This window comes from Halomonas sp. AOP7-B1-5 (assembly GCF_052353045.1).
In the GTDB taxonomy this organism is placed as follows: domain Bacteria; phylum Pseudomonadota; class Gammaproteobacteria; order Pseudomonadales; family Halomonadaceae; genus Vreelandella; species Vreelandella colorata.
The window spans coordinates 1-86,887 of sequence record NZ_JBQTDC010000015.1; the positions used below are offsets into that span (position 1 = coordinate 1).

Below are 86,887 nucleotides of genomic sequence, written 5' to 3' on the forward strand. Positions count from 1 at the left end.
AACGCCGTACTTTTGCACGGCGTTTAAAATTAATTAATAAAACTGACCTTATGTTAGCCCGCTAAGCTAAGGCGCGCCTGAAAGACTCGCTAGCATGATCACCCTTAATCTTTAAAAACCACATTAGCGACATCCTTATAGCGATTTGCAAAGTGCACGGTTACCCCATCTTTAAGATACTCTGGTAACTCTTCATAATCCCGCCGGTTGGCCTCAGGCAAAATCAATTCAAAGATATCGCTGCGCCGGGCAGCAATGACTTTTTCACGAATGCCACCAACGGGAAGCACCTGACCGGTTAGCGTCAGCTCACCCGTCATCGCCAGCGGCCGATTAATAGCCTCATGTTTGGCAAGTGACAGCAGCGCGGTAGTCATGGTCACCCCGGCGGACGGCCCATCCTTTGGTGTAGCACCTTCCGGCACATGAAGATGGACAAAAGCTGAATCAAAGAAATCAGCATCCGCTCCATACTCCTGCAGGTGGCCCAGCGTATAGCTGTAAGCGATGTTGGCAGACTCCTTCATGACATCGCCAAGTTTGCCCGTAAGCTTAAATCCGCGGTCCAGCGAGTGGATCTTGCCAGCTTCAATGGGTAGCGTGGCGCCCCCCATGGATGTCCAAGCAAGCCCTGTTACCACACCTTCACCCTTGAGCACTTTCTCTTTACGGAACAGAGGTGCCCCTAGGAACTCTTCGAGGTTATTGACCGATACTTTGACGGTTTCGAGTTCTTCTTCCAATAGTTTGACGGCCGCTTTGCGCACAATACGATGAAGCTGTTTTTCAAGCTGCCGAACCCCTGCTTCACGGGCATACCCTTCGATGACTTGCTTTAAGGCTGCTTCGGTCAAGTTAATACGCTTTTTGGGCATATTGTTGCGCTTAAGCAGCTTCGGCCACAGATGATGCTTGGCAATCGCGAGCTTTTCCTCGGCAATGTAGCCGGATAAGCGAATTTGCTCCATACGGTCCAGCAGAGGGCCAGGAATCGAGTCCAGCGTATTGGCCGTACAGATGAACAGCACCTTGGAAAGGTCCATCCTGACATCTAGATAGTGATCCAGAAAGTCGATATTTTGTTCAGGATCCAGTACTTCAAGCAGCGCCGAGGCAGGGTCGCCCTGGAACGATTGTCCCAGCTTATCGATTTCATCCAGCATGATAACGGGGTTTTCGACTTCGACTTCTTTAAATGCCTGGACAAGCTTGCCGGGCATCGCGCCTACGTATGTACGCCGATGGCCCTTGATTTCCGCTTCGTCGCGCATTCCGCCGACCGAGAAACGATAGAATTCTCGCCCCAAGGCTTCGGCAATAGAGCGGCCGATGGACGTTTTACCCACCCCAGGAGGGCCAATCAGCAAAACAATTGAGCCGCCCACATCGCCTTTAAATGTGCCTTCCGCCAGGAACTCCACAATTCGTTCTTTAACATCTTGCAGGCCGTCGTGGTCTCGGTTCAACACCTCACGGGCATGACCTAAATCAAGCTTATCCTGACTTGTGACTCCCCAGGGCAAGCAGGTTAGCCAGTCAAGATAGTTACGCGTAGTACCATACTCGGGGGAGCCGGTTTCCAGAACACTCAGCTTATTGAGCTCATCATCGATACGGCTTTGAACACGCTCAGGAACAACTAATGATTCCAGACGGTTTCTAAAAGTATCGACATCGTTTTCACGGTCATCCTTGGAAATGCCTAGCTCGCGCTGAATAACTTTTAGCTGCTCGCGCAGGAAAAACTCACGCTGGCGGTCCTGCATTTGCGCATTGACCTGTTCGCTGATTTCGCTTTGCAGCTGGGCAACCTCAATCTCCTTACGCAGAAGAGGCAAAACCTTGTGCATACGCTCAGCGACCGGCAGCGTTGCCAGCACGTCCTGGAGTTCAGGCCCTTTGGCCGACGTAATCGCTGCGGCAAAATCGGTTAAGGGGCCTGGCTGATGAGGGCTAAAGCGATTTAGATAGTGCTTTAGTTCTTCGCCATAAAGCGGGTTGATCGGCAGCAACTCTTTAATACCGTTAATGATCGCCATGGCGTAAGCACGGGTTTCTTCATTTTCGGCATCGACGGGTTCTTTGGGGTAAGTGACCTCAACCAGATAAGGCGGCTCTTTAGAAAGCCAGCGCTTAATATGAAAACGCTGCACCCCTTGGGCAATAAACTGAATTTGCTGGTCTTCACCTTTGAGCTTATGCACTCTGACGGCGGTACCAATTTCTGGAAAATCATCGTGGTCTAACGACTCAACACCGCCCTCGCCCACGAAGGCAACACCCAGGGTTTTATGCGGCGTATTGCCGACACGACGCATGGTTTCTTCCCAGCGCTCACGGTTGATTACCAGTGGCTGTACCTGAGCCGGGAAAAAAGGCCGGTTGTGAATAGGGAGTAAGTAGATGCGCTCGGGGAGCATTTCACTGGCGGGAACCAGCGAGTTTATCTTCTCGCCGTCTGAACGATGCTCATTTTCGCTGGCATCATCAGATTGGTGCGATGACGATTCGTCGTCCGCCAGCCAATCGAGATTATCGTGATCGCGGTTATTATCCTGGTCGCTCATGCACCCTCCAATAAACAGTGACTGACGGCTCTACCGTCTAGCATTGCCTATGGAATGCGGGCAAAGAGCTCAAACTTCAACCCTTATGGTTGTCTATTGCGGCCATAGCTCAGGCAAGGGTCGACCATTAACGCGCCAGCTGCCACGTATAACGTCAAACTGTAAATCCCGGGTACCTAGCGGCAGACCTAACCATAACGCGGTGACAGTAGGCGCATCATGCCACATAAAATCGCCATCCAAGCGTTCAAACCAGCGCTCGCGCTCATCCGTTTTATCAAGTGCAGTAACACTTAACTGATCCAGCTTTCGGGCATCGAAAAACAGCGCACCATCAGCATCAACGCGAATACCCAATAAAGGGCTATTCAACGCTACCGTGGATACATCCAGGCGTGGAGAGTCACTCAATATCTGGAGCAGGTCAGGCTCAAGGCGGGACAGCAAACCTTCGGCCATCGGCAGACTGGTATCGCCCCACGCGGCTTCCTGACGCAAGCGTCGGATCGTCTGGCGTATGGCATCGGCATTTAGGCGCGAAAGCTCCATTTCAATACGCCCGTTAATCAGCGGCGTATCCGGAGCCTCAGAAGGCACCATCATATCGCCCATCACCAGTTCACCTTTAATGCGCAGCTCGCTTTCATCCAACACCATATAGCTTTGCAGGCTAAGCGGCGCTAGCTGTATGGCATAGGCAGGATAACGTAGCGCCACCGAATCAACTTGCAAATGGTCACGCTGGGTAAAATGATAGGCATCGTCAATATAGGTGTAACGACTTTCAAGCAGCGTTGGCCCCAAGGTCAACTGCGCGACACCATCTATTAATGACAGTTGGTCGAGACGAACACGTAAACGCCAGTCACCAAAGACACCTTCAAGACGCAGGCGCGCACCGCGAACTTCAAGTTCTCGTCCACTTTGCTGGATAATAAAGGGGGCTAAGGCGAGCTGTAGTTCGCTACGGCCACTTAACGTGTGATAGCGCCCTTTCCAACGTGGGGCGGATGCCGCGGTTACCTCGCCGACTGCACGCTGTAAGACCGTATCCAGACGCGGCGAAAGCGTGCCTTCGACATCGGTGCTTAAAATGCCGTGACGAGCGCGGTAGGTAAGCTCTAACCGCCAGGGGCGCCCCAGTAGAGGTGAAAGCAATAAACGTCCCTGGGAACTTAACCAGCCACGACTGCTCTCAGTACGGGTTACCCGCCATTCACCTCGCGCTTCCAAATCTTCTAGTGCCTGACGAAGGCTACGCTCAAATAACACGCTGGACAGCAGTTGTCCTGCCATCCATACGATGGCGATCGCTGCCAAGATAGGGACGATTAAACGTTCCTTGCGCATGCCATCTCCTTGAGCCGCACCGGTAAGAAGTACTTTTCGTCAGCGCCTTTACTACGTTTTTTATCAGCACTTCTAATAAGTACTTTTTATCAGCACCTCTCATAAGTACATTTCGCCAGTACCATAATAAGTACTTTATAAGTACTTTTTGTACGTAACTTTCGCCAGTGTCACCTGCCGCTGCGTATTAGTGCAACCGATACCATCAATGTAGCCAATACCATCAATGTAACCAATACCATAGGTGCATGGTGCTCCAGGCATAGATCCCGGCCATGACATCATCAATCATGATGCCAAAGCCACCGGCAACACGCCGGTCCGCCCAGCGAATCGGCCAAGGTTTAAACACATCGAAGATACGGAACACAATAAAGCCCCATAGCGCGGCCTCCCAGGAGAAAGGCACGGCGGCCATCGTAATCCAGTACCCCACGAACTCATCCCAAACAATGCCGGAATGATCGTGTACGCCTAAATCATGCGAGGTCTTATCACACAGCCAAACGCCGACGATAAAGGCGACAAGCACAATACCTAAATACCAGCCGAGCGGTAAATCCGCCATCATCCAGTAGAAAGGGATGGCGGCGAGCGTGCCAAAGGTACCCGGCGCCCAGGGCACCGTACCGCTGCCTAAACCAAACGCGAAAAAATGCGTTGGGCGACGCCACACACTTGATGGTGCACGGTTCATGGCGTTCCCTCATTAAAATGCTGCCAACCAGCCTTGCTATACGGTGCGATCCCTTCAACACCCAGCGTTTCACTGCATTGGCCGATCACTGTTAACGCTAATCCCTGCTTGCGGAGATCACGCTGTGCGTTAACCACGTTTTCCGGCGCCAGGGTAACCAGCAGTTCATAATCATCCCCGCCTGACAGCGCAGCGTTGCGCGCCTCTTCAAGGCCAAGCGACTCGATAAGTGTCTCGGCCAATGGCAACGACTCGACATCAATAATAGCGCCTACCTTGGAGGCTGCGCGCAGATGGGCAAGATCGGCCAATAGCCCATCAGAGATGTCCATTGCGGCGGTCGCCATATCGCGAAGTACCACCCCCGCCGCTAAACGCGGCTCGGGCAGCAAATAGCGGCGCAGCAAGGGATGCTTGAGATCACGTTCACCACGCTGCCAAAGTGCTAACCCGCCAGCGCCACCGCCTAGGGCACCGGTGACCGCAATCATATCGCCAGGCCTGGCGCCTGCACGGGTCAAAGCACGACCCTTGAGCACCTCGCCCATAACGGTTACCCCGATGCTCAGAGCACCCGATGTGACGTCGCCACCAGCCAGCGTGGTTGACTGCTGCTGACATAGCGAATGAAAACCATCGGCAAAATCTTTTATCCACGCGTGGATAGCGGCATCATCAAAAAACGTTCGCTGATCCAGCGTGAGCGCCATAAAACACCAGCGCGGGTCTGCGCCCATGGCCGCTAAATCGCTTAACGCAACGGCAAGCGCACGATGCCCCACCGCAAAGGCCGGGGCATCATGGGGGAAGTGAACATCCACAACGGACGTATCAACGCTAACCGCGAGCTGATGATTCGCTTGAGGCACTAACAGGGCAGCATCGTCGCCACCACCCAGTGCGACGCCATCTTTCGCATTAAGCTTTTGCGACGGCATCAGATAACGACGAATCAAATCAAATTCGGCAAGCACAAAGGCCCCTTAAACGTTTTATCAGGCAGCCCGGCGTTACAAACGGCGAGCGCTGACTTCGGCACTTCTCAAGCGATTAGCCAGCTTGTCGAGAATGCCGTTCACGTATTTATGGCCGTCGGTTGCGCCAAACGACTTGGCCAACTCAACCCCTTCATTGATAACTACCCGGTACGGCACCTCCATACGGCGGGAAAGCTCGTAAGCCCCCAGACGTAAAATAGCTAGCTCTACCGCATCCAGATCTTCCAGACGGCGATCCAGCAAGGGAGATATTTCACGATCAAGCTCAATCTTAAAACGCGCGGTGTTGTGCAGAAGCTCGTGGAAAAGCGCCTTGTCAGCGATTTCCATCACCTTAACCCAGTTTTCATGATCTTCCAGGTCATCATCAGCTACCTGGCTACGAAACTCGGCTTCAACAGCAGTAATCGATTTACCGGTCATCTGCCACTGATACAACCCCTGTACGGTCAATTCACGGGCAGCGTGACGGCTCTGCTGTGCGGCAGAGGGCTTACGCTCACGGCGCTCGCTCATTGTGAATCTCCTAGCGGTATCGCGCGCAGCAGTGAGACCATTTCCATCGCTGCCATAGCGGCTTCCGTTCCCTTGTTGCCCGCTTTGGTACCCGCACGCTCAATCGCCTGCTCGATGGACTCAACGGTCAATACGCCATTTGCGACCGGCGTATCAAACTCCAGCTGCAAATGGTTCATCGCAGTATTACAGCCGCCTGCTACGTATTCAAAGTGCGGCGTACCGCCACGAATCACCGCGCCAAGCGCGATAACCGCGTCAGGTTTCATCACTTTAAGCACACGCTTTACCGCAAGCGGCAGTTCCCAGGCACCCGGAACGTGAACAATATGAATATTCTCGGCATCTACACCGTGACGCGTCAAACTATCAATAGCGCCTTCCACAAGACTATCAACCACATGATGGTTGAACCTGCCAACCACGATAACGTAGCGGCCATCGACGTCGACAAACGTACCTTCTACTTGAGAGAGGGATTGCATCAATTTATTCCTGCTGAGAAATTGGCTCATACACGGTGTCATTCGGCCCCACGAGCTCGACAACTTCAAGATCAAAGCCTGAAAGGGCCGAAAACTTCCATGGTGAGCTTAGTAGCCGCATTTTACCAACGCCTAAATGGCGCAGAATCTGCGAGCCAGTACCAATCGTTAAATAATTACCCGTGCCATCGAAGTCGCTGGTGCGCGGCTGACGCACGCGGTCCAAAAACACGTCTAACTGATCTTTTAAATCCTGATGCGGACGGCCGTCATCAATAAGCACCAGAACGCCGGCAGACGAGCCGGCGATCTCTTCAAGCGCCCGATGGGCATTCCAGCGCCCCTGCTCATCTTTGGCTAAGCCGAGCACATCACGCAGCGTATCCGCCAGATGAACGCGAACGGTGGTTGCCTGATCCGGAGTGGGGTGCCCCTTCACGAGCGCTAAATGATGCGCCCCCTGGATGCGATCACGGAAAACATGCAGCGCCAGCTCCCCTTGAGAAGTCATGACGGTGGAGGTTTCCACATGATCAACCGTCTGCTCATGAATAATACGGTAATGAATCAGGTCGGCAATGGTACCGATTTTAATATCATGCTGCTTGGCAAACGCCTCAAGTTCAGGCCGACGCGCCATGCTGCCATCATCATTCATAATCTCGCAAATCACACCGCTTGGGTCACAACCGGCTAAAGCGGATAAATCGCAGGCCGCCTCTGTATGACCTGCGCGGCGCAATACGCCACCGGGCTCGGCCATCAGCGGAAAAATATGCCCAGGCTGCACAATATCAGTCGGTTTAGCATACGGTGCGCAAGCCGTTTGAACCGTGCGCGCGCGATCAGCGGCCGAGATACCGGTTGTGACACCTTCCGTTGCTTCGATGGAAAGCGTGAACTTGGTACCAAAGCCCGAGCCGTTATCACGCACCATCAAGGGCAAATTGAGCTGCTCGCAATGCTCTCGCGTCATCGGCATGCAGATAAGGCCACAAGCAAAGCGAGCCATAAAGTTGATATGCTCGGCCTGAACTTTCTCGGCCGCCATGATGATATCACCTTCATTTTCGCGATCCTCATCATCCATGAGGATCACCATTTTGCCCTGGCGAATATCGTCCACCAGCTCGGCGATAGAGGCTAAGCCCCCAGAGGAGGAATGCGCCATGGAAGCTCCTAAATATGAATTCGCACGGTATGCGATGTGGCGCAACGTCTTCGCTGCGCGATACTTAAAGATTATGATGCCAACGCTGGCGATACCAAACTGGCGACCTGAATTTGCGACAAGAGTACCTTGCTATCGCCACATGCGCTAGTCAGGCTGAGGCGAGGCAATAATACGCCAATCACGACCGACAGCGCGCATATCATGAATGGTTAAACGCCGTTGATCCGCCATTCGTGAAAGCCCAGGCAGCGCAAAGAGCGGCTTTGCTTCACCACCCAATAAAGTGGGAGCGACAAAAAGTTGAAGCTCATCTACTAGCTGAGCATCTAACAGCGCCCCGGCAAGCGTAGCCCCTGTTTCAACCAGTAACTCATTAACCTGCTCGTTTTCAGCCAGCCACTGAAGCAACTCCTTCAGCGGAAGGCGTCCATCACTACCTGGCTCAAACACATGCACTTCAGCACCGGCGGCGATCAACTTAGTGCGTTTTTCAGGCGAATGTGCAGGCGTTGTCATGATCAGCGTTCGGCCCGGCTCGGTTAAGCAGGCCGTGGCCAGCGGTAAGCGCAGCCGGGTATCCACAATAATGCGTAACGGCTGGCGCAAAACTACCGTATCTGCGTTTGCCAGCTGCAATTGCTCAACCCGTAAAGTCAGCCGTGAGTCGTCCATGATGATCGACTCAACACCGCTTAAAATAGCGCTGGAACGCGCCCGCAAACGCTGAACATGACTGCGCGCTTCAGGACCGGTTATCCACTGCGACTCACCTGATCCCATCGCCGTGCGGCCATCCAGACTCATGGCCATTTTCAGGCGTACAAAAGGACGTTGATGCTCCATACGGGCAATAAAGCCCGGGTTCAAGGCGCGTGCATCCTGCTCCAGCAGTCCCACGCCGACCTCGATGCCTGCCGCCCTGAGTACCTTGATTCCGTTCCCACTCACTTGTGGGTTAGGGTCCACCATGGCGACGACGACCCGCGCTATCCGGGCATTTTGGAGCGCTACCGCACAGGGCCCCGTTCTCCCAGTATGTGAGCAAGGTTCTAGGGTAACGTACGCCGTAGCGCCCCTTGCATGCTCACCGGCGGCATTTAGCGCGTTGATTTCGGCATGGGGCTCACCGGCGCGCACGTGATACCCCTCTCCCACAATCTGCCCTGGCTGGCCAGGCAACTGCTGTACGATGACACACCCCACCCGCGGATTGGGGTCGGTGGTATACAGGCCCTTTCTTGCGAGCTGGAGGGCGCGCGCCATGTAACGGTGGTCTAAATCACTAAACGGGACAGTAGCACCCATTACGTATCGTCCTTCTCATGCCCTGGGGTTATGCGGGGCGGTTCCTGAGAAAGGCGGTCAATCTCAGCACGAAACTCGTCCAGATCCTGAAACTTACGGTATACGGAGGCAAATCGAATATAGGCAACTTGATCCAGGTTCTTTAAGGCCTGCATCACGGATTCGCCGATGTCTCGCGCGTTAATTTCCCGGTCCCCCCTGGCGCGCAGCGTTTGACGAATACGTTCAACCGCCGCTTCAATAGATTCAGCACTGACCGGGCGTTTTTCTAATGCACGCACCATTCCATCGCGTAACTTTGCTTCATTAAAGCTTTCACGGGAGCCATCTGACTTTACGACCCGAGGCATCAGCAGCTCGGCCGTTTCGTAAGTAGTAAAGCGCTCATGGCAATTAGCGCACTGCCGACGCCGACGCACCTGATCGCCTTCCGCTACCAGTCGCGAATCGGTCACTCGAGTATCAGTAGCACCACAAAAAGGACAATGCATAGCGGTCAACCTGTTGTCAGTCCGTGCTGTAAGCTGCACGAGTAAGCGTGTTATAACCTAATTATCACTCACTATTTTCAAGCACGTTTTTTATCTCTTATCGGGCGTAAACTCAAACGCCGTAAGGGGTTAAACGCGGGCCATAATGAAACGTCGGCGGCCTGTTACCCTGCATTGTAACGATTTGGCACACAAGCTGCATTTGTTCAATGCTAGTGCTTAATGAATTCAGGAGACAAATGGTTGATAAGGAGCCCCTTATGCCGACGTTTGAAAAGAAGGTTCACGGTTATCTGACGCATCTTTATGGCCCTCGCGCCGATGAAGTCCTGCGTCGTCTGGGCCAGCATCTCGATCACTTCCGTTCGTTAAGCGCGTCAGCATTAACCGATGCGCCAACGCACTGCGGCTCGGCACCAACATGGAGCGAAAAGGATCAGTGGTTGATCTGTTATGGTGATTCCATCATCGACACTGACTCCCCGCCTCTCGCCGTCCTGAACGATTTTTTACAGACGCGCCTGGGCGATCGCATCAGCGGTGTGCATGTTTTACCCTTCTTTCCCTGGAGTAGTGATGACGGTTTTTCGGTCATTCACTACCGTGAGGTCAATCCGGAACTTGGCGACTGGCAGCATATTCAGACACTGGCCCAACATTATGATGTGATGGCGGATCTGGTGCTGAACCATGTTTCCCGGGAATCGCTCTGGTTTGTCGATTACTTAAGCGGCAGCCTGCCGGGCCGCGATTACTTTATTGAAGTAGACCCTGAAACGGATATTTCCCACGTTACCCGCCCGCGTAGCAGCCCCCTACTCGTTCCGGTGGCAACACGCCGCGGCACGCGCCACCTCTGGGCAACCTTTTCAGAAGACCAGCTTGATTTAAACTTTGAAAATCCTGATGTGCTTTTGGAGTTTGTGGGAATTTTGTTGTTCTACCTACAGCAAGGGACACGGATCATTCGCCTGGATGCCGTGGCATTTTTATGGAAGCGTCTGGGTACTTCGTGTATCCATCTACCTCAAACGCACACTGTTGTACGCCTGTTACGTGCCGTCGTGGATGAAATTGCGCCAGGCACCCTGCTAGTTACCGAAACCAACGTGCCCCACGAAGAAAATATCAGTTACTTCGGTCTGGAGCGCCTGCCCGAAGGCCCGCCTGATGAAGCACATATGGTGTATCAATTTGCGCTCCCTCCGCTGCTACTTCACACCTTAACGCGGGGCGAATCGGAAACCCTGCAAGCATGGTTATCAAGTTTACCGGTATTGCCGTACCAGTGTACGTACCTGAACTTTACCGCAAGCCACGATGGTATTGGCGTGCGCCCTTTGGAGGGATTGCTGCCTAACCATGAGCGCGACGCACTTTTAGAGCTGATGCATCGCTTCGGCGGTTTTGTCAGCATGCGCAGCAACCCCGATGGCAGCGATACACCTTACGAAATTAATATCACTTGGTTCGAAGCAATGCGTGGCACCCACCGTGGCCCAGACCCATGGCAGGTAGCACGCTTTTTGTGCAGCCAAGCTATTATGCTGAGCCTACAGGGGATTCCAGCCCTGTATATTCATACGCTGACCAGCACGCTCAATGATGTCGAAGGCGTTGAGCGCAGTGGCCGCTTACGCTCGATTAATCGGCGTCGCTGGCAGAGCAGTGAGCTTGATCTACTGCTCGATAACACCACCAATCCGACGCACTATATTTTCCAAGCACTGTGTCGCCTGCTTGAACAGCGCCAGCAGGAACCATGCTTTCATCCCAGTGCTGCACAGCGCGTACTTACTTCGCCACCGGAGCTTCTTGCCATCGAGCGCGGCCCGTTACATAGCGGGCGCCGGCTACTTGCTCTGTATAATGTCACCGACAAACCATTATGTTTGTCAGACATGGGAGAAGCCGTGGCACAATCGCTTGAACAGCACAATTGGCAAGCGATTGAGCCCGAAAGCGCGCATCTAGAGGACACGCTTTCGCCTTATGCGGCACGCTGGCTAATCGCCTTTACATAGTGTTTTATATTAGTAGTGCTTAGGTATTTAGCACTCAGGTATTAATAGTGCTCGGGTATGAATAATGCCTGGGTATTAATAGCGTTTGGGTATTACCTGACGATAGGCTCTGCTACGTTATGGCATCGACTGGGTTTGTCTTTTTGCGCAATCGCGTATACGCAAGGATGTTGTAATGTCATTTAGACACAGCTTTTTTAGCCCTTCTGCATTGAGTAGTTTTTTGTTGTTGGCAGGCGTTAGCACAAGCCAGGCGAGCGAATTGCCAGCTCCGGTGCAAGCATTAGCCAATCAGGGGTGGGAAATTCATGGCCAGTTTGATGCCCCCGGTGGCCTAACAGGCTATGGTGCAAGTACCCAGGGGCAGGAAATTGCGATCTACCTTACCCCCGACGAAGAGCATGCCATTGTCGGTACATTAACAGATAGCCAAGGTAACAACCTGACAGAAGCCCAGCTGGATGAGCATGTACGCGCGGCACTTGAGGCTGAAACATGGCAATTACTGGAAAACAGCCACTGGATACAGGATGGCAACCCCGAAGCCCCTCAGGTAATTTATACCTTTACCGATGCCAACTGCACTTATTGTCAGGCGTTTTGGGAACAAACGCGCCCCTGGGTAAATGCCGGCAAGGTGCAGCTACGCCACATTATGATAGGTATCTTAGCGCCCGATAGCCCTGGAAAAGCCGCTGTTCTACTTGGCGCTGATGACCCCAGCGCAGCACTTAAGCGTAAGAAAGAGGGCGAAGTAATTACCGCGAGTGCGCAGCCACGCGAGATCGAAGAACAGGTATACACAAACAACCAGCTGTTTGAAGCATTAGGGCTTTACGCTACGCCCACCAGCGCCTTCCAACGGGAAACGCCTAACGGTGATCTGCGTATCGACCGAATACAGGGTATGCCCGATGAAGCCCGTCTGATAGAAATGATGGGGAGCCCAGCGCCCTAAGTTTTAAACCCTAAGTCTTAAACTCTAAGTCTTAAACCCTAAGTCTTAAACAAAAGCTAATCAAATTTAAAATATCAACATAACCTATTGATATAAGCCGCCCTTTGTTGGCGGCTTTTTTATAGACGTCTTTCATACCAAAAATATATGTAAATTAGGCTAACGTCGTAGGCAATTAGGCCGATATACCAAAGTCATTCATTAATAGCTTGATTGTTATAGGACACACATGACTCGATTGACTACGAATCAACAACTTTGGAGCATTTTGGGGATCATCTGCCTGGCCATGCTGACGCTGGTTGGGTGGTTAACGTGGGAATCTCGCCAAACCATTGAGCAAGAACGTCGTACGAGTATTCAACATGTGGTTGAAAGCCTTCATTCTCAGTTGGAAACATTGCAAACCAAAGCAAGCAATGGAGAACTAACCCTGCAAGAGGCCCAGCAACGCGCCATCGATAGCTTGGCCAATGCAAGCTTCGCTGAGGGTGAATACGTCTTTGCTTTTGATGACCAGCTAAAGATCGTCTCCCACCCTAACCGCCCACGAGGCGAAGATATGAGCAGCTTTACAGATACCCAAGGTATGCACTTGTATCCTGCGTTTCTTAATGCCGCACGCTCAGGTGGAGGACATGTCGAATATTTTTCCCGCCGCCTTTCGGGTGACGAAGAATTTCCAAAAATCAGTTATTTCGCCTACATCCCCGAATGGAACTGGGCGTTTGGCGCCGGCATCTATGTCGACGACATTCAAGATGCTTTTATCAGCAATCTTATCCGTTCTCTAATAGCGCTGATGATTATTGGCATTCCCGTGACCGTGCTTATGGGCTGGGTCATCCGCGATGTAGCTCGCCGCCTAGGAGGGGACCCACGTTACGCGGCCAGTATAGTCCGCCATATTGCAGACGGTGATTTGACCCGCAACACTCAGCTTTCCAGCAATGACCACGATAGCCTACTGTTTGATATTAATCGCATGCGTGAAGCGTTAGCCGACACGATAGGCGATATTCACCACGGTGCCGATCAGGTAAATAATGGTGTTGATCAAATCGTGGGTGTGAATGAAGAGCTTTCAACGCGCACCGAACAGCAGGCCGCTTCGCTTGCTGAAACGGCGTCAAGCATGGAAGAACTCACGGCAACAGTGAAGCAAAATGCCGAGCATGCGGACCACGCGCGCAAACTGGCGACCACCACCGCCGAAAAAGCACAGCGGGGCAGCGATGCGATGACGGCAGTAGTGAGCACCATGGCCAACATCAATGAAAGCTCGGCCCAAATGAGCAGCATCGTTAACACGATTGACGCTATCGCGTTCCAAACCAACATTTTGGCGCTTAATGCCTCGGTTGAAGCGGCCAGAGCCGGTGAACAAGGCCGCGGCTTTGCGGTTGTCGCAAATGAGGTACGCCAGTTGGCCAGCCGTTCGGCATCTGCTGCCCAGGAAATTAAAAAGCTGATCGAGAACTCAGGCGCCAAGGTAGCCGATGGTAGCCAGCAAGTTCGCAATACAGGTGAAATCATTAATAACGTGGTCACCGATATCCAGCAGCTCAGCACGCTAGTACAGGAGATTTCAGCAGCGACCAGCGAACAAAGTAGCGGCATTGAGCAGGTGAATCTGGCGGTCACGCAAATGGATCAAATGACCCAGCAAAACGCAAGCCTGGTACAAGAGAGCAATCACGCAACGCAAGCCCTGTCCCACCTGAGCATTCAGCTGCGCCAGCGTGTAGCTAACTTCCGCATTAACCAAACGACGGCGGCTAAACCGGCAACCGCCCTGCCTTTAGCCCCTTCAACATTGCGGTACGCACACGATGACAGTGATTTTTAAATCGAGTTGATGGCAATGTAAAACGCCCTCTTGGCTTTAGGCCAAGGGGGCGTTTTTTTGGCCTCGCGTTGTATCGCAACCGTAAGCTAAACATCAAATAACGTTACAAAAATATAAGCCGCTGAGCTAACGTCTTCAGTAATTAGGCCGATATATAGAATCGTCATTCATTCTTAACTTAACGTCTATAGGAAGAATATGAAGCATTTAACAACAACAACAAAACTTTGGGGCACGTTGGGTATTATCTGGGCCACCATGCTGCTGTTAGTTGGCTGGCTAGCCTGGGAGAACCGCCAAACAATTGAGAGCGAGCGCCGCGACAGCATTCAGCACGTGGTCGAAAGTGTGCATAGTCAAATTGAAGCCCTACAGGCACGCGTAGCCGCTGGCGAGCTAAGCCTTGAAGAAGCGCAACAGCGCGCTATCGACAATATGGCCAGCGCTAGCTTCGGGGCTGGCGAGTATATTTTCGCTTTCAACGACGACCTGTTGGTTATTTCTCACCCTACCCGTACGCCTGGCACTGATATGACTAGCTATCTGGACGCCAGCGGTATGGCGCTATACCCCGAATTGCTGCGTGTTTCCCAGGCAGGCGGAGGCCACGTTAACTACTACTCTACCCGCGCTGGCGGTGATGAACAGTTGCCGAAAACCAGTTATGTAGCGCACCTTCCCGCATGGCAGTGGTCGTTGGCAACGGGCGTTTATGTGGATGATATCAATGCAGCGTTCATTGCTGGGTTGCTTCGCTCGGCGGGGATACTGTTAATCATTGGCTTGCCAGTAACCGTGTTAATGGGCTGGGTTATTCGTGATGTAGCGCGCCGTTTAGGTGGCGACCCCCGCTACGCGGCCAGCGTTGTACGTAATATCGCCAATGGTGATCTGACCCAGGTAACCCAGCTTTCATCAAAGGATCAGCAAAGCCTGCTGTTTGATATTAACCGTATGCGTGAAATGCTAGCTGAAACAATTGGCGATATTCATCATGGCGCCAGCCAAGTGAATAGTGGTGTCGAACAAATAGTAGGCGTGAATGAAGAGCTTTCAACGCGCACCGAACAGCAGGCCGCTTCGCTTGCTGAAACGGCGTCGAGCATGGAAGAGCTCACGGCAACGGTGAAACAGAATGCCGAGCACGCGGACCATGCTCGCAAACTGGCAACCACCACCGCCGAGAAAGCACAAAAAGGCAGTGATGCGATGACCGCCATGGTAAGCACCATGGCCACCATCAATGAAAGCTCGACCCAAATGAGCAGCATCGTTAACACGATTGACGCTATCGCGTTTCAGACCAATATTTTGGCCCTGAATGCCTCGGTCGAAGCGGCAAGAGCGGGTGAACAGGGACGCGGCTTTGCGGTTGTCGCCAGTGAAGTACGCCAACTGGCTAGCCGTTCGGCAGCGGCTGCCCAGGAAATTAAAAAGCTGATCGAGAACTCAGGCGCCAAGGTAGCCGATGGCAGCCAGCAAGTGCGTAGTACCGGCGAGATCATTAATAACGTGGTGACCGATATCCAGCAGCTCAGCACGCTAGTACAGGAAATTTCGGCAGCGACCAGCGAACAAAGTAGCGGCATTGAGCAGGTAAATATGGCAGTTACGCAAATGGATCAAATGACCCAGCAAAACGCCAGCCTAGTACAAGAGAGCAATCATGCAACACAAGCTCTGTCCCATCTGAGTGTTCAATTGCGCCAGCGTGTGGCTAACTTCCGCATTCATCAAACCGAAGAAGATAGCGTTCGCTCCCTTCCTGAATACAGTTAGGAAGTGGTTGCACCAGGCCTTGTCGCTGGCTAAAGCCTGCTCCCACAATGCTCATCAGGCCTTTTGGACTGGACAAATATTAAGAAACCCAATGCATTAAGGCTCGGGGCTGGGTAAACATTGTGGGAGCCCAGTTCCACTGGCCGAAGGCCTCCTGAGGTTAAACCCACCCCATTCGCTGGCTGAAGCCTGCTCCCCCAATGCTTATCAGGCCTTTTGGACTGGACAAATATTAAGAAACCCAATTCATTAAGGCTCGGGGTTGAGTAAACATTGTGGGAGCCCAGTTCCACTGGCCGAAGGCCTCCTGAGGTTAAACCCACCCCATTCACTGGCTGAAGCCTGCTCCCACAATGCTTATCAAGCCTTTTGGACTGGACAAATATTAAGAAACCCAATGCATTAAGGCTCGGGGCTGGGTAAACATTGTGGGAGCCCAGTTCCACTGGGCGAAGGAGGCCGAAGGCCTCCTGAGGTTAAACCCACCCCATTCACTGGCTGAAGCCTGCTCCCACAATGCTTATCAAGCCTTTTGGACTGGACAAATATCAAGAAACCCAATTCATTAAGGCTCAGGGTTGGGTAAACATTGTGGGAGCCCAGTTCCACTGGCCGAAGGAGGCCGAAGGCCTCCCGGGGTTAAACCCACCCCATTCGCTGGCTGAAGCCTGCTCCCACAATGCTTATCAGGCCTTTTGGACTGGACAAATATTAAGAAACCCAATTCATTAAGGCTCGGGGTTGAGTAAACATTGTGGGAGCCCAGTTCCACTGGGCGAAGGAGGCCGAAGGCCTCCCGGGGTTAAACCCACCCCATTCGCTGGCTAAAGCCTGCTCCCACAATGCTTATCAGGCCTTCTTGGGTTGCCCCTCATTCACTGGCTGAAGCCTGCTCTTACCATGTTCTTCGAATAAACCTACACCTTGCCCTGGTTATCCAACGCTACGGCTTCATGCATGCGGCTTAATACATCCGGTACGGCCGCCTGCACGCGGTTCCAGCTGGGAATAAACGGCCGCTCGCGCGGGTTATCCAGAAACAGGTTGCCGGCTTCTAGCAAGTTACTCGCAAACAGCTCTACCGCCTGCTCTTCACAATGGCGGTCCAAGCTCAAGCCATTCATGGTAGCGTCATGGTCATAGGCTTCTATCAGGTCCAGCGCCAGCCGGTAATAAGTGGCTTTTAGCGTCCGGAAATCTTCGCTGCTAAAACTCACGCCTTGAGTGGCCAATTTACGATAGAGCGCTTTGGAAATATCCAGGCTCATTCGGTTTAGACCACTATTGGGGTCCTCTTCACTGATAGGCTGATGTTTGTGATCATAGGCATCAGCGATATCTACCTGACAGAGCTGACGATGGGAGTAGTTACGCTGCAGCTCAGACAGCACACCAATTTCAAGCCCCCAGTCTGCAGGAATACGAATCCCTTCCAATACCTCGCTGCGCATAGCAAACTCACCAGACAGCGGGTAACGAAAACTATCCAGGTACTCCAGGTAAGGCATAGGCCCACACACGGTTTTCAGCGCACGGAGTAAAGGGGTTACCAATAAGCGTGACACACGGCCATTAAGCTTTCCTTCAGCAATGCGCGGGTAGTAACCCTTACAGAAACTATAGTTAAAGCGCGGGTGCGCAACCGGGTACATTAAGCGCGCTAAAAGCCCTCGATCATAGGTAAGAATATCGCAATCATGTAGCCCAACGACAACTGAGCGATGGGAAGCCAAAACATACCCGGCGCAATACCAAACGTTACGCCCTTTACCTGGCTCCAATGCTCCTAGACCATGGCTTTCAAGCTCTGCATCCAACTCACGTAGGCGTGGACCATCGTTCCATAAAATGCGGGTATGCTGCGGCAGACGTGAAAAGAATTCTCGGGCGTATAAAAACTGGTCGCGATCCGCGCGATCCAGCCCAATCACAATTTCCTGCAAATAAGGTACTTGCGCCAATTCATCAATTATTCGGGATAGCGCAGGCCCTTCCAACTCTGAAAACAATGACGGCAAGATCAAGCCCATAGGGCGGCGTTTAGCAAACTGGATAAGCTCCTGCTCCAGCGCCTCAACAGGGCGACGGGTGAGATTATGAAAATCGGTTATCACCCCGTTTTGATGAAAATCACTCATGGGCATCCCTCCTTGGCGTTATTGAGTCAGCGCAACGGTTTTCGTTGCCAGATTTAACTGGCGGCTATCCTGCTCCCACCAGTACGCGACTCCTTCTGCCCATCCAACTGGCCCAGCTTTGTTTGTGCGATATAACGCCGCGGCCTGCGGTGTAACAGGTGCTTTATGACAACCTCGAATAACCACTGCTTGATCGACCGCCTCCAACATCGTTAGATCATTAGGTCCGTCGCCCAGCCCTAACGAGAGTGGCGTGCACCCTCTTAATTTGGCAAAACGCTTGATTAGCCATGTGACAGCGCAGCCTTTATCGGCGCCACGGCCCATAACGTGCCAAAAGCGTCCGCCTTGAGTAAGCTCAAGGCCGTCGCCGCTTAGCGCTAACCGGAAGTTTTCGAGCGAAACGGCATCATCTTGCCAAATTAGCGGCTCGCTGCCTTCGCGCTTGCAGGCATCCTGTGCGCGCGTTTTATCTAACCCCGTCAGTTTGACGACGTCCTGGACACTCAGCTCGCCCATACTGGTAAAACGTACATCTAACCGTTGGCGCCATACCCTTAAACGTGCTCGGATAAATCCAATATCAACACCGGCGTGTTTTGTAACAATGCCATCGCGTCCATTGCCTGGACGGTCAAGACGCGCATGGCACCAGCTAGGCGGCAAGCCAATAATAGCGCCATTTTCAGCTACAAAAGGTGTTCCCGTAAGTCCAAGCAATTCACGCAGCGGCAATAATTCAGCACGCGTCTTACTGGTCACGGGGATTACCGGCACGCCTAATTGCTTTAGGCGCGACAAGCTGGGTGCCGCAGGTGAGAAATCATAGCTATGGTGATCGAGTAGCGAACCATCTAAGTCGGTGAGTACCAAACGTGACCGATGCTCCGCATCAGGCAACTCGGGTAATAATGCGGTACAGGCATGTTCAGACATAGCATTACCTCTTTTGGCTTAAAAAAGCCGCCAAGCTTTGTCGTTAATGACCACTTTAAATATGCATTTAATATGCCAATATATAAAAAACACTGCTTATTAAAACCTTAACAAACAACATTGCATGCCTTACATAAGGCAATAATTTAATACGCCCGCCCCAAGCATCATTATTGTGCAGCTAAAACGGTACTTATTAGTAAAATCTCTATCTTTTAAGCTATCGCCCGGCTTCGCCCGCTGAAGCGATCTCCCACAGGGGGAAGGTGCTTTGAGCCGGGTAAGCACCTTTCATCAGATGCATTAATGTCACCAACGGTGAGGTGGGAGCTGAATTTATTCGGCGATGGCGGCGCCAGCCGCCCTTAACCCCGGCAGCGCTGCGCACTGCTTCGCCCGCTGAAGCGATCTCCCACAGGGGTAAGGTGCTTTAAGCCGGGTAAGCACCTTTCATCAGATGTATTAATGCCACCAACGGTGAGGTGGGAGCTGAATTTATTCGGCGATGGCGGCGCTAGCCGCCCTCAACCCCGGCTGCACAGCTTCGCCCGCTGAAGCGGCCTCCCACAAGGGTAAGGTGCTTTGAGCCGGATAAGCACCTTTCATCAGATGTATTAATGTCACCAACGGTGAGGTGGGAGCTGAATTTATTCGGCGATGGCGGCGCCAGCCGCCCTTAACCCCCGCCGAGGTGTCGGGCCATCGCTAAAGTGATCTCCTACTCAACATGAATAACCACTTCTACCCGCCGGTTGCGCGCTCGCCCCTCTGGGGTTTCATTATTTTCAAGCGGCTGAGTCGCTGCCAAGCCAACGGCTCGCAAGCGCTCAGGCGCAACTCCTTCGGCCTCCAGTGCTTCCACAATGGCTATCGCTCGGGCGCTTGAAAGCGCCCAGTTAGAAGAGAACTCATCGGTGCTGATGGTTTGGCTGTCAGAATGACCTTCGACCCACACTTCACCGTCGTAGCGCTGTATGGTTTCTAACAGGCTACCTACCAATGAGGAGCCTCCGCTGGTTAGCTCTGCAGCCGCTGAAGGAAACAGCAATTGATCCTGCACTCGCAAACTGATCCCTTCTGCAACACGGGATACTTCAACACCTTCCAGGTTTGGCAAGTAGGGGGACGTTTCGACCCGCTCGGCTAACGCGACCTGGACGGCCTGGGCGCTATTGATGGCGTCTACCGATATTTCTTGTACCTTTACTTCTTGCACATTGACCGGCGGACGATCGGTTAGCAATACCATGTAGTTTGCCAGCGGAGCCGCCGGAACATCATCACCGGCGGGCACTAACGCGGTAGGTAATACCACCGGCGGAAGCCAGGCTAATGGCTCATCAAGCTCTACAGGCGGCAGAGGATCAAAGTCTGCAAGCGCTAGCAAAGGTGGCGGCAAATCAGGCGCAGGTCTTGGCTTAGGTAAACCCGCCACCCCTAACGCGGCACTTATCGCGAAAGGATCTAGCCCGTGTCGCCACTCTTCTATAACGCGGTGCTGCAGCACGTTTTCCATGGCATCAGGAAGCGGCACTTCAAGCACAGGGGGAGGCGCTTGAGCGACATCTTCTGGCGATGTTTGAAAAATATCAGGTGCCGTTTTGCCCGCCGCTGCCACAATAATGACGAATAGCGCTACCAGCAGTGTCATGATATCGATATAGCTAATCATCCACCCGCTACTACTTTCATCGGTTGGGTACGCTGACATTAGCGAATCATGGCGCGGACCGCTGCGATGATCTTCAAGCATTCGTGTTATCGCTCATTCAAGTTTTCAACCTCGTGGCCGATTATTACTAGGCATGATAAAACTCATCTAGTCTAACAAAGACCCCATGAAGCGATAAGGAACCTCTGGTGCATAGCAGCTTAAGTCGTCTTTTTACTACTCAATTATTTCGCCTTGCCAGTGTAGGGATTACTGGTTTGATGCTGAGCGGCTGTTTCTATGCCAACACCTCGCAGGCCCCTATAGCCACCACCTATCCCTATACAGAGCAACAACGCATGCAGGCTGCCCATCACTGGGAAGTCCTGGCTCGCCATGAAGCCAGCAATATTTTACAGCGTGAGCGGGTTCGCTTCCGTGATTTACATATTACCGAACCTGATCATCCAGGCCTGAACGTCTATAGCGGCGGCGAGTTTGAACGTGGTTTTCGTACGCTGCTCACCAGCGAATTGGTCTCACGAGGTGCCAACTTAACCACCGTACCGACACCCAATGCCGCCAATATACATATTGATGTAGAAGTCGTTGAGCATCGTGACCGCGGTTTTATTCGTCCGCCAATTGGAGCATTTACGGCGTTAACGGCAGGCGTCGCGGTGGCTACCATCCCGATCAACCACTGGGCAGAGCCTGCGCTTGGATTAATTCCTGCGGCGATGATAGCTGATACCGTCAGCGGTAGCTGGACTACTACCGGCAATGAAGAAGTGATTATCACCACACAGATTATTGATGGTGAGCGTATTCTTTACTCTTCATCAAATATTTATTACATCAACGCAGGCGACCGCCGCCAATACGCGCCTCACCGTGTCCCTAGAGCACCGGCGACACCCACCGTTTCCATCACCAATACCTGGTAACGTCATGCCTTTTAAATTTTTTGCTACGCCATCATTGCGTCAACGTTTATCCACCAGCCGCCTATTGCTGCTGGGCGTTTTATTGCTATCCATGGCGGGCTGCAGCACGATGGGCAATTCAAATAATAAGCCACCAGAACCCGCACCAGACCTTTCTGAGTTGGCTCATAAAGCAGCCCAACAGATGGTTGCAAGCAATCCAGACCTTACGCGCTACAGCCCTATGATTGCCGCCACCTTTGTGAGTATTGATAACTTAAGTCAGTCCTCCACGTTTGGGCGTATTAGCTCAGAGATCATGGCCTCCGCCCTTGCCCAGCAAGGCATGCAGGTGCGTGAAGTTAAAATGCGCGACAGCATGTTTATTGAGGAAAGCGTAGGCGAGTTAATTCTTTCCCGCCAAGTGCAGCGCTTAAGCTCCCAACACAACGCCCGCTCTATATTGATGGGCACTTATGCTCAAGGGCAGGACTATTTATATGTCAGCGCCAGGGTGGTGCGTTCAGGCGATGCCATGGTGCTGGGCAGTGCAGACTTTCGCATAAAACTGGACAATAATATGCGCAGCCTATTGGAAGGCCAGGGAGGCTGGTAGACTATCGGCTTTTGCCGCTAACCAAGCGGCAATGATTGTCAGCCAGGAACATTTTCATGTCCGCATCATCTGTCTTTAAAAATGCGATTATTGTAGGAACGAGCCGCCTCATTAAGCTCTTGGCCAACGTTACCAAGCTTCTAAGCTATGTTTTCCATGCTGTTTTCCCCAGCAAGCGCTTCACTTTACCCGAACACGCGGCACCGCTGCTCTCCCCTAAAGGAGAGCCTTTCATACCACGCATTATTTGGCAGACCAACTTTACAAACAGGGTCACGCTACCCGTCTACCTCAACTATCTCTTTAACCGACTGATGGCTCCCCGGTTCGAATATCGGTTTATGGTGACTGATGCAAGACACCAATTTATCGCCGAAAATTTTAATCAAGAAATACTTGCCAGCTATGAACGGTTGCAAATTGGAGCAGCGCAGGCGGATCTATGGCGCTTATTAGTTCTTCAAAAACATGGTGGGGTTTATCTTGATATAGATGCTCACGCTATCTGGCCGCTAGCCCGCGTGGTGCCTGAAAATATTAACGAACTGTATGTCATTACCCGGCAAGGCCATTTCAGCAACTACTTTATTGCCAGCCAACCCGCCAACCCCAATTTAGCCAAGCTGATTGATAGAGCATGCGCGAATATTGAGACTAACGAATCTAAAAACGTGTTTGATATTACCGGCCCTGGCGTTTTTAATCAGGAGCTTGATCAAACAAACGTGCCGACTGTCTCCTATCGACATGCTTGCAACCAGGGCAGTTTTACCAATGAGTACTTTCAATATATTGATAAACCAGCAGGCAAGTGGACAAAAGAGCAGAAAAAGGTGGAAGTGGTTGCCCCCAAAACATCACCACGCAAACCTTAACCTCAACACCGCCCTTATTTCCCTATTGATATTGAGTAATGCGTGATGCTGTGACGCTTACTCGATTATTTCTTTGCACTATACGTGCCCCATAGCACAGCCAGCCAGAACGCGTAAAACATGGCACCACTATTATGCGCAAAAAAAGTTTGCGAAAGGCCAAAATCAATATAAGCCACAGACAATAATGTGCCTGCTACGGCTAACGCTCTAGTTTCATGATTGGAATGCCGTAAACCTGAAGCAAACATCCGTATGGGCACTAGGTACAACAATAGCAATACTACCACCCCCAAGATCCCGCGCTTTGCAAATGCATCGATGATGTCATTGTGCGCATGGCCAAACCCAGAAGCAGCGACTGAAATATCGCCTTTCTCGCCTAACTCGTGCATGGCTGACTGATAGCCAGCCTCCCCCCAGCCTAATAAGGGGCGGTCTGCAATCAACTGCGTTGCTCCTTGCCACATTTCAAACCGAAGCCCAAGTGAGGTGTCTCTTTCTGCTCCTGTTACGTAGCTGTTGATATCGCTGGCTGCTTCTTTTACCCGCTGCTGAAGGCCGGTTTGGGGCAATAGATAAAGCGTTGCAAGAAGCAATGTTACAAAACCCACAATACTGAATTTAACCCGCGCAGAGAAGCAGTGACCATAGCTGCGATAAAGCACCATGCCTATAATGGGCAAACCAATCCAGCCTCCTCGGCTTCCCGAAAATAACGATCCCAGCATGCCACACAGCGCACCTATTAATAAGAGCGCCACCCATTTATATCGGGAGCCTTGCACGGCAGCCCAGCCCAAACCTGCTAGGCACAACACCCCCATTAGCATACTTAAATTGCCAAACTGTATGGGATGCAGAAACCCACCGGCACGCCATACTTCTTCACCGAATTTTTGCCAGGCAGCCAGCGTCCCTGCACCGATTGCGCCTACCCCAATACCCGACCACAGCCAAGATAGCCGCGGAGGAACACGCAGAATCAACAGTAACACGGGTATCGCCAATAAAAACCGCACCGGGCGGTCAAGCTCGCGCGCACTAAGCTCAAGCAAAGAAAGCGCACCAACCACAACGCCATAAATACCCAACGCGGCGATAATCCATAGGTCTTGCGGCTTGAGCTTACAGGGCAGACGTTTAACTAAAAGCAGCCCACTGGCCAATAGCAGCATCACAGGGCCGATTGAATAGCCCGATGGCACGACCAGCGCTAAGGCGCTCATCAAAAACACCATGCCACTTGTCATTTGATATAAAGGCTTTGTAACGACCATTTAGCGCTTCCAGCAGAAAACGAAGGCCGGTGATAGTAGCACATCTCCCCAAGGGGACTAGTAGGCGCAAATATGCTTAGCAGGCTTATACGCTATCCATACTAATATCTTAGAAATCACGTCAGCCAAAAAAATGCCCTCACTATTAGCATGAGGGCATATCGAACAGATAGGCATCACCGAGTCTTTTTATGCAGCTAAAAATTCCGATGATGAGGGCTCAGCTACACCCGCCAACGTCACAGGAGTAAGTTCTCCCCCATCATAAAGAGACTCGATGCTAGGAGTTGCCGCGATATCCATTCCCCAATCAACCTCTTCCGCATAAATTTCATCGAAGGGGGTGCGCGCTCCTCGCTCCGGGATCAAGATGGCTAATTCCGGATCAATGGTATCAAAGCCATCGTTACCCAGCGCCTGCATAACGCCAATCATGCTGAGAACCCCTTCAAGAGTTAGCGCGCTTGCGACTGCATCAAAATCAAGCTCTAGCCCCTCCAGCGCTTTTAACTCGAATTCTTCAAGCCCACGCTGTTCTATTAAAAGTGCCGGTGTACCATCTATCGCTATCCCATTACGGCCGATATCCGCCGCATCGCCGCCAGGGAATAAAGATAGATACCCATAATCAAATAGCTCAACCCCTTGGGCAAGTGCTACAGCAGCCTGCTGAGCGGTAGCCGTTATAGACGGCTCGACGCCGTCATTGGTTGGCCACAGAATCGACATTGTCTCCAGCTCGCCCAGCTCATTGAGATAGTTATTCTGATTATGATAATCGAGAATCAAATCCGGCTGAAACGCTTCCAATATTTGACGTACAGCTAAGGTTTCAGGAATTAGCGCCGGATCAATCGTTTCGCTGGCATCCCATGTGCGGTTGAGATCTATATCTGCTGAGTTACGACGTGGATCTAATGTAGTTTCAGGATCGCTATTATCTGAAACCAGCTGTTCCCAGCGCTCAAAACCATCTGGATTAACTCTGGGCATCACGGTCAATGTGACCTGCTCGCGCAACGATTGAGCTGTCTCACTATCGCCACTTAACCACTCCAGCAGGTGCATCGCGGATTCGGTGCCCACGGGTTCATCACCATGCTGCTGGGTCACGATCATTAATTTACGTGGCCCTTCCCCAACGGTGGCGCTATACAGCGGACGGCCCTCAATGGACTCTCCTGCCTGAACCAAGCTTAAAGTATCGTAAGTAGCATCTAAATCTGCCAAGTCCTGATAAAGCTGGTCGTTTGACCTGAAACCGTCTTGTACTAGCGAACGCTCAGCATCGTACTCGTCACTTGATACGTTCGCGGAGTAGAAATCCGCAATTGATGCATATGCATGCAGCGCTTCTGCATCAGTACCTTTCGCAGCGTTGGTAATAGCGAGCAAAAGAGCCTGAGGAGAATAACCATTTTGGGCTTGTTCAGACCAGTAAGATACTGCCTCAGCTTCTGCTTCACGCGCAAACAAACGTTGGTATACCTCATTGACCCAACCGTTATTATCAAGCTGAGCAAGCACTTCCCGTTGGGAAGCAAACTCGTCGGATAACAACATTTGCTGAAGAATACCCTCAAGTTTTAAACTTCCTGTTTCCAGCTCATGCAGCCAGTAATTTAATCCATCCGGATCTGCGGCTCGGCCAAACATCGCTAAATAGTACGACTGCAACTGCTGTGATGGAGTTAGCATTTTTGTCTCCCGACATCATCAATTACGTTCCCTGTCGCCCGTTAGCCACAACGCTGGCCGAATCTACGTTCTGCTTTAAATCAACGCTACGCTGATGCATAGTTATTAACTAACGACTGATCTAGCTATAGCTTAAGTCTGATAGCAGTGTCAACGAATCACGGAACGAGACTAACCTATCCCCCACATTGATAAGCGATGCGAAGACGCTTGCTGACGCTATTTTCTATAGCATGGCTGAAAATGCGGCGTCCTACATCTATAAAAAAAGCACAGCGAAAAAGCTGTGCTTCATTCAATACTTTTACAACTCGCTCTTAATGAGACTTTTTCTCTGGCAGCTCTGCCTTTAACGCGTTCGCGTAAGCAGTGCGTGCCGTTTGTCCAATTGCAAGCTGCTGATTTAATCGCTGAATTTCTTGATCGGTTACACGCAAATTAATCAGTTGATTACGCGCGTTTTCGGATAGATCAGATAAAATGTACTCATGCCCATCAATCGTGACATATTGAGTTTCATCTTTTGCCATGCCAGGCTCCCTTTAAATTAATCATAAAATATCAGGCATATATTGTAGCAGTTATGATGCTATCAAGCTGCCCGAAAAGCTATACTGCATCTACACCAATTCGAGCGTTCAGTGCACTCAATAAAGGTTCAATATTAGCATCTGCAGGTAAACGTTGTGATGCTCGAGTTGGGTGGCGTAATGCATACTCTCTTAACACCTTAGCCGATATTGCGTCAGCCAGAGCAGTCACCCTACACCGCCAGACCAGTAAGCGCTTTGTCGAGTGCCTATCTAAGCGAACCTCCCCCCAGCCGCATACACCATAGCCTTTAACATATATCAGCAAACAGTCACCCTCGCGGTAATGCTCGCTTGCGCCAAAGTTTCGCATCAACAGCTGGGCACTTTCCGGAGACCACGGCTGATGTGCCCACTCAGCAGGTGCCATCTGCCAATAATAGCGCTGCACTTGGGAAGTTTGACTGGTTGGCAGCGACCGACTCAGACTATCTTGACACTGCTTCCGAGCAGCTAAGTAGTAGGCCAAACGATCCTTTAGCTCAGCAATGTGAGCATCCACCTGCTTTAAGTTGATCAACTGCTGACGGGCCTCTGAGCTTAATGCCCAGGTTGGGTATCGGCGACCGCCCACTACAACGCTTTTGGGCAACGTAGACATCATGCTCCACTCTCGTCGCGATAAATAAGCGGACTATTCTACTGAATTAGCATCACGGGGTAAAAAACTGTTTTGCTTAATTTGATAGCTAAGATATATTAGGCCCCGTCTAAAAGTAGACGAGCGAAAGAAAGATAAGGCATAAATCCGCCAAGAAACGGAGTTTACAGAGTAAATGAGCACTCTGAGCCCTTCTCTAATGCCATACTGTCGAGCGCAGGCACTTCTCAGACAAGACCACGGAAGCCAACCCTCCTGCATTAGGCAGATGATGATTAAAAATTAAAATGCAAGTCTTCGTCATTATCTGCAAAGAGCTCATCAATAGATCCAGGCACATTTAGCTTAGCGTGCAACTCTGAACGCTGAGAAAGCTGCTCATGCTGAGCCATAGAAAATAGCTGGCCATATGCTATCGCCAGAGGCACACCTTGTAACTGATAAAAACTTGCCTCCGATAATTTATTCAGTTTTTCTTCGTTAATTTGGTATAGCCCAATAGCGTTGGGCTCATCCTTGCCAGTTTGCCAAGGCTGTAACACACCCTCTTCGGCGAGGCGATGGCATGCCTCATCCGTTTTTTGTCTATTTTTCGCACACTCACCTAAAAAGCTTAATTGCTGTGCGACCGCGCTATTAAGCTCACCCGAATCATCAAATAAAGGCTCTCCCGCCTCATCCGATAAGTGATCGGCATGAACCTGTAAGACCATTTCTCCTGTTGTGTCTTGCTTGGCAAGTCCAAAGGGATGCCCGCGAAAAACGGCAGGAACATAAACGCCCAGCCAACTAGCGTCTTCAGGATGTATATAGTGATGTGAATGTGCACTTTTACCGAGCAGAGCAACCAAGATAAATCGTTCTTCACGCTTAATAAAGCCCATCACAAACTGTGTAACCGCTTGCCTTAGCTCACCCGCTAGAATTGGCACGACGGCATGCTCGGCAGTAAAGTGATAGTTATAACGCGGCAAATAAAATAGATCTGAGTGCCGCTGACGCGAAATGGTAACCCATTTAGACATGCTAACCCCCTCTTTCAAAAAGAAAAACCCCAATCCTTGGATTGGGGTTTTGTGTTCCTAATAAACGATTAAAGAAATCGTAACTAGGAAGCTGGTTGTCACAATAATCAACTGACAACCAGCGTTTTCAACGATTAAGCGAAGTTAACCGCGGATCCATCGATAGTGTTACCGAAATCAACGATACCCACCAGCTCAGCACCCGTGAATTCATTGGCAGTATTAGCATCATTAACGCCGCTACCAGTCAATGAGAACACTTTGTACTCACCCGCGTTATTGTTATTTTCTACCATAACAACAGCGTTGATGGAGTTGCCAACGAGGCCAGCTATGTTAGCAGAAACATCAAGGGTGCTAGACTGCAGGTTGCCATAGTCAGCGCTGTTGGTGCCATTCTGGATAGCAGTCAGCAGGCTTTCAGCAGTCAGGTTGCCCCAAGTCTGGCCGGAGTTGTTACCATTACCAGCAGCGAAATCATTCAGTGTAATCACGTTGTTAGCAGTAACAGCTGAAGTACCGTTAGAGCCAACAGTTGCGAATACGTCACGCGATTCCGCTGAATTGCTGGTACCTTGGAACTGCTCATTGCCTAAGTAAGCAGTGAAGTCCAGTACATCAGCGCCATCACTGGTGCCATCAGCATCAAAGTTAACAACGGTATTGCGACCGAAGTTCTCTTCGAAAACAATGGTCTCGTTGCTAACAGCGTTGGTAGAAAGAACGATTACGTCCTGACCATCGCCAGCATTGATGAGGTTACCAGTGTTATCAGCGGTAGAAGCTGTACCCGTTAGGCCATTAGCCTGAACACCACCGCCAGTGCCAACACCGTTCATGTTCTGGTGTACAGCGCTCGCAGAGCCGTCTAATACATCTTGCAGGTTGTTACCATTGTAAGCAGAGTCGTTGGACTCTTCACGGATGGCGTTTACCAGACGACCCTGATCAGAAGTGCCGATGTTAGCAATATTAGCTGGCGTCAAAGTGATCTGCAGATCATCAGCATTAAACTCGCCATCTACCAGCGAACGGATAACCAAGCTGTTATCAGGACCGTTCTCAGCAACCAGCAGCTTGCTCAGCACGTTGTGGTTGTTAACAACCTGCATGATTCCAGCATTGATATCAGTCTGATCACCGAATACGCGATCACCCAGGATATCGTTCAGATTGAGGATACCTTCGAAACCATTTGCGAAACCAGCTGCTGCTGCGTTAGTTACAGCACCACCAGTGTTTGCACCTGCCAGAGTTACGGTCAGACGAGCACCGTACAGTACGGCAGGAATATCGTTACCAGCGCCATTCGTAGTCTGACCAGAAGACAAGCCAGCGACAGTACCGCGGATGTCGTTAAAATCAGTGTTAGCAGCATTTACTAACCAAGTGGCGCCCAGATCACTGTTCATCTGAGACAAACCGCTGTTATCACTGTAAATGGTGTCGTTGCCAGCACCGGCAGTGATGGTTACACCGCCCGCACCTTCAGTCCAAACAGTGTTATTGTCACTGCCTGCATTGATATTGACGTTCTGCTGCAGATCCTGCTGATTAGGTAGGTTATTGCTAATCTCGTTTACGGCAATAGTGTGAACGAAGTCATCGCCCGCACCAGTGTTGATTGCCAGCGAGAAGCCGTTGAACTCGGCTGCTTTATCATGAGAATAGACAACAGTAATGCTGTCGTTACTACCCGCTTCGTTAGCTGTGTTGTAAACGTGGGCACGCGCGTCAGCGTTCGGCTCCCAGTCACCGCCAAAGTTAGTGTCGCCAACGTTAGTGATGCCAGCAAAGCCACCAACAGTCAGGTTAGCACCTTCAAATGCAGTCGCATCGAAGTTGTAGACATTGCCAACATTAGTGATCGACAGGTCGCCCTGTGCATCGCCAGAAGTGACTTCAATCTGCTCGAAAGCAACCTTAGTCTCAACATTGTTAACAACACCATGACCCATGCCATAAGCAGAGAATACGTCGTTAACTTTGCTGCCACGGTCAACTTCCAGGTTCAGCTTTTCAACAACCTTACCGGAGTTAGACATACCGCCGATAGTAACGTCACCAGCAGTGGAACCACGGCCAGCGTTGTCAAGAATCAGGTTGGTTTCGATCAAGTTGCTGCTAACGGCAGGATCAACTGGTTGGGCATTACCCGCCACCAGGAAGCCATCAGCTACAGGCTCAATAGCAGCCTGGGTAAAGTTCACGCTGCTGAACTCGTTACCAGAAGCGTCGGTAATGAGGATTTCTTGAGCAGTGAACGGCAGAGTTACAGTGTTACCTGCAACAGTTACCTGCTCGTAGGGAGTAGACAAAGCTACATTTACATCAGTCTGACCAGCTTCTGCCAGCTCAGCACGCAGCGCTTCTACCAGACCAGCGTAGGTACCGTCAGTAGACCGGATACCATTAAGCGTAACTGTCTCACCGCCAAGGTTGAAGCTCAGGTTAAGATCAACGTTAGCCAGCGGAGTAGTGGGCGTCTCGGTGCTAACATCAGCAATACGAACCAACAGCTGAGAGTTTAACTGAGTAGCAGGCGCACGAACCAGAGACTGACTTTCGAACATAGCACGCAGGCCAGAGTCGAAATCCACGTCGCGCATACCGAATGTCACGTCTTTAGTGATATTCAGGTTGCTGCCGTTCAGGTTAACGCCAGAGAACGTCATATCGCTGCGGCTGAAGTTGGACCAGTACTGCTCAACGTTCTGCATACGAGTTGCGTCGAGAGTGGCGTTACCACCATCGGAAGAGTTGCTTTCCAGCGCTTCGATGTAAACTTCTTGAATGTTTTCAGTGATCGGGCGCGGTGCCTGGGTGACGCCGTCATCAACTTCGTTATCGTTGATCAGAGAGGCTTCGATAGTGTTACGACCACCGGCACCATCTAAACGGTCGCCAGTAGATAGGGCGTTAGAAATCGCACCATTCTGGTTCTGGCCAACGTCACCGATGAAGGTGTCGTCGTTTTCAGTACCGATAACGTTGTCGCGACCTTCAGTTAGGACATAAGTTTCGCCCGGATTGACCGGATCTACAGGATCTACAGGATCTTCAATTTGAGCTTCGTCAGCAGCAACACGATCATTGAATGCAAGACGATCTGTTGCTGAAGCAGCGGAGATAAACAGCTGCTGAAGTTCGCTGGCAGGTACAGATGCGCCGCCACCGTTCACCCAGTATTCCAGGCCTTCTGCATCAGCTTCACGACCGAACATATTTTGATAGACAGCTTCTACCAGTTCAGCGCGAGTGCGGTCACCGTAAAGTTCGACGTATTCAGGCTGGGCGTCATTTGCCAAGCTAGCACGAAGCTCAGCAATAGAAACGTCTTGCTCCTGCCAGTAATCCAAACCTTCACGATCAACAGGACGACCGAGGTAGGCCGTATAAAGCTGCTGAATTTGAGTATCTGATAAAGCCATTGATGTAACTCCATATTTAGGTGTCGAATCGACATTAGTCGCGTTTAAGCCTGTATGGAAAACGCGACCGTGAGCGAGGCCTCGCTCCAGAGATTAGGCTGGTAGCTTTCACCAGCGCTAATACTCATCCCTTATGTTTCGGCTTAGACTTCGCAGAATTATCGGCGAACACTTAAGACCGTCACGAAAATTTAATAATGCCATTAGCATTCGCCGCTACGTTTTAACCGTAGCAGGCATAGTAAGTCAATAGCATTACTACAGTTAAAAAACTTGCCTTTGGCATACTATTCGTTTGTCACCAAACGTTACTTTGCAGTGCAGCAATGCATCGCACAACTTTAGTAGCATAAAAATGCACTTTCGTAGCCTACTGTTAATTACTGCATAGTGACTTTTTACCATTGCTCACGTTTTAAAACCATCCATTTTGATATCGAATTTTTGTCGAAAATCGTAAATTACGTTGTGCTATTACCACTTTGGATGCTTCATTTTACTTTTTTTACCGCCAACTTAATCTTAGTCGACTGTTTAGTTTAGCTTAATCCTGCCATATTTCACTATATTTTCCAATAAAAAACACTGTTTGCTATCAGCTGGTTATGGCGCCCCCACCATTTTCTAAAATTTTTTTTCAAGTAAAAACCTCGTCAACTGGGGCGCTCAGGCATTTAATCGCTTATTAAACGATTTTAGTTCGAGAATTTCGTTAGCCGTACAAAAGCGAGATTAACTCTGACTTTCATGTGATGCTGGACTAACGTTTCCAGCGATGCGATCAAGGCATGCAGCAATACGACCTCACCTCGCACCTCGTTGAATAAGCGGCCACTTACCGCTCACTCAGTCTACTTTGCCAGCAGTTGATAGTAAGCACTTACTATATCCTTAACATCACTAAAATTACGACTGACATGGGTATTAACTAACGCTATGACACTTTCGAGTCGCTTAATATGCTCAACAATTTTCGACTTTAGAGAGTGCGGCGGCTACCCTGACCGGGTGCAATTAAACGCCCTGGCAGTATGCAGCGGGAGCTGTCCTGCAAATATTCTTCATGGTTATTTAGGAGTTGGCTTAGTGCTCAACCGGCCCTGGCGGCACATACTCATCAATTACCGCCTGGGCGTTGGCACTACTGGCGAGTAGTTAGTGCGCGCGGTGACGTTGACAGCGCAATCAGGGCTTGTAGTAGGGCTCCAGTGCCAAGCACGTTAACGCCAAGCGAGGGATGGCCCACTAACGATAGTGCCGCTAAGCAACATACAGATTGAGGTACGGCTTGATTGATGACACGCTGCAGAATGGCTGCATCGTTAATGTCAATAGAGTGAGTTTAATTAGCACCGCAGCTGGCTTGCCAAGCCCACCCAGTGCCTTGGCGTTTTTAGATGAGCAATCAGATTACGGCCCATCAAACCAGCACTTTTTTGGCGCAAAACAACATAAATTGCATCGTTCTATTATGGGCGCAGTCATGGGAATTTACTTTGTTATTACCAACCTCGCCTAGGCCAACCGATTCGATTGGCTCAGCATTGTCATTTCTTACTATATCCTTATGATAAAATCATTTTCTATCAAATAGTTATGGTGAATCCAACATTGCCTGCAAGGTTTGCTCAAGGGAGTGCCGCACCAACTGCGGCACCCAGGCTTTTAAGCGTTTATTACACGCTCTTAGCTCTGGAATTTCATTAGACCGCACAAAAGCGGGGTTAACTCTTATTTCGATGCGATGCTGGGCTAACGCTTCCAGTTTTTCTATCAATGTATGCAGCGATACGGCCTCACCACTCCCCACGTTGACCAAGCTGCCACTTACTGCCTGCTCAGGCCACTCTGCCAGTAGTTGATAGTAAACACTTACCATGTCACGAACATCGCTAAAATCACGACTAACGTGAGTGTTACCTAACTCTATGACGCTTTCGCGGCGCTTGATATGTTCAACAATTTTAGGCACCAGAAAGTGCGACGCTTGCCCAGGCCCCGTGTAATTAAACGGCCTCGCAATGAGCAGCGGCAGCTGATCGGCATAGATGCGGGCAATATGCTCCATAGCGACCTTGGAGTTGGCGTAGTGGTTAACAGGTGCCGGCGGCACGTATTCATCAATCACCGCTTGAGCGTTAGCTCCATACACGTTAGCGCTACTGGCAATTAATACACGCGGTGGCGCTGGCAGCTTAACCAATGCTTGCAGCAGGGTTTCAGTGCCAAGTACATTCACGCGATAAAAATCCAGCGGCGTAGGATGTCCCACAAATGATAACGCAGCTAGATGATATACATATTCAGGTGCGACTTGATTGATGACACTTTGCAGAGTGGCTGCATCGTTGATATCAATATGGTGAGCCTCATCAGCACCGCAAGGCTGGCTTGCTAAGGCCACCACACGGTGGCCTTGACGTTTTAGGTGAGCAATCAGGTAGCGCCCCGTAAAACCGCTACCGCCCGTTACCAGGCTGGTTGGCATGGTACCTCCTTGGGCCATCATTAATAGGCCGTTTGATTAAGCGCCAGTGCCGTTTTTAACTCTCTCTAGATCGGCCTCCACCATCATCTTGCATAGCTCTTCTAGGCTGGTGGCGGGCTTCCAACCGAGCTCCTTTGTGGCTTTTGCAGGGCTACCAATAAGCAGCTCCACTTCTGCCGGACGGTAAAAACGCGGATTGATGACTACCACACGACTGCCGGTGGCAATATCTACCGCAAATTCATTTTCATCCTGCCCTTCCCAGCGTAGCTCAATGTCTACCGCTTTAAAGGCCAGGGTGACGAAGTCGCGTACGGTTTCGGTACGGTTGGTGGCCAGCACGTAGGTGTCCGGGGTGTCGGCCTGGAGCATGCGCCACATGCCTTCCACGTACTCTTTGGCATAGCCCCAGTCGCGCTTGGCATCCAGGTTGCCCAGTTCCAGGCGCTCCTGTTTGCCCAGTTTGATACGGGCCACGCCATCGGTAATCTTACGGGTTACAAACTCGCGTCCGCGCAAAGGCGACTCATGGTTAAACAAAATCCCGCTGGTGGCGAACATATCGTAAGATTCGCGATAGTTAATCGTCATCCAGTGGGCATAGAGCTTGGCCACGCCATAGGGGCTGCGGGGGTAAAACGGGGTCGCTTCTGTTTGCGGCACCTCTTGCACTTTGCCAAACATCTCAGACGTGGAAGCCTGATAGAATCGGATTGAGCTGTCCACAATACGAATGGCTTCAAGCAAGTTCACAGCGCCCAGGCCGGTAATTTCAGCGGTGGTCAGGGGTTGGTCGAACGACACCCCGACAAAGCTTTGTGCAGCCAGGTTGTAGATTTCGCGGGGCTTGCACTGCTGCACCAGGCGGATGCTGGAGGAAAGGTCGGTGAGGTCGTATTCGACCAGGTGCAGGTTGGGGTGGCTTTCGATCCCCAGCTCTTCTATCCGCCAGAAGTTGACCGAACTGGTACGGCGGTAGGTGCCGTATACGGTGTACCCCTTGTCAAGCAGCAACTCGGCAAGATAAGCGCCGTCCTGGCCTGTTATTCCTGTCACGATTGCATTCATGACGCAGTTCCTTTCTTGGTAGTAGGTGTAGAGGGTTTGCTGGCGGCCCCGGGGACGGGGCAGCGTATTGAATCAGGTATTGTGGCGGGCCAGGCCCAGGTGTCAACCTGAATTCACTCAGCCGTTTGAGCGAGTGCCTGGTCAACCAGAGCAGCGCCAAGAAGCCCCTGGTAACGCGTGGCCAGGGTGGGCCAGCTACGCTGGGCCAGCCACTGTTCACGCGCGCCATGGTACTGGCTGCGCTGTTCGGCCGGGGCGCCCAGCACGCGGGCGACCCCTTCGGCGATGTCGTGACTTTCAAACCCGTGGGCTTGCCATACAACGTCTTTTACTTCATCGAAGATGGGCGCGGGCGTGGTCAGGATATTGGCACACACGGCCACGGCGGTGCGTACTGCGGCACTGCTGGATTCCTGGGTGTACTGGTAAGGCAGTACCACGGCATTACACTCGCCTAGAAGCTGCTGGGCTTCGTCCAGGGGCAGGAATTCGGTGTGCCATTCGATGTGGCCATCAACGCCCAGGCGCTGGGCAGTACGCTGGCAGCGGGCCAGCTCTTCTTGCGAGCTGGATTCATCCAGCACGGAAGTTACCAGGCGTAGGGTGGCGCCTTCGGGGAGCTGTTGCTTTTTACGCAGCGCGGCAAAGGCTTCGATCAGGGTGTTCACGCCTTTGTGCGGCAGCAGGAAACCGAAGCTGCCGATCACCGGCGCGTGGGCTGGTTGAGTGGCGGCAAGCGCGCCTTCTGCGGGGGTATCAACTTTAGGAGAATCAACGCCCTGGTGCATTTGCGTGACGTTGTCGGTCAGGCCGATGCGCTTGAGGTAATTGAGGTCATCCAGGGTGTGTACGAACACGCGGTCGAAGGCGGCCAGGGTGGCGGCCACCGTGCGGCGGCGAGTGGCGTCGAAGTCGATGACCGGGCGCGTGGTGTGCAGGGTGATGTATACCCGCTGGCCTTGCTGACGGCATTGCTGCACTTGCTGGTGCAGCTGGCGGTCCAGCTCGTAGAACGCGAAGTGATGCTGTAGCCATACCACGTTGCCGGTGGCGTCTTGCAGGTTCGGGCTTTCGCCGCGCTGCCAACTGCGCGTGACGTTTTCGGAAGTGGCCGGCCGGTTGCCTTTTTTATCCAGCGTTGGGGCATACAGCGTGTAGCTGGCCGCTTCATCTACCGTTTGCAGAGCGCTTAGCAGGTGGCGGCTGTATTCGGCGATGCCGCAGGGCTCGTCCCAGGTGGTGTATACGCTGAGTGAAAGCGACTGAGCGGGCTGCTGCGCGGCGGCTTGCAGGCGCGTTAACGCAGCCATTACCGAATGGGTGGCGCCGGGCGCGAAGAAGCGTTCCTGAATGGCACCTTGCAGCGAGGCCACAGATGCCGTGGCGCCCTCGTCTTTGCCTCGCAGCTGGGTAATTTGCTGTTGGACCTGCTCGACAAGGCTTGCCACGCTGGGCTCTGCCCATACCGCCTGGCCTGCACTGAAATGCGATTGGGCGTGGTCGAAGCAGTAGTTGACCCACCCGCTGTGCGCAGCCGGGGTGAAATCCGTGTGGGCGCCGTAGCCGGTGACCACCAGCGCACGGCCAAACTCGCCCGCTTCAATGGCGGGCATGTTGAGCCCTTCCCCACGCGTGGGCAGCACCACGATATCGGCCTTCTGGTACAGCGCGGCCATCTGCGCGGCGTCGTAATCCTCCATGATGAGGTACAGGCGTTCGCGCGCGGGCTGGCTCAGGTACTGCTCTGCCCAGGCATCTACCTGGTTATGGGGATTGGGGAAGGTTTTCAGGGTCAGGGTGATGTCGGGGTCGGCGGTGGCCAGTTTCTCGAATGCCTGAAGCAGTACATCCACGCCCTTGCGCGGAAAAGCGGAGGAGACATGCAGCAGATTGACCGTTTGATGCTGGTTTACTCGGGCCAGGTCATTTACCTGGCTGGTGGCGGCCAAGGGGTTGGCTACCAGTGGCATGGCAATCACGTGAACAGGCAGCTTGCAGCCGCTGTCCATCAGTACCTTCTTGACGAACCAGGCGGTTACCACCACACCGGCGTAATGGCGGTTCAGGGTATCTATCATTTCCCTGGGTACCCAGGACTCTTCCCAGAAAAACAGCGCTATGGGCAGGCCGTGGCACGGGTCGGGCTCAATCAACGGGTAGTGGTGGTAAAGTGCGACACGCTGTTCCGGTGCCAGGGCTTGCCAGGCGGCCGGGTCGGTCAGCCCGTTCAGGCGCGTGGTTTCCGCCTCCCCGCCGGGAGTGGTGCGCACGCGCTCTTCCAGGCTGTTTTCGTGAGGCACCAGCCATAGGGCGGGGGCGTCGTCGCTCTGCTGCAAGCGGGTGAGCAGGTGGCGGTTTACCGCGGCCAGGCTGTAGCTGCCGTTGATATGGCCTTCCAGGCGGATACCTTTCAAAAGCACATGGTGCTCAGCCAGCGGGGCGTCACGCAGGGCCGCGGCCTCAAGGCGTACGGCGGCGAGAACATCGCGGTCCAGGTTGATGAAGTCTTCATCACGGAACTGCCCTGCCCGGCTGAACAGGCCTTCGCTTGCGGCCATGCGCTTTAAAACACGCACTTTCAGCGCGGGAAACCGGTTGAGCACTTTCAGCGCCAGCCGCTTCAGCCAGGGGATCTGTGCCATGCGGCGCATGAGCTTGCCGCTTGACATGGTGGACTGGCGCTGCAGGTGCATCACACCGCGCAGGGGTTTGGTTATCCGCCAGGAGCGACTGTTATAAACACTGTTGAGCTCTTGCAGCAAGTGCTCAGCTTGCTGATGATAATGCTGGCGCTCTTGCTCAACCTGCTTAAGCTCAACGCCGCGCTGTGTAAGCTCAGTGTCTCGCTGGGCAAGTTCAGTGTCGCGCCTTGTCAGCTGCTCGGTCTGCTCTTCTATCTTGGCGGCCAGCGTTTCCAGGCTGCCCTGCTGGGCTTCGGTGAGCGTATCCAGGTAGTCAAACCAGGGGGCGCTGGCTTCGTCGGCGTGCTTGTGCGCAATCAGGGCGTAATCGGGGTAGGCAGACACCACCCAATCCATGTACTGGCGCAGCGGGGCGTCGCCTTGCGGCGGCTTGGGGCCGTTCAGGCGTAGAATATTGGCTTTGGCATAGCCTGAATCCGTGGCCACGAAGTGCAGAAGCGGCGGCGGCAGCGGGTGCAGGTGAGTGGGGTCGAGGTAAAAACTCCACAGCCCGACGGTGAGGTTTTCCGGGTTGGGCGTTTCGAGTATCAGCACGCCGCCGGGCACCAGCGTGCGCAGCGCTTCCTGTATCAGGGTTACCAGGCTGTCAAAGGGGATGTGCTCGGCAATATGGAAACCGGTAATGGCGGCCAGGGTATCGCTTTCGGTTTGCTGAAGTGCGCTGAGCGCGTCGTTGACCTCGACCACAAGGCCGCTTTCATTACACGCCTGGGCCATGCTTTCGTTGGTGTCGATGCCTTTGGCGGGCCAGCCGTTTTCCTGCATCAGCTCGAGCCATTCGCCCCGGCCGGAACCCAGGTCGACCACCTGGGCTTCTGGGTAGCGCGCCATGATGGGCGCCAGCAGCGGAACGTACACTGTGAGGCGCTCTTTGATGGCGTCTTTTTCGCCGCGAAAGTGATTGGTAAATCGGGTATAGAAATCCATTACACTGACTCGTTAGGTTCTGAACTGATCGCGACGTGGCGCTCGCACTCAATAGCGGGCATCACCCAACTGCTACCCAGGAAGAAATCTTTTTCCATATTGACCATCTGGAACACCAGGGCGTGGTCTACCCACTGATAGTTATTCAACAGGTGGGTATCGCTGCTGTGCAGGGAAAGCGACACGGAGTAGCTGCCCGGCCCCAGGTTGGCATCAAAGCGCATGCGGTAGGTAAGCTCTTCCCCTTCGCTCAGCTCGCGTTCTACCTGGTCGGTGTGCCAGGTATTGGTGCCGAATACCTCCTGGCCAACGCGGTCTTTCAGCTTGTAGCCCACCACTAGCTCGGGCAGGTTGGCGTGAATGGCCACGGTAATGCGCAATTCTACCGCCTGGCCTACGTCCACGACATCTATTGCATTGCCGTTTTCAGCGTGCAGGCTTACCTGCTTGACGCTGGCTTCACCAGAGCCGGATTGGGTTTGTATCTGGCCACTGGCAAGCGGCGTGATCTCTACCCGGTCGTTCTCTTTTTTGGCGATGAGCGCGTTATAGTAATCCATGATGTCCTGGGGCAGGCCATCCTCGAGCACCCTGCCCTGTTCCAGCAGAATCGCGCGGTCACACAGGCTTTGTATGGCGGCCTTGTCGTGGGACACGATCAGCAGCGACGTGCCCTGGCGCTGGAACTCGCGGATCCGATCGAAGCTTTTATGCTGGAAGTAGGCGTCCCCCACCGAGAGCGCCTCATCAACGATGAGTATTTCGGGGCGAAACGCAGTGGCCACCGAAAACGCGACGCGCATCTGCATGCCGCTTGAATAGACGCGCATGGGCTTGTCGAAGTAGCTGCCTATTTCAGCGAAGGCTTCGATGTCGGCCATGGCGGAATCTATCTGGGCGTGGGTAAAGCCCATGAGCCCGGCGGAGTGAATCACGTTCTGGCGGCCGGTCAGCTCGCCATTGAACCCCATACCCAGTTCCAGAATGGCGGCCACGCGGCCATGAGTGCGTATGTAGCCTTCGCTGGGGCGTAGCGTGCCGGTGATCATTTTCAACAGCGTGCTTTTACCGGCACCGTTCTGCCCCACGATACCAACGGCTTCGCCCTGGGCAACATCGAAATTGATATCGCGCAGTATCCAGGTTTCATCGAGCGGCTGTACCGGGCTGAACCAGCTGGCCACGCGCATCAGCTCATTGCGATAGCGCCGGTAGGCTTTGCCCAGTTCGCGTACTTCAAGCAGTGCCCTGGGGGCCACTGTGGTCTGGTCAAGGCTCATAGGGCGTCCACCATTTCCGGGCTTGCTTTACGAAACAGCACCGCGCTGACGAGTACCAGCCCCGCGCCAAGTGCGGTCAGCGCCGCAAGCGCCGGAATGGAAGGCGCATGGCCGTAGGCAAGTACATCGTGATAGGCGCCAATCAAGTGAAACAGCGGGTTGAAGGCAATGATGGCCTGCAGCGATTCCGGGACAATTTCAGCGGGATACACCACGGGGGTAAACCAGAAAAGAAACTGCAACACAATGGGCATAAGCTGCCCTATATCGCGTATGAACACGTTGAGGATGCCAAGCGTCAGCCCCAACCCCAGGGCCAGCAATACGGTAATGCCGGTGAGCACCAGCACCCAGGGCAGCGTGCTGGGGGTGAAATGCCCAAGCACCGCAAACACGACCAGAATGACCACGAACAGGGCCAGATTATTGATCAGGCAGGAGCCGGTAATGATAACGGGCAAGGCGATCTTGGGGAAAACCAGCTTTTTCATCAGGTTGGCGTTTTCAATAAACACGCCAAGGCAGCGGTTGAGAATCTCGCTGAACAGGCTCCAGCCCAGCATGCCTGCGGTAAGGTAGATCGCGTAGGCGTATTGGCTTTCAATGCCGGGCAGCTTGGCCGACAGCACCGCCGAGAGTATCAGGGCGTAGATAAGTACCATGGAAAGCGGATGAATGATCATCCAGGCCCCGCCAATTCGGCTGCGGGCAAATCGCGTCACGAGTTCGTGGCGTATTGATGTGGCAATAAACTGGCGATAGCGCCATGCCCCTTTTAGGGATTCCAGCATTCCGTTACCTTTTACCCGAACCAGGTAGTGATTAATTCAAAGGGAGCCATGGTAAGCCAAGCGCTAAGCACACACCACCGTTACTGGCGGCCAAACGTGTTGATAGCTCCCACTTTGCATGGGTTTTAGCGGGTTACTCAGGGCATGGCAAACGTATAATATTTAGCCAGCAGGTAAGTACTCACCGCGGCGGTCGCAATCGCACTGAGCATGGCAAGCAAGGGAGGAAGCGGCGTTAGCAATAGCACCCCGAGCGCCGCGTAATTGATGGCTAATCCAGCAAGCGACATAAATAAAAAGCGGCTTAAGGTTGTTTGACGCTTAAACGTTACTCGCTGATGCCCCCAAAATGAAACGCCAAACGCGACCAGCCAAGCAATAAAATTGGCAAGCGCGATATAACGGCCTTGCATAATGGTAAACAGCAGCGTAGCTACCCCCATGTGTGTAGCCGTTGCGGCTGCACCCACCGCAATGAACCGCAGCGCTTGGAGTACTTCGGCGCGGGTTTTCGTCATGCCAAACATCTACTCATGTTCAGGTGTTGTATGGCCCGATACGACATGGTCATGCGCAGCAGGCAAATGGCTATTATCAGGCTCAGAGGACTCTTGCAGTACATACAGAGGTCGGCCTTTTACTTCGATAAATAGCCGGGCGATATATTCGCCTAAAATGCCAATCGAGAGCAATTGCATCCCCCCAAAAAATAGCACTACGCTCATTAAGGAGGCATAACCAGGCACATCGCGCCCGCCTATCAGCACGCCTGCAACTAGCACTACAATATACAGAAATGCGAGTAAGGCGACCCCCGCACCTATATAACTCCACACCCGGAGCGGAATAGTGCTAAACCCGACTAACCCATCGAGTGCAAAATTCCACAGCTTCCAAAAACTGAATTTACTTTCTCCTGCGTGTCGTGAAGGACGTTGGTAAGGAACACCGGTTGTTTTAAATCCCGCCCAGGCATAAAGCCCTTTCATAAATCGGTTGCGCTCGGGTAGCTGTAGCAATACATCCACCACGCGCCGTGACATTAGGCGGTAGTCGCCTGCGTTTCCAGGAATGGGCGAATGGGTAATACGATTAAATAGGTGGTAAAAGCCTTTGGCGGTAGTGCGTTTTGCAGCAGAATCTTCGGGGCGTGAAGCTCGCACCCCATAGACCATATCGAAGCTCTCTTCGCGCCAAAGTCGCACAAACTCGGGAATCAGTTCGGGGGGATCTTGTAAGTCAACATCCATGGGCACCACCGCATCGCCGGTCGCGTGACGCAGCCCTGCCGTCAGAGCCGCTTCTTTGCCAAAGTTACGGCTGAAAGACACATAGCGAATACGAGCGTCCTGCCGATTAAGCACTTTTAGCTGGGCGAGCGTGTCATCAGTAGAGCCGTCGTCGATAAACAGAATTTCAAAGTTAGGTGCGCAACCTATTAATACAGGAAGCATCTGCTCAATAAACGGCTCCAAGGAGTCACTTTCATTGAGCACTGGAACAATGATGCTTAGGTTCCAACTAATTTCGCTCATTGGGTTTCCTCAGAAGTAAGCTGCCAAGCAAAGGTTGCCATAGGAGTGACAATACACTGCATATTGACTAGGTTGCAGGCCTGCACAGTTTCAGGATTGGTGATAGCGTAGACCACACTGGGGTCTGGCTGACCAGCCATCAGCGCTTGCTGGGCAGGTGCTACCGCTTGATGAATAATGGTTGGGGTAATCCGAGCCACGTAGGCGACGTTAACGGCCATGCCGTGCTGCCCAGCCAGCCATGCCAGAGGTAACATACCGACAATGTCATCAGCTTGAGTTATATGCAGCGATTGGCGTTGGCTAAGCGCCGCTTGCAAACCTGATGAATCCCAGCCAGTAAAGCGCGGATCTTCTGCCATGTGGTAAGTTGCCGCTTGCTGGCTACGGGTGTGAAAGTAGTGGTGCCAATGCTGCAAGTCAAATAGCTGTATTACCAGCACACATAAAGCGGCCAGAGTGGCATTACGGGGCGTTAGGCGCTGAACAAGTATTGCACCGGCCAAGAAAATACTCAGGTACATTAGCACCCATACCATTCGGCCGCTTGCACGTAAAATGGCCTTTAGTGATTCAGGCCAAGGTAAAGGCAAGTTAACGGTATAAGGACCTATGACGACTTTATCGCTCAGTGCAAAGATAAATAAACCGATAGCCAGCGCCCCTAAACCCTTTACCGGCCATCGGTAGGTAGTAGGTATATGGATAGGACGCCGGATAAATAGCAGCAACGCCATCAACCAAAGCGCCATTATCCCTGCCCCTACATAGCTCATCCCTTCGTATTGACCACCAATGCCAGGTACCCAAACGGGCAAGGCTACTGATGCAGAAATAATGCCCGCCAGGAAGCTGTAGGCATTGAAATACGCGACCAGCTCCGCCGAGTAAAAACCGAATCCATCAGCGCCTGGCGACTCGCCACCGCTATGTAAATAGCCGACACCCCACATGACGAATAAGATAATGAGCGGTTGAAGCAGGCTATAAGCTCCCCATAGCAGCCACCATTGACGATGATAAGCGAGCCCTTTCAGGCGATATTGCTGCGAGGTTCGTAACAGCCACCATAAGCTCCATAGCAGCCCCACCAGTAGAAACAAATAAAAATGTACCAATACGGCAAGCGTCAGCATTAACGACCATTGGCAGCGGGCCTTCCAACCCGGGTCAGTGCGAAACAGCACTAAATAGATAGCGAATAAAAACGTCCAATGCGCCATTAATGATTCGTGCCCGGCCCCACCCGGCCCACGAAACAATACGGCTGGCATAATTGCCACTACAAGGCTTAGTGCAATCGCCGCAATAGGAGACATCTTCAACCGTGTAAAGATAAGACAAGCGGCGATAGCATTAAGCATCAGATGTGCAACCGATGCGAGTCCTTGATATTGAAAAGGATCAGGTAACCATGCTTGGATTAGCTTTAGCGGTATAGCAAGTAGCGGCAATGAATCGGTAAATACAATGCTGCTACGAACTTCAGTGCCATAGGTGTGCAACGCACCTATTGGCCAGTCCCAGGGTTCGTGACGATAATAATGCCAACCCAAAAAGTGTTGTAGTAAATCCCCCTCTTGCAGTAGCCACTCAACCTTTAAAGGGTTGAGAATACCGGCATATAAATAGCTTCCCAGCAGACCCGCTAAACAGGCAGCAATTACTATGGTTACCCGGCGTTGCATGTCCATTTGCTCGCTCTTACGTCAAAATAATTGAAAAAAGGCATACAACCACTTAATGAAGGATGTCGATGCTACATCTAACCGCCTCATACGTTGGCTATGATATGCTTCGCGCTCAGTGTTGATGCAGCGGTAGCCTTGGCATTGTAATCCTGCGTTACTCTTTTTATCCTCTGCCATAAGTGAGCATCATCGGCATGGTTTTTAGCACACCTGAATTTCTTCTTGTGTTTTTGCCCACTGTTTGGCTAATTTTTTTAATACTTTCAATCTATTCCTCCCAGCGTTTTCTACTTGGCTGGCTAGGCGCTGCTTCGCTGTTTTTTTACGCCGCGTGGGATATTACGCTTTTACCCTTATTACTTGCCAGCATTGGCGTTAACTACTGGCTGGCAGGCTATGTAAGCAGCCAACGCAAATATTGGTTATGGCTCGGCGTGGCCTTTAATCTTGGCTTGCTGGGTTGGTTTAAATACTCGGTCTTTTTACTTTCGGTAGCCGACCTGCCCCCTCAATCGTTTAGTCCGCTGATATTGCCGTTAGGTATTTCTTTTTTTACCTTCCAACAAATTGCTTTTTTGGTAGATGTACGCAGGGGGATCATTCAGCGCGGACCACTTTCGTTATACGGCGTGTTCGTTAGTTTTTTTCCTCAGCTGATTGCTGGACCTATCGTCCATTATCGCGATCTAGCGCCTCAGTTAAGCCGTTTAACACCGCCAAATACTGCGGCTATTCGATGTGGTTTGCTGTTACTGGCGCTGGGTTTAGCTAAAAAGCTAATTATTGCCGATAACCTCGCCCCTTATGTTGATCAACTTTATAGCCTCCCTGCCGAGGCAATCGCGGCAGGTGATACCGTGATGGCTGGCTGGGCATATGGCTTGCAGCTTTACTTTGATTTTTCTGGCTATGCAGACATGGCGATTGGCCTGGCACTTTTGTTTGGCATTAAGCTACCCGAAAACTTTGCGTCGCCTTACAAAGCGCGAGATATCCAAGCCTTTTGGCGACGCTGGCATATTACCCTTTCAGGGTTTCTCCGTGACTATTTATATATTCCGCTAGGGGGTAGCCAACATGGCTTACCTCGCCACCTGCTAGCGCTACTCGCTACCATGCTGCTAGGTGGATTATGGCATGGCGCAGGCTGGCAGTTTGTATTGTGGGGTGGGTTACATGGCAGCTTACTCATATTAATGGTGGTATGGCAGCGGATTACTACTTTTCGGTTACCACTAGGCATCGGATGGGCATTGACTTTTATGGCTGTCATGCTGGCCTGGGTACCTTTTCGTGCTGACAGCCTTGAACACACATGGGCCTTCTACTCGGCGCTTTCAATATGGCATTGGGGCGCCCTAGGCGAGCTGTTGAACGGTTTAAATCAGGGAGCTATGGGGTTACGCGCACCGGGCCTGCTAGTTATAGGGGCTACCTTTATCGTGTTAATCATGCCGAACAGCATGACATTAACCTCATGGCTTGCTCAATCACAGCGTCATTATTACCAAGGCGCCTTGGTAGGCGGGATTTTACTAGTGGTAACAAAAGCCATGCTGGACCTGCCTAGCCAGGCTTTCCTGTATTTCAACTTTTAATCTTGCGTGGGCGATAAGTGAGTAACGAGCATGGCTAGCTTTATTAAAGGAATAGTAGGCGGAAGCTTGATGGTCCTTTCGCTGTGGGTAGCACTGTGGGCTGGGCAATTGGGCAACGAGCATCCTAATAACGTATGGATTGCTGAAGCGATCACGTACAAGCAGGAGGCTGCCAGCGCGCTACCTTCCCCAAAGATTGTTGTGGTATCAGGCTCAGGTGCCATGTTTGGTATTAATAGCGGTGAGCTGGAGGCAGCCTACCATCTACCCGCCGTTAACCTGGGTGTAAATGCAGGCATTTCCTTACCGGTTATTTTGCACGAAGCTGTACCGGTCATTAAGCCAGGCGACTTAGTACTCCTCCCCCTTGAATACCCGCTTTATAACCGCGAGGAGACTATTTCCAGTTCGCTGGTTCATTGGGCAAATAGCCACCCTGAGACCTTCTTAGAACTGCCCCCAAAACGCGCGCTCAAGGTATTTGCACAAACCTCGTTTACACGCATTTTAGAAGGCTACAGGGGGGTTTCTGCCGATTTTTCCGTTAGCGGTGACTATGGTCCTCACAATCTGGATAGCCGAGGTGATCAGTTGCATACAGCACGGGCATTACGCGAAGAGCGGCATTGGAACTTCTTAAACTCTTTGCCTGATGAAACCTATGGAGCGGCCTTGCAGCAAGGCAGTTTTGACTGGGCTCGTTTGCAACACTTTCGTGATGAGCTACTTATTCAGGGAGCCTGCCCTGTTTTCCTGCCGCCACCGTTATTATGGCGACAGTCTTATAAGGATTCATCTTTAGAAGCCAATTTTTATGAGACGCTGCCCCAACGGGCGACGAGCGAAAGGCTTTTTTGGGTAGGAAAGCCATTCGAGGCAATGCGGGAAGCAAACGATTTCTTTGACACTAACTTTCATTTGGTAGATGAGGCGCGCTCGATATATACCCAACAGATTATCGGCTGGCTGGGTAGCCAACCGATGGCTGCATGCCAGCAGTTCTATCGAGCAAATCAGCGTTAGGCACGAAGCATTCCAAGAATACTATTAGTGGAAGAATCATTGAAACTAGGGTTTAGGTATATGCTTAGCCACTAGTGATTGGATCGCCCGAGCGAAGTTGGCGGTCGCAAACCTTTCTGCACTTTGCCTGCATGTCAGTGGCTCAAAGGCACCTGCATCATGCTGCTTGCGCTCTTCAAATTCTTGAATACTTAATGCCAGCGCAGTACTGGTTTGCTCCTCAGCCCAAAGTGCGGTGACATTATTTAGCGTTGTTTCGGCTAGACCACCTACACCGTAACCAATCACAGGCGCCCCCGCCGCCTGGGCTTCTACTGGCAAAATACCAAAATCTTCTTCCGCCATAAATATAAAGGCTTTGGTTCGCTCCAAATGATCAATTAACACGTCATCAGACTGGTACCCAAGCATTGTGACATTAGGCCCTGCCAGCGCAGCCAATTTGGCGTAGTCTGGACCATCGCCGATAACGATTAGTTGTTTATCGGGCATTTCGTTAAATGCTTCTATGACCAGATCAATACGTTTATAGGGGACCATCCGAGAAGCAGTCAGATAAAAGCTCTCTCTTGGCTGATCGTAACGGAATTTTTCTACTTCGACCGGCGGAAATATAACGTCGGACTCTCGTCGGTAACAGGCTTTAATGCGGCGCTGTATATAGCTTGAAATGGCTACAAAGTGATCAACACGCTGGGCACTTAAGTAATCCCACTGACGTAGACGATGCAACTGCCAGCGCATTACCCAGCTTATCAATCCCTTTTCTTTACCTGATTGGCGCAAATATTGATGCTGCATGTCCCATGCGTAGCGCATTGGGCTATAGCAGTAGCATATGTGAACCGCATTGGGATCGGATATCACGCCTTTTGCTACGGCGTGACTACTCGACAAAATCAAGTCAAAGCCTTTGAGGTCGAACTGCTCTATCGCTAATGGCATTAGCGGCAGATAGTGGCGATACCAGCGGCGTGCGAGGGGCATACGCTGAATAAAACTGGTGTGGATAACGTGCCCCTGCAAAGCAGAAATAGCGCTTTTCTCAAGAAAATTAACCGTGGTAAATATTTCAGCTTGAGGGAAGCAGTTAAGCAACTCGGCAAGCGCTTTTTCAGCGCCCGCCCAAGTGGTTAGCCAATCATGAACAATGGCAACTTTCATTACAGCGGGTTGCTCCTATTCGCGCCCATACTTATCGTTATAGCGCACTATGTCGTCTTCACCTAAATAGGATCCGGTCTGCACTTCGATAAGTTTAAGAGGAATAACTCCCGGGTTTTCAAGGCGATGAACCGTACCCAGCGGAATGTAGGTCGACTCGTCTTCTGAGAGCAGAAAGCTGCGAAGATTAGCGGTATTGCCATGGCCTTCGCCTTGCGTCACTTGAGCGGTCCCCTGTACGACTACCCAATGTTCCGCGCGGTGGTGATGCATTTGTAAGGAAAGCTTGCCGCCCGGCTTAACCACAATCTCTTTCACTTGAAAGCTATCTGTTAACACCATGGTGCGATAGTACCCCCAGGGGCGATAGATTCGCTGGTGTGATTGAAATTCCTTACGACCAGCAGCTTTCAAGGCATTAACAATAAGCTTGGTATCCTGAGCCTGACGACGGTCGGCCACCAGAACAGCATCGTCAGTCTCGACGATCACCAGATTATCGACCCCCACAGCTGCAACAAGACGAGACTCGCTATAAACCAGACTGTTACGGGTTTGATGCAACATGACATCGCCATGAATGGCATTGCCATTTTCTTTATCATCCACTGAGCGCAGTTCATGCAGCGCATCCCAGGCACCTATATCGCTCCAACCAGGTGACATGGGGATAACGGCTGCCTGATCAGTATGCTCCATTACTGCATAATCAATGGACTCACTTCGACATTCAGCGAAGCATGCTTCGTCAATGCGCAGAAAATCCATGTCCTCAGTACGCGCTTCAAAAGCGGCCTGACAGCTTTGCAATATATCCGGTGCATATTGCCCAAGCGCTGCTAGAAAACTGCTGGCTTTAAACAGGAAAATTCCGCTATTCCATAGGTAGTCGCCGCTTTTTAAATAGTTTTCCGCCGCCTCTAAATTGGGTTTTTCAACAAAAGCTGCAACTAAAAACCCCTGTGTTAACGCCTTGCCTCTTTTGATATAGCCGTAGCCTGTATGCGGCGACGAAGGAGTAATGCCAAAGGTTACCAGCTTGCCTTCTTGACTCAGCATATGGCCCTGCTCGACGGCATGGGCAAAGGCTTCGGTATCTTTGATGACATGGTCTGCCGGCATAACCAGCAGCTCAGCATCAGGGTTGACGGCACTTGCTGCCAAGGCAGCAAGTGCCAACGCGGGTGCTGTATTACGGCCACACGGCTCTAAAATAATTGTGCTATCTTTAAGGCCGACCTGCTGCATTTGCTCTGCGACTAGAAAACGGTGTTCTTCATTACAAACAATGAGAGGTTCGCCTGAATTCGCAATGTCTTTTATGCGCAGCGCAGCTTCTTGCAGCAGGCTAACATCTTCTTTATGAAGATTTAAAAACTGCTTGGGATAATGTTCGCGTGAGACAGGCCATAAGCGTGAGCCTGAGCCTCCTGATAAAATGACAGGTAAAATCATTATTCCTCCTTGAGATAAGACATGGGGGGAGATTACTACTCTACCCAGTCTTTCTTTATAACCTGACTAAAACGCGCCGATTATTCCAAAACGCGATATTTAACTTAATGCACTGAAATACTTATAATTTATGGCTGGCCATTAACGAATCCGCGCGTTAGCGTCATAATTAATATTTTCAAATCAAAACCTAGCGACCAGCGTTCAATATAATATAGGTCGTATTCAACGCGCTTCTCCATTAGCTTAACATCATCAGTGATGCCTCGCAGTCCATTCACCTGTGCCCAGCCTGTCATACCGGGCTTGACGCGATGCCTTTGCATATAGATATCGATATGATCTTTATAATGATCGTTATGGTCCATGGCGTGCGGCCTTGGCCCTACCAGCGACATGCGCCCTTGAAGAACATTGTATAGCTGAGGCAACTCATCCAGGCTAGTACGGCGTAAAAAACGGCCAACAGGGGTAACACGCTCATCAATAAGTGAAGCCTGCTTGGTGACGGAACTCTCGTGCAGATGCATCGTTCTAAATTTATATATTCTAAAGCGTTTTCCATCTAGACCATGGCGCTCCTGTTTAAAAAGAACAGGCCCACCCATTTTCCAGCGTATGGCAATTGCCACGGCAAGCATCACAGGACTAAACAGAATAAATAGCACAAGCCCCAGCACCCGATCCTCCAACGCTTTGATAAACCGCATAGGGCCATTTAAAGGAGTGTAATTTAGCTCTAACGAATAGAGACCTGCGACTTGCGTAATTCGGTGGTTCAACAAACGGATATCGGGCAAGTCAGGAAAAAACCGTATGCTAGTCGGGATTCCCGCGAGAAGCCGCATCAGATGGCGTACACGGTTGCCCTGAACCAGCGGATACCCTAACCAGATTTCATCAAAATCACGCTGAAAGATATTTGCTTTAGCAAACGCCGCCATTTTATGAAAAAACGTAGCATCGTCTTGGTCAATATAATGCCCTACTATGATGTAACCGGCGTGGGGCGTTTCAACAACTTTCTCTTCCAATAGTGCAATATTGTCTTTTTTACCGATTAGCAACACGCGTTTAAGGTTGTGCCCCTTGGCACGCAGACGTCGTAAGTAACCATAAAGCAAGGTGCGCATTATGCTGCCGATAATGAGTACTGCCAAGGCTGAAACGCCCATCCACAACCGCGAGAAACTTTGCGTTTCTTGAATAGCCACCAACAGCAAGCTTAGCAGCCCTAACGTGGCTATCCAGGCGGCTAGGTAAATACCCAACATGTTGTACAAACTACGACCGCGCCACGGCTGATAGAGCCCTATCATCTCCCCAACGGCGGGCAGCAGTAGGCTACCGATCAAGATTAGGAAGAGGTAATCATTGCCCTCTACATCAACATGCGGCATCAGCCACAGCACAATAAGAGCAACACCCGTGGCTATACCTGCATCAAAGCAGCGCATGGCGCGCCGCAACCATTCATTGCCTTGACTTGTCCTTATAACGGCCATAGATGCTGATTACCGGGCTACCTGTACGGACGTAGACATCGAGGCCAATAGCGCCATGATGCGATCCAAGTCTTGACCCTCCAGACCGCCCACGGCGGAATGCAGCGCCAGCATGTCCAGAGCATAATTACCTACCGTATCGACATACTGAATACGCTGGTCGTAGAAGCTTGCGCGAGCATCCAGGACATCCACCAGATCACGTAGACCTAGTTGCTCTCCTTTTTCTGCCGCCTCCAGAAATAGCTGCCCTGAGGCAATTGCCTGATTTAGAGCTTCCAACCGACGCTGGCCGCCATTCAGTGCACGAATGCGGCGGCGAACTTCCTGTATTGCCAAGTTGCGTTCATTATCAACCGTAGCCTGACCTGCTTCAATGCGTCTTTCACCCTGGCGCACGCTGGCATTAGTATAACCACCGCGATAAATAGGCACGCTCAGCTCAACGCCAGCTCGGTAGTCCTCACTTTCACGCACTGGATCATCACTACTGCGGTCGGAGTAGCTGAGGTTCAGGTTAAGCTCCGGATAGTAGCCAGCGCGCCTTACACCGGTATCTGCCTGGGCAATTTTCTGTTGTTCAGTTGCAAGCAGAACACTCAGGTTTTGTCCTGTACGCGCCAGCCATTGCTCGACATCACCAATCTCGTCATTTAGCGTTACGCTGGATAGCTCGCCCGGCGAGCTGCTTTTGAAAGAAGGCATCACGCCTGTCAGGCGTTCCAGCTCACTAAGCGCATTGTCCAGTTCGTTTTCTGCTTCTACAGCGTCTGAAACAGCCTGATCATAACGGGATTGAGCCTCAAGCAGATCAACGCGGTTTCCCACGCCCAGATCAAAAGCGCGACTTGCCTGGCGCACCTGCAAATCAAGCGATTCCTGCTGGGCTTCCAGCAAGCCTGAACGCTGAGCCGCCAAATAAGCTTTTATGTACGCTTCGCTGACTTGCATTGCAAGTTCTTGCTCGATCACGGCTAACTGAAGCTCAGCAGCGCTTACCTGGGCGCCTGCTACATCGACGCTACGCCAACGCTCAAGACTAAAGAGCGGCTGCTGGAGCTGGATTTGCCAGTACGTTTCGTCTATCTCACCAGGCCGCTGGGTGTTACCAAACTCATCTATCTCTTCAACCGTTTGAACATTGGTTGAGTCTTGCCACAAGTATCCGCCCGTAGCGGTCACCTGGGGCAACAACCGTGAGCGCGCCATGGGAATTTCTTCGCGCGTGGCTTCAAGCTCAAACCGCTGGCGTGACAGATCCGAGTCGTGCTCCAAGGCACGAACGAACAGGCCTGGCAAAGAGGGCAGCGTTCCGGGCTCACCGGTGGCATCGGTCAGCGCTTCGAATTCGTTCAATGACTGCTGATCAACCGGCACGTCGCTTTGCGAGAATGCTACATGGCTGAATAAAGCAACCGCAATGGTCAGCGCACTTAAAGTAAAGCGTGGCATCCGTGTCATTAGTCCTCCCGGATAGCGCGAGCCAGCATATCGGTAACAGGCTTGGCAATGTAGCTGGCAAAGGTACGCTCACCCGTACGAATCATCACTTCGGCTGGCATGCCGGACAGCAACTGCATCTGTTCGGTCATATCTTCGCGCCCAGATTCCGTGACGCGAATGCGCGTCTTGTAATAGCGCTGGCCGGTTGCTTCATCTTCAAAGCTATCGGCACTAATATGGATAATTTCGCCATCGATGATATTCGTCAGGCGCTGGTTGAACGCGGAGAAACGAATTTCGGCGAGCTGGCCCAAAAACAGGTTATCGATATCGCGCGTGGGCACGCGGGCTTCGACCACGAACCCGTCATTGGAAGGTACAACGTCCATGATGGGATCGCCTGGGCGGATCACCGCGCCAACGGTATGCACCTGCTGGCCTACGATGGTACCAGAGACAGGCGCGCTTACCACGGTCCGATTCACTTGGTCGGTCAGCGAAGTGATACGCTCTTCCGCTTCGGCGATCTGCGACTGAGCGTTACGCAACTGCTCACCCACTTCAGCCTGAAACTCCTGCTGAGTAGTCTCTTTTTGCATGCGGTTTTCGCTTATCTGCGAACGCAGCTGAGCCATATTGGCCTGGAACTCAGCATTGTCACCTTCGTATTGCAGAATCTGGCGCTCAAGCTCACGCAGGCGCTGGTTATCACCCAGCCCTTCACGGTAGAGCGAACGGAAGTCTTCGGCTTCAGAGCGCAGCGAGCTGATGCGCTGGTTATTGACCCGACGGCGGGACTCCAGACCATCAATCTGCTCTTGCATCTGAACGATCTGCTCATCCATAGCTTCCATGGTACTGATAAGCGACTGGCGGCGGGCCTGAAAGAGGCCTTGCTGCACGGCGGTCACTTGCTGAACACGCTCGTTATCTACAGAACTGAGCTCTTCGGGCATTTCTAGCAGCTCTGCCCCTTGCTGTTCTGCCAGCAAACGCGCTTCCATTGCCCGATTGATGTAATACTGAGACTGGGCAATTTCCAGCTGTGAACGCACTTGGGTGTCGCTCAGTACCACCAGCGGCTGGCCGGCTTCTACCTGGTCACCGTCAGAGACCAGCAGTTCGCGCACGATGCCGCCTTCAAGATGCTGAACGGTGCGCTTGAATGACTCCATCGATACATTGCCTGGTGCGACAACGGCAACGGCCAAAGAGGCGGTCACCGACCATAATATGAAGCCGCCTAGCGCAATAATTAAAATCGCATAACCCAGCTTGCGATAGCCCTTATCGCTGGTGGGCAACACTTCCTGGGCCTCACCATCAATAGTGGCCGGTCCCTGAGGGGTTACATCAATTTCGTTTTTCGCAGGAAGTTGATCTTTATGCTTGCTCATATTACGACTCCTCACTGCCGCCACTACGACCACCGGAAATAGCGGAAAGGCGAGCTGAACTTTGCTGGCCTACTTGTGGGCGCGATTTTTTAGCAAACTGGGCAAGCACTTGGTCTCTAGGGCCAAACATACTTACTTGGCCTTCTTTCATGACCAATAATTTATCCATGGACTTCAGCACGCTAGTACGATGACTAATGACAAACAGCGTTGTACCTTCAGCTTTCAAATGGGAGATCGCCTGGCCTAGCGCACGTTCACCTGCGTCATCCAAGTTGGCATTGGGTTCATCTAACACGACTAAAACAGGGTTTCCATACAGCGCTCGCGCCAAGCCGAGTCGCTGACGCTGGCCACCGGAAAGAGCCCCGCTGGTAGAAGATATTACGGTGTCATAACCGTTTGAAAGCTCTAACACCATCTCGTGTACGCCAGCTTTTTTCGCCGCTAAAACCACTTTTTCAGGATCTATATTGCCAAATCTGGCAATGTTTTCACTGATAGAGCCATCAAACAATTCAATATCTTGTGGCAAATAGCCAATATAAGGGCCTAGTTCATCACGGTTATACTGATTGATCTCACCGCCATCAAGACGAACATCGCCAACTTGGGTTGGCCATATACCTAACAGCACACGAGCCAATGTGGATTTACCGGCCGCACTAGGACCAATAATGCCGACATGCTCGCCCTTGTCCACGCTAAAATTAATACCTCGAATGGTTGCCATACGCGCGCCCGGAGGCGCCGCAGCGACGTTTTCAATATCAATGATACCTTTAGGAGCCGGTAACGACATACGGCGTTGATCATCGGGTATTTGGGTAAGCAAATCATTCAAGCGGCTATAGGCACCTCGCGCCGCGACAAAACCTTTCCAACCGCCGATCATCTGGTCAATTGGCGCCAGCGCACGCCCCATCAGGATGGAGCCTGCAATCATCATGCCTGGGGTCATATCACCATTAAGCACCAGAAGCGCGCCCAGGCCAAGAATCAGCGACTGAAACAATAAGCGCATCACTTTGGACGTATTGGTTAACGCGCCCGCACGATCACTTGCCTGGGACTGTTTGGCCAAAAACTCATGGTGGCGCTTTGACCAGCGTCCCATGATGCCAGGTAGCATCCCCATAGCATGTAGCACTTCAGCGTTTCTTAAATTGGAGTTGGCAAGATTTTGCGCCTGAATTTGCTCACTGTTGGCTTCTGCTAACAGGCCTTTTGTTGATTTTTCATTTACCAAGGCAAGTACGAATAAAATGATGCCCGCACATGTAGCAAAGACACCTAGCCAAGGATGAAAAATAAACAAAATACCAAGATAGATAGGCACCCAAGGCGCATCAAAAAAGGCAAACAGCCCGTTGCCCGTTAAAAATTGACGCAAACTCGTTAAGTCGCTTAATGGCTGAGCGCTCGGAGTCCCTTGAGCGACTAGGCTGCGCCGGAACATGGCGCTGTACAGGCGATGATTGATAGTTGTATCTAATCGGTTACCGATACGTACCAGCATCCGAGACCTTACAAGCTCCAACCCTCCCATCACCATAAAAAGAAATACGACAACCAGTGTGAGCATAACCAGAGTATCGAAGCTTTGCGTGGTTAGTACGCGATCATAAACCTGGAGCATATACATCGGGGGTACGAGCATCAGCAGATTAACAAACATACTGAAAAAGCCCACCGATACAAACGAACCTTTACAAGCGCGGAGTGCACGCTGCAGATCCGTCGCTTCCTGTTGCTTTGCCATGGAGGGGTCACCGTTGAATCAAAGAAGTCACGCGAAGATTAATCGCGGCAGCATAACAGAAACGCCCCTGCCAGGGGTAGGGGCGTTATGGGAACTTAGTAATGCCAAACTGGAATGTCTATAACCTTTCTACTACAAGGCCATAGAAACTATTACCCGAACAGCAACAGGCTTTCGTCGGACTCGGTAAAACCAATCATTACAGCAGCTTTATCTGCACCGCTGTCTAGTTCACTAAGCCAATATTGCTTGCCTGCTAAGTCCGCTTGTCTTTCGAGCACGTTCGAATACATTAGTTCAATAAAGGCATCATTTTGAATATCGTTGTACTGCTCGGTAAACTCATCTGACAAGATTAAGTTTTCGGCAATATCGCTAAGACTTGCTGATTGGTTCACATCAAGCCAGTAGCCCAGCCCCTTACCATCAGCCTCGCGATCAAAAGCAGCATTATACAACCGTAATAGTGGATCAACAGGGTTACTGAATACGGCATCATCACGTATCGCAAGATTCTGAATGCGCAGATCCTCACTGGCAGACGTTTCGGCTTCGCTGAAAGGGGTTTCACTGAACATGGCCCCCATATATTCGGCAAAAGCGTCTTGCTCTGTGCCTTTTTCAGCAAAGTCAAACTTGCCTTCTAGATCATAGCTATCCACTAGATCAATGCGATCAATATAGCGATTTTCTAGCGGGTAGCCATCACCGCCATCTGCCATAAACCCTAGCGTAACTACTTTAACCGTTTCCTCTGCGCTTCCAACTAAACGACCATTCGCAGCCAATACATCGTGCACGCCACCCTCTTCGTTAACAATAATGGCGTTTTGAATGCGCTCGCCGGCTGGCAGACTCCAATCATAGCTGTACTGTATGCCACCCACCTGAGCAAACTGACCAGCTGTTATATTCGGTGCAGCAGCGGCTACCGCATGCTCAAGTACGTCCAATAGCGTACCGCGTGAAAGAGTCAAAATGGCCAAATCATTATTGAACCGCAAGGCGGAAGCGGCATCTAGCTGAGAAACACCGCCTTCAGGCTTGCCAATCGCAGAATTACCAGACGGGGCCTGGTAGCTAGGTGCGCTGTCGCCACCTTGGACGACTACATCACCAATGGCCTCGCGGATACCGCCACCATTTTTGAACGAAACCATTACCTCATCATCAAGCTGGCGGGCATACCAAAGATTGGCATCAGCCGTCAGGTTTCCCAGGTTGGTCTCTTCGGTACGCACAGCACCACGCTCACCCACCAGATAAACGTCTGTAAGACCCAGGATATTTCCATCCTGATCGGCCACAAAATCACCTACTGCGCCGACTAAATCCTGGGCAATTTGCCCTTTGGTGCCTTCAGCAAAAGCGGCTTCCAGGCTACCCCATAGCGCTTCAACCTGTTCATCAGTCGAAGCAAACACGCCCGATGTGTCCTGCTCGATAGAATCGGCGATAATATGGCCATTCTCGTCAAAATCAACAACTAGCTGTGCGACGTAGCGCCAACCGGCATCGGTATTAACGACAACAACGTCATTGCCAGAAGCATCTTTAGTAAGAATCGGGTAGGTGTCATAAGGCTCACCGGCACCGGGGAATAGCCCGCGTTCAATGTCTGCCTCATTGGCCAATAGCGAATCTGAACCACCCGCAATAATAATATCGACTCCATCCAGCAGGGTTGCCAGTTCTTCTTCGAACTGAATTTGCTGGAGATGCGCACTGAGAATGATTTTATTAACGCCCTGGGCTTCAAGATCATCAATCACAGGCTGAATGATATTCGCCAGGGCTTGCATATCGTTGCTGCCACCTGAAAGTACGTCCACACCACCGATCGACGAAATACTTTCAAGAATTTGCGTGGTAACACCGATAATCCCAATTTGCTCACCTCCCCGCTCAGCAATCACCGCGGGAGCTAGCTTGGGCTTATTCGCGCCAGCTAATACCTCTTCCAGGGTTGTCTGGAAAGCCTCGTGAGAGAAAATCTCGTTAGTGGCTAAGCCACTTAGGGCCGCATCGCCAGAGAAATCAAGATTTGCAGAAATATAAGGGAACTGCGCACCGAGCCATGCCACATCCGATGCGTTTTCACCATCCACTACAGGCGCAAGCATGTCGGCAATCAGGCCGGTTCCAAGATCAAACTCATGATTGCCTAGAGTAACCGCGGCTGCATTGACCAAGTCCATCAACAGGGACTCAACCCGCCCTGAGGCGGCAGTGATACCACTCATTGAGCCTGATTCTAAACCGTAAACATCCTCAACTGCTGTTTGAAAAGCAGCTTGCAAACTAGCCTCAGAGGCAGCGCTTAAGTAAGGGCCAGGTAACACTAAATCACCCGAACTTATAAAAAGAGAGTTGACGTACTGATCTTCCAGATGATCGACAATAGAAATAAAGTTCGGGGCATTAAGCAAATCCCCGCCCCCTCCTTCCATATCGGCTGCATGCAGTAGCTGAAGTTGGTAATTACTCATAATGAACCCTTTTTTTTAATCATTAGTGAAAACCGCTGAAAAACAGCGTAATCACCAACAATGACGAGAAGATGACGTTTTTAAGAATCGATTATTTTGCTAAGAAAAATCACATCCATTTTCAGCGCCGCTGCGATTTTTTCTGCCACAGCGCAAAGGTAAAAAAAGAAAATGAATATCTAGCTTCAAACAAACAGTCATTTAATTGCCATCTTGTATGAGTAGTTTCTTTTTTTCTGTCACTCAACAACCTTATCCCCAAAAGGATTAGCAGCATGACAAACCTACAACTTGTTACGTCTTTGTATCGTGATTTATTACTGCGAGAACCTGATGAAGAGGGCTTAAGCTATTGGGTAGACGCACAAAATAACGGTGAGATTGACACCATAGGTATTGCTGAAGAATTTTTGGCGAGCGATGAATTTAAAGACTTTATTCAACCCATTGTAGAGCTCTATAGCACTCATTTACTGCGCCCTGCTGACCCGGAAGGCCTAGCATACTGGGCGTCGGAATACCGCAGCGGTGTCGCACTCCAAGATATTGCTAATAATTTTAAAAACTCTGTCGAATTCACAGAAACCCTAGCTAACAAAGATCATGCTTCTTGGTTAACACAGCTATATAACGGCGTACTTAACCGCAATCCAGATGCTGACGGTGCTAGCTACTGGATGAATATGTTGGATGCTGGGCTTACTCATGCAGAGGTCGTTGAAGAATTTATCAATAGCGACGAGGGAATTGAACAACAGCCTGCCCGTACACTGACCTCTCTACTGAGCAGATTCACGGATACTGCCGATAGTGATAAGGCATCGCTACTAAACCAGTACATTGAACAACTGGAAAGCGAAGCCCCCGAGCAACCTGGGCTCGAACAACCCGAGCCCGAACAACCCGAGCCCGAACAACCAGAGCCCGAACAACCAGAGCCCGAACAACCCGAGCTAGAGCCTACGCCTAAACCAGACTTTTCTCTGGGTGAGCGCTACTACCAGGGTGCCTCGGACGCTTCTGCCGCTATCGCGATTGATGGGCGATTAATGCTGGTAGCCGATGATGAAGACCAGATCTTGCGCCTTTTCGACCGTGAAGCGGGCGGTACGCCGCTGTTAGAAGCCGACCTTAATGGGGCGCTGGGGTTAAACGATACTCAGGAAGTTGACCTGGAAGCGGTTGCAACCTATCAGGATAAACAGTACTGGGTGGGTTCCCATGAGAGCGGTCAGCGCTCAATGATTTTTTCCACTGAGATTACAGGCGACAGCGCTGACACCTTTAATATCAACGTAACCGGTCAGTTTACCGACCTCGCCGAACAGCTAACCAACTGGGATGCCAGCAACGGGCACGGGTTAGGCGAAAACGCACTAAAACTCGAGTTAGGGATAAACGTTGAAGGTGCCGTGTTTATCAACGATACCCTTTATCTTGGCCTGCGGGCGCCGCTAGATGATGGCTTCGCCCAACTGCTACCGGTGACCAATGCTATCGATCTGGTCAATGGTAGCGTTGCACAGGCGTCTTTCGGCGAGCCCCTGCGTCTGGACCTTGACGGCCGAGCCGTACGCGCCATTGAGCAAGCCGGCGATGAGGGCTACCTGATTCTGGCAGGCCCAGTAGACGATGGCGACGACGCTGGTTTCGGGCTCTACTTCTGGGACGGCCACCACGCCGTTCGTGAAATTGAGGGTATCGATCTCAATACCATTCCGAATGCGCTCACCGCGAAACCCGAAGCGCTTTTCGATGTAAAAATGAGCGATGCGGGCATTTCGGCCAGCGTACTTTTTGATAGCGGCACGGTTGATTGGTTTGATGATGGTCGCGCTTCAAAGGATCTCCCGGATAGCCAGCAGCAGTTTATTGGCACCGACATTGCTTTTGCCGCATTGCCGGATATGGCACCCCGCCCAGGCGATATAGCGGTAACGGCCGTTAGCGGCAGCGAAAAAGAGTTTCAGTTTGTGGTGTTACACGGTATCGCCGAAGGGGCGGGAATTACCTTCACGGATTCCGGCTGGACAGGTGATGGTTTCCGAGCCAATGAAGGTGCGGTGAAGTGGACAGCGCCTGCTGGCGGTGTTGCCCCAGGCACGGTAATTTCTCACACTCAAAACGCCGACCAGTTCTCTGATGCCAACAGCGCCGCGGTAGGTAATGGCAGCTTCAACCTTGCTGTGGGCGGTGATCAGGTCATCGCGTTTGTGGGCGAAGATACAGATCCTACGTTTATCTATGCTATTCAAACCAATAGCAGCGAGTGGCAGGAAACGGCAACAAACTCCAATAACTCTGCCCTGCCGCCGGGCCTTGAAAATGGCACGACGGCCATTGCCGTCGGCAGCGCGCGTAATGCGGCCTTTACTGCCGATGGCTACGGCACCGCCGATGCGCTTCTGGCAGCGATTGGCAATCCCGACAACTGGACATTCGAACACAGCGCCCTGCCTGATAATGCAATAACGGCATTTCGTATCGGCACGATGGAAGCGCCTTATGTGCCGGGCGAAAGCGACATTGGCCTGGCCATCACCGAGATCTGGCCAGGCCAAGCGGGGGCGGATATTACCGAAGACTGGTTTGAAATCACCAATCGCTCTGGTGACACTCTGGACTTTACTGAATCCCCGCTCTACTACGATGACGACAGCGCCAACCCGCAAGATGCCGTGCTTATCGAAGGCCTCACCACGCTGGCACCGGGCGAATCCGCCATCGTGATCGTGGATGGCGGTATTGATGCCGTGGCCCAGTTCCGCGAGGCCTGGAGCAACATGAGTAACATCGATAGCCTTAACATTGGCTTTGCCGACAATGCCGCCGGGTTGGGCAGCGGTGGCGACGCAGTGACTCTCTGGCAAGGCGACCCGCGTATTGATGGCAACAAAGTCGCTTTTGAAGCCTACCCCGACACGTCGAAAAACGACGCCGCTTCGTGGAACGTAGACCGCCAGGCATTCACCCAGGCAGATGAAGAAGGCGCGGCTAGCTCTTCTGCTGCTGGGGGCGATAACGGTGACATGCCCGCCCTCGCCTCTCCGGGCGTTGCAATTAAGCCAGAGCCTGAGATTACGCTGATCTCGACGGTTCAGGGTGAAGGTGGCACCAGCGCGCTAGATGGTGAGAACGTCACGCTAGAAGCGATCGTTACCATGGTGACGCCCGGCATGGATGGCTTCTTCCTACAGGAGGAAGACGAAGACAACGACGATAACCCGCTGACCTCTGAAGGTATCTTTGTTTATACCGGAAGCGGCAGCAGCGCGTGGCTCGAGCAACTTGCCGCCGGTGATCAGATCCGTATCAGTGGGAATGTTTCTGAGTACTTTGAAAAGACTCAGTTAACCGCGGATCAATCAAGTCTGGATATTTTGGCCCGCGAACAGCCGCTGCCTCAAAGCAAAGTCATCAAGCTGCCTTTCGGCAATAAGCAGGGGATTGAAGCTTTTGAAGGCATGCGCATCGCTATTGAGGCCTTGGACGGCCAGCCATTAGTGGTCACCGAACTTTATGAGCTGGGGCGTTATGGTGAAGTAACACTTTCTGCTGGCGGACGGCTTGAGCAGTTCTCTGAGGTCAATGCGCCTAGCGTGGAAGGGTATAGCGACTGGCTTAAGGATGCAGAAGCCCGCACGATCAAGATCGATGATGCCAACTCATCGCAGAACCCCGACCCGATTATCTATGGCCGTAACGGTGAAGAACTCTCGGCCACCAACCCGCTACGCGGTGGCGATATGCTGGATACCCTGGAAGGCATATTGGACTTCAGTTTTGGCGAATGGAAAGTACAAAACGTCGATAGCTTAGATTTTTACGGCCCTGAGCGCCCCGCCACACCCGATGTGGATGCGTTAGGCGATGCTGAAATCAAGGTTGCATCATTCAACGTACTTAACTATTTCAATACGTTGGATGAGAATGGCAATAAAACAACGACTATTGATGGCACGGAACATTCACCGCGTGGCGCCAACAGCGCTGATGAATTTGCCCGCCAGGAAGCCAAGATCGTTAACGCCATCAATACCAGCGGTGCCGATGTCGTGGGCCTGATGGAAGTTGAAAACAATGGCTTCGGGGAAGATAGCGCCATTGCCGCCCTTGTTAATGCCTTGAATGCCGATGCGCAAATGAAAGGTCTTGATGGCATCACATGGGCTTACAGCACACCCAAGGATACTGAAGGCAATATCGTAAGCCCGGGGAGTGATGCCATTGCGGTGGGCGTTATCTACAACAGCCAAGCTGTTTCGCCAAAAGGCGATGCCGTTACCAAAACCGATGGCGCCTTCTCAATGGCTAACCGTGCCCCGGTGATGCAAACCTTCGAAAATGAAAACGGTGAACAGTTCTCCGTGGTTGTAAATCACTTTAAATCCAAGGGCAGCGTGGTCAACGGCGAAGCCGACATTGGCGATGGCCAGGGTAATAACAACCCCACCCGCGTTGAGGCGGCGAAAGAGCTACTCGCGTGGCTGGAAAGCAACCCCACTGGAAGTGATGATCAGGACGTCCTCATCCTGGGTGACCTGAATGCTTATGCCATGGAAGACCCCATTACGGCACTGAAAGACGCAGGGTTTGAGCTACTTGATGACGATTATAGCTACGTCTTTGATGGTTTCTGGGGGTCGCTGGATCATGCGTTGGCAAGCGAGTCTCTTGCCAAGCAGGTTACCGGCACCACGACCTGGCATATCAACTCAGATGAAGCTACCGCACTCGATTACAACACTGAGTACACCACAGAGCGCCAAGTTGAAAACTTATACGCGCCAGATCCATTTCGCAGCTCTGACCATGACCCTATTCTGGTGGGTTTAAACCTAAGTGCGGCAGAGATCTAAACCGTACTTGTAATCTAAACAGTACTTGCAATCTAAACAGTATCGAAACGTTCGTTATCGATGGTCTCCGCTTACGGAGGCCATTTTTTATGCCTCGAATAGCGCCCCAAACACAGGTAATGCATGGCCCCGGCTTTACAGCGTGTTAAATTCATTGCATAAACTTATACGCTTACTCATCACATCTGCTTTTAACCTTGGAGAAACACGTTGAGTTCAACACGTTTAGCAGCGGTCATTATTGCTGACAGCGGCATCGCCTTCGGTACCAGCGGCGCACGGGGGCTGGTAGAGCAGTTTACTGACGAAGTATGTGCCGCATTTAGCGTAGCGTTTCTTTCCGCCATGCAGTCGAGCTTTGACGTTAAACGGATTGCAATCGGTATGGACCGCCGTCCCAGCAGTCCAGCCATGGTAGCAGCGTGTACTGGCGCCGCCCACGCCATGGGTATCGAGGTTGATGACTATGGCGTGCTGCCTACTCCTGCGCTTGCGTTGCAGGCCATGACTGATGGCATTCCCTGCATAATGATCACCGGTAGTCATATCCCCTTCGACCGAAACGGAATTAAGTTCTACCGCCCTGATGGCGAAATTACCAAGCAGGATGAAACCGCTATATTAAGGTCAACTACGCCGATGCCTGCAGAGATACTCCCAGTACGCAACGATGTTTCGGATGCCGCCAACGAAACATACGCTCGACACTTTACTTCGTGGTTTATCGGAGAGCCGCTAAAAGGTTGGCGTATAGGGCTATATCAACACTCAGCTGCCGGGCGCGATTTAAATGCTCATATATTGACCGAGTTGGGTGCCGATGTCGTTGTACTCGGCCGTAGCGAAACCTTTGTTCCTGTGGATACTGAAGCAGTCAGCGAAGAAGATCAGGCAAAGGGCCGCGCTTGGGCAAAACAGCATCAGTTACATGCATTATTATCCACCGACGGTGACGGCGACAGGCCCCTGGTCGGCGATGAGACAGGTACTTGGCAGCGTGGCGACGTGGTGGGTTTACTGTGTGCACAAGCGCTGAAGATTGAAGCATTGGCGGTGCCGGTAAGCTGTAATACTGCCATTGAGGCATGCGGGGCGTTTAGACAGATTGAGCGGACCCGCATTGGCTCGCCCTATGTATTAGCCAGTATGGCAGCGCTCAACAAGCAGTTTGATAGCGTTGCGGGGTTTGAGGCAAACGGCGGTTTCTTGTTAGGCAGTGATCTAAAAGCTGATAACCGTGAACTGGCGGCGCTGCCTACGCGTGATGCGCTTTTACCTGCATTGACCTTGATGATAGCAGCAGCCCAACGCGGTATGAGACTGTCGCAGCTATTTAGCGGCCTTCCATTACGGTACACCGCCAGTGACCGACTCAAGGATTTTCCTACCCAGCAGAGCAATGCCCTGTTAGCAAAGTGGCAATCAGCTCCTGAAAAGATGCAGGAAGCCTTGGGATTGGCAGCGCCGATTAAAGCGGTGAATACTATCGATGGCTTACGCGCAACGCTGGAAAACAACGATATTGTGCATTTGCGCCCGTCTGGCAATGCCCCAGAACTGCGCTGCTACTGTGAATCAGACTCGCAGGCGCAAGCCTCTGCCCTGGTTCAGAAAAGCTTGGCTAGCCTCGCTGCTCTTGCTTAGATTAATCGCTTTTCGTCTTAAAAGTTTGATCTGAAAAAGCAAAACACGGGAGGCCTTTAGGGCCTCCCGCGCGTTGCGGCTATCCATAGCCGGAGAACTATCTGTCCGATATAACGCTAATGGCTTACTTATAAACCGGGAAGCGGCCGCAAACTTCTGCCACTTTCTCGGCCACTTGGGCTTCAATAGCGCTGGTGTCTTCGCCTTTGGCCAGCACATCCAGAATGTCACTGATCCAACCTGCCAGCTGACGGCACTCTTCTTCACCGAAACCACGCGTAGTTACCGCTGGCGTACCGATACGCAGACCTGAGGTGACAAACGGGCTTTGCGGATCGTTAGGCACAGCGTTTTTGTTAACGGTGATATGCGCACGGCCTAATGCCGCATCGGCATCTTTACCGGTTACGCCCTGCTTGATTAATGAGAGCAGGAACAGGTGATCTTCGGTACCGCCGGAAACGATATCAAAACCACGCTCCATAAACACGCCCGCCATCACCTTGGCGTTTTTAACGACCTGCTGCTGGTAGGCTTTGAACTCAGGCGCCATAGCTTCTTTAAAACAGATCGCTTTTGCCGCAATCGCATGCATCAACGGGCCGCCCTGACCACCGGGGAATACGGCAGACTGCAGCTTTTTCTCAATGTCGGCATCATCTTCTGCCGACAGAATCACGCCACTACGCGGACCGCGCAGCGTTTTATGAGTCGTTGAGGTAACAACGTGAGCATGGGGCAAGGGGCTTGGATAAACGCCTGCCGCGACCAGACCCGCTACGTGGGCCATATCCACCAGCAGGTAAGCGCCTACTTCGTCAGCGATTTCGCGGAACTTGGCCCAGTCAATCACCTGCGAATAGGCTGAGAAACCAGCAATAATCATTTTAGGCTTGTGCTCACGGGCAAGCTTGGCCACCTGATCATAATCAATCAAGCCCTGCTCATTTAGGCCATACTGAACCGCATTATACTGCTTGCCAGAGAAATTGGGTTTGGCACCGTGAGTCAGATGGCCACCAGCATCCAGGCTCATACCTAAAATGGTGTCGCCCGGCTTAACCAACGCTAAAAACACGGCGCTATTGGCCTGTGAACCTGAGTGCGGCTGCACGTTAACGTAGGTCGCGCCGAACAGCTCTTTGGCGTAGTCAATCGCGAGGTTTTCAGCGATATCTACAAACTCGCAGCCGCCATAGTAGCGCTTGCCAGGATAGCCTTCAGCGTATTTGTTGGTCAGCTGGCTGCCTTGCGCTTCCATTACGCGCGGACTTGCGTAGTTTTCAGAAGCAATTAACTCAATGTGAGCTTCTTGGCGAGCCACTTCTTTCTGCATGGCATCAAACAGCGCATCATCAAATCCGGCAATTGTCATATCGCGGCTGAACATTGGCGGGAAACCTCGTAGATAAGGATCGATCATGGAAGAAATCAGGCCGCTATCATAACGCAGCCGGACGCGACTTTCATCGCATCAGCGTCAGGTACTGCATGAATGCCGCTCATGGCGATCAGCGCACTCAAGATACACCCTGCCGGTTAATGGTAAAAACAGGCCTCAAACAGGAATGGGGTTGGGTGGTGCAGCCACTAAGGGAGGCCGTTGGCCTCCTTCGCCCAGTGGAACTGGGCTCCCACAAGGTTAATTCAAGCTCTCAAAGCCACTAAATAGTAGGTGCATCTTGAGATGATAGAAGCCCGTTTAAGCCAGCAGAGATGCTTTGAAACCTGCTCCGGCCTTGTGGGAGCAGGCTTCAGCCAGCGAAGGGGTTGGCCTTAACCAGGGAGGCCGACGGCCTCCTTCGCCCAGTAGAACTGGGCTCCCACAAGGTTAATTCAAGCTATCAAAGCCACTAAACAGTAGGTACATCCTGTGATGATAGAAGCCCGTTTAAGCCAACAGATTTGCTTTGAAACCTGCCCCTACTTTGTGGGAGCAGACTTCAGCCAGCGAAGGGGTTGGCCTTAACCAGGGAGGCCGTTGGCCTCCTTCGCCCAGTAGAACTGGGCTCCCACAAGGTTAATTCAAGCTCTCAAAGCCACTCAATAGTAGGTGCATCTTGAGATGATAGAAGCCCGTTTAAGCCAGCAGAGATGCTTTGAAACCTGCCCCGGCCTTGTGGGAGCAGGCTTCAGCCAGCGAAGGGGTTGGCCTTAACTGGGGAGGGAGGCCGTCGGCCTCCTCCGCCCAGTGGAACTGGGCTCCCACAAGGTTAATCTGAATTTGGTGGCAAATAGACTATAGGAGCTGATGAACTATGGCAGACCAGCAATGACTTGGGCTTCCACGAAGCCCATATTCATGATGTCAGATCAAAGCCAGACCGCATCCCAATAACTGTAATGATTTATATCCTGCACTAAATTCGCTCTTAAAGGATTACCTACTATGTATCTTGCTACATCTCTTAATGATTCTTCCTGACGAATCATTCGATCATGAAAACCTCGTTGCCAAGCGCTTTCCCCCAGCCCCAACGAAACGTAGCTTTTATAGCGGCGAACAGCTTCTGGGAGCCGCTCATTAAGCTGAATAAGCCAGTGGACATGATCAGGCATCACAACAAATGAAATTGTTGTTGCAAGCTCTTGAACGCGAGGCTGGTAAAAGCATCTGGAGGCACAGCAAGCGGCCTGAAAACTAGTAAAGGCAGGATAGCGGTTTTGCGTGGTGATCGTTATTAAGTAATAGGCATTTTCTAGCGAGAGCCTCCCTCTCCTAAGCCGATAACTTTCTTGCATACCGTCCCCAAATGCTTAATTTAATTAGCATAGGATATTATCAATTGAAGCACAGAGGTCAAAAGCGTTATGAGAACAGATTTTAGTCAAAAGAAAAGCGCCAAAGCCCATTGAGGCTCTGGGAGCAGGTTTCAGCTAGCGAAGGGGGTGGCCTTAACCAGGGAGGGAGGCCGTCGGCCTCCTTCGCCCAGTGGAACTGGGCTCCCACAAGGTTAATTCAAGCTCTCAAAGCCACTAAATAGTAGGTGCATCTTGAGATGATAGAAGCCCGTTTAAGCCAACAGAGATGTTTCGAAACCTGCCCCGGCCTTGTGGGAGCAGGCTTCAGCCAGCGATTTATCTAGGCTTCTCCTAACAAACCTAAACTGGCTGCGGGTGCTTGGCGGCGTAGCCCGCGTGAGAGCGCATGGCCGATGATGCCGATCAGTAGCGCGCCTCCAAACGGTAACGCCAGCCATAAGGTGATGTGCAGTCGCGGCGTCAAGTCGAGCCAGTAAATGTAAAGTGCGGCGGTTGCCACCTCCGCAAGTGCGGCGCCCATTAAGCCGCTGGTAAAGCCAAGCAGTGCGTATTCTGCGCCTTGAATACGGGAAATCATTCGATTACCCGCACCAAAGACACGCAACAAGCCACTTTCATGGGCACGAATGGGCTGACTTGCGGTTAAGGCGGCGTAAAGTACGCTGATTCCGGCGAGTAGAACTAGCATCAGTACAAGCTCTATTGCCCGCGTCACTTGAGCCAACACATCACGCACTTGGCCTAAAATCGCATCAACGTTGAGTAACGATACTCCTGGGAAATCACTTACCAACTGACGTATTAGCCCTTCCTCATCATCGGGTAAATGGAAGGCGGTGATATAGCTATGGCCAAACTGCTCCAACACGCCGGGCGGGAAAATCACAAAGAAGTTAGGCTTGAAGCTGTCCCAGTTAAGACTGCGCAAGCTGGTAATGCGCGTTGTTAGCTCATCGCCACCTATGGAGAAGGTTAAGGTATCGTTGAGCGCTAGCCCTAATCGACTCGCTAGCTCCTCTTCCATGGAAATAGGCACTATATCAGGCTGCGGAGTAGCATCCACGGCGCCCAACCAGCCTTGCGGCTCAGCAGGCACGCTTTCTTGTCGTGTAAACCAATCCCCGGCGACTACCTGATTGCCTTCTGGCAGCTCAGCCTGCCAGGTAAGGTTGAGTTCGCGTCTCAGAGAACCATCGCCCCTGGCATCCTCGGGTACGGCCTCCATTGGCGCCTGATCGTTTATCGCCGTAATCCGCCCGCGTACCATCGGGTAAAGCGTGCTTTGCGTATCCACGCGCGGAGCCACGGCCTGTTCAAAAGGGTCGCGCTCAGCGGGCTGGATATTTATCGCAAAGTAATTAGGTGTATCGTCTGGCAATTGCGACTGCCAAGTCGAAAGAAGATCACCACGCACCAGCACAATCATTGCCATGGCAAAAAACGTTACTGAAAACGCCAAGAGCTGACCGACACCTGCTTGGCGGCGACGTGCTAATTGACGCGCGCCCAAACGAAGCGCCTGCGCCCACTCTCCACCGCCGGCTAGCTTCTTTACGCCATGCAAAATACCATTAAGTAACAGCGCACTAACGCCCCACAGCACTGCCAGCAGCACACCACCGCCCAATAATAGCGAGATTGCTAAGGGCAGGCTGCCTGAATAAAGCCATAGCAAGCCACCAAACACGCTAGCCGCCACGCCCGCCACAAGCCAAGCCGAGGGCGGCAAGGGGTCCAGCTCACGGCGCAACACTTTAAGGGCACTAACCCGCTTAATACGCAAAAGCGTTGGCCCGGCAAACCCTACCAGTACCGCCAGTGCGGTTAATATCCCTAACCAGAGCGGCGTCACTCCTGGCGGTGGCAGCGTCATGGGTAAAAAGCTAACCAAAAGACGCAGCAGAATTGCCTGACCGGCCAAGCCCAGTAACGCGCCAATCACCGATGCCACCAAGGCAAGGCCGATCAGCTGAAGGCTAAACAGCACCATAAGCTGCTGTTGACTCGCGCCAAAGCAGCGTAGCAACGCGGCTGTATCCAGGTGGCGCTCGACATAACGCCGCGCCGACATGGCCACCGCGACGCCAGCCAGTAAAACGGCCGCCAACCCCGCTAGCCCCAGGTAGCGCTCGGCCCGCTGTAACGCATTACCCAGCTGTGGCCGGTCCACGCGTACGTCGCGAACGTCAACACCTGCGCGACGCAGTTCCGCCAACAGGCCTTGCACTTGATCCAGCGCTTGCGGCGGACCTGCCGCCAGTAGTTCAAACTCGACTCGAGAGCCCTCCTGCACAAGCCCCGTAGCCTCAAGGTCTGCCGTATTGAGCATCAAGCGGGGATTAAAATTACCAAACCCGCCGGATTGGTCAGCTTCTCGCTCAACAATACCGCTAACCGTTAACTCGGTTTGGCCAACCTGAACACGGTCGCCCAGCTCTATTTCAATCAACTGGGCCAAGCGCGGGTCTACCCACGCCTCTCCCGCAAATGGACCTCGGGCCAAGGGCTCAGCACCATTGCCTACGTCCACGTATGAAACGCCATAATGCGGATAAATATCATCGACCGCTTTAAGGCTTGCAGGTTGAAAGCGCTCGCCAAGGCTGATCATGGATACCAGATCGACCTGATCACTTAGCGCAAAACCAGCCGCCTGCAAGGTATTGCGCAGCTCGTCTGAAAAGGGGCTTCGCTGTTCAAGTACTAAATCCCCTCCCAGCATTTGCCCTGCCTGGCGTTCAAGACCACGCTCCAGGCGGTCGAGAAAAAAGGCAATCATGGTGGAAGCGGCCACGGCGAGCACCAGCGCGACAAAGAGCGCACGCACATCGGCAGAGCGCAAATCGCGCTTTAGGCTTCTTGCGGCCAATCGCCAGGGAATATCACTCATTGCCCGCCTCCCACCGTATTGGGATCCAAGGGCAAAAGCTGGCCCTGGGCGAGTTGCAGGCAACGATCACAACGGCGTGCCAAGGCATGGTCATGGGTGACCAGAATAAGCGTTGTGCCAGCTTCCCGATTAAGGGTGAACAGCAAATCAATAATCTGAGCCCCGGTGTCGGGGTCCAGATTACCGGTTGGCTCATCGGCAAACACCAGTTTGGGATCGGTGACAAACGCCCGGGCAATGGCTACCCGCTGCTGCTCACCGCCGGAAAGCTGCTTGGGCAGATGATCCACCCGCTCCCCCAGGCCCACCTTCGCCAGCCAAGCCTGTGCAGTGTGGTCTTCTCCTGCACGTGGCGAAAGCTCCAGCGGCAGCAGCACGTTTTCCAGGGCGCTTAGCGTAGGCAGCAGCTGGAAATTCTGGAAGACAAAGCCTACTCGTCCAGCCCTTAATGCGGCACGGCCATCTTCATCCAACCGGCTAAGCGGCTGACCGAACAGTATGAGCTCGCCGTCACTGGGTGTATCAAGGCCGGCCAATAGGCCCAGCAGGGTTGATTTACCCGCCCCGCTTTTACCTAGTATTGCAACGCTCTCGCCCGCCGCTACGCTTAACGACAGCTGATTTAAAATAGCGAGCTTACGCTCACCGCTGGTAACCGTTTTGGTTAGCTTATCTGCCTGAAGAACAGGTCGGCTCACGGGAGTCGCGGGAACCTTGCCGCTTGTTAGAGAGCCGGTGTTGGGTTGGCTCACCGCTTGCGATGAGATACCAGCGGTGGAAGACTGTGTAGATTGATCCGAGGAGTGAGGCATGAAGCGAAGCATCCCTGTGGCATGGCATAAACTTAACCGCATGGTAACCGGCGGACTGGTGGTTCTGATAGTCACCTTAAGTGCCCCAACTATCAACGCAAACGAGCGCCCAATCGTATTGGTCATGGGCGACAGCTTGAGCGCGGCTTACGGCCTGGAGAATGACCAGGGGTGGGTAACGCTTTTAGAAAAGCGCTTGAGCGACCAGGCAACGGTGGCCAATGCCAGTATCAGCGGCGAAACCACCTCCGGCGGCTTGCAGCGGTTTAGCGATATTCTAACCAAGCAACAGCCCAATATTGTCTTGCTGGAGCTGGGTGGCAACGATGGTCTGCGGGGCCTTGCGCCTACTCAGATGCGCGACAATCTAGCCCGCATGATTGAGCAAAGCCAGGAAGCCGATGCCCAAGTGTTATTGCTGGGGATTGATATTCCTCCCAACTACGGCCAGGCCTATCGGGATGCATTTACCGGCGTTTACTACTCCCTGGCAGAAGAGTATGACGTGCCGCTAGTGCCCTTTTTATTGGAAGATATCGCGCTTAATCAGGCGCTCATGCAAAGTGATGGGATCCACCCAACCGCCGATGCCCAGCCAATTATTTTAGATAACGTGTGGCCTGAGCTGGAACCGCTTCTAGACAATATCTACCAAGCATCAGCGGAGTAGTTATTTATCATTAAGCAAATGTAGAACTTAATCGCGGCAGCTTGTAGTCTTAGCATACCCTTTTGTGATGATGGCGACTCATGCCCGCGCCTTTTAATCCTTCCCCTTTCAAGCTTTCTCGCCGACAGTTCCTAGCAACTGCTGGCGCTTTGCTATTGGGTTCGGGTTTAGGCATTCACCCAACGCCTGCAGTGGCATTTGACCCCCAACGCTTACGCCAAAGCATGCAGCAAGCTTATGGTCAGGCAGGCCTTGCCGTGCTTGAAGAATGGTTTGCCATGCTGGAGCGCCTGCGCGGCCAGGATGTCCAAATGCAGCTGCGTGAAGTCAACGATTTCTTTAACCGCCGCATCCGCTGGGTTGACGATATGGTGGTGTGGGGGGAGGAGGACTACTGGGCGACTCCTCTTGAAGCAATGGGCAATGGCCGTGGAGATTGCGAGGATTACTCCATTGCCAAATACATAACGCTCAAACAACTTGGGGTACCGGGTGAACGGCTGCGAATGATCTACGTGCGTGCTCGTATTGGACGCAGCCAGATCACCCAAGCCCACATGGTCTTAGGTTATTATTCGACGCCTAATGCTGAACCGCTGGTACTGGATAACATTGCACCGTCTATCACGCCCGCCTCGCAGCGCTCCGACCTTGACCCACTTTTCAGTTTTAACAGCGAAGGGCTGTGGGCCGGCGGCTCGTCTGAGTCGCGTGCAGACCCGCTGGCCAGGCTATCGCGCTGGCGTGGCGTACTTGAGCGCATGCAATCACAAGGCTTCATCTAATAAGGATTAGGCACTATGTCTCTAGACACTCTGTCACCAGGAAAGAAGTCATTAGGCACCATGTCACTGATCAAACAGCTCTGGCTTGCGATTATTGCGCTGCTGCTGCTGTCATTTATCGGTAGTTTAGCGGTTAGTATCACCTCTAGTCGCGACTATATTGAGCAAGAAGTGCGCATTAAAAATTCAGACAATGCCACCGCACTTGCGCTCTCCATGAGCCAGCTTGATAAAGACACGGTTATTTTAGAGCTTCTCGTTGCCGCACAGTTTGATACCGGCTACTACCGGCGAATCACCTTGCGCGGTACTGACGATAGCGTATTGATTGAACGTACAGCGGAAAGCTATCAGGGCAGTGTGCCGCAGTGGTTTCGGCAGTTGATTGACTTTGACGTGCCCAGCGGCGTAGCAACCGTGCAAGACGGCTGGCGCCAGTTTGGTACGCTGGAGCTTGAGAGCCAACATAGTTTTGCCTATGACGCCCTATGGCGCAGCACATTAGAATTAGTAGGCTGGTTTCTTCTCGCTGGAGCCATTAGCTTTGCATTGGCTATGGCCATCGTACGTGGTATCCAGCGTCCGCTTAATCGTGTGGTAGCCCAAGCTCAGGATATTAGTGCGCAGCGCTTTACCACCATTAGCGAACCCCGCACCCTGGAATTGCGCCACCTGGCGCAAGCCATGAACCAGCTGTCTGCTAACGTACGTCAAATGCTCAACAGTGAAAGCCAGAAGCTTGATGAACTACGTCGCCGCTTGCAGCATGACCCTGTCACAGATGCGCTAAGCCGTGATGTATTTATGGGCCGATTAAGTGCCTTACTGGAAAGCGATGAAGCGCGTGCCAGTGGTTTAATGATAATGGTACGCGTCAGTGAGCTGGATAAGCTCAATGAGCGCTTAGGCCATCAGGCAACCGACCATTTACTGCGTACGCTTGTGGTGCAGCTGGCGGCCCTGGATACAGCAAGTGAAGCGCCGCTGATTGGCCGTTTAAACGGTAGCGACTTTGCGTTACTGATACCCCTGGCAGACGATGTCGAGACGCTAAAAACAGCGCTACAGCAAGCGCTAAATAATACGGCAGCACTGGCAAACGATGTAGGTTTACCCGCCGCGATTACGCCCTACGCTGCGAACGACCAGCGTGGCCTTTTATTAGCGGCCCTGGATGATGCCTTGGCCGAAGCGGAAAGTGACAGCGCTTATCAGCGTATTGTCATTCGTCATCATCAACGCCATGCCCTATTCAATACCCACACGGAGTGGCGCAACGCCTTAGATAAGGCCATCCTACAAGGCCCACAACTAGCTTATTTCCCGGTAGTCGATGCTCAGAACCAAGTGATTCACTATGAGTGTCCGGCCCGATTAGCGTTAGGCGAACAGTGGCAGACCGCCGGTGTGTTCATCCCGTGGGTAACACGGTTTGAATTAGAGCCCAGGCTTGATCTCGCTGTGGTGAAGGCCGCACTGGCCCAGTTGGCAGAAAACAGCGAACAGCGGCTAGGTATTAACCTCTCGATTGCCTCGATTACCAACGCGCAGTTTGTTACGGAGCTGCGGGCACTGCTTGAAGACGCTCCTTTACTGGCAACCAAGCTTTGCTTTGAAGTGCCGGCTACGTTAAACACAACCGCATTAACCGGATTGCGTGGGCTATGTAACACCTTACGTCCTTTGGGCTGCCAGTTCGGCATCGAGCATGTTGGCGCAGACTTTACTAAACTCGCCGACTTGCATGATGTGGGGCTGTCTTATCTAAAAATAGACAGCAGTTTGATTCGTGGATTGGATACTTCCCATGAGCAACAGACCATCGTGCGGGGGATGGCGACACTGTGTCATTCGCTGGGAATTCAGGTTATCGCGGAAGGTGTCACTGAGCCGCAGGAGTTAATGCACACTTTCTTAAGCGGCATGGATGGCGTTACCGGCCCAGGCGTGCGTCTTTAATCTGCTGAAGCACACAAGTTCAAGCGGCGACGCTCTAAATAGTGTCGTCGTCGCTTAACAGGCCTACCCCGCTCTTTGCCCGAAGCGATTTACGCTCCATGATCTTTTGCTGGGCAGGAATGGGCAGATCCGTAAACGAGATAATCCCCTTTTCTAGCAGCACTGCAAGAATGTCTTCCACGACGCGTACAAATGCCAGGTCAGAAGCCACAAATTGCGCCGACTGACCACTTTGCGTGGCCAAAAAAGCCATCACCTCCGGCGAATCAGGCGATAGTGTTTCACTGCACTCAGGCGTCGGCTCATTACTGAGCATGACAACCTCACCTTGGGCGTTACGTTTGATATAGAACATAACCGCTTCCTATGTGGGTAAAAGCGATAGATAGGTATCAAGTGTACCAAGCAGGATAGAGTAAGGCCGCCCGTTGGCGGCCTTACTTTACGCTCAGTTCTAATCAATCTTCAATTGGTCGTTTTCCAACATACTTTGTATAAAGTCTGAGGAGCTTGAACCCTGCATATCCACACCCTTCATGACAATATACTGATCGGCATTGCTTCCGTCTGCCGCCAAACCACCATCCGATTTGACATGTAGTACGGTATCGGTGCCCTGCTGCTCAGCATGAATGTACTGATCGATATTGCCGCTGTTCTCGCCTTGCAGTAAATCGGCTAGATCAAGGCGATCCGCCTGGCTATCTGCACCAAATTTACCGACCGTAAAGTCCATTACCTGATCGACAGCAGCACTTTTGCTCGTTCCTTGATCGCCAAACTCCCATTTGAAAGTATCTGCACCGGCGCCGCCGTAAAGGGTGTCGTTGCCTCCACCGCCAACCAACACGTTATTCCCAGCATCACCATCAAGTGTATCGCTACCTTCCGAGCCCCACTTAAAGCTATCCACTCCTGGGCCGGTAATACCCACGCGCAGGGTCGCTTCGGAGGTCGAGCCGTCGGTGTGCACCAGTTGATAGGTCAAGGTATCGATCTTGCCTACATTAGCGACTTTAGCATCCGGGCTATAGGTGTAGTCGCCATCCGCCTCGAGCGTAAAGTTACCAAATTTACCCGCGACACTCGTACCTAACGCTTTGGTATCGACAAACTGAGTGCCGTTCCACACTTTAAGCGTAGTAGCGTTGACATCGAAAATATCTCCTTTCCCTTCGATACTGGCATCCGTCAGTACGTTACCCATCACCTCAGCAGATTTGATTTGCTCATAAGACTTGGGCTGATCAATCGCCGTGACACCTTTAATCGTTGCGGAAGAGTAAGTACCCCCAAAAATACTTGTCGATCCACTCGTCTTCGCGACAAATTCGACTCTATATTTACCCTCTGTTAGATCAAACGAATAATCCTTACTGCTAAGCGCACCGCTATAACCAGACACAGCTTTGTAGTTACCAGCGGCATCCTGCTTAGTGAGTTGCCAAGACATAGAGGCAGAGGTGAATGTTAACCATCCACTAGGTTGATACAAATCAACGCTAAATTTCAAGCTACCCTTCCCTCCTTCATTCACAGTAAACGTTTTGCTGTAGGTATCGGCTCGCTCCTGCGAAGTCGCGTAGTACGAGGTTTCTTTAGCGATCAGGTCAGTTGTCGTTGCAGGCGGCGTAATCGTCTCAGCTGTTATCTTCGCTTCGTTGACGTTATCTATCGCCAGTACGCTTGTTATACCAACCTTCGTCGTATCGACCTCACTATGTACACCTAGTTTGCTGACTGCTTCGGCTGAGACCTGAACCTCTTTTGCCCCAGCAGTCGGTGCCACAGTCAGCCCGGTTTTACTGGTCAACATGTATTGGCCATCAGCGTTCATGCTCAGCTCTTTGCCATTCTGTAAGAGCTTACCGCCTGTAACCTCGACTAAGTAGTTAGCAATTTCTCCATCATCAATATGGCCATCTAACGTGACCGAGTATTGAATAGTACTCGGCAGTGTCGCCTTGATATCCGATATTGTCATGGTTTCGGCGGAATCCGTAGACGCCACTACAAACTTGATTTCCGCCTTACCTTCGCTGTCCAAGGTGACTTGTGCCGAGTGTGAGGTCTTCTCAGAAGCATAATTATTATTAGAGCCTCCTGGCTGACCTAGCGAATAAGTAGATTTATCATTTAGCTGCTTTCCACTATGGTCATAAATATAGAACCTATCTGCTGTATAACCGTTATTTTTATTTTCCTGACTGTCATCCTCCCAACCACCAAAAGCTTGCTGCGTCCAACTTAGCGTAAAGGTTTTTCCAGCGTTATGGGTACCAAAGGAAAATGTTTCAGACTTCTCAACTAGCTCCGCGCTGCCATTAACCACCCCACTCCCTTCAGCACCTAAGCGACTAATATTAGCTTTGGATATATCCGGGATAACAACACTTTCTGCAGTGATCGCAACATCAACCTCAGGTGTTGCACCGGCGTAAGCATCCAGGCTCACGGTGGTAATTGCACTATCGCCATCACCGTCGACCGCTTTGATCTTGAACTGGATATCCTCTGGAATGGCTTTATACTGCACGAAATCCCAGGTGCCCTGCGTTTTGGAAAGTTCCACTCCAAAGACTTTATTCCCCTGGCTGTCACGTGCCACCAGCGAACTTCCGTCATTCACTACCGATACCGTATAACCAAAGTTATTGGTCAGGCCGTCCAGCGAGAATCCACGAATACCATCCGCCGACTCTGCCAAAACCTGCCCTTTGGCACTGGCGATGACCTGACCTGTCACCTCACCATTGAAATTAATGCTCTTAAGGGCATAGTCACTGTTGTCACCGTTACTCATCAGCTTGCCGTTGTCGATTGCAACAAAATGCACTTCATCGAAACCACCGGGCACCGACTTGAAGTTAGCCGCATAACTGCCGCTATTGGCATCCGAGGAAAATTCTTTCTCTTCTATTAACTTACCTTCACGATAAAAAAACGCTTTACCTCGTTCAAGTTCGCCGCCATACATCAAGCCGAATTCAGCGCTCAAGCCAAACGCTAGCTTGCCGGTGTCCAGCTTGATGATCAGCTTCTCCGAGGCTGAAGTACCATTACTGAAATGGCGATAATCGATCTCACCCGGCAGCTTATGGTAGGGGCTTCCATTGCTATTAACACCGAGCCCGTTGCTGGTTTGATAAACCTTAGCCTCAGTCAACGTTGAATCTGTAGCCGATTTGAAGCCCTGAGCGGTGATACTGAATCCATTGAAACTAAGCTTTGTGTGGTTTTGAGCGCCGCTCGCGTTAAGAGATGTCTGGCCATTCAGGACGACGGGTACATCTTGTACAATAGCTTTATATCCGTCGGCATTTTGTGTCAGCGTCACGCCATCATCTTCAAATTTCAGATGGCGGCCCAAGGTGATCTCAGTTTGTGCTGAAAGCGCGTTGCTACCTTCTTCAGTAGCTTTCACAATCAAACGGATGCCCGCATCCCGCAGCGGCAGAACCTCATCCCCACGAGTGGGGTCAGGATGATGAATTGCCATATGCTGAGTCAACGTCACCTTTCCACTCTGATCGACACTCACCTCGAAGGCAGTGGCACCGCTCTTGGTTAGGCCCACGATATTGCCACCACTCATTACTAGCGAAATATCCTCACCGCTTTGAGTAGCTTTCAGCACTGGAGGAGTCTCGCCCTTGGCAGTCAAGCCCAACTGATAGCTCACTACTCCCTCTTTACCCACCGCATACCCGGCTGAAAGCGCTTTCGAGAAGTCCGTCGTAGAAGATACAGACGATGATTCACGCAGCCCGGTCTCGTCCACGAGCACATCCAAGCCACTTAGCACATCGCTATTGATGGTGATGGTAGGGGCTACACCGTACTCTTTCTCGGCGCGGATGTTGCCCACGTTACCCGCGGCGTCGGTGGCGGCGATCACGCCGTCGATGGTCTGGTCGGCGTCCGCGGCCAGGTCACTGCCTGCCACGACCACGCTCCAGTTGCCCTCGTCGTTGACGGTGGTTGCGTAGGGTTTGCCGTTGATGGTCAGGGTGACCAGGTCGTCTTCGGCGTACTCGCCGGTCACGCGACCGGTCACGGTGACGTGACCGGCGGCTTCGTCTGCGTTCACGGTGTTGTCACCGGTGACGTCGTCGATGATCAGCGTGGTGGTGTTCGCATTTGGGGCCACGGTGTCGAGGTTGGCGTCGTCAGTGGCCGTCGCTTCGTTGCCCGCCTGGTCTTCAACCGTGGCGGTCACGCTCAGCTCGCCCTGGTTCAGGGTGCTCAGGTCGGCGGTGGTTTCGTAGTTGCCGTCGGCATCCACGTCGGCGCGCACGGTCACCTCGGTGGTGCCGTCGCTGATCACCAGCGTGACCGTCTGACCGGCTTCCACGCCCGTGGTGCTGCCGCTGATCGGCGCGGCGGCGACGTTGTCGCTGTTCACGTCGTCCAGGCTCACCGTGATGGTGGCCACGGTGTCGAGGTTGACCCCGTAGTCACGATTAGCCTCAGCGCCGTAGGCGTTACCCGCGGCGTCTTCGCCGGTTACTTCGGCAGTGATGTTGCTGTTGTCCGCCAGCACCGCGCCGGGCACGTCGATGGCGTAGGTCAGGTTGCCGTCGGCGTCCGCGGTGACTTCACCTTCGTAGGTGTTGTCGCCCACGCTCAGGGTGACGGTGTCGCCCGCCTGGGCGTCGCCGCCGACCGTGCCGGTGACGGTGATGGTCTGGGTGGCTTCGTCGCCGTTGATCACGTCGTCGCCGGCAACGGTGTCGATGGTGATCGTGGCTTCAGGCTCTTCTACATCAGCGTCTGCATCCGCATCGGCGTCTGCGTCCGCATCGGCATCAGCGTCCGCATCAGCGTCCGCATCAGCGTCCGCATCTGCATCAGCGTCAGCATCGGCGTCTGCGTCTGCATCGGCGTCTGCGTCCGCATCGGCATCTGCATCAGCGTCCGCATCGGCGTCTGCGTCCGCATCGGCATCTGCATCTGCATCTGCGTCAGCATCTGCGTCAGCGTCAGCGTCAGCGTCCGCATCTGCATCTGCGTCAGCGTCCGCATCGGCGTCGGCATCTGCGTCAGCGTCCGCATCTGCATCTGCATCGGCGTCAGCATCTGCATCTGCATCTGCATCAGCGTCCGCGTCCGCATCTGCATCGGCGTCCGCATCTGCATCTGCATCTGCATCGGCATCTGCATCGGCATCTGCATCGGCATCTGCATCTGCATCTGCATCGGCATCTGCATCGGCATCTGCATCTGCATCTGCGTCAGCATCGGCGTCCGCATCTGCATCTGCGTCAGCGTCCGCATCGGCGTCTGCGTCCGCATCGGCATCAGCGTCCGCATCTGCGTCGGCATCTGCATCTGCATCAGCGTCCGCATCCGCATCGGCGTCTGCGTCCGCATCGGCATCAGCGTCCGCATCTGCGTCGGCATCTGCGTCTGCGTCTGCGTCTGCGTCTGCGTCTGCGTCTGCGTCTGCGTCTGCGTCTGCATCTGCGTCAGCATCTGCATCTGCGTCAGCATCTGCATCCGCGTCAGAGTCCGCATCTGCATCGGCGTCCGCATCGGCATCGGCATCGGCATCAGCGTCCGCATCTGCATCAGCGTCCGCATCGGCGTCTGCGTCTGCGTCTGCGTCCGCATCTGCATCGGCATCTGCATCTGCATCTGCATCTGCATCGGCGTCCGCATCTGCATCTGCATCCGCGTCCGCATCTGCATCTGCATCCGCGTCAGCATCAGTATCGTCAATGTCGGCAGCTAAGGCAGCACCGTCTAACTCAAAGAACTCAGCGGCGCCTAAGCTGGCTGCTGTTTCGAAACTTAGAGGGTCGGTTTCTTCGGCAACGCGTGCAACGCGCACGAAGTCGTGGCTGCCGCCGCCGCCCCCGCCGGCGCCACCAGCGGCCGTCGCGTCAAGTAGTTCAAGCAGGTCGCCGTCTTCATCCAGGGCGGCCAAGAGAGCCTCAAGGTCTTCATCTAGAACACTGGCTTCATCAGTAGCAACGATCTGTTCGTTATCAAGCTCTGGCGTCACGACGACTTCTTGTCCGCCTTCCACCAGGTTGATACCCGTACTGTCGGCAAAATCTAGCTCGACCCGGCCATCGCTTGAGGTAATAAGTGTTTCACCTTCTTGCAACACGTCGCCAATGCTCAGCTCGCGAAGATTGCCCGCCTCATCACGTGCCCAAGCTTGTCCGGTAATCGAGATAATAGTTGCCGCGGCCATATGTTACTCCTGGATAAACAGAGAGGCCGTCTTGACTAGCGCTGCATGAAGGCGTGCTAGATAAAGGAACGGCATATGAACGCATAATAGGGATAAGGACTAGTAAAAAATACTGTACCGTTGGACAGAATATAAATTAAATCGTATCAGGCAGGTCATTGATTAGCAGGAGAAGGGCCAGGCTGTGCTTAGTGCTTTAATACGTACAGAAATGCGTATAGAACGTCATAAAGCACAGCCTTTTTTACATTAAGAGTTAACGCGATAATCGTTGTTCGCAAGTTTCAAAATGAGTTGCAAGCGATCACGTACGCCAAGCTTTTTAAAGATGGCACTCAGGTGAGCTTTGACCGTCCGTTCAGTAATGTCCAGTTGCCGAGCGACTTCCTTGTTGGCAGCGCCAGACGTTACGGCAATCGCAACACTCTGCTCACGTTCAGTGAGAAGGCTCAGGCACTCAGCGGCAGGCCGCGCATTTTGCTCTGTTCGCTGCTGTAGCGCTTTAAAAGACCCGCCTAATACTTTAGAAAGCAGCTCCTGTCCTACCCATACGCCTTGGTTCGCTACCACCAGAGCCACTTGCTTTAATACGTCGACTGCCGCAAGCGTATGCACATAGCCTCTTGCCCCCTGATCCAGTGCCTTTAGCGCTTCACGATCATTAGGCATATAACTTAAAATAACCACCGTGACATTGGCAGCAACCAAGCGCCGGGCCAACGCTGGCCAAGTCTCTACAGTGGTTACCAGCCAAATAAGATCGCCCGGTTTTATCTGGCTCTCAATATTGTGCTCTTGTGCTGACTGCGCATCCGGAAATGCTGCCTCCCAACGCGATTTTAGGTCGCCATTTGTTGTCACAAACCAATTTGTCATTAGCGTTCCCCCATTGAATCACGCCACGCCCTTAATACAGGCTTAAGCATAAACTGCATTACCGTTCTTTTTCCGGTCACGATATCGACTTGTGCTGTCATACCTGGAATAACCTGAAGCCGATCAGCAACGCTTTCATTTTCTAAGCTGCGTACCCGAACAAGATAAAAGGTGTTGTTATCATCATCGGTGATGGTATCTGCGCTTATCAGCTCCAGCTCAGCCTGTAAGCCGCCATAAATGGCGTAATCGTAAGCCGTTAACTTGATAGTAGCTGGCTGTCCGGGATGCAAAAACGCGATATCTTGAGGTGCAATTCTAGCCTCTACCAATAGCTGGTCGTCACTTGGCACAATCTCAACAACTTCTTGACCAGGCTGCGCCACACCACCAATAGTGTTGATATGAATACGCTGAACCACGCCATCAACCGGCGAGCGTATTTCAGTTAACCTTACCCGGTCTTGCAGCCCTGTTCCTGATTGCTGCAACGCATTCAGATCACCTATCGCTTGGGCAAGATCGTTACGCCACTCGCTTCTGCGCTCTGCGCTTAGCTCGCGTAGCTGTGTCTCAGCTTCTTCTACGGCCGCGGTTAAACGAGCAACTGCTGCATCAGCTTGGTTCCGTTCGCCGGTCGCGGCAGACACCTGACGCTGCAGGCGAAGGATTTCAACTTCAGAAACAGCGCCTGACGCTAGCAAAGGGCGCGTCAGATTAAGCTCCTGGCTTGCCATATTGACTTCTCGCTGCGCGGTATCACGACGCGCCACCGCTTCACGCAGCTCTTCTTCGCGTTGGCGAATACGATCACCAAGGACGTTGCCCTGTTCGCGCAGCTCCTCACGCCGGCTTTCGTAGGCCTCTCGCTCCTGCAGGACAATATCCGGCACTTCCTGGCGCAACTCTTCCGAAGGTTCGAACGGTGTATCAGTAGCCAGCGCACGTAGCCGTTCAGCACGCGCCTGTAGAGCAAAACGTTGCGCGCGATTCTCACGAAAATCAGAAACAAACCGGGTCGGGTCGATTTGCATCAACACTTCGCCCGCACTCACCATTTGCCCTTCTCTCACCATAATTTGTTCAACGACACCGCCATCAAACGATTGAACACGCTGTAATTGACTAGCCGGTATAACGCGGCCCGCGCCACGCGTTACTTCATCTATAGAGGCGAAGTAGGCCCATACCAACAGTGCGATAAGGGTAAACAAGACGGTGTAGAGAAAAAGCCGCGCACGAATGGGCTCTTGCTGCATACGCGCCCAATCCGTATCACTGGCCCAGTCGCGATTCAAATGCGCTGAGGTGACGCGCTTGGCAAACAGTCGGTCCATAAAAGGACGAAACGGCTTTTGGCCTTTTTCAGAAAACCGACCAATCGCATCGAAGCCCTTCTGCTCTGCCGTTGAGGAGGATTTTTTTGCCATTACGATGCCCTCCCGATCTGACCATTTCGCAGCGCCTCGACCACGGTATCGCGAGGACCGTCAGCCACAACTTTGCCAGCATCCATAACGATAATACGATCCACGAGTGAAAGCAGCGATGTACGGTGAGTAACCACTAATACCGTTTTACCTTCAGCCACTTTGGTGAGGTTGGCTTTAAACGCCTCTTCACTAGCGTTATCCATTGAACTAGTGGGCTCATCCAGCAGCAATATGGAAGGGTCTTGGACCAGGGCACGGGCAATGGCCACCGACTGTTTCTGACCACCGGAAAGCGCTTGACCACGCTCCCCCACCTGCAAATCAATGCCGCTCGGATGCCCATTCACTAATGATTCAAGCCCGGCTATCTGCAGCGCACGCAGCAACTCGTCATCATCAATACGATCACTCCCCCCGCCAGCTACAATATTGTCGCGCAGCGAGCCGGCAAAAAGACTGACATCCTGAGGCACATAGCCGATATGGCTGCGAAGCTGTAGAGGATCCAGCTGACGGATATCGACGCCATCCAGCAAAATAGATCCAGAGGTAGGTTGATAAAAACCAAGTATCAGTTTATTGAGCGACGATTTACCGCAGCCAATGCGTCCAAGCAAAGCAATTTTTTCTCCGGCCTTGATTGAAATAGAGACATCACGCAGTGCATCACGCTCTTCATCCGGGTAGCGTAAGGTAACTTTGTCCAGACGAATACTGCCGGCCACGCTTGGTTTTTCAACGTAGGCTTTTCCCTCATGGCGCTCAACACGCTTATCCATCACCTTGTTCAATGACTCAAGCGCCGTAGAAGATTGATGATACTGGGCAAGTAAAGCGGCAGCCTGACTGATGGGCGCCATAGCTCGCGACGAGAGCATATAGGCTGCAATCAATCCACCTTGGGTCAAATTACCTTCAATAATTTGATAGACCCCAACAATAATCACACAGACAGCCACGCTGTTCTGTGCCCACTGCGCCACGCTTGAAACAGAGGTACTCACGTGTTTTAACTGCGCACCGGTGCGCGACAAGAAGGCCGATGCTTTTTCCCAGTGGCGTTGAATACGGCTTTCGGCACGCAACGCTTTTACTGTTTCTAACTGTGAGATGGATTCGACCAGCAACGCATTGCGCCTGGCGCCTACTTCCCACGTCGTCTGAGAAAGCTCATGTAACTTACCCTGGGCGGCAAGCGCGTAGAGCAGCACAAATATGATTCCGGCCAGTACAGGAAGTACCAACCAAGGGTTGATCAAAGCAATAATGGCGGCAAATAGCAGCACGAAGGGCAAATCGACAATGCCTAAAACCGTTGCCGAGTCGATAAACGCACGCACCGATTCAAACGATTGCAAGGTAGAGGTAAACGAGCCGGTGGATGCAGGCCGCTCTTCCAGCCGCATGCCGAGCGACTTGGCCATAATAGAGGACGACAGCTTTACGTCGGCCCGGCTTGCCGCCAAATCAACAAAACCCGAGCGCATAAGCCTTAGCGCCAAATCAAAGCATAAAACAATAAAAACGCCGATCGCCAACACCCAAAGTGTTTCGGTAGCCTGATTGGGAACGACCCGATCATATACATTGAGTACAAACAGCGGCATTGCCAGGGCAAACAGGTTAACCGCTACCGAGCCGAGTACGATATCTCGATAGAGACGCCGATTCTCGCGAATAACCCCCCAAAACCAGTGTTGATCACGCTGCTTTTTTACGCCCGGTTCTGAGACGTTGTCTGATCTGAACTTGGGGCGCACGTAGATGGCTTCACCGCTATATCCTGCGTACAGCTCACCAAGCGGCATCTCGATAGCCGCTTCTGAAAGCTCGGGAAAAATCACCTGAGCTTTCTGACCTTTCAGGTCCAACGCCAGCAGCACGCAGGCACGACCAGGTTCCAGCAACAAGACGGCGGGCAACAACGCAGGGTTAAGCGCTGACAACTTACTTTTTACAATACGTGCCGTAAGCCCCGCCCGTGAAGCCGCTCGCCCAAAGACAGAAGGAATTAGCTTCCCCTCTTCTAAAGGCAAGCCTGCGATCAAAGCTTCTGAAGAAACTTCATGCTGATGAAACGTAGCAATGGCTTTAAGACACTCTAAAAGCTCATCATTAACTTTTGGCCTACCACGTTGCAGAGATGCGGAAGTTTCCAGCTTGCTTTGTGTCACAAAGACCTCGTTACTTTAAGCAGTTGCGTACGTTAATAAATGCCATCCATGAAATATAAGCCTTTTACATGAATCCTATCGTTCAGAGGTGGCCTGATCCAACCCCCCTAGCCTTAACAGAGGGCTGGTCCAGTCATGCGTACTCAAAACTGCTTAACCGGCAGTAAAGTCCTGCAATGTAAAGCCCTGTGGGCCTTCAGTGGCACATACTTGGCCAGGGTTTAATGAAGGGTCCTCATAGCCCAGGTCAGCCAAACTTGGAATATCATCACGCACTACTTCCAAGGTTTGCATCAACTGGCCCATCGCAGCGAGCGTACGTGCTTCGGCTAGCGTGCGATCAAACTCAGCATTGGCGTAAGCCCGGCTAGCTTCAAAGTACTCGTTTTCGCTATCCAGAACGTCTAGCAACGTACGCTGCCCAATATCAAACTGCTGTTGATAAGCACCACGCACCCGGTCAATAGATTGACGGTGATCGTTTAAGTAATTGAGCTGCTCCGTTAACCGCTGGGTATCGTTATAAGCAATCTGGGTGGTTTGGCGCACATTCGTACACGCCGTTTCACGCTGATTAACAGCCTCTTCAATACGCGTTACTGCTGCATCAAACGCAGCTCGGTCACTGCCGCCACGGTAGATGTTCATACTGGCAACCAGTTGAATACTATGCTCGTCGCTACGTCCAGTTAGTGAGTTGTCCTGATTATTGGTGCCTGTACGCCCTTGAATATCCAGACGCGGCATAAACGCTGCCCGAGAGCCATTTTGCTCAGCGCGTTGCACCTCAATGTTTTCCATTGCGGCATAAAAATCAGGGTTACCCTGGAAAGCCATTTCAACGGCTGCATTGACATTGCTTGGCAGCTGCTCTGTGAGCGACGGCGCAGGCAGCATGTTCTGGGCTGGTAGCGTGCCGACAATCCGCTGATACCGGGCGGTCACATCGTGAAGGTTAGAGGCTTCTGACATCAGGTTCGACTCAGCTAACGCCAAACGGCCGCTAATTTGCTCTAAATCCACTCCCCTGCCCGCACCGGCAAGAGCGCGCTCTTCAATTTGAGAGAAAACCCGCTGGTGCTGACGGTAGTTATCCTGCGCCAAGCGAACGAGCTCGCGGTAACGCAATACATCCAAGTACGTGCGAAATGCTTCTAATGCTATATTTTCGCTGGTGCCCAGTAATTCAAAGTAAGCGATAAGACGGGTATGCCCCAGACGCTCAACTTCGCTACGCGTCGCAAAACCGTCAAACACCATTTGCGTTAGGGTTAGTTCGGCAAAATCACTGTTATAGCTGCCCTGACCGTCATTTTGCTGGTCCTGGAGGCCTACACCTGCTCTTACATCAATCGTTGGCAGATAGTTACCTTGAGCGGCCCTAACATCACTACCTGATGCGTTAAAGTTAGCCCAGGCAGCGTTAACTTCAGGATTGGATACGATGGTTTGCTGAATGGTGCTCGGCAGGTCTGTAGAGCCAGGCGTATAAAGGCTGGCAGGCAGCGATTGCGCCAAAGCCGAAAGCGGCATGCAGGCTAG

Annotated in this window: 57 protein-coding genes; 15 read left to right on the forward strand and 42 right to left on the reverse strand. The window is 52.2% G+C overall.

The window, feature by feature from the left end:
• Positions 1 to 104: 104 nt before the first annotated feature.
• The 9 genes from lon to nrdR all read right to left on the reverse strand — a co-directional run bounded on the left by lon (position 105) and on the right by nrdR (position 9,583).
• The gene (lon, locus tag ACT3XD_RS09375) at positions 105 to 2,567 is read right to left on the reverse strand and encodes an endopeptidase La (protein ID WP_192539647.1); all 2,463 of its coding nucleotides are present in this window, start codon (positions 2,565 to 2,567) and stop codon (positions 105 to 107) included.
• 93 nt (positions 2,568 to 2,660) lie between these two features.
• Complete coding sequence (locus ACT3XD_RS09380; protein ID WP_192539648.1) at positions 2,661 to 3,917, reverse strand: DUF945 family protein; 1,257 nt, start codon at positions 3,915 to 3,917, stop codon at positions 2,661 to 2,663.
• Positions 3,918 to 4,140: 223 nt separating this feature from the next.
• Positions 4,141 to 4,614, reverse strand: a complete 474-nt coding sequence (locus tag ACT3XD_RS09385; RefSeq protein WP_192539649.1) for a phosphatidylglycerophosphatase A family protein — start codon at positions 4,612 to 4,614, stop codon at positions 4,141 to 4,143.
• The gene (gene thiL / locus ACT3XD_RS09390) at positions 4,611 to 5,588 is read right to left on the reverse strand and encodes a thiamine-phosphate kinase (RefSeq protein ID WP_192539650.1); all 978 of its coding nucleotides are present in this window, start codon (positions 5,586 to 5,588) and stop codon (positions 4,611 to 4,613) included. Before thiL ends, ACT3XD_RS09385 begins: the two co-directional genes overlap by 4 nt.
• 36 nt (positions 5,589 to 5,624) lie before the next feature.
• Positions 5,625 to 6,128 (reverse strand): transcription antitermination factor NusB, encoded by a 504-nt coding sequence (nusB, locus tag ACT3XD_RS09395; protein ID WP_192539651.1) that lies wholly within the window; start codon positions 6,126 to 6,128, stop codon positions 5,625 to 5,627.
• Positions 6,125 to 6,613 (reverse strand): 6,7-dimethyl-8-ribityllumazine synthase, encoded by a 489-nt coding sequence (ribH, locus tag ACT3XD_RS09400; protein WP_192539652.1) that lies wholly within the window; start codon positions 6,611 to 6,613, stop codon positions 6,125 to 6,127. Before ribH ends, nusB begins: the two co-directional genes overlap by 4 nt.
• Positions 6,614 to 6,617: 4 nt before the next feature.
• Entirely contained in the window at positions 6,618 to 7,784 is a 1,167-nt protein-coding gene (ribBA, locus tag ACT3XD_RS09405) for a bifunctional 3,4-dihydroxy-2-butanone-4-phosphate synthase/GTP cyclohydrolase II (RefSeq protein WP_192539653.1), read from the reverse strand.
• A 147-nt stretch (positions 7,785 to 7,931) separates the two neighbouring features.
• Positions 7,932 to 9,092, reverse strand: coding sequence for a bifunctional diaminohydroxyphosphoribosylaminopyrimidine deaminase/5-amino-6-(5-phosphoribosylamino)uracil reductase RibD (gene ribD, locus ACT3XD_RS09410; RefSeq protein ID WP_192539654.1), 1,161 nt, complete (start codon positions 9,090 to 9,092; stop codon positions 7,932 to 7,934).
• Entirely contained in the window at positions 9,092 to 9,583 is a 492-nt protein-coding gene (nrdR, locus tag ACT3XD_RS09415; RefSeq protein WP_192539655.1) for a transcriptional regulator NrdR, read from the reverse strand. Before nrdR ends, ribD begins: the two co-directional genes overlap by 1 nt.
• A gap of 260 nt (positions 9,584 to 9,843) precedes the next feature.
• On the opposite strand from nrdR, the gene ACT3XD_RS09420 reads away from it, so the two are divergent.
• From ACT3XD_RS09420 to ACT3XD_RS09435, 4 genes are all read left to right on the forward strand, one after another.
• Positions 9,844 to 11,607, forward strand: coding sequence for a sugar phosphorylase (locus tag ACT3XD_RS09420; RefSeq protein ID WP_192539656.1), 1,764 nt, complete (start codon positions 9,844 to 9,846; stop codon positions 11,605 to 11,607).
• A gap of 175 nt (positions 11,608 to 11,782) precedes the next feature.
• Positions 11,783 to 12,565 (forward strand): thiol:disulfide interchange protein DsbG, encoded by a 783-nt coding sequence (gene dsbG / locus ACT3XD_RS09425; protein ID WP_192539657.1) that lies wholly within the window; start codon positions 11,783 to 11,785, stop codon positions 12,563 to 12,565.
• A gap of 229 nt (positions 12,566 to 12,794) precedes the next feature.
• Positions 12,795 to 14,414 (forward strand): methyl-accepting chemotaxis protein, encoded by a 1,620-nt coding sequence (locus ACT3XD_RS09430; RefSeq protein WP_192539658.1) that lies wholly within the window; start codon positions 12,795 to 12,797, stop codon positions 14,412 to 14,414.
• A 198-nt stretch (positions 14,415 to 14,612) separates the two neighbouring features.
• Entirely contained in the window at positions 14,613 to 16,193 is a 1,581-nt protein-coding gene (locus ACT3XD_RS09435) for a methyl-accepting chemotaxis protein (RefSeq protein ID WP_192539659.1), read from the forward strand.
• Between the two features lie 917 nt (positions 16,194 to 17,110).
• On the opposite strand, the gene ACT3XD_RS09440 is transcribed toward ACT3XD_RS09435, so the two are convergent.
• The 3 genes from ACT3XD_RS09440 to ACT3XD_RS09450 form a co-directional block, all read right to left on the reverse strand.
• Positions 17,111 to 18,331 carry a glycosyl transferase gene (locus ACT3XD_RS09440; protein WP_192539905.1) on the reverse strand — a complete coding sequence of 407 codons (1,221 nt, stop codon included), beginning with the start codon at positions 18,329 to 18,331 and terminating at the stop codon, positions 17,111 to 17,113.
• Positions 18,332 to 18,349: 18 nt separating this feature from the next.
• Positions 18,350 to 19,267 (reverse strand): HAD-IIB family hydrolase, encoded by a 918-nt coding sequence (locus ACT3XD_RS09445; protein WP_192539904.1) that lies wholly within the window; start codon positions 19,265 to 19,267, stop codon positions 18,350 to 18,352.
• Between the two features lie 718 nt (positions 19,268 to 19,985).
• Positions 19,986 to 21,020, reverse strand: coding sequence for an OmpA family protein (locus ACT3XD_RS09450; protein WP_192538833.1), 1,035 nt, complete (start codon positions 21,018 to 21,020; stop codon positions 19,986 to 19,988).
• 107 nt (positions 21,021 to 21,127) lie between these two features.
• Here ACT3XD_RS09450 and ACT3XD_RS09455 point away from each other — a divergent pair, with 107 nt between their 5' ends.
• The 3 genes from ACT3XD_RS09455 to ACT3XD_RS09465 are packed head-to-tail and all read left to right on the forward strand — an operon-like array spanning position 21,128 to position 23,335.
• On the forward strand, positions 21,128 to 21,865 hold the full coding sequence (locus tag ACT3XD_RS09455; protein ID WP_192538834.1) for a hypothetical protein: 738 nt from the start codon (positions 21,128 to 21,130) through the stop codon (positions 21,863 to 21,865).
• A 4-nt stretch (positions 21,866 to 21,869) separates the two neighbouring features.
• Positions 21,870 to 22,460 carry a FlgO family outer membrane protein gene (locus ACT3XD_RS09460; RefSeq protein WP_192538835.1) on the forward strand — a complete coding sequence of 197 codons (591 nt, stop codon included), beginning with the start codon at positions 21,870 to 21,872 and terminating at the stop codon, positions 22,458 to 22,460.
• Positions 22,461 to 22,516: 56 nt separating this feature from the next.
• Entirely contained in the window at positions 22,517 to 23,335 is an 819-nt protein-coding gene (locus ACT3XD_RS09465; RefSeq protein WP_192538836.1) for a glycosyltransferase family 32 protein, read from the forward strand.
• Between the two features lie 65 nt (positions 23,336 to 23,400).
• Here ACT3XD_RS09465 and ACT3XD_RS09470 read toward each other — a convergent pair whose 3' ends face one another.
• The 5 genes from ACT3XD_RS09470 to ACT3XD_RS09490 all read right to left on the reverse strand — a co-directional run bounded on the left by ACT3XD_RS09470 (position 23,401) and on the right by ACT3XD_RS09490 (position 31,960).
• A complete protein-coding gene (locus ACT3XD_RS09470) occupies positions 23,401 to 24,564 on the reverse strand; it encodes an O-antigen ligase family protein (protein ID WP_225736231.1) in 1,164 nt (387 codons plus the stop codon).
• A gap of 240 nt (positions 24,565 to 24,804) precedes the next feature.
• On the reverse strand, positions 24,805 to 26,313 hold the full coding sequence (locus ACT3XD_RS09475; protein ID WP_192538838.1) for a M14 family zinc carboxypeptidase: 1,509 nt from the start codon (positions 26,311 to 26,313) through the stop codon (positions 24,805 to 24,807).
• A 317-nt stretch (positions 26,314 to 26,630) separates the two neighbouring features.
• Positions 26,631 to 26,843 (reverse strand): DUF6447 family protein, encoded by a 213-nt coding sequence (locus ACT3XD_RS09480; protein ID WP_192538839.1) that lies wholly within the window; start codon positions 26,841 to 26,843, stop codon positions 26,631 to 26,633.
• A gap of 936 nt (positions 26,844 to 27,779) precedes the next feature.
• The gene (locus ACT3XD_RS09485; RefSeq protein ID WP_192538840.1) at positions 27,780 to 28,529 is read right to left on the reverse strand and encodes a SapC family protein; all 750 of its coding nucleotides are present in this window, start codon (positions 28,527 to 28,529) and stop codon (positions 27,780 to 27,782) included.
• 134 nt (positions 28,530 to 28,663) lie between these two features.
• The gene (locus ACT3XD_RS09490; protein ID WP_192538841.1) at positions 28,664 to 31,960 is read right to left on the reverse strand and encodes a DUF4214 domain-containing protein; all 3,297 of its coding nucleotides are present in this window, start codon (positions 31,958 to 31,960) and stop codon (positions 28,664 to 28,666) included.
• Between the two features lie 1,288 nt (positions 31,961 to 33,248).
• Between ACT3XD_RS09490 and ACT3XD_RS09495 the strand changes: the two genes are divergently transcribed.
• Positions 33,249 to 33,479, forward strand: coding sequence for a hypothetical protein (locus ACT3XD_RS09495; RefSeq protein ID WP_192538842.1), 231 nt, complete (start codon positions 33,249 to 33,251; stop codon positions 33,477 to 33,479).
• A gap of 75 nt (positions 33,480 to 33,554) precedes the next feature.
• On the opposite strand, the gene ACT3XD_RS09500 is transcribed toward ACT3XD_RS09495, so the two are convergent.
• The 8 genes from ACT3XD_RS09500 to ACT3XD_RS09535 form a co-directional block, all read right to left on the reverse strand.
• Positions 33,555 to 34,448 carry an NAD-dependent epimerase/dehydratase family protein gene (locus ACT3XD_RS09500; RefSeq protein WP_192538843.1) on the reverse strand — a complete coding sequence of 298 codons (894 nt, stop codon included), beginning with the start codon at positions 34,446 to 34,448 and terminating at the stop codon, positions 33,555 to 33,557.
• A 36-nt stretch (positions 34,449 to 34,484) separates the two neighbouring features.
• A complete protein-coding gene (gene gmd, locus ACT3XD_RS09505; protein ID WP_192538844.1) occupies positions 34,485 to 35,516 on the reverse strand; it encodes a GDP-mannose 4,6-dehydratase in 1,032 nt (343 codons plus the stop codon).
• A 113-nt stretch (positions 35,517 to 35,629) separates the two neighbouring features.
• Positions 35,630 to 39,145, reverse strand: a complete 3,516-nt coding sequence (locus tag ACT3XD_RS09510; RefSeq protein ID WP_192538845.1) for a glycosyltransferase — start codon at positions 39,143 to 39,145, stop codon at positions 35,630 to 35,632.
• Positions 39,145 to 40,425 carry an ABC transporter ATP-binding protein gene (locus ACT3XD_RS09515; RefSeq protein WP_192538846.1) on the reverse strand — a complete coding sequence of 427 codons (1,281 nt, stop codon included), beginning with the start codon at positions 40,423 to 40,425 and terminating at the stop codon, positions 39,145 to 39,147. Before ACT3XD_RS09515 ends, ACT3XD_RS09510 begins: the two co-directional genes overlap by 1 nt.
• A complete protein-coding gene (locus tag ACT3XD_RS09520; protein WP_192538847.1) occupies positions 40,422 to 41,216 on the reverse strand; it encodes an ABC transporter permease in 795 nt (264 codons plus the stop codon). The genes ACT3XD_RS09515 and ACT3XD_RS09520 overlap by 4 nt, the downstream gene beginning before the upstream one ends.
• Positions 41,217 to 41,353: 137 nt before the next feature.
• On the reverse strand, positions 41,354 to 41,734 hold the full coding sequence (locus ACT3XD_RS09525) for a GtrA family protein (protein ID WP_192538848.1): 381 nt from the start codon (positions 41,732 to 41,734) through the stop codon (positions 41,354 to 41,356).
• Between the two features lie 9 nt (positions 41,735 to 41,743).
• Positions 41,744 to 42,751: a glycosyltransferase family 2 protein gene (locus tag ACT3XD_RS09530; protein ID WP_192538849.1), complete on the reverse strand. Its 1,008-nt coding sequence runs from the start codon at positions 42,749 to 42,751 to the stop codon at positions 41,744 to 41,746.
• Positions 42,748 to 44,445: a DUF6311 domain-containing protein gene (locus ACT3XD_RS09535; protein WP_192538850.1), complete on the reverse strand. Its 1,698-nt coding sequence runs from the start codon at positions 44,443 to 44,445 to the stop codon at positions 42,748 to 42,750. Before ACT3XD_RS09535 ends, ACT3XD_RS09530 begins: the two co-directional genes overlap by 4 nt.
• Positions 44,446 to 44,636: 191 nt before the next feature.
• On the opposite strand from ACT3XD_RS09535, the gene ACT3XD_RS09540 reads away from it, so the two are divergent.
• Together ACT3XD_RS09540 and ACT3XD_RS09545 are read left to right on the forward strand one after the other, a co-directional pair.
• Positions 44,637 to 46,040, forward strand: a complete 1,404-nt coding sequence (locus ACT3XD_RS09540) for an MBOAT family O-acyltransferase (protein WP_192538851.1) — start codon at positions 44,637 to 44,639, stop codon at positions 46,038 to 46,040.
• Positions 46,041 to 46,070: 30 nt separating this feature from the next.
• Positions 46,071 to 47,063 (forward strand): hypothetical protein, encoded by a 993-nt coding sequence (locus ACT3XD_RS09545; RefSeq protein ID WP_192538852.1) that lies wholly within the window; start codon positions 46,071 to 46,073, stop codon positions 47,061 to 47,063.
• A gap of 45 nt (positions 47,064 to 47,108) precedes the next feature.
• Here ACT3XD_RS09545 and ACT3XD_RS09550 read toward each other — a convergent pair whose 3' ends face one another.
• The 7 genes from ACT3XD_RS09550 to ACT3XD_RS09580 form a co-directional block, all read right to left on the reverse strand.
• Positions 47,109 to 48,227, reverse strand: coding sequence for a glycosyltransferase (locus ACT3XD_RS09550; RefSeq protein ID WP_192538853.1), 1,119 nt, complete (start codon positions 48,225 to 48,227; stop codon positions 47,109 to 47,111).
• 15 nt (positions 48,228 to 48,242) lie between these two features.
• A complete protein-coding gene (locus ACT3XD_RS09555; protein WP_192538854.1) occupies positions 48,243 to 49,682 on the reverse strand; it encodes a mannose-1-phosphate guanylyltransferase/mannose-6-phosphate isomerase in 1,440 nt (479 codons plus the stop codon).
• A gap of 128 nt (positions 49,683 to 49,810) precedes the next feature.
• On the reverse strand, positions 49,811 to 51,187 hold the full coding sequence (locus tag ACT3XD_RS09560) for an undecaprenyl-phosphate glucose phosphotransferase (RefSeq protein ID WP_226940250.1): 1,377 nt from the start codon (positions 51,185 to 51,187) through the stop codon (positions 49,811 to 49,813).
• Positions 51,188 to 51,196: 9 nt separating this feature from the next.
• Positions 51,197 to 52,648 carry a TolC family outer membrane protein gene (locus tag ACT3XD_RS09565; RefSeq protein WP_192538856.1) on the reverse strand — a complete coding sequence of 484 codons (1,452 nt, stop codon included), beginning with the start codon at positions 52,646 to 52,648 and terminating at the stop codon, positions 51,197 to 51,199.
• Positions 52,648 to 54,027, reverse strand: a complete 1,380-nt coding sequence (locus tag ACT3XD_RS09570) for an HlyD family type I secretion periplasmic adaptor subunit (RefSeq protein ID WP_192538857.1) — start codon at positions 54,025 to 54,027, stop codon at positions 52,648 to 52,650. Before ACT3XD_RS09570 ends, ACT3XD_RS09565 begins: the two co-directional genes overlap by 1 nt.
• 1 nt (position 54,028) lies before the next feature.
• The gene (locus ACT3XD_RS09575; protein ID WP_192538858.1) at positions 54,029 to 55,789 is read right to left on the reverse strand and encodes a type I secretion system permease/ATPase; all 1,761 of its coding nucleotides are present in this window, start codon (positions 55,787 to 55,789) and stop codon (positions 54,029 to 54,031) included.
• Between the two features lie 152 nt (positions 55,790 to 55,941).
• Positions 55,942 to 58,278, reverse strand: a complete 2,337-nt coding sequence (locus tag ACT3XD_RS09580) for a DUF4214 domain-containing protein (RefSeq protein WP_192538859.1) — start codon at positions 58,276 to 58,278, stop codon at positions 55,942 to 55,944.
• Positions 58,279 to 58,553: 275 nt separating this feature from the next.
• On the opposite strand from ACT3XD_RS09580, the gene ACT3XD_RS09585 reads away from it, so the two are divergent.
• Positions 58,554 to 63,137 carry an ExeM/NucH family extracellular endonuclease gene (locus ACT3XD_RS09585; protein WP_192538860.1) on the forward strand — a complete coding sequence of 1,528 codons (4,584 nt, stop codon included), beginning with the start codon at positions 58,554 to 58,556 and terminating at the stop codon, positions 63,135 to 63,137.
• Between the two features lie 210 nt (positions 63,138 to 63,347).
• Complete coding sequence (locus ACT3XD_RS09590; RefSeq protein ID WP_192538861.1) at positions 63,348 to 64,781, forward strand: phosphomannomutase; 1,434 nt, start codon at positions 63,348 to 63,350, stop codon at positions 64,779 to 64,781.
• A 124-nt stretch (positions 64,782 to 64,905) separates the two neighbouring features.
• Here ACT3XD_RS09590 and glyA read toward each other — a convergent pair whose 3' ends face one another.
• From glyA to ACT3XD_RS09610, 4 genes are all read right to left on the reverse strand, one after another.
• The gene (glyA, locus tag ACT3XD_RS09595) at positions 64,906 to 66,171 is read right to left on the reverse strand and encodes a serine hydroxymethyltransferase (protein WP_192538862.1); all 1,266 of its coding nucleotides are present in this window, start codon (positions 66,169 to 66,171) and stop codon (positions 64,906 to 64,908) included.
• 923 nt (positions 66,172 to 67,094) lie between these two features.
• Complete coding sequence (locus ACT3XD_RS09600; protein WP_192539726.1) at positions 67,095 to 67,523, reverse strand: REP-associated tyrosine transposase; 429 nt, start codon at positions 67,521 to 67,523, stop codon at positions 67,095 to 67,097.
• A gap of 340 nt (positions 67,524 to 67,863) precedes the next feature.
• Positions 67,864 to 70,434 (reverse strand): ABC transporter permease, encoded by a 2,571-nt coding sequence (locus ACT3XD_RS09605; RefSeq protein ID WP_444280555.1) that lies wholly within the window; start codon positions 70,432 to 70,434, stop codon positions 67,864 to 67,866.
• Positions 70,431 to 71,246 (reverse strand): ABC transporter ATP-binding protein, encoded by an 816-nt coding sequence (locus ACT3XD_RS09610; RefSeq protein WP_225736344.1) that lies wholly within the window; start codon positions 71,244 to 71,246, stop codon positions 70,431 to 70,433. Before ACT3XD_RS09610 ends, ACT3XD_RS09605 begins: the two co-directional genes overlap by 4 nt.
• On the opposite strand from ACT3XD_RS09610, the gene ACT3XD_RS09615 reads away from it, so the two are divergent.
• The 3 genes from ACT3XD_RS09615 (at position 71,245) to ACT3XD_RS09625 (ending at position 74,660) form a co-directional block, all read left to right on the forward strand.
• Positions 71,245 to 71,916, forward strand: a complete 672-nt coding sequence (locus ACT3XD_RS09615) for an arylesterase (protein WP_192539724.1) — start codon at positions 71,245 to 71,247, stop codon at positions 71,914 to 71,916. The genes ACT3XD_RS09610 and ACT3XD_RS09615 overlap by 2 nt on opposite strands.
• 80 nt (positions 71,917 to 71,996) lie before the next feature.
• On the forward strand, positions 71,997 to 72,701 hold the full coding sequence (locus tag ACT3XD_RS09620) for a transglutaminase-like cysteine peptidase (protein WP_192539723.1): 705 nt from the start codon (positions 71,997 to 71,999) through the stop codon (positions 72,699 to 72,701).
• 60 nt (positions 72,702 to 72,761) lie between these two features.
• Complete coding sequence (locus ACT3XD_RS09625) at positions 72,762 to 74,660, forward strand: bifunctional diguanylate cyclase/phosphodiesterase (protein WP_192539727.1); 1,899 nt, start codon at positions 72,762 to 72,764, stop codon at positions 74,658 to 74,660.
• Between the two features lie 34 nt (positions 74,661 to 74,694).
• Here the strand turns inward: ACT3XD_RS09625 and ACT3XD_RS09630 are convergent, their stop codons facing one another.
• The 6 genes from ACT3XD_RS09630 to ACT3XD_RS09655 all read right to left on the reverse strand — a co-directional run.
• The gene (locus ACT3XD_RS09630) at positions 74,695 to 75,015 is read right to left on the reverse strand and encodes a tryptophan synthase subunit beta like protein (protein ID WP_192539722.1); all 321 of its coding nucleotides are present in this window, start codon (positions 75,013 to 75,015) and stop codon (positions 74,695 to 74,697) included.
• A gap of 99 nt (positions 75,016 to 75,114) precedes the next feature.
• Positions 75,115 to 80,862 (reverse strand): retention module-containing protein, encoded by a 5,748-nt coding sequence (locus ACT3XD_RS09635; protein WP_444280556.1) that lies wholly within the window; start codon positions 80,860 to 80,862, stop codon positions 75,115 to 75,117.
• A 249-nt stretch (positions 80,863 to 81,111) separates the two neighbouring features.
• A complete protein-coding gene (locus ACT3XD_RS09640; protein ID WP_192539836.1) occupies positions 81,112 to 81,738 on the reverse strand; it encodes a response regulator transcription factor in 627 nt (208 codons plus the stop codon).
• Positions 81,738 to 83,168 (reverse strand): HlyD family type I secretion periplasmic adaptor subunit, encoded by a 1,431-nt coding sequence (locus ACT3XD_RS09645; protein ID WP_192539835.1) that lies wholly within the window; start codon positions 83,166 to 83,168, stop codon positions 81,738 to 81,740. The genes ACT3XD_RS09640 and ACT3XD_RS09645 overlap by 1 nt, the downstream gene beginning before the upstream one ends.
• Positions 83,168 to 85,345: a type I secretion system permease/ATPase gene (locus tag ACT3XD_RS09650; protein WP_318782789.1), complete on the reverse strand. Its 2,178-nt coding sequence runs from the start codon at positions 85,343 to 85,345 to the stop codon at positions 83,168 to 83,170. The genes ACT3XD_RS09645 and ACT3XD_RS09650 overlap by 1 nt, the downstream gene beginning before the upstream one ends.
• Positions 85,346 to 85,498: 153 nt before the next feature.
• On the reverse strand, positions 85,499 to 86,887 hold a 1,389-nt coding region (locus ACT3XD_RS09655), incomplete at its 5' end, for a TolC family outer membrane protein (protein ID WP_444280557.1).

Excerpts from the sequence above, each read along its gene's own strand:
- ACT3XD_RS09485 (WP_192538840.1), bottom strand. The coding sequence starts at position 28,529 with ATGTCTAAATGGGTTACCATTTCGCGTCAGCGGCACTCAGATCTATTT.
- ACT3XD_RS09440 (WP_192539905.1), bottom strand. The coding sequence starts at position 18,331 with ATGAGTGATTTTCATCAAAACGGGGTGATAACCGATTTTCATAATCTC.
- ACT3XD_RS09520 (WP_192538847.1), bottom strand. The coding sequence starts at position 41,216 with ATGCTGGAATCCCTAAAAGGGGCATGGCGCTATCGCCAGTTTATTGCC.
- ACT3XD_RS09625 (WP_192539727.1), top strand. The coding sequence starts at position 72,762 with ATGTCACTGATCAAACAGCTCTGGCTTGCGATTATTGCGCTGCTGCTG.
- ACT3XD_RS09570 (WP_192538857.1), bottom strand. The coding sequence starts at position 54,027 with ATGAGCAAGCATAAAGATCAACTTCCTGCGAAAAACGAAATTGATGTA.
- ACT3XD_RS09460 (WP_192538835.1), top strand. The coding sequence starts at position 21,870 with ATGCCTTTTAAATTTTTTGCTACGCCATCATTGCGTCAACGTTTATCC.
- ACT3XD_RS09615 (WP_192539724.1), top strand. The coding sequence starts at position 71,245 with ATGAAGCGAAGCATCCCTGTGGCATGGCATAAACTTAACCGCATGGTA.
- glyA (WP_192538862.1), bottom strand. The coding sequence starts at position 66,171 with ATGTTCAGCCGCGATATGACAATTGCCGGATTTGATGATGCGCTGTTT.
- ACT3XD_RS09470 (WP_225736231.1), bottom strand. The coding sequence starts at position 24,564 with ATGAGCGCCTTAGCGCTGGTCGTGCCATCGGGCTATTCAATCGGCCCT.
- ACT3XD_RS09575 (WP_192538858.1), bottom strand. The coding sequence starts at position 55,789 with ATGGCAAAGCAACAGGAAGCGACGGATCTGCAGCGTGCACTCCGCGCT.
- ACT3XD_RS09635 (WP_444280556.1), bottom strand. The coding sequence starts at position 80,862 with ATGGCCGCGGCAACTATTATCTCGATTACCGGACAAGCTTGGGCACGT.
- nusB (WP_192539651.1), bottom strand. The coding sequence starts at position 6,128 with ATGAGCGAGCGCCGTGAGCGTAAGCCCTCTGCCGCACAGCAGAGCCGT.
- ACT3XD_RS09380 (WP_192539648.1), bottom strand. The coding sequence starts at position 3,917 with ATGCGCAAGGAACGTTTAATCGTCCCTATCTTGGCAGCGATCGCCATC.
- ACT3XD_RS09450 (WP_192538833.1), bottom strand. The coding sequence starts at position 21,020 with ATGCTTGAAGATCATCGCAGCGGTCCGCGCCATGATTCGCTAATGTCA.
- ACT3XD_RS09510 (WP_192538845.1), bottom strand. The coding sequence starts at position 39,145 with ATGGATTTCTATACCCGATTTACCAATCACTTTCGCGGCGAAAAAGAC.
- ribH (WP_192539652.1), bottom strand. The coding sequence starts at position 6,613 with ATGCAATCCCTCTCTCAAGTAGAAGGTACGTTTGTCGACGTCGATGGC.
- ribBA (WP_192539653.1), bottom strand. The coding sequence starts at position 7,784 with ATGGCGCATTCCTCCTCTGGGGGCTTAGCCTCTATCGCCGAGCTGGTG.
- ACT3XD_RS09540 (WP_192538851.1), top strand. The coding sequence starts at position 44,637 with ATGGTTTTTAGCACACCTGAATTTCTTCTTGTGTTTTTGCCCACTGTT.
- ACT3XD_RS09605 (WP_444280555.1), bottom strand. The coding sequence starts at position 70,434 with ATGAGTGATATTCCCTGGCGATTGGCCGCAAGAAGCCTAAAGCGCGAT.
- ACT3XD_RS09420 (WP_192539656.1), top strand. The coding sequence starts at position 9,844 with ATGCCGACGTTTGAAAAGAAGGTTCACGGTTATCTGACGCATCTTTAT.
- ribD (WP_192539654.1), bottom strand. The coding sequence starts at position 9,092 with ATGGGTGCTACTGTCCCGTTTAGTGATTTAGACCACCGTTACATGGCG.
- ACT3XD_RS09550 (WP_192538853.1), bottom strand. The coding sequence starts at position 48,227 with ATGAAAGTTGCCATTGTTCATGATTGGCTAACCACTTGGGCGGGCGCT.
- ACT3XD_RS09580 (WP_192538859.1), bottom strand. The coding sequence starts at position 58,278 with ATGAGTAATTACCAACTTCAGCTACTGCATGCAGCCGATATGGAAGGA.
- ACT3XD_RS09610 (WP_225736344.1), bottom strand. The coding sequence starts at position 71,246 with ATGCCTCACTCCTCGGATCAATCTACACAGTCTTCCACCGCTGGTATC.
- gmd (WP_192538844.1), bottom strand. The coding sequence starts at position 35,516 with ATGAATGCAATCGTGACAGGAATAACAGGCCAGGACGGCGCTTATCTT.
- ACT3XD_RS09620 (WP_192539723.1), top strand. The coding sequence starts at position 71,997 with ATGCCCGCGCCTTTTAATCCTTCCCCTTTCAAGCTTTCTCGCCGACAG.
- ACT3XD_RS09645 (WP_192539835.1), bottom strand. The coding sequence starts at position 83,168 with ATGGCAAAAAAATCCTCCTCAACGGCAGAGCAGAAGGGCTTCGATGCG.
- ACT3XD_RS09490 (WP_192538841.1), bottom strand. The coding sequence starts at position 31,960 with ATGGCTTTATCAGATACTCAAATTCAGCAGCTTTATACGGCCTACCTC.
- dsbG (WP_192539657.1), top strand. The coding sequence starts at position 11,783 with ATGTCATTTAGACACAGCTTTTTTAGCCCTTCTGCATTGAGTAGTTTT.
- ACT3XD_RS09435 (WP_192539659.1), top strand. The coding sequence starts at position 14,613 with ATGAAGCATTTAACAACAACAACAAAACTTTGGGGCACGTTGGGTATT.
- nrdR (WP_192539655.1), bottom strand. The coding sequence starts at position 9,583 with ATGCATTGTCCTTTTTGTGGTGCTACTGATACTCGAGTGACCGATTCG.
- ACT3XD_RS09560 (WP_226940250.1), bottom strand. The coding sequence starts at position 51,187 with ATGGCCGTTATAAGGACAAGTCAAGGCAATGAATGGTTGCGGCGCGCC.
- ACT3XD_RS09545 (WP_192538852.1), top strand. The coding sequence starts at position 46,071 with ATGGCTAGCTTTATTAAAGGAATAGTAGGCGGAAGCTTGATGGTCCTT.
- ACT3XD_RS09530 (WP_192538849.1), bottom strand. The coding sequence starts at position 42,751 with ATGAGCGAAATTAGTTGGAACCTAAGCATCATTGTTCCAGTGCTCAAT.
- ACT3XD_RS09430 (WP_192539658.1), top strand. The coding sequence starts at position 12,795 with ATGACTCGATTGACTACGAATCAACAACTTTGGAGCATTTTGGGGATC.
- ACT3XD_RS09565 (WP_192538856.1), bottom strand. The coding sequence starts at position 52,648 with ATGACACGGATGCCACGCTTTACTTTAAGTGCGCTGACCATTGCGGTT.
- ACT3XD_RS09600 (WP_192539726.1), bottom strand. The coding sequence starts at position 67,523 with ATGCAAGAAAGTTATCGGCTTAGGAGAGGGAGGCTCTCGCTAGAAAAT.
- ACT3XD_RS09500 (WP_192538843.1), bottom strand. The coding sequence starts at position 34,448 with ATGCCAACCAGCCTGGTAACGGGCGGTAGCGGTTTTACGGGGCGCTAC.
- lon (WP_192539647.1), bottom strand. The coding sequence starts at position 2,567 with ATGAGCGACCAGGATAATAACCGCGATCACGATAATCTCGATTGGCTG.
- ACT3XD_RS09480 (WP_192538839.1), bottom strand. The coding sequence starts at position 26,843 with ATGGCAAAAGATGAAACTCAATATGTCACGATTGATGGGCATGAGTAC.
- ACT3XD_RS09515 (WP_192538846.1), bottom strand. The coding sequence starts at position 40,425 with ATGAGCCTTGACCAGACCACAGTGGCCCCCAGGGCACTGCTTGAAGTA.
- ACT3XD_RS09475 (WP_192538838.1), bottom strand. The coding sequence starts at position 26,313 with ATGCTAACTCCATCACAGCAGTTGCAGTCGTACTATTTAGCGATGTTT.
- ACT3XD_RS09445 (WP_192539904.1), bottom strand. The coding sequence starts at position 19,267 with ATGTCTGAACATGCCTGTACCGCATTATTACCCGAGTTGCCTGATGCG.
- ACT3XD_RS09535 (WP_192538850.1), bottom strand. The coding sequence starts at position 44,445 with ATGGACATGCAACGCCGGGTAACCATAGTAATTGCTGCCTGTTTAGCG.
- ACT3XD_RS09555 (WP_192538854.1), bottom strand. The coding sequence starts at position 49,682 with ATGATTTTACCTGTCATTTTATCAGGAGGCTCAGGCTCACGCTTATGG.
- ACT3XD_RS09585 (WP_192538860.1), top strand. The coding sequence starts at position 58,554 with ATGACAAACCTACAACTTGTTACGTCTTTGTATCGTGATTTATTACTG.
- ACT3XD_RS09630 (WP_192539722.1), bottom strand. The coding sequence starts at position 75,015 with ATGTTCTATATCAAACGTAACGCCCAAGGTGAGGTTGTCATGCTCAGT.
- ACT3XD_RS09385 (WP_192539649.1), bottom strand. The coding sequence starts at position 4,614 with ATGAACCGTGCACCATCAAGTGTGTGGCGTCGCCCAACGCATTTTTTC.
- ACT3XD_RS09465 (WP_192538836.1), top strand. The coding sequence starts at position 22,517 with ATGTCCGCATCATCTGTCTTTAAAAATGCGATTATTGTAGGAACGAGC.
- ACT3XD_RS09640 (WP_192539836.1), bottom strand. The coding sequence starts at position 81,738 with ATGACAAATTGGTTTGTGACAACAAATGGCGACCTAAAATCGCGTTGG.
- ACT3XD_RS09525 (WP_192538848.1), bottom strand. The coding sequence starts at position 41,734 with ATGACGAAAACCCGCGCCGAAGTACTCCAAGCGCTGCGGTTCATTGCG.